We start from the raw sequence: 112,276 nt of genomic DNA, 5'->3' as shown, positions 1-112,276 counted from the left end.
CGGCCAGAAGCAGCCGGTGGCAGTTAGAGAATGCAGACGCTCATGCCAAGCGTGCCCAAGGCGACAGATTAGTTAAATCGTATCTGCGCCAACCTCTTCCCCCCTCAGTCGGCAGGCTTCGCCTTCTGTTGACGCTCAAGCTCCTCTTTGATTTCTTGCAAGGTCACCTTCCACGCAGCAGTCTCTGAGGCAATCTCGCCATGAAGGGCATCGACGAATGAAATCGCCCTCTCCAAGAGACGCACTGCTGCGTGCGCTTCCGGTTGAGCGTCATAGGCTGCTAATAGCACCTGCCATTCCAAAGAGAACTTCTCGTACACGTGCTCAAGCTTTAGCTGAGTAGTCGTAAACCTCCCGTGCGCGGCACTGCCCCCGAACACACTGTCCGCAACAAGGAGAGCGCCGGCACCTGCAATGGCGAGATACCCGAAAGACAGGAATGTCTTTGGCGGATCAAGGAGGATGGGATGTATCACCGGCACCAATACTCCAGCGGTGCCGAACAGCCAAGCTAGTCCTCTGAACCAAGCGCCTCTCCAGCCCGCCACCTTCCTGCGCGCGTAGTAGTAGCGAATTTCAGCGTGTGCAAGCCGACCCAGTTCGTCAAAGACAGTCGCGAGTGACGCGCGTGCGATAGTGATATCCCAGCGGAGGGCATTTAAAGCACTAGTGAACTCCTTGATCCGAATCGGATCCTCGACGCGAGGCCCGATAGGCCAAGGCATTCCAATCCGGCATTTATGAGGCATCGTGCTGTGTCGTTCTTCGGTCATTCTGATTGTCAAGAGAGGCCATTTCGTCGCGGCGTTTCGCGACGTCGGTTCAGCCGATGCTCGGTTGGGCACCAATTCGGAGATCTAACGCCACCTCAAGCGGCGATCAGGTCTGCGAGTGCGTTCGTTACAACTACTATAGCTTGCGCAACGAGTTGGACCATGCCATACAAGTACATCATCAGGTGATGGCTTTGTAGGTCTTGGTTGAAAGACAGCTCCGGGCCCAATGCCGCCTGGTAGGCATCTAGGTAGCGGCCATTCCAATGGCCTTCCACTGCTCATTGGAAATCAATGTGGATCGAGAGACCTTAAGCTTGGCACAGCCATTGATTGATCGGATGGCGGCGACGGTAGACGCTGACAAGCTGTTGTGCATCCAGGGACTTAGAGACACACTGCGAATGCAGGCGAGGGGAATATCTACGCTCAGCGCCGGGAGATCGACCGTTGAAGATTCGAAAATTGCCCGGAACTCTCTCTCTGGCTTGAATCCGTTTCGCTTCAGAAAAGGTAGTTCTGAGATCCTAACGGTCTTCTTCCTGGCGTCAGCGAGAGTCATGTAATTCATGCTGCCAGTAGACAGCCCATGAACCTTCTTCATTGCCGTCAAAAGCGCGTCTCGATCAAACACAATACAGACGCCGGCTGGTCCGTTGGAAAAAACGCGCCAATGATGATACGTCTCGGACGTCTGCGAAAAGCATAAGCCTAGAACCGTCTTCAGCTTCTTCTTTTCCTTGTACAGCGAGATGAAGAAGGCATCGTTCTTGTCGTCCCAGGTCTTGGGATCAAGCAATGTCAGCTTCCGCTCGGTCAATAGATGCAGCAGCGCAGGCAGATCCGTGTACCTGCGGAGGTAGGTGGTGGTAGGCGAAGACGTCGTTGCCATTGAGCTTACCTTTCCAGGAGTCAGTTCTTGTTGCGTGGCCGCACGGGCACTACCCTACTCCACAACCGACGGTGGATGATGACTGCAATTGGCCGAATTCTGCCCGATGCCTATGCAGCAGGGAACAGCGGGAGTTACCACGAAGAGAACCTCCGGTGTCACGGAGGGTGCTCGGTCGGCGGGTTCGGAGGCGGCAACGCCAACGCATTGATTTGATTGGAAAAATGGTGGCTCGTCAGGTGGGCCGGACGGAAGGTTCGGCGGTCAGTTCGGAAGCACCCGGGGAGGTACAGACGGATTGCGAAAAATCGTTACAATTCTTAGGCTTGGGCGCAGCTACTCCGAAACTGGGCGTTGTCTTGAAAATCCTTGTGTCGGTGGTTCGATTCCGCCCCAGGCCACCAAACAAAAGCCCTTGATTTGAAAGAATCAAGGGCTTTTTCAATTTCACGCATCGCCATGACGGTGCCGGTGGTGGGCGCAGGCCTCTTTTCCTTGTGTCGCCTGCCATCGGGCCGGTGTTGCCTTCGCTGCGCAGACATGGCGGACGGCCTGGTCCGCCGCATCGCGTTCTCCCTTCAGTATCCCCCGCACGTTTCCCATGCCCCTTCTGCACGACACCACCCTCGGTATCGACTTTGGCACTTCCAATTCCGCCATGGCGGTGCGACAAGGCGCGGGCCCTGCGCGGATGATTGCGCTGGAGGGGGCGGCGCACACGCTGCCGACGGCGCTGTTCTTCAATGGCGAGGACCACAGCACGCACTTTGGGCGCGATGCCGTGGGGCAGTACCTGGCGGGTACCGAGGGGCGCCTGATGCGCTCGCTCAAGAGCCTGCTGGGCAGCGCGCTGCTGCAGGACAAGACGGCCGTGCACAACAAGATGGTGAGCTACCAGGACATCATCAGCCTGTTCCTGCGCATGCTGGCGCAGAAGGCCCGCGAAGAGCTGGGCGGCCTCCCTGCGCGTGTGGTGATGGGTCGCCCCGTGCATTTTGTGGACGGCGATGCCGAGCGCGACCAGCAGGCCGAAGACGCACTGCGCCAGGCGGCGCTGGGGGCGGGCTTCGAGAACGTGTCGTTCCAGTTCGAGCCCATTGCGGCGGCGCTGGACTACGAGCAGCGCATTGCGCACGAGTCGCTGGTGCTGGTGGTGGACATTGGCGGGGGCACGTCGGACTTCACCGTGGTGCGCCTGGGCCCCGAGCGCATGGCCCGCGCAGACCGCAGCGCGGATGTGCTGGCCACCACGGGTGTGCACATCGGCGGCACGGACTTTGACCGCCGCCTGAGCCTGGACCTGCTCATGCCGCTTCTGGGCTTTCGCCACACCGGGCCCACGGGGCGCGAGGTGCCGAGCCGGGTGTTCTTCGACCTGTCCACCTGGCACCTGATCCAGTGGCTGTATGCGCCCCGGGCCCTGCGCGACGCGCAGAACCTGCGCACCGACTATGCCGACGCGCGCCTGCATGGGCGGCTGATGTGGGTGCTGAACGAGCGCCTGGGCCACCGCCTGGCCAACACGGTGGAACAGGCCAAGATTGCTGCCTCGCTGTCGGACGCCGATGCGCTCATGCCGCTGGACTGGATCGAGCCCGACCTGGCGGCGGCGGTGACGTCGCAGGGGTTGGCGCAGTTCCTGGAACAGCCGCTGGCGCAGGTGGTGGCCTGCGCGCAGGACTGTGTGCGCAGCGCCGGGCTGGCCGGGCAGGGGCTGCAGGCGATTTACCTCACCGGGGGCTCGTCGGCGCTGCGGCCGTTGCGGCAGGCGCTGAAGGCTGCCTTCCCCAGCACGCCACAGGTCGAAGGCGATCTGTTTGGTGGTGTGGCGGCAGGCCTGGCGGTGTCGGGCTGAGGCCCCTGTGGCGGGGCTTTGGCTGCGGGATTGCTGGTGGGTTGATTGCTATTAAATAAATAGCTATCAAGGATTGATGGTCGCGCGGAGGCGGCCATTTTGACCAAGATTTTTTGGTGCCGCGACCGCCGACACCGGAGGTTGGGTTCAGTCGGCTGCGTCGGATTCGGCGTCGGTGCCGTTCGCTCCGTCGCGCTTCCACGCCAGGGCCGTGTCGTACAGCACATTGCGCGACGCGCCGGTGATGTCGGCCGCCAGGCGCACAGCGCTTTTCAGCGGCAACTCGGCCAGCAGCAGGCGCAGCACCCGCAGGCTTTCGCCGTCGTTGCCCGCCACAGGCACGGGGTGCAGCAACACCACGAATTCGCCGCGCGAGCGCTGGGGCGAGCCATCCAGCCAGGCCGTCAGGGCCTGGGCGGGCTGGGTGGTGATTTCTTCAAACTGCTTGGTCAGCTCGCGCGCCAGCGTTACCGGGCGCGTGCCCAGCACGCCCAGGGCCTGGGCCAGTTCGCCAATGCGATGGGGGGCTTCGAGCAGCACCACGCAGCGGGGCTCGGCGGCCAGCTGTTGCGCAATCACGCTGGCGCGCTCCGCATTCTTCACGGGCAGAAAACCGGCAAACACAAAACCGCCATGTTCGGCGCTGTGGGCCACGGCACCGGCCGCACTGAGGGCCGTGGTGATGCTGCTGGCGCCGGGCAGGGGCAGGGCGCGCAGGCCCGCAGCGTGCACGGCCGCGACCAGGCGGGCGCCAGGGTCGCTCACGCCCGGGGTGCCTGCGTCGCTCACATAGGCCACCCGCTGGCCTTGCTGCAGCCGCTGCACCACGGCCTGTGCGGCCTCGGCCTCGTTGTGCTGGTGCACGGCCAGCAGCTGGGCCGCGCCTTTGTCGATGCCATAGGCGCGCAGCAGCGCCTGGGTGTGGCGCGTGTCCTCGCAGGCCACGGTGTCGGCCAGCTGCAGCACATGCAGCGCGCGCAGCGTGATGTCGGCCAGGTTGCCGATGGGCGTGGCCACGATGTACAGCGCGCCCTCGGGATAATGCTGCGCAGCCGCTGCATCGCGTGCGGCGCCCAGGGCTGAAGCGAAAGAGGCGCTCAATGAAATTCCTTGAAAAAAGACAAGCGGACAGCGCACCAGGCCGGGTTGCCCAAGCCGCTGCGACCACCCCAGCCGCCACGACGCGGGATCGGGGCAATGCTGCCGAAGACCAGGCCCTGGCCCACCTGCAGGCGGCGGGCCTGCAGCTGGTGGTGCGCAATTATCGGACGCCCGGGCGCGGCGGGGGCGAGATTGACCTGGTGATGCGCGCGCGGGATGGCACGCTGGTGTTTGTGGAGGTGCGCAGCCGCAGCAGCCAGGCCTTTGGCGGCGCCGGGGCCAGCATCAGCGCCACCAAGCAGCAGCGCATCGTGTTTGCGGCGCGGCAGTATCTGATGCGCCTGCCATCGCCGCCGCCTTGCCGGTTTGATGTGGTGCTGGTGCAAGGCGCATCGGTGTCGTGGCTCCAGGCCGCGTTTGATGCGCAGTAGCGCGCATCCGGGCCTGACCGCCGCGCAGGGGGTTGTGCCCCAGAGCCATGCAGGTGGCTACGGTTTGCTACAAAAGCTGTAACACGCGGCGGGTATCATCGGGCCCTCATGCTTGAGCAACGCATCCAACAGCATTTCATCGACAGCGCCGACCTGAAGTACCAGGCCGCGCAAGCCCTCAGCCACCCCATCGCTGCCGCCGTGCAGGCCGTGCTCGCCTGCGTGACCAGCGGCGGCAAGGTGCTGGCCTGTGGCAATGGGGCCTCGGCTGCCGAAGCCCAGCAGTTTGCCGCCTTCTGTGTAGCTGGTTTTGAGCGGGAGCGGCCGGAGCTGGCCGCCCTGGCGCTGACCGCCGACAGCACCTTGCTGACGGCTGCCGCAGCGGCCAGCCAGGATGCGGCCCAGCAGTTTGCCCGCCAGGTGCGGGCGCTGGGCCAGGCGGGCGATGTGCTGTTGGCCCTGTCGGTCACCGGCAACGACGCCAACCTGCTGGCCGCCACCGAAGCCGCCCATGAGCGCGACATGACCGTGGTGGTGCTGACCGGCCGCACCGGCGGCAAGCTGGCCGCCTTGCTGCGCGAGACCGACGTACTGATCAGTGTCCCCCACGACCGCGCAGCGCGCGTGCGTGAAGTCCATGCCCTGGCGCTGCACTGCCTGTGCGACGGCGTGGATGCCCAGTTACTTGGTGAACAGGAGATTCCGTGATGAACAACCCAACCCTGGCCCGTACCCGCCGCACCGTGTGCACGGTGCTGGCCGCCGCTGCGCTGGCCGCAGGCTTGTCGGCCTGCGCCCCGCTGATCGTGGGTGGTGCTGTGGTGGGCGGCGTGATGGCCGTGGACCGCCGCACCACCGGCACCCAGATCGAAGACGAGGGCATCGAGCTGCGTGCGGCCAACCGCATCCGCGAAACCCTGGGCGACCGCGTCCACGTCAACGTGACCAGCTACAACCGCCAGGCGCTGCTGACCGGCGAGGTGCCCAATGCCCAGGACCGCCAGACCGTGGAGCAGATCGTCTCGCAGGTGGAGAACACCCGCTCGGTGGTGAACGACCTGGCCGTGATGCCGAACACCACGCTGGGCCAGCGCTCCAACGACACCTTCATCACCGGCAAGGTGCGCGCCAGCCTGGTGGACGCCCAGGACATCTCGGCCAACTCCTTCAAGGTGGTGACCGAGCGCAACATCGTGTACCTGATGGGCCGGGTGTCGCAGCGCGAAGCCAACCGCGCCACCGAGATCGCACGCGGCGTGAGTGATGTGCGCAAGGTCGTGCGCGTGTTCGAGATCGTGTCGGAAGAAGAGCTGCGCCGCATCGCGCCCCAGCCCGCGCCGGTGACGACGGACACCCAGCCCGCAGGAGGCTGAGGGCTGAGGGCGACAACATCTGACTCCAATGCCAAAGTCCCGAACCGCGTAGCGTAGTTCGGGACTTTTTACTTGAGGCTTCGCATTGCGCGCTGCACCATGAAACTGGCGTGACCAGTGCCCGTGCCCCCGCGCAAGGGCCGCCCCGCCGCGCCGGGGGCGTCCCCCCTTGGGGGGATGGCGCGAAGCGCCTCAGGGGGGCTTCTTACTTCAACCGCTTGATCAGGCTGGAGGTATCCCAGCGGTTGCCGCCCATCTGCTGCACATCGGCATAGAACTGGTCCACCAGCGCCGTCACCGGCAGGCGCGAGCCGTTGCGCTTGGCCTCGTCGAGCACCAGGCCCAGGTCCTTGCGCATCCAGTCCACGGCAAAGCCGAAGTCGAACTTGCCGTCCACCATGGTCTTGCCCCGGTTGTCCATCTGCCAGCTCTGGGCGGCGCCCTTGCCGATCACGTCCAGCACCTGCTTCATGTCCAGCCCCGCGTTCTGGCCAAAGGCCACGGCTTCGGACAGGCCCTGCACCAGCCCGGCAATGCAGATCTGGTTGACCATCTTGGCCAGCTGGCCCGAGCCGCTCTCGCCCAGCAGCGTGAAGGCGCGCGAAAACGCCATGGCCACGGGCTGGGCCGCATCAAAAGCCGCGGCGTCGCCACCACACATCACCGTGAGCTGGCCATTCTGTGCACCTGCCTGGCCGCCCGAGACGGGCGCATCGACAAACTGCAGGCCTTGCGCCTTGGCAGCCGCGTACAGCTCGCGCGCCACTTCGGCCGAGGCCGTGGTGTGGTCCACAAAGATGGCGCCGGGCTGCATGCCCGCAAATGCACCATCGGCTCCCAGGGTCACCGAGCGCAGGTCGTTGTCGTTGCCCACGCAGCAGAACACGATGTCGGCGCCCGCAGCCGCCTCGCGCGGCGTTGCGGCATGTTTTGGGGCCTTTGCGCCTGCGTACTCTGCACACCATGCTACTGATTTAGCAGCGGTGCGGTTATACACCGTCACTTCATGTCCGGCCAGGGCGAGGTGCCCGGCCATGGGGTAGCCCATCACCCCCAGGCCCAGGAAGGCGACCTTGCGGGAAGGGGTGGCGTCGTAGGTGCGGGGATTGGTGCTTGGCATGGCGGTAGCGGAGAAGGGTTAACGGGTTCGTGAAATGAAAACCCGCCCAAGAGGGCGGGCGAAAAGGGGGTGAAGCAGGGGCGACGGGCCCTGAGAGTCGCGGCAGCCCCGGTCAGACAATCGCAAAGTGCTCGGTGCCCTGGGCCAGGTCGGGGGACTTAGCGCGTTGGCTGTTGAGCTTGATCTGCAGGCGCAGATCGTTGAGCGAGTCGGCGTTGCGCAGAGCGTCTTCGTAGCTGATCACATTGGCCTCGTACAGGTCGAACAGCGCCTGGTCGAAGGTCTGCATGCCCAGGTTGCGGCTCTTTTTCATGATCTCCTTGATCTCGGAGACCTCGCCCTTGAAGATCAAATCGGAGATCAGCGGCGTGTTGAGCATGACCTCCACTGCAGCCGCACGGCCCTTTCCGTCCTGCTTGGGGATCAGGCGCTGCGACACCATGGCGCGCAGGTTGAGCGACAGGTCCATCAGCAGCTGCGCACGGCGTTCTTCGGGGAAGAAGTTGATGATCCGGTCCAGCGCCTGGTTGGCGCTGTTGGCGTGCAGCGTGGCCAGGCACAAGTGACCGGTTTCGGCAAAGGCCACGGCGTGTTCCATGGTCTCGCGGTCGCGGATTTCGCCCATCAGGATCACATCGGGCGCCTGGCGCAGCGTGTTCTTCAGCGCCGCTTCCCAGCTGTCGGTGTCCAGGCCCACTTCGCGCTGCGTCACCACGCAGTTCTTGTGCGGGTGCACGAATTCCACCGGGTCTTCCACCGTGATGATGTGGCCGAACGAGTTCTCGTTGCGCCAGTCCACCATGGCGGCCAGCGTGGTGGACTTGCCCGAGCCCGTGGCACCCACCAGGATGCACAGGCCGCGCTTGGTCATCGTCACTTCCTTGAGCACCTGCGGCACACCCAGGCCATCGATGGTGGGCAGCGTGAGCGGGATCGTCCGCAGCACCATGCCAACCCGGCCCTGCTGGACAAAGGCGTTGACGCGGAAGCGGCCGATGCCGGCGGGCGAGATGGCGAAATTGCACTCCTTGGTGCGTTCAAAGTCGGCCACTTGCTTGTCGCTCATCACAGAGCGCGCCAGCGTGAGCGTGTGGGTGGGTGTGAGCGGTTGTGGCGACACCTTGGTCACCTTGCCATCGACCTTGATGGCCGGTGGAAACTCTGCCGTGATGAACAAGTCGCTGCCATTGCGGCTGACCATCAGCTTGAGCAGGTCGTTGATGAATTTACTGGCCTGATCGCGTTCCATCAGAATTTCTCCCGGGGGTGGTCGTCGTCTGTCGGACGCTCATGGGTCTGGGTCTTGGGTTGTTGCATCACCTGCATCACTTCTGGTTGTCGCTGAGACGGGCACTCACCACGCGCAGGCGCAGCGACAGCTTGCGGGCCAGCAGCGCAATCAGGCTGGCGGCAAGCTGCGGGTCCTTGCTCATCATGTCGTCCATGGCCTCGGCGGAGAGCACCGCGATCTCGCAGTCGGTGAGTGTGGTGCAGGCCGAAAAGCGGATGCCGCTGTCCAGCAGCGACATCTCGCCCAGGATGTCGCCCGGGCGGGTCTCGGCCAGGCGCAGTTGCTCGCCCCAGGGCTGAACCCGGTCCACTGCAATGGTGCCGGTGAGCAGCACCACCATGAAGTTGCCGTACTCGTCCTGGCGGATCACGTCGCGGTTGGAGGGGATGGCGGCAAATTCGAAGAAGCGCTCCATGCGCTCCACGGCGTCCTTGTCCAGGTGCGCCATGTACTTGTCCTTGGCCCACAGGCCCTGCAGCAGCTTGCCGCCGCGGCTGGTGGGCAGGCGCTTGGCACCCACTTCGACGGCGCGGGCCTCCCAGGGCACCAGCATCGAATCGTCCACGCCCTGGCCCGCAAACGCGGTGGAGAACAGCACGGAATCCGTGTTGTCGTCCCCCGTCTTGCCGCTGCGGGTTTTCATTTTCAGAAGGCTCAGAATGCCTTTCATACGGTGCTCCGGTATGCGGCCGTTGGTGGGGTCGCAAGGTACATGGATGGTCGCGGATCAGCCAGGGAAATTCTCGGGGATCTTGGCCTTGGCACGCGCCTCGGCCGGGCTGATGATGTTGCGCCGGACGAGGTCCGTCAGGTTCTGGTCCAGTGTCTGCATGCCCACGCTGTTGCTGGTCTGGATGGTGGAATACATCTGCGCCACCTTGGCTTCGCGGATCAGGTTGCGGATGGCGCTGGTGCCCAGCATGATCTCGTGCGCGGCCACGCGGCCCGAGCCGTCCTTGGTCTTGCACAGCGTCTGAGAGATCACGGCCTGCAGCGATTCGGACAGCATCGCGCGGACCATTTCCTTTTCCTCGGCGGGGAACACGTCGATGATCCGGTCGATGGTCTTGGCGGCGCTGGACGTGTGCAGCGTGCCAAAGACCAAGTGGCCCGTTTCCGCCGCCGTCATGGCCAGGCGGATGGTTTCGAGGTCGCGCATTTCGCCCACCAGGATGGCGTCCGGGTCTTCGCGCAACGCAGACTTCAGGGCCGCCGCGAACGACAGCGTCATCGGCCCCACTTCGCGCTGGTTGATCAGGCACTTCTTGGACTCGTGCACGAACTCGATCGGGTCTTCCACCGTAAGGATGTGGCCGTATTCGGATTCGTTGAGGTAGTTGACCATGGCCGCCAGCGTGGTGGACTTGCCCGAGCCCGTGGGGCCGGTCACCAGCACCAGGCCCCGTGGCTTCAGGGCCAGATCGCCAAAGATCTTGGGGGCGTTGAGCTGCTCCAGCGTCAGGATCTTGCTCGGAATCGTCCGGAACACGGCGGCCGCGCCCCGGTTCTGGTTGAAGGCGTTGACGCGAAAACGGGCCAGGCCCTCGATCTCGAAGGAAAAGTCCACCTCCAGGAACTCTTCATACGTCTTGCGCTGCGAGTCGCTCATGATGTCGTACACCATGGCGTGCACTGTCTTGTGGTCCAGCGCATCGACGTTGATGCGCCGTACGTCGCCGTGGACCCGGATCATGGGCGGCAGACCAGCGGAGAGGTGCAGGTCGGAGGCCTTGTTCTTGACGCTGAACGCGAGCAGTTGGGTGATGTCCACGGAGTCCCTCTATCGTTTGGTACGCTTGCCAAACATTATGACCACGATTGCTAACAACCTCCAACAGGTTCTGGGCAGGATGGCGCAGGCGTGCACGGCCGCTGGGCGCGATCCGGCCAGCGTCGGCCTGCTGGCCGTTTCCAAGACCTTTGGCGCCGACGCGGTGCTGGAAGCGGTGGCCGCTGGCCAGCGCGCCTTTGGCGAAAACTACATCCAGGAAGGCGTGGACAAGATCGCCGCCGTGCGGGCGGCCCTGCCCGATGTGGCACTGCAGTGGCATTGCATCGGCCCCATCCAGAGCAACAAGACCCGCCCCGTGGCCGAGCACTTCGACTGGGTGCACACGGTGGACCGGCTCAAGATCGCCGAACGCCTGTCGGCCCAGCGCCCGGAGCCACTGCCACCGTTGCATATATGTATCCAGGTCAATATCGACGGCGGCCCCACCAAATCGGGCGTGGTGCCCGCCGATGCACTGGAGCTGGTGCGGGCTGTCGCAAAACTGCCACGGCTGGTGGTTCGGGGGCTCATGGCTATTCCCGACCATGCTCCTGAATTTGAAGCGCAACTGGCAATCCACATGCGCGCAAAAGCACTTTTTGACTCAATTTCCGCACTGAAGGAGCCGGGCCTGGCACAGTTCGACACCCTGTCCCTGGGCATGACGGCCGATCTGGAGGCTGCCATCCAGGCGGGCAGCACGCTGGTGCGCGTGGGCACCGGCGTGTTTGGTGGACGGACCTACCCCGCCGCCTGAGCGGGCTCAGCCCGGCAGCGTGAAGCGCGCCACGCAATCCAGCGCTGCCGTCACGTCCGCCTCGCTCACATCCAGGTGCGTCACCCAGCGCAGCCGGGTGGCGCCGCCATACAGGCTGCTGGTGACGCGCACGCCGTGCTGCGCCAGCCAGGCGGTGAAGGCTGGGGCCACCTCTGCGTGCAGGTCGGTGAAGAGGATGTTGGTCTGCCACGGCAGCACGGTGAGCTTGCCCTGCAGCACAGGGTGGCTGCGGTTGGCTTCAGCCAGCCCTTGCGCCAGCCGGTCCAGGCGGGCGTGGTCTTCCGCCAGGCGCCGAACATGGTGCTGCAGCGCGTAGTGGCCAGCAGCCGCCAGCACACCCGCCTGCCGCATGCCACCGCCCAAAATCTTGCGGGTGCGGCGAGCCTGGCGGATGAAGTCGCGCGAGCCCAGCACCAGCGAGCCCACGGGTGCGCCCAGGCCCTTGCTCAGGCACAGCGATGCGGAATCAAAGTGGCTGCACAGCGAGCGCGCTTCGTCGTACACGTCGGTGCCGTTGCGCGCGGCATTGGCCGTGGCAGCGTTGAACATGCGTGCGCCGTCCAGGTGCATGGCCAGCCCCCGGCTGCGCGCCAGTTGTGCCACCTCGGCGATGTAGGCGGGCGGCAGCACCTGGCCGCCGGTCGTGTTCTCCAGCACCACGAGGCGGGTGCGCGCGAAGTGCGGGTCGTCCGGTTTGATGGCGGCCGCGATGTCGGCCACGCGCAGCATGCCGTCTGGCTGGGTCTCGACCGGCTGGGGCTGGATGGAGCCCAGCACGGCCATGCCGCCCGCCTCCCAGCGGTAGGTGTGCCAACTCTGGCCCACGATGGCCTCGTCGCCGCGCTGGCAGTGGCCCCACAGCGCGATCAGGTTGGTCTGCGTGCCGGAGGGGGCGAACAGTGCGGCCTCAAAACCCAGCAGCTCGGCCGCATGGTCCTGCAGTGCGTTCACCGAGGGGTCGTCGGCAAACACATCGTCGCCCAGCGGGGCCTTGAACATGGCCTCGCGCATGGCGGGCGTGGGCTGGGTGACGGTGTCGCTGCGAAAGTCGGGCATGGGCGCGGTCCTTGTGGGTCGGGTCAATGAATGGCCGGCCATATTAGTCGCGTTGGCATCCCCTGCGGCTGCAATGCCCTCGGCCGGCGAAATGGGCGCTGCCTCGGTCAGGGACGCCGAGCAAGGGCCGCCCCGCAGCGAGGGCGTCGTCCCCCGAGGGGGAAGGCGCCGAAGGCGACTCAGGGGGGGGCTACGGTCTGTTCATCTTGCAATCCGTGCCTTGCGCCAGCTCATTGCCGGTGTAGGACGCATCGGTGCGGAAGCCGTAGTTCGTGCCCTCCCAGCCTACCTTCACGGCTTTGCCGTCCACCGGCGCAATGGTGTTGACCACCTGGGGCAGCAGCAGCTGGTGGTCTTCGCCGCGCATGCGCACGGGGCCCACCACCGATTCGAGGGTCAGGTCTTCCAGCGCGCGGGCCACCTTCACCGGGTCGGTGGACTGGGCCTTGTTGATGGCGGCGGCGAGGAAGCGGGGCGTCATCTCGATGCGTGGCGCGAGGAAGTCCTTGCCTGTCTTGGCCTTGTAGGTCTTGGCCAGCGCATCCACCTTGGGCGTCTCGGCCTGGCCGGGGTGCCATTCGGCCACCCAGGTCAGCTGGCCTTGCTTGGCCTGTGACACGGCCAGCACCGTGCCGGGGATGGAGCCCGCGCTGTGGTTGAAGTAGCGCAGGTTGTAGCCCGCATCGCCCGCCGCCTTGAGCAGTAGCGTCATGTCCTGCCCCCAGTTGCCGGTGATGACCGAGTCGGCCTCGGTGCTCTTGACCTTGGCAAGGTAGGGTGCAAAGTCCTTCACGCGGCCGATGGGGTGCAGCGCCTCGCCCACAAACTGGATGTCGGGCCGCGCCAGGCCCACCATCTCGCGGCCATAGTGCGCCCACTGCTTGCCATGGGCGTAGTCCTGGTTCAGCAGGTACACCTTCTTGATGTCCGGCTGCTTCTTGATGTAGTTGGCGATGGCCTTCATCTTCATGGCCGTGTTGGCCTCGAACTGGAAGTGCCAGAAGTTGCAGGCCTTGCCCGTCAGCTCGGGGTCGATGGAGGAGTGGTTCAGCACCAGAATTTCCTTGCCCGGGTTGCGCTGGTTGTGGCGCGCAGCCGCCTGCACTAGCGCCGTGACCACGGACGAGCCCGAGCCGCCCGTCACGATGGCCTTGGCGCCCTGGTCGATGGCGGCCTGCAGCGCGCTCTGGCTCTCTTGCGCGGAAAGCTTGCTGTCAAACTGCAGCAACTGCAGCTTGGTGCCTTTGAGCACGCCGCCCTTGGCGTTGATGTCCTCGATGGCGTATTGCGTGTGCGTGAGCATCAGTTCGCCCACATTGGCAAACGGGCCGGATAGTGGGTCGATGTAGGCGACCTTGAAGGTTTCCTGCGCGCTGGCGGCCGTGCCGATCAGCAACGCCGCCGCAGCGGCCAGGGGGGTGAGAAACACGGTTTTCATGGGTTTTGTCTCCGTTGGTTGTCGTGCTTGGGAAGGGGCGTAACGCAGCCGCTGGCGTCAGGCCGGGTTGCGCTTGCGGGTGCGCCGCAGCCCCAGCACGCGCCAGGCCAGCTGCGCCAGCTCCCGCGCCACCTCGTCTTGCGACAGGCGGCCGTCAGGGCGGTACCAGTTGTAGAGAAAGCCGGGCAGGCTGCAGGCGGCCAGGGCGGTGATCTTGGTGTCGTTGAATTCGAACATGCCGTCCTTGCGGCCTTCCTCGAGCAGTGCGCACAGCTTGTCGTAGAAGTGGTTTGCCAGATCCTTCTGCGCCGCCAGGTACTCGGGCCGGTACACCTGCGGCTCGCGGTAGGGGAAGAAGGCCGAAGGGTGGTGCTCCAGCGTGGCGTGGATCAGCCGCTCGATGCCCTCGGTCACCTTCACATGCGCGGGGCGGTCATCGTCCGGCGCAAAGTCCATCGCCGTGAAGCACGCCACGGCAGGCGCCCACGACAGCGTCTCGAAGATCTCCTGCTTGTTGCGGAAGTAGTAGTAGACAAAGGGCTTGGTCACGCCCAGCTGCTGCACGATCTGCTCGATGGTGGTGTTGGCGTAGCCCTGCGCATCGAACAGCGCCTCGGCCGCGCGCAAGATGCGCTCGCGCTTCTCGTCCGACCCGGCCGTGGCGGCCTTCTGGCGGCCGCTGGCCTGCACGGGGGGCTGCTGGTTCATCGGTGTCCTTTGCGCGACGTTGAAGTTATACCCATGGGTAGCATTGTTCTACCGAGCGGTATATATTGGCAAGACGCTGGCGGGTGAGGGCGCTCAGAGAAAACCCTGAGTGGCCGCCAAGAACCAGCGATTCCAGACACCTCGGAGACAACGCCATGCCTTCTGCCGCACCGCAGCTGCCGCTGCACGAACACCTGCGCCGCCACGCGCGCGAAACGCCCGACCGCATCGCCTACCTCTGGTACGGGCAGCCCCTCACGTGGGCGCAGCTTGATGCGGCCAGCGATGCATTTGCCGCGCGCCTGCAGGCGCTGGGTGTGGCCAAGGGCGAGCCCGTGGCACTGTTCATGAACAACTGCCCGCAGTACGTGATGGCGCACTACGGCATCCAGAAGATCGGCGCCATCGTCTGCCCCTGTGGGCCGCTGAACAAGGAGCACGAGCTGGAATACCAGCTCACCGACCTGCAGGCGCGCGTGATCGTCGCGGCCGATGTGCTGCTGCCCGTGGTGGACAAGGTGCGCGCCAAGACCGCGCTGCAGCAGGTGTTTGTGGTGCGCTATGCCGAACTGCTGCCCGAGGGCGCGCCCAGCATCGACGTACCCGCCGAGCTGCTGGCCATGCGCGCCGCCATGGCGCCGGTGCCTGCGGGCTGCGAAGACTTCCTGGCCGCCACGCGCACCGGCGCACGGCCTGTGCCCGTGGCGTTGGCGATGGACGACGTCTCGCTCATGACCTACACCTCGGGCACCACCGGACTGCCCAAGGGCGCCATGCTGAGCTACGGCAACGCTACCTTCAAGACCGCTGCATCGGCGGACTGCAATGGCATGACGCCGCACGAAACGCTGCTGGCCGTGGCACCGCTGTACCACATCGCCGGCATGGTGATGGGCGTGAACCTGCCGGTCTACACCGGCGCGACGGCCGTGCTGCTGTACCGCTTTGACCCGCTGGGCGTGGCCCAGGCGCTGGAGCGCCACCGCGTGACCTGGTGGTACAGCATTGCACCCATGAATGGCGCCCTGATGCAGGTGCCCGGCGCACGCGACATGGACTGGAGCGCGTTGCGCCGCAACCCGGTCACCAGCTTTGGCATCACCTTCACCGAGGCGTTGGCCCAGCAGTGGCAGCAGCTCGCGCCGAACTGCATTTCGCACGAGGCGGCCTATGGCCTGTCCGAAACTCACACCGTGGACACTGCCATGCCGGTGGACGCCATCCGCTGGGGCACCCAGGGCAAGCCCGTGCCGGGCAACACCATCCGCATCGTCGACCCCGACACCGGCACGCCGCTGGCCGTTGGCGAGGTGGGCGAGATCACCATCCACGGCCCCGGCAACTTCAAGGGCTACTGGAACAAGCCCGAGGCCACGGCCAAGACGCTGCGGGACGGCTGGGTCTACACCGGCGACATGGGCAAGATCGATGCGGACGGCTATGTCACCTTCATCGGCCGTTTCAAGGAAATGATCAAGGTGTCGGGCTACAGCGTGTTCCCCGAAGAGGTCGAGACCCTGCTCATCAAGCACCCCGCCGTGGCCCAGGCCGCCGTGATTGGCGTGCCCGATGCGGAAAAGGGCGAGGTGGTGCGCGCCTTCATCGTCAAGAAGCCTGGCCAGGACGTGGATGCCGCTGGCCTGGTGGCCTGGTGCCGTGAAAACATGGCGCCCTACAAAGCCCCGCGCGAGGTGCGCTTCATCGACGCGCTGCCCGCCACGGGCGCGGGCAAGGTGTTGCGCCGCCTGCTGCGTGATATTGCTTGAATGAGTGAAAAACTGGCTGCCGGTGCTAGTTGAATATGCGCTGGCAGCTATAAAAAATAGAGCGACTGCCCCATGCCATCTTCTGTTCTGTTCACCAAAGTGCTGGTTGCCAACCGGGGCGAAATCGCACTGCGCACTGTGCGCGCCCTGCACGACCTCGGCATTGCCAGCGTGGCCGTGTATGCCGACGATGACGCCGCCAGCCCCCATGTGCACGCAGCCAGTGCGGCCGTGGCGCTGGGCGCCACCGGCCCGGCCGCCTACCTGGACGGTGCGCGCCTCATTGCTATTGCCCAGGCGCAGGGCTGCGATGCCGTGCACCCGGGCTACGGCTTCTTGAGCGAGCGCGCCGACTTCGCCCGCGCGTGTGCCGAGGCCGGGCTGCGCTTCATCGGCCCCACGCCTGCGCAGCTCGCGTTGTTCGGCGACAAGGCGCAGGCCCGTGCGCTGGCGCAGCAGCAGGGCGTGCCGCTCATGCCCGGCACGCAGGCGGCGGTGTCTCTGGAGGAGGCCCAGGCCTTCTTCGCGCAGCACGCCCATGCCGGCATCGTCATCAAGGCCATCGGTGGCGGCGGCGGGCGGGGCATGCGTGCGGTGGCGTCGGCCGATGACTTGCCCGCTGCCTACGCGCGCTGCCGCAGCGAGGCGCAGGCCGCCTTTGGTGTGGACGGCGTGTACGTGGAGCGCCTGATGGACAACGCGCGCCACATCGAGGTGCAGGTGCTGGGCGACGGGCGCGAGGTGATCGCGCTGGGCGAGCGCGAGTGCACGCTGCAGCGGCGCTTTCAGAAGGTGGTGGAGATCGCGCCCAGCCCTTCGCTGCCCGCAGCGCTGCGCGAGCGGATCACCACCGCTGCCTTGTCGATGGCGCGGGCCGTGGCCTACGAGGGCCTGGGCACGTTCGAGTTCCTGGTGGACCTGGCCTCGAACGACCTGCCGTTTGTGTTCATCGAATGCAACCCACGCCTGCAGGTGGAGCACACCATCACCGAAGAGGTCACCGGCGTGGACCTGGTGCAGGCGCAGATCGCACTGGCCGCAGGCCGCACGTTGCAGGACATCGGCCTCGACCCTGCCGCACCGCCTGCCGTGTTGGGCTTTGCCGTGCAGTGGCGCATCAACGCCGAAACGCTGGACGCACAGGGCAACGCCACCCCAGGCAGCGGCACGCTCAGTCGCTTTGACCTGCCCGCAGGCCCCGGCGTGCGCGTGGACACGCACGGCGCAGCAGGCGCCTCGCCGTCGCCGCACTACGACACGCTGCTGGCCAAGCTCATCGTGCACACGCGCAGCCCGCGCTTTGCGGATGCGCTGCGCCGCTCGCAGCGCGCGCTGGCCGAGTGCCGCATCGACGGTGTGGCCACCAACCTCGCGCTGCTGCAGGCGCTGGCAACACGGCCCGAGATGGAGAGCCAGCAGGTGCACACGCGCTGGCTGGAATCCGTGTTGCCTGAATTGCTGGGTGCTTCCAAAAACATAGCTTCCAGCGCTTATCTATCAAGCGCTAGCGGCCAAAAAGACTCAAATTTCTCAATGCCTGCACCCGAAGGTGCCGTGCTGGCCCCCATGCCCGCCCGCCTGGTGCAGCTGAGCGTGGCCGAGGGCGACGTGGTCGCTGCCGGCGCCGAGCTGGCCGTGCTCGAAGCCATGAAGATGGAGCATGTGCTGCTGGCCCCACACGCGGGCCGCGTCGGCGCGCTGCTGGCCGTGGCCGGTGGCTACGTCGCGCAGGGGCAGCCGCTGCTGGTGCTGGACGCGGTGGATGATGCGGCCGATGTCGAAGTGCAGGGCAGCGCTGCGCACGACCCCGACCACATCCGCGCCGACCTGCAACGCGTGATCGACCGCCACGCCTTCACGCTCGACGCCGCGCGCCCCGACGCCATGGCCAAGCGCCACGCGCAAGGCGGCCGCTCCGCGCGCGAGAACATTGCCGACCTGTGCGACGACGGCAGCTTCATCGAATATGGTGCCCTCGCCATCGCCGCACAGGCGCGCCGCCGCAGCAAGGAAGACCTCATTGCCAACACGCCCGCCGACGGCATGGTCACGGGCATTGGCGGCATCAACGGTGCACTGTTTGGCGAAGAGAAATCCCGCGCTGTGGTCATGTCCTACGACGCCACCGTGCTCGCGGGCACGCAGGGCGCACGCAACCACGCCAAGACCGACCGCATGCTCGGCATCGCGCTGGCGCAGAAGCTGCCGGTGGTGCTGTTCGCCGAGGGCGGCGGCGGGCGCCCGGGCGACACCGACATGCCCGTGGTGGCGGGGCTGCATGTGCACACGTTTGCGAGCTACGCGGCGCTGTCGGGCCAGGTGCCAGTCATCGGCATCGCCGCGGGGCGCTGCTTTGCGGGCAACGCGGCGCTGCTCGGCTGCAGCGACGTGATCATTGCCACGCGCGTCAGCAACATCGGCATGGGCGGCCCGGCCATGATCGAAGGTGGTGGGCTGGGCGTCTTCAAGCCCGAGCAGATCGGACCGAGCAGCGTGCAGCATGCCAACGGCGTGATCGACGTGCTGGTCGATGACGAGGCTGGAGCGGTGCTGGCCGCGCGCCACTATCTGTCGTTCTTCCAAGGCCGTACATCGCAGTGGTCTGCACCCGACCAGCGCCTGCTGCGCGCCGTGGTGCCCGAGAACCGCCTGCGCGTGTACGACACCCGCACGGCGATGGCGGGCCTGGTGGACGACGGCAGCCTGCTGCTGCTGCGCACCGGCTTTGGCGCGGGCATCCACGCCGCGCTGGCGCGCATCGAAGGCCGCCCCGTGGGCCTGCTGGCCAACAACCCGCAACACCTGGGCGGCGCCATCGACGCCGATGCGGCCGACAAGGGCGCGCGCTTCATGCAGCTGTGCAACGCGCATGGCCTGCCCATCGTGAGCCTGGTGGACACGCCCGGCTTCATGGTCGGCCCCGAGGTCGAAGCCACGGCCCAGGTGCGCCATGTGAGCCGTCTGTTCGTCACCGCCGCCAGCCTGCGCGTACCCACCTTCAGCGTGGTGCTGCGAAAGGGTTACGGCCTGGGCGCCATGGGCATGACGGCCGGGGGCTTTCATGCGCCCGTGTTCACTGTCGCCTGGCCCACGGGCGAGTTCGGCGCCATGGGGCTCGAAGGCGCCGTGCGCCTGGGCTTTCGCAAGGAGCTGGAGGCGCTGCCCGAGGGCGCCGAGCGCGACGCGCTGTTTGCCAAGCTGCTGGCCAAGTCCTACGCCAACGGCGAGGCGATGCACATGGCCGCCACGCTGGAGATCGACGCGGTGATCGACCCGGCGGACACGCGGGCCTGGCTGGCGCGGGGGTTGGCATCGGCGCAGGTGGCGCCGCTGGGTCCACGTTGCATCGATACCTGGTGAAGCAGCACGGCACCTGACACGGTGGTGCCTATCGGTGCATCAGGGCGAGCTTTGCGCCGAGCCCGACAAACGCGGCCGCAAAGCCGCGGCGCAGCCACACCAGCGTGCCGGGGCGCTGCAGCACCTGGTCACGAAACCGGGCGGCAAAGACGCCATAGCCCAAGAACACCACAAAGGTCATGGCCATGAAGACCAGCGAGAGCTGGAGCATGCGCCACGCGGGCTGCGCTTCACCCGGTGCGATGAACTGCGGCAGAAAGGTGAGGAAGAACAGCGACAGCTTGGGGTTGAGCAGGTTGATCAGCATGGCTTCCGCGATACGCCCACCGGCTGCGCGTGCGGGCGCGTCAGTGCGGACCTCCAGTGTGGCGGGCGAGCGCCACGTGGCCCAGCCCATGTAGACCAGGTAGGCGACCCCCGCGTAGCGCAGGACTTCGAATGCCGTGGCGCTGGCGTTGAGAAGTGCGGCCAGCCCGGTGATCGCCGCCAGCAGGTGCGGCACGATGCCGAGCGTGCAGCCCAGCGCCGTCACGGCGGCAGCCCGAGCGCCGCCCGAGAGCCCGGCCGCCACGGTCAGCAGGGCTCCTGGCCCCGGCGAGACGACCACGATGAGAGAGGTGATGAGAAATTCGATGCCCATGGCGAGAGGCCGCACGGCGGCGGTGTGAAGTGGCGATGCCCGCAGCATCCGCCAACCCCCGCACAAGGGTCTTGAACGAAATTGCAGGGACCGGGCTGTCAGCCGCGTGCGCGAACGTAGGCCCCGGGTGTGATGCCAAAACTGCGCGTGAAGAGGCGCGTCAGGTGGCTTTGGTCGGCAAAGCCACTGGCTGCGGCGACATCGGCGAGGGGCGTACCCGCACCCATCAGATGGCGCGCAAGCTGCAGTCGGCGCTGCAGCAGGTAGGCGTGTGGCGTGAGGCCCGTGGCCTGGGCAAATTGGCGCACGAGCTGGTAGCGGCTCAAACTTGCTGCATCGGCCAGTTGCGCGAGGCTCCAGGGCGCGGTGGGATCGTCGTCCATCATGGTGCGAGCCCTGGTGATGGACGCGGCGGATTGTTGGTGGCCCTTCGGTCGCAGCAGGCCGCCCAGCACCTGCAACAAGCATTCCTCCACATGCAGCGTTGCGGCCGAGTGGTTGGGGCGGTGGGTGGCCGCGTCGAACAGCGCCAGTACCTGGGCCGCCAGCCGCGCATCGCGCATCGTCGGAGCATGGAATTCGAAGGCGGAGCCGAGCGGGCCCGGATGCACATCGGCCGCCAACGGCGCCACCAGGGAGGGCTCCAGGTAGAGCATGCGCCAGGCGCGTCCACGCTCATCCAGCGGCATGCCATCGTGGACTTCGCCGGGGTTGACCGTGATGGTGTCGCCTGGGCCCGATTCCACAATCCCCCGGCCGCTGGCCGATTTCTGCGCACCCCGCTCGATCACGCCCAGGCCGAACTGCAAGTGCATGTGCCTGCCGAAGACGAGGCGGGAGTCGGCCTGCATCGCTTCGATGCCAGGCAGTGCGGTGGGCAGGAATCGGAAGGGTTTTTGCTGCATGGCGCGCGGCCTTGGGGTGGCGCGGGGCCATGATAAGCTGACCTGATCGTCCCTTTTCCCCCCTCAGTTTCACACGCGGAGACTCCCCTATGCCCGGCCTTTTGCCCGATATCGACCCCGATGGCCTGCTCGAATTTTCGGTGGTTTACACCGACCGCGCGCTCAATCACATGTCCAAGCGCTTTACCGGCGTGATGCAGGACATTCTGGGCACGCTCAAAGAGGTTTACCACGCCCACACCGCTGTGCTGGTGCCCGGCAGCGGCACCTTCGGCATGGAGGCCGTGGCGCGCCAGTTCGCCAACAAGCAGAAGGTGCTCATCGTGCGCAACGGCTGGTTCAGCTACCGCTGGAGCCAGATCTTTGACGCCGACACCGGCTTGGGCGGCGGCGCGGTGGTGTGCAAGGCGCGCCGCCAGGGCGATGTCCCGCAGGCGCCCTGGGCGCCGTGCCCGGCCGACGAGGTGGCGGCCACCATCCGCGCCGAAAAACCCAAGGTGGTGTTCGCGCCGCATGTGGAGACGGCCAGCGGCATCATCCTGTCGGACGACTACATCCGCACGTTGACGGCCGCTGCCCATGAGGTGGGCGCGCTGTTCGTGCTTGACTGCATCGCTTCGGGCGCGATGTGGGTGGACATGCAGGCCACCGGCGTGGACGTGCTCATCAGTGCGCCGCAAAAGGGCTGGAGCGGCTCGCCCTGCTGCGCCATGGTGATGCTGAGCGAGCGTGCGCGCGAGGCCATTGAGGGCACCACGAGCAGCAGCTTCTCGTGCGACCTCAAGAAGTGGATGCAGATTGCCGAGGGCTACGAAAAGGGCCAGCACGCCTACCACACCACCATGCCCACCGACGCGCTGGTGCGCCTGTCCGAGGTGATGGCCGAGACGCGCGCCTACGGCTTTGCCAAGGTGCGTGACGAGCAGATCGAACTGGGCGCCAAGGTGCGCGCGCTGCTCGAATCGCGCGGCTTCCCCAGTGTGGCCGCCGAGGGCTGGAAGGCGCCTGGCGTGGTGGTGAGCTACACCACTGACCCGGGCATCCAGAACGGCAAGAAGTTCCTGGAAGTCGGCTTGCAGACTGCTGCGGGCGTGCCGCTGCAGTGCGATGAGGGGCCGGACTTCAAGACCTTCCGCATTGGCCTGTTTGGCCTGGAGAAGTGGCACAACGTGGACCGCAGCGTGGGCCATCTGTCGAAAGCGCTGGAACAGATTGCGGCGGCTGCCTGACGCATTGGGGTCTTGGTCGGCGGGCTGGCCCGGATGACGCCAGAGACTGATGGCGCAACCGTCGCCCTGCGGCGTGCCAAACGGCAGGCGCTGGGACTGTTGCTGCTGGTGACGGCGGTATTCATCGCCACCAGCGTGGTCGAACGCGGCCTGCTGCTCAACTGCGTGAAAGCCATGGCCGAGGCCGCCATGGTGGGTGCGCTGGCGGACTGGTTTGCGGTGGTGGCGCTGTTCCGGCGCCCGCTGGGCCTGCCCATTCCGCACACGGCGGTCATTGCGCGCAACCAGGCGCGCATCGGCCGCAACCTCGCCACCTTTGTGCGCGACAAGTTCCTGGACGTGCCCTCGCTGGTGTCTTTGATCCGCCGGCACGACCCGGCCGAGCGGCTGGCGCAGTGGCTCGCGGCGCCAGGCAACGCCGCGCTGCTGGGCCACCAGGCCACGCGCTTGGCATCGGCTGCGCTGGAGACGGTGCAGGACGCGCAGGTGGAGCGCTTCATCCACAAGGCCGCGCGTGCCTTGATCGGGCAGGTGGATATGTCGCGTGCCCTGGCAGCGGTGCTCGACACCCTGACCCACAACGGCCGTCACCAGGCGCTGCTGGACGACGTGCTGGCCAAGCTCATCGAACTGCTGCAGAACGAGCAAACCCGCACCTGGGTCGCGCAGTCCATCGTGGCCTGGCTCAAGAAGGACCACCCGCGCACCGAGAAATTGCTGCCCAGCGATTGGCTGGGCGACAAGGGCTCGGCCCTGCTGGCCCGCGCGCTGGAGAGCCTGATGGCCGATGTGGCCGCCAACCCGCAGCACGCACTGCGTGCGCAGTTTGATGTGGCGGTGCAGCGCTTTCTCGAGCGCCTGCGCAGCGACCCGGAATGGGAGCGCAAGGGCGAGGAGATCCGCACCTGGTTGCAGACCGACGCCACGGTGGGCGGCTATGTGCAGACCTTGTGGCTGGACCTGCGTGGCGTCTTGCAGCGTGATCTGGCGAATGCCGATTCGGTGCTGGCGCGGCAGGTGGGCAAGCTGGGATTGTGGCTGGGGGAGTCGCTGGCGGGGGATGCGGCGCTGCGGCAGTCCTTCAATGACCGGCTGGAGCGATGGGCAGAGGGCCTGGCGCCGGACGTGTCGGCGTTCATTGCTCAGCACATTGAGGACACCGTGCGGCGGTGGGATACCGAGGAGATGACGCAGCTGATTGAGCTGAACATCGGCAAAGATCTGCAGTACATCCGGATCAATGGGACGGTGGTGGGTGGGTTGATCGGGCTGGTGTTGTTTGCGGTTTCGCACGCGGGGGAGATTTGGCGGGCGGTGGTGGGTGGTTGAGCGTTGCCGTGTCATGGTGCGCTGCTTGCCCAAGGTAAACATTGTTCACCCGGTACAAGGGAGGGGCACTAGCGTGGGCGAGCCGTTACCCCTCGTAAAGGCTACTTTCGGTTGCAAAAAACCCGTGCCAATGTTCGTCGGTGAATTTAGGCTAGCGCCCCATTCGACTTAGGAGCTGCCTTGACGCAATACGTAGTGCCGGGTCCGATGGGGACCAAATTAGTGGATGAGTCGTTCTCGGGCGAACCCGCGTGTTTGTTGCGAGACTACATGCCACGTGGTTCGACCCCTGGCCCGATGGGGCTTGAGCCGGGGGCTGCCGGATTCGATGCCTGGAACTTCAAAGAAAACCAAAGCCTTCTGAAAATTCGTGATTTGAGCCCTCCAGTGGCGGGAGCCGCCTCACTGTCGAGGTTCTTCGTTCCTGGCGAAAAGATTACGGGAAATCTTTTTTTTGGGGGCGCTGGAATGGACGGAGGCTATATCTTGGACATGGTGAGGGCGTTTGCAGAGAAAAATGTCCAACTGATTTCCGTGGATCCAAGGAAGTGGTCTGGTGGCACCCTTGCAGATGCCGCCATCGGCGTGGATGTTTTTCGTGCCGGAAAATCTGTCATTCAAGTGCCGCTCGATAAATTTCCACAAAGCGGCACTCAGTTCAACCTCATCGGCTACTCCTACGGGTCTCTTGTGGCCGCGCAGGTCGCGATTAATTACGGAGCTGGGGGTACCGTTGTCAATCATCTGGTCCTGATCGGCTCTCCTATTGGTGGGAAGTTTCTGCAGCAAGTGAAAACAACACCGGCGATCAAAAACGTCATCGTCGTGGACCTGACAGCTCAAGGTGATCCGTTGTATGCAGGTATGAGCCGTGAAAAGTTGTTGCTGTCTACACCGAGTTTGGGAAAGCAGATGGTCGAAGCGTCAGGCCATTTTTACTACGCTCCCAACACCGAGGAGGGCAAGCGTCGGCGGCGGGAGCTAGCGGCATACCTTTATTCCAGAGGGCTCCGATAGTGGCCTCCCCGCTGCACTGCGCGCGGTGGATTTTCTACGCAGCGGCGGCAGCTACCCTTGCTGCCGTCAATATGTATCTATTGTCTGTCCATGCGCCCCTCTGGGCTGGGGGGCGCTTCATCGTTGGGGCTTTTTCAGCGCTGCTGCTGGCGCAGGCATTGGCGTTGGCCGGAGTTTTTTGGGGCCTGGGTTTCTATCTGCGAAGAAACTCGCTTCTTGATAGGTTGTTGCTGGTGGCTTTTTTGGTCTCGTCGCTCTGGTTCTTGATTCCGGCGCGATTTTCTGTGGGGTAAGTTTGGCCCCGATGGTCATAGCGCGCCGCGCGGTCAGGATTTCGGAAGAACATTGCGCTGTGGAAGTGCCGCAGCCGGGCCAAGAATGCGGCTAGTAGAGATCGTTGGCCCTCAAAATCTCGGTAGATCAGGATGTTTGATCTGCCCCCCCCGCACCAGCATCTTCCCGTACTCCGCACACCGGTTCAACGTCGGAATCACCTTCCCGGGGTTCAACAACCCCGCCGGGTCAAACGCATGTTTCAGCCCGAACATCTGCGCGTTCTCCTCCGCAGAAAACTGCACACACATGCTGTTGAGTTTCTCCACGCCCACGCCATGTTCGCCCGTCACCGTGCCGCCCATCGCCACGCTGGTTTCCAGAATCTCCGCACCAAACAGCTCGCAACGGCGCAGCTGGTCGGCGTCGTTCGCGTCGAACAGGATGAGAGGATGCAGGTTGCCATCGCCCGCATGGAACACGTTGGCGCAGCGCAGCTGGTACTTCTTTTCCATCTCCTGGATGGCGAGCAGGATGTCGGCCAGGCGCTTGCGCGGGATGGTCGAGTCCATGCACATGTAGTCGGGGCTGATGCGGCCGCTGGCGGGGAAGGCGTTTTTGCGGCCGCTCCAGAAGCGCAGGCGCTCGGCCTCGTCGCGGCTCACGCTGATGGCGGTGGCGCCTGCAGCGCGCAGCACCTCGCTCATGCGGCCGATTTCTTCTTCCACCTCTTCGGGCGTGCCGTCGCTTTCGCACAGCAGGATGGCTTCGGCCGTGAGGTCGTAGCCCGCATGCACAAAGTCTTCCACGGCGGCGGTCATGGGCTTGTCCATCATCTCCAGGCCGGCGGGGATGATGCCGACGGCGATGACGGCGGCCACGGCGTCGCCCGCTTTGCGCACGTCGTCAAAGCTGGCCATGATGCAGCGCGCGAGCTGGGGCTTGGGGATCAGGCGCACCGTCACTTCGGTGATCACGGCCAGCATGCCCTCGCTGCCGATCACGGCGGCCAGCAGGTCGTAGCCGGGGCTGTCCAGCGCCTCGCTGCCAAACTCCACGGGCTCGCCTTCCACCGTGAAGCCCTTGACCTTGAGCACGTTGTGCACGGTGAGACCGTATTTGAGGCAGTGCACGCCGCCCGAGTTTTCGGCCACGTTGCCCCCGATGGTGCAGGCGATCTGGCTGCTGGGGTCGGGGGCGTAGTACAGGTTGTAAGGGGCCGCCGCCTCGCTGATGGCGAGGTTGCGCACGCCACTTTGCACCACGGCCGTGCGGCTTTCGGGGCTCAGGCTCAGGATGCGGTTGAACTTGGCCAGCGACAGCGTGACGCCCATCGCGTGCGGCATGGCGCCGCCCGACAGGCCTGTGCCCGCGCCCCGTGCCACCACGGGCACCTGCAGCCGGTGGCAGGCGCGCAGTACGGCCTGCACTTCTTCATAGGTCTCGGGCAGGCACACCACCAGCGGGCGCTGGCGGTAGGCGGTGAGGCCGTCGCATTCATACGGCGTGGTGTCTTCGCTGTGCCAGAGCAGGGCATGTGCCGGCACGGCCTGGCCCAGGGCCTGGACAACTTCGGCCTGGCGCGCGGCGCGCTCGGCGGGGGTGGGGCCTGCAGGGGCGGAAGAGGCGGTGTTCATGGCCGCCACTGTAGGGGATGGCCGGGCGCCCGGGCTTGAGCTTTTCTGCAGGGGATTGTGAAAAACACCTGAATGCTCACCAATTGATAGCTGCTAGCGCTTGTTGGGCAAGCGCTGGAGGCAAATTTCGCCCGAACTTGGTGGAGGAGGGCGCGGCTCGGGCGAGGGCCGCCGAGCAAGGGCCGCCCCGCAGCAAGGGCTGCGTCCTCCTTCCCGGCGCAGCAGACAGAAGGGGGAAGGCGCCAAAGGCGACTCAGGGGGATGCTTCTGTTACGCCATGGTCTTGCGCAGCCACTCGGCGAACGCGGCGCATTCCCACCGGTCCATGGTGCCGGTGCGCCAGCACAGGTAGTGCGCGTGGGGGCTGGGCGCGTCGTGGGCAAACAGGCGCACCAGCGTGCCGTTTTCCAGCCAGGGCGCGCCGAGCTTCAGGCGCACCAGCGCCACACCCATGCCCGCAGCGGCGGCGTCGCACATCAGGCCGATGTCGTTGAACTGCGAGCCCTCGCTGGGCTCGGCCCAGTCCAGGCCCGTGGGGGCAAACCAGGTGCGCCAGGGCTCCAGCGGGCTGCGCAGCAGCTGCACACCCTCCAGGTCCTCGGGGCGGTCGAACGGGCCGTGCTCGCGCACGAACGCGGGGGATGCCAGGGGCGTGACCACGTCGCGCGCCAGCTCCACATGCTCCACATCGGCATAGTGGCCGGGGCCAAAGCGCACCATCAGGTCGGCGTCTTCGGCCACCACGTCCAAGAGCGGGATGGACACCTGCAGCGCCAGGTCGATCTCCGGATAAGCCTCGGTGAACTGGCGCAGGCGCGGGATGAGGATGGTGCGTGCAAACGTGGGCGTGACGGCCAGCTTGAGCCGCCGCCGCCCGGGTGCGGCCGCCTGGCCCGGAAAGCGCTGCAGCGCGGTGAGCCCCTCGCGCACATGGGCGAGGTAGGCGCTGCCTTCGGTGGTGAGCGAAAAATCCGCCCGGCCAAACAGCTGCACGCCCAGGATCTGTTCGAGCTGCTTGACGCGGTGGCTCACGGCGCTGGGCGTGACGCACAGCTCGTCGGCTGTTTGCGTCACGCTGCGCAGGCGGGCCAGCGCCTCAAACGTCAGCAGGCACTGGATGGGCGGGATGCGCCGCGCCGCGCTGCTGAGGAAGGACGACGGGAGTGCCGTGGCCATGGGGCTGCGCAGAGTGAGTGCTAACGAAAGATCACGGTCTTGTGGCCGTTCAGGATCACCCGGTGCTCGCTGTGCCACTTCACGGCGCGGGCCAGCACCTGGCTTTCGGTGTCGCGGCCGCGGGCCGTGAGGTCTTCCACCGTGTCGGTGTGGTCGGCGCGGGCCACGTCCTGCTCGATGATCGGGCCTTCGTCCAGGTCGGCCGTCACGTAGTGGGCCGTGGCGCCAATCAGCTTCACGCCCCGGTCATGCGCCTGGTAGTAGGGCTTGGCGCCCTTGAAGCTGGGCAGGAAGCTGTGGTGGATGTTGATTGCCCGACCGGCCAACTTTTGACATAGGTCAAGAGAAAGTATCTGCATGTAACGGGCCAACACCACCAGTTCAGCCCCTTCGGCCTCGATAATCTCGAACTGTTTTGCCTCGGCCTGGGCCTTGGTCGCGCCGGTGAGCGGGATGTGGTGGAACGGCACGTTGTAGCTGGCCGCGAGCTGGTAAAAGTCGCGGTGGTTGCTGATGATGGCGCGGATGTCGATGGGCAGCAGGCCACTCTTCCAGCGGAACAGCAGGTCGTTGAGGCAATGGCCTTCCTTGCTGACCATGAGCACGGTTTTCATGGGGGCTGCCGTGGCGTGCAGCGTCCAGCGCATCTGGTAGGGCTCGGCAAAGGCCGTCAGGCGGGACTTGAGGGTGGCGTGGTCGTGCTGGTCGCAGGCAAACTGCACCCGCATGAAGAACAGGCCGGTGGCGTGGTCGTTGTACTGTGCGGCTTCTTCGATGTTGCCGCCGTGCTCCAGCAGAAAGCCGGAGACAGCGTGCACCAGCCCCAGGCGGTCGGGGCAGGACAGGGTAAGGATGTAGGCGTTGGTCGTCATAGCTGTGCAATTGTCGCAGCAAGGGCCCGGCGCCGTGGAACCGTGTAGACACAAGCCAAGGAGTTCGATGGGCGAAGAGGGGCATGCCCCACCACTGGTCCCCTGGCGGGGCATGCTGCTGTACCTGGTGCTGGGTGTGGCCTGGGTGTTCGTGGGCGACGCCTTGCTGGCCCACTGGGTCACCGACCCCGAGCTGCTGACCCGCTTCCAGACTTGGAAGGGCTGGGGTTATGTGGCGCTGACCAGCGGCCTGGCCTGGTGGCTGCTGCGGCGGATGCGCCGCGCCGAGAAGGTGCGCACGGCCATGGCGCGCGAGCTGACGCAGATCGTGCGCCACGCGCCCGCAGGCATCGCGCGTGTGGCGCCGGACGGGCAGTTTCTGTGGGCCAACCACCGCCTGGTCGAGATGCTGGGGGGCACGCTGATGCAGGTGCTCAGCCTCAATTTCCGCGACGTGATGGTGGCCCAGGACCGCGACTGGGCCATGCGCCAGCTGGAGCGCCTGATGGCGGGCGAGATCGACCACTACGTGGGCGAGCGCCAGTGCCAGCGCCTGGACACCGGCCGCACGGTGCCCGTGTTGTGCACCGTGACCCGGGTGCCGATGGACAGCGACGAGCCCGCCCACCTGGTGTGTGTGGTGCAGGATCTGGACGAGATCAAGGCCGCGCGCGCCGCGCTGCAGCGCAGCGAGGCGCGCCAGCGGCTGGCCGCCACCGTGGTGGACAACACCATGGAGGGCGTGGTGGTGACCGATGCCCACAGCCGTATCCTGTCCGTGAACGCCGCCTTCACGCGGCTGCTCGGGTACACCGAGGAAGAGCTGCTGGGCAAGACCCCGCGTGTCTTCAAGTCGGGCCGCCACGACCAAGCTTTTTACGAGGCCATGTGGGCCGCGCTGCTCGACACCGGCCACTGGCAGGGCGAGATCTGGAACCGCCGCAAGAACGGCGAGATCTTCCCCGAGCACATGTCGCTGTCGGCCGTGCGCGACCCGGCGGGAGAGATCACGCACTACGTGTGCATGTTCACCGACATCTCCGAAGAAAAGGCCCAGCAGCGGCGCCTGGAGTTTCTGGCGCACAACGACGCGCTCACCGGCCTGTCCAACCGCACCTGGTTCGGGCACCAGCTGGAGCTGACCGTGCAGGAGGCGCGCGCCAGCGGTGAGAACATTGCCGTGTTGCTGCTCAACCTGGACCGCTTCAAGGACGTGAACGACAGCTACGGCCACACCATCGGCGACGAAGTGCTCAAGCACATCGCGCGGCAGGTGCAGTCGGCCCTGCGCCCGGGCGATGTGCTGGGCCGCATGGCGGGCGACGAGCTGGCCGTCGTGGCGCGCCACCTGCGCCATGCCGACGGCGCGGCTGCCATGGCCCGGCACCTGATCCAGGCCGTGGCCGAGCCCTGGCGTTCGCCCGACGGGCTGGAGGTGGTGGCCGGGGTGAGTGTGGGCATCTGCATGTTCCCCGACCATGCGAGCACCACCGAGCTGCTGCTGCAGGGCGCCCATGCGGCCGTGTATGGCGCCAAGGCCCGGGGGCGGGGTGCCTGGTGCTTCTTCCATGAGACCATGACCCAGGCCGCACGCGAGCGGCTGGAGCTGGAGTCGCGCCTGCGCCTGGCGCTGATGCAGGGCCATCTGCAGATGCACTACCAGCCGCAGGTGGACATTGCCACCGGCCGCATCCTGGGCGCCGAGGCGCTGGTGCGCTGGAACGACCCGCAGGAGGGGCTGATCTCGCCCGCGCGTTTCATCCCCGTGGCCGAGACCTCGGGCGTGATCGGCCCGCTGGGCGAATGGGTGCTGCGCGAGGTCTGCCGCCAGGGCCAGGCGTGGCGCGATGCGGGCCTGCCCGAGCTGATGCTGGCCGTGAACGTGTCGCCGCGCCAGTTCCACCTCACCGACCTGGCGGGCTGCGCGTCGGCTGCGCTGGCGGACTCGGGCTTCCCGGCCCGGCTGCTGGAGCTGGAGATCACCGAAACCGCGCTGGCCGAGCGCACCGAGGAGGCCCGCCAGATGCTGGTGCGCCTGCGCGAGCTGGGGGTGCGCATCGCGGTGGATGACTTCGGCACGGGCTACTCGTCGCTGGCGCAGCTCAAGCGTTTTCCCATCGACGTGCTCAAGATCGATCAGGGCTTCATCCGCGACATCCCGCAGAGCGAGGACGACATGGCGATCAGCGCCGCCATCATCGCCATGGGGCACAGCATGGGCCTGTCGGTGCTGGCCGAAGGGGTGGAGACCGAGGGGCAACTGGCCTTCTTGCGCGAACGGGGCTGTGACACCTACCAGGGCTATCTGTGCAGCCGCCCGCTGCCCGCCGAGGGCTTTGCCGCGCTGCTGCGGGCACAGCCGCCCCAGCCACCGCAGCCCGCGCTGCACACATCTGCACCTGCGGTGCCGTAGGTCTGGGGCGGGCGCTCAGCGCTGGCCGCGTGGTGCCGTGCGCCACTGCTCGCGCAGCTCGGCGCAGGCATCGCGGGGTGGCAGGGCCGGGGTGTCGATCACCACATCAGCGTCGGCGTCGGCCGGGGCATTGGCGACAGTGCCTGCAGCTTGTGATGCTTCTGTTTTGATAGCTGATTGGGCTTTCTGGACGAGCGCAAGGGCCACTTTTGACCTCAAGTTTTCAGGCCAGTGTGTGGGCACGCCCAGGCTGCGCAGCACATGACCGCCGCCGGCCACCAGCAGCACGGTCTGGCCGGGGCGCAGCGCCTGCTGGGCGGTGCGGGCCATGCTCGCGTCGCGGGCGATCTGGATGCGCGCCATGGGCGCGAGCTGTGACTCGGGCAGCAGGCCGCAATGGCCGTCGCGCAGGGCGGTGATCTGGCGCGCCAGCGCGGCAGGGGGCAGGTGCTGGTCCCAGGCGGGCTCCTGCATGGCCGCGCGCATCTGGGCGCGGGGCAGGTTGCCGCCCAGCACGGGCACCCCCGCCGCCACGGCGGCCATCACCACCGGGCCATAGGCCTTCCAGGGCCAGGCGGCGTCGTTCCATTGCAGGGCGGCTTGCACCTGGGCTTCGGTGGCGCCCGGCGGCAGAGACTGGGTGCTGTGCCCGCTCTCGGCCATCTCCATCACCAGGGCCGCCAACTGGCCGCGTGCCGCCAGCCACAGCACGGCCTCGCGCTGCAGGCGCTGGTGGTCGGGCGCGTCATGCTGCTCGCCCAGCAGCAGCACATCGGCGGGCAGCAGCGTGTGCAGGCGCTCGGGCCAGGGGGTGGCCCGCGTGGCGGCGGGCGGCAGGGTGCCCGCACAACCCGCCAGCACCAGCAGGGCGCTGCCCAGGGCGGCGGCGCGTGCACCTCGGGTGAGCCGGGTGCGCAAGAAAGAAGGGAGGGGTCTTTGCATGCGGTGATGCTACGCGGGCCGCGCTTGACGCAGGTCAAGAAACGCCGAGCACCCCCTGCCTACACTGCGCCGATGCGGACCCAGCCCACGCTCACCACCAAGCTCCTGGCCCTGGGCGCGGGCTTCTTGCTGGTGGCGCTGGCGTCCATCAGCCTCACGCTGTGGGTGACCTGGAAGCTCGAAGGCGGCGCCGCCGCCGTGAACGAGGCGGGCCGCTTGCGCATGAATATGCTGCGCATGGTGCTGGTGCTGCAGACCGAACCCGCCGAGGCCGTGCAGGAGCGCGCCCGCCTGTTCGACGCCAGCCTGGAGCTGCTGCGCACGGGTGACCCCTCGCGCCCCCTGTTCGTGCCCTGGAGCGACGAGACCCGCGCCCGCTTTGATTCCATCCGCAACCAGTGGGCCCAGGCACGCAGCGGCTGGGTGGCCCCGCAGCCGCCCGACCGGGCGCATACGCTGGCCCAGGCCGATGCGTTTGTGCAGCAGGTGGACGGTTTTGTGGACGCCATCGAGATCCAGATTGCAGGCTGGACGGCTGCGCTGCACCTGTTCCAGCTGTTCATGATGGCGCTGGCCATCGTGGCGGCCGTCACCTTCATGGCCGTGAGCTACCTGCTGGTCATCAACCCCGTGGCGCGCCTGCAGCAGGCCCAGGCCCGGCTGCGCCAGGGCGAGCTGGGCACACGCCTGCCGGTGGACACCGACGACGAGTTCGGCCAGCTTTCTGCGGGTTTCAACCTCATGGCCCACGCGCTGCAGGCGTCGCACGATGACCTGGAACACAAGGTGCAGGAGAAGACCGCCAGCATTGCGGTGCAGAACCAGCGCCTGGCCGCGCTGTACGAGGTGAGCGCGCTGGCCAGCACGGCGGGCAGCCTGGAGCTGCTGGCGCAGGGTTTTGTGCAGCAGATCCGCCGCGTGGCGGGTGCCGACGCCGCCGCCGTGCGCTGGTCCAACGAGGCCAACGAGCGCTATGTGCTGCTTGCAGGCGACGGCCTGCCCCAGGCCATGGCCGAGGGCGAGCATTGCCTGCACACCGGCAGCTGCCTGTGTGGCCAGCCGCAGGAGCAGGCGCGCACGCGGGTCATCCCCATCACGCCGTCCACGGCGGTGGCCCTGCCGCATTGCCGCGATGCGGGGTTCGAGACCATGGTCACCATCCCCGTGCAGATGCAGCAGCGCCTGTTGGGCGAGGTCAACCTGTTCTTCCGCTCGCCGGTGGAAATGACCGACGAGCTGCGCGACCTGCTTGAAGCCATGACCCGCCACCTGGCCAGCGCCATGGAGGGCCTGCGCGCCACCGCGCTGGAGCGCGAGGCGGCGGTGGCCGAGGAGCGCAGCCTGCTCGCGCGCGAGCTGCACGACTCCATTGCCCAGTCGCTGGCCTTCCTCAAGATCCAGACCCAGCTGCTGCGCGACGCCGTGTCGCGCGGCGACGAGGCCAAGCGCGACCGCAGCATCAGCGAGCTGGACGTGGGCGTGCGCGAGTGTTATGCCGATGTGCGCGAGCTGCTGGTGCACTTCCGCACCCGCACCAGCGAGGAAGACATCGAATCGGCGCTGCGTGCCACGCTGTCCAAGTTCGAGCACCAGACCGGCATCGTCACCACGCTGGGCATGGTGGGCCACGGCCTGCCGCTGGCGCAGGACGTGCAGATCCAGGTGCTGCACATGGTGCAGGAGGCGCTGTCGAACGTGCGCAAGCACGCCGCCGCCACGCGGGTGGACCTGCTCGTGCACCGCCACCCCCGCTGGCGCTTTGAGGTGCAGGACAACGGCCAGGGCTTTGACATCGCCGCCGTGCCGCCCGACTCGCTGCACGTGGGCCTGGGCATCATGCGCGAGCGCGCCCACCGCGTGGGGGCCGTGCTGCAGGTCGAATCCGCCCCGGGCCAGGGCACACGCGTATGCATCGAGCTGCCCACGGGGGCGGTCACGGGCAACTCGCCGCCCCCCACCCCGGTTGGCACCACCCCCGCGGCTGCTCCCGCGCTCTAGTTTTTTCTGAATCTGCCGCCCATGCCCTTTTCTACCGCCCCCACGCCCCTGGCCACGCCCCCGCAGGCCCTGGCGCCGCAGCCCCCGGTGACGCTGCTGGTGGTGGACGACCACACCCTGTTCCGCCGGGGCCTGATCGCCCTGCTGGGGCAGGACCCGGGCCTGCTGGTGGTGGGTGAGGCGGGCGATGCCGCCGAGGCCCTGCGCCTGGCGCCGCAGCTATTGCCCCAGGTGATCCTGCTCGACAACCACCTGCCCGGTGTGATGGGCGTGGACGCGATCCGGGGCCTGCGCGAGGTGGCGCCCGCCTCGCGCGTGCTGATGCTCACCGTGAGCGAAGACGGGCAAGACCTGGCGGCCGCGCTGCGCAACGGCGCGCAGGGCTACCTGCTCAAGACCATCGAAGGCGACCTGCTGGCCGAGGCCATCCGCCGCGCAGCGCGGGGCGAGCCCGTGGTCAGCCCCGAGCTCATGGGCAAGCTGGTGGCCGCGTTCCAATCGCAGGGCGCGCCCGAGGTGCCACCTGCCATGCCTGTGCCGCCGCAGGTGGCGCCGCCCGATGCATCAGCCGCCGTGGCGCAGCTGTCCCCGCGCGAGGAAGACGTGCTGCGCGAGATTGCACGCGGCGCCAGCAACAAGGAAATCGCCCGCACGCTGGACATCGCCGAGACCACGGTGAAGATCCATGTGCAGCACATCCTGCGCAAGCTGGGCCTCAGCTCGCGCGTGCAGGCGGCGGTCTACGCCTCCGATCGCCAGCGCGCGGAGTAGGGCGGGCCGCGCTGCACCGCAGCGCAACGCATGCTGTGGTGCTTTTATGCTATTAAATATATAGCTAAAGAGGCTTGTCCATAGCGCGGTAGGCCCCATTTTTTCTTGTATTTCACACCGCCCGCCGGTGTGTCGGCCCGCGTTCGTGCCCCGGGGCGGGTCCGCTGCGGCGTCCCCGCCTACTCCTTTCGAACGATGCCCCGCCCCCTGCCGCACCGGGGGACTACTCCTTCTGCCGTGGCCGGGCTGTGCTTGTGAAGGATGTTCAGCGCGGGGCTGAAAACCGACCATAGCGCCATACCCAAGAGAAGAAGAGGAACCGCGCAATGGCACACACCACATTGCCCCCGGGCGACAGCCCACAGCGCACCCGCCAGGCCTGGTCGGTGCTCATCGTCAGCACCTTCGCCTTCACCGTCTGCTTCATGGTCTGGATGATGTTCGGCGTCATCGGCATCCCCATCAAGAAGATGCTCAACCTGAACTCCACGCAGTTCGGGCTGCTTATGTCCATGCCCGTGCTCACCGGCTCGCTGGTGCGGGTGCCGCTGGGCATCTGGACGGACAAGTTTGGCGGCCGCATCGTGATGGCGGCCGTGATGGCCACCACCGTACCCGCCATCTGGATGATGGGCTACGCCACCGAATACTGGCACTTCCTCACCATCGGCCTGTTCGTGGGCCTGGCGGGCGGCTCGTTCTCGGTGGGCACGCCGTATGTGGCGCGCTGGTTTCCCAAGCATCGGCAGGGCACGGCCATGGGCGTGTACGGCGCGGGCAACTCCGGCGCCGCCGTCAACAAATTCGTGGCGCCGGTGATCCTCGTGGCCTTTGGCTGGACCATGGTGCCGCAGGTGTACGCCGCCATCATGCTGGGCACGCTGGTGCTGTTCTGGCTGTTCAGCTACAGCGACCCGGCCCACCTGGTGCCCAGCAACGTCAAGTTCACCGACCAGCTCAAGGCGCTCAAGGACCCCAAGGTGCTCAAGTACTGCCAGTACTACAGCATCGTGTTTGGCGGCTATGTAGCGCTGTCGCTGTGGATGGTGCAGTACTACGTGGGCGAATACGGCCTGGACATCCGTGTGGCCGCATTGTTGGCTGCCTGCTTCTCGCTGCCCGGCGGCGTGCTGCGCGCCATCGGGGGCATGTTGAGTGACAAGTACGGCGCCCACAGCGTGACCTGGTGGGTGATGTGGGTGAGCTGGATCTGCCTGTTCCTGCTGAGCTACCCGCAGACCGACTTCACCATCCTCACCGTCAACGGCCCGCAGACCTTCCACATCGGCCTGAACGTCTACGTCTTTACCGGCCTCATGTTCCTGCTGGGCATCTGCTGGGCCTTCGGCAAGGCCAGCGTCTTCAAGTACATCAGCGACGACTACCCCCACAACATCGGGACCATCAGCGGCATCGTGGGCCTGGCCGGTGGCATGGGCGGCTTCGTCCTGCCCATCCTGTTCGGTGCCCTCATGGACCTCACCGGCATCCGCTCCAGCGCTTTCATGCTGATGTATGGCGTGGTGTGGGTCTCGCTCATCTGGATGTACTTCACCGAAGTACGCCGCACGCCCGTCATGGGCTCGCAGGAAGCCGCCGCGCCATTGGCTGCCGGTGCCCGCTGATTTTTATCCAAGGACCTCACCATGTCTGCCACCACCACCAGCGGGCGCCAGGGGCGCCTGCTCACCCTCTGGACGCCGGAGGACAAGACCTTCTGGGAGCGCGAGGGCGAAGCCGTCGCCAAGCTCAATCTCTGGATCTCGGTGCCCGCGCTGTTCCTGGCCTTTGCCATCTGGCAGGTCTGGAGCGTGGTCGCCGTGAGCCTGCCGGGCCTGGGCTTCAAGTATTCGACCAACCAGCTGTTCTGGCTGGCCGCAGCGCCCGCACTTTCGGGCGCCACGCTGCGCATCTTTTATTCGTTCATGGTGCCGCTGGTCGGCGGCCGCCGCTGGACGGCGATCTCCACCGCGAGCCTGCTGATCCCCGCCATCGGCATCGGCTTTGCGGTGCAGGACAACACCACGGCCTACCCCACCATGCTCATCCTGGCGCTGCTGTGTGGCCTGGGCGGCGGCAACTTCAGCTCCAGCATGGCCAACATCAGCTTCTTCTTTCCGAAGGAGCGCAAAGGCTCGGCGCTGGGTGTGAATGCGGGCCTGGGCAACCTGGGCGTGTCGGTGGTTCAGTTCCTGAGCCCCCTGGTCGTCACGGCCGGCATCTTTGGAGTTTTTGGGGGTGATGCCCAGACCATCGTGAAGAACGGCCAGACCGCGCAGGTGTGGACGCAGAACGCCGCGTTCATCTGGGTGCCCTGGATTGCCATCACCGCCCTGGCTGCGTGGTTCGGCATGAACGACATTGCTGACGCCAAGGCCTCGTTTGCCGCCCAGGCCGCCATCTTCCGCCGCAAGCACAACTGGCTGATGTGTGTGCTGTACCTCGGCACCTTCGGCTCTTTCATCGGTTATGCAGCAGGTTTTCCGCTGCTCATCAAGAGCCAGTTCCCCGGCATCAACCCGCTGGCCTATGCCTGGCTCGGCCCGCTGGTGGGTGCGGTGATCCGGCCCTTTGGCGGCTGGTTGGCCGACAAGCTCGGCGGTGCCCGCGTCACGCTGTGGAACTTCATCGTCATGGCCGTGGCCGTGATGGGTGTCACGGTGTTCCTGCCATCGGGTGGCAATGAGGGCCAGTTCGCCGGCTTCTTTGTGTGCTTCCTGGTGTTGTTCATGACCACCGGCATCGGCAACGGCTCCACCTTCCGCATGATCCCCGTGATCTTCCTGACCGAAGCCATGCGCGGCGTGGACCCCCGCAACACGGCCGCTGTGGCCCAGGCCAACAAGGAAGGCAACACCCTGGGCGCCGCCACGCTGGGCTTCACGGCCGCCATGGCGGCCTACGGCGGGTTCTTCATTCCCAAGAGCTACGGCAGCTCCATCGCGCTGACTGGCAGCCCCCATGCCGCGCTGTGGACGTTCTTCGCCTTCTACCTCGTGTGCATCGTCGTCACCTGGTGGCACTACGCGCGCAAGAGCGCCGCCATGCCTTGCTGATGACCCCTGAACAGAACAGAACAAGGAGCCCCCGATGAGCCATTTCCTCGACCGCCTTTCCTACTTCTCGCAGCCCCGCGAGACCTTTGCCCAGGGCCATGGCCAGGCCAACGGTGAAGACCGCACCTGGGAAGACGCCTACCGCGACCGCTGGGCGCACGACAAGATCGTGCGCAGCACCCACGGCGTGAACTGCACCGGCAGCTGCAGCTGGAAGATCTACGTCAAGGGCGGCATCGTCACCTGGGAAACCCAGCAGACCGACTACCCCCGCACCCGGCCCGATCTGCCCAACCACGAGCCCCGGGGTTGCGCGCGCGGTGCCAGCTACAGCTGGTACCTGTACAGCGCCAACCGCGTGAAGTACCCCATGGTGCGCGGCCGCCTGCTCAAGCACTGGCGCGCTGCCATCGCCCTGGCCAAGAGCCCGGTCGATGCCTGGGCCAGCATCGTCGAGAACGATGCCTCGCGCAGCGAATGGCAAAAGCAGCGCGGCCTGGGCGGCTTTGTGCGCAGCACCTGGGAAGAAGTCAACCAGATGATCGCTGCGGCCAACGTGTACACCATCAAGAAACACGGCCCGGACCGCATCATCGGCTTCTCGCCCATCCCGGCCATGTCGATGATTTCGTATGCAGCGGGTTCGCGTTACCTGAGCCTCATCGGCGGCGTGTGCATGAGTTTTTACGACTGGTACTGCGACCTGCCCCCCAGCAGCCCGCAGACCTGGGGCGAGCAGACCGACGTGCCCGAGTCGGCCGACTGGTACAACAGCTCGTACATCATTGCCTGGGGTTCCAACGTGCCCCAGACGCGCACACCCGACGCGCACTTCCTGACCGAGGTGCGCTACAAGGGCACCAAGGTGGTGTCCATCACGCCCGACTACTCCGAAGTGGCCAAGCTGGGCGATCTGTGGATGCATCCCAAGCAGGGCACCGATGCTGCCGTGGCCATGGCCATGGGCCATGTGATCCTCAAGGAGTTCTACTTCAAGGACGGTGGCAAGGGCCGCTCGGCGTACTTTGATGACTACGCACGCCGCTACACCGACCTTCCCCTGCTGGTGGTGCTCAAGGAAAAGACGCTGCCCTATGGCCGCACGGTGATGGTGCCCGACCGCTATGTGCGCGCCAGCGACTTCCCCGGCCAGCTCGACCAGTCGAACAACCCCGACTGGAAGACCGTGGGCTACGACGAGCTGGGCCAGGTCACGCTGCCCAATGGCTCCATCGGCTTCCGCTGGGGGGCGGACGGCCGCACCGACCAGGGCCTGTGGAACCTGGAAAACAAGGACGCACGCACCGCCAATACCGTCAAGCTCAAGCTGTCGGTGATCGAGGATGGCGCGCAGGTCCACGACGTGGCCGATGTCGCCTTCCCGTATTTCGGCGGCGTACATACGCCAAACTTCACGGCCAATGAGCAGGGCAGTGACGTGATGGTGCGCCGCGTTCCGGTGTCCCATCTGGAGCTGTCCGGCCACGAGGCCCAGGGCCGTGTGATGGTGGCCACGGTGTTCGACCTGCTGGCCGCCAACTACGGCATCGACCGCGGCCTGCCCGGTGAAGAACCAGGCGGCAGCTACGACGCAGACCGCCCGTACACGCCCGCCTGGCAGGAAAAGATTACCGGCGTGCCGCGCAACCAGATCATCACCGTGGCCCGCCAGTTTGCCGACAACGCGCACAAGACCCATGGCAAGTCCATGGTGATCATCGGCGCGGCCATGAACCACTGGTACCACAGTGACATGAACTACCGGGGCATCATCAACATGCTGATGCTCTGTGGCTGCATTGGCCAAAGCGGTGGCGGCTGGGCGCACTACGTGGGCCAGGAAAAGCTCCGGCCCCAAACCGGCTGGACGGCCCTGGCGTTTGCGCTGGACTGGATTCGCCCACCCCGCCAGATGAACAGCACGAGCTTCTTTTATGCCCACACCGACCAGTGGCGCTACGAGAAGCTGGGCATGGAAGAAGTGCTCTCGCCCCTGGCCGACAAGAAGGCCTACCACGGCGCGCAGATTGACTACAACGTGCGCGCCGAGCGCATGGGTTGGTTGCCTTCGGCCCCCCAGCTCAAGACCAGCCCGCTGCAGGTGGCCAAGGACGCCGCTGCCTTGGGGCTGGACGCCAAGGACTACGTGGTGCAGTCGCTGAAGAACGGCAACCTGCAAATGAGCTGCGAGGACCCGGACCATCCCTCCAACTGGCCGCGCAACATGTTCGTGTGGCGCTCCAACATCCTGGGCTCGTCGGGCAAGGGGCATGAGTACTTCCTCAAGCACCTGCTGGGCACCACCCACGGCGTGCAGGGCAAGGATTTGGGCCAGGACGAGGCCAAGCCCGAAGAAGTGCAGTGGCACGCCAAGGCCCCGGAAGGCAAGCTGGACCTGCTGGTCACGCTGGACTTCCGCATGAGCACGACCTGCCTGTACTCCGACATCGTGTTGCCCACCGCCACCTGGTACGAGAAGAACGACCTCAACACCAGCGACATGCACCCCTTCATCCACCCGCTGTCCACGGCGGTAGACCCTGCCTGGCAGGCCAAGAGCGACTGGGAGATCTACAAGGGTTTCGCCAAGGCCGTGAGCGAGGTCAGCGTGGGCCACCTGGGCGTGGAAAAGGACGTGGTGCTCACGCCCATCATGCACGACACGGCGGGCGAAATGGCCCAGCCCTATGGCGTGCGCGACTGGAAGAAGGGCGAGTGCGAACTCATCCCCGGCAAGACCGCGCCGCAGATCACCGTGGTCGAGCGCGACTACCCCAACCTGTACAAGCGCTTCACCGCCCTGGGTCCCTTGATGGACAAGGCCGGCAACGGCGGCAAGGGCATCGGCTGGAACACGCAGACCGAGGTCGGCCAGCTGGGCGATCTGAACGGCCGGGTGAAGGAAGAGGGCGTGACGCAGGGCATGCCCCGCATCGTGAGCGACATCGACGCCACCGAAGTGGTGATGATGCTCGCGCCCGAAACCAACGGCCACGTGGCCTGCAAGGCCTGGGAGGCCCTGGGCAAGCAGACCGGCCGTGACCACGTGCACCTGGCGCTGCACCGCGAGGACGAGAAGATCCGCTTCCGCGACATCCAGGCACAGCCGCGCAAGATCATCAGCTCGCCCACCTGGTCGGGCCTGGAAAGCGAGAAGGTCAGCTACAACGCGGGCTACACCAACGTGCACGAGCTGATCCCATGGCGCACCCTCACCGGCCGCCAGCAGTTCTACCAGGACCACCCCTGGATGCGCGACTTCGGCGAAGGCTTCGTGAGCTACCGCCCGCCGGTGCACCTGAAGACGCTGCATGAGGTCGAAGGCAAGAAGCCCAACGGCAACAAGGAAATCCAGCTGAACTTCATCACGCCGCACCAGAAGTGGGGCATCCACAGCACGTACAGCGACAACTTGATGATGCTCACGCTGAACCGGGGCGGCTCGGTGGTGTGGCTGAGTGAAGACGATGCACGGCGTGCCGGCATTGTGGACAACGACTGGGTCGAACTCTTCAACGCCAACGGTGCCATTGCGGCCCGTGCGGTGGTGAGCCAGCGTGTGAACCCGGGCATGGTGATGATGTACCACTCGCAAGAGAAGATCATCAACACCCCTGGCTCCGAGATCACCGGCACCCGTGGCGGTATCCACAACTCGGTCACCCGCATCGTGCTCAAGCCCACCCACATGATTGGTGGCTACGCGCAGTACAGCTACGGCTTCAACTACTACGGAACCATCGGCACCAACCGCGACGAGTTCGTGCTGGTGCGCAAGATGAACCGCGTGGACTGGCTCGATGACGAGCCCGCCGCCAGCGCGACCACGCACGCCTGAAGCCGAGGACAAGGAGAAACACGATGAAAATTCGCGCACAAATCGGCATGGTGCTGAACCTAGACAAGTGCATTGGTTGCCACACCTGTTCCGTCACCTGCAAGAACGTCTGGACGAGCCGCCCCGGAGTGGAATACGCCTGGTTCAACAACGTCGAAACCAAGCCTGGCATCGGCTATCCCAAGGAGTGGGAAAACCAGGACAAGTGGAACGGCGGCTGGGTGCGCAACCCTGACGGCTCCATCGCCCCCCGCCAGGGCGGCAAGTGGAAGCTGCTCATGCGCATCTTCGCCAACCCCAACCTGCCGCAGATCGACGATTATTACGAGCCCTTCACCTTCGACTACGACCACCTGCAGTCGGCGCCTGAAACCAAGGCCGCCCCCACGGGCCGCCCGCGCAGCCTGATCACCGGCCAGCGCATGGAGAAGATCGAGTGGGGCCCGAACTGGGAAGAAATCCTGGGCGGCGAGTTCAGCAAGCGCAGCCAGGACAAGAACTTCGACGATGTCCAGAAGGACATCTACGGCCAGTTCGAGAACACCTTCATGATGTACCTGCCGCGCCTGTGCGAGCACTGCCTGAACCCGGCGTGCGTGGCATCGTGCCCCAGCGGCTCGATCTACAAGCGCGAGGAAGACGGTATCGTGCTGATCGACCAGGACAAGTGCCGTGGCTGGCGCATGTGCGTCTCGGGTTGCCCCTACAAGAAGATTTACTACAACTGGCAGTCGGGCAAGGCCGAGAAGTGCATCTTCTGCTACCCCCGCATCGAGGCGGGCCAGCCGACCGTGTGCTCGGAAACCTGCGTGGGCCGCATCCGTTACCTGGGCGTGTTGCTATATGACGCAGACCGCATCCAGGAAGCCGCCAGCGTGGAGCGCGACCGCGACCTGTACCAGGCCCAGCTCGACATCTTCCTGAACCCGAACGACCCCGATGTGATCAAGCAGGCGCGCATCGACGGCATTCCGGACAGCTGGATGGACGCCGCCCGCAACAGCCCCGTCTACAAGATGGCCGTGGACTGGAAGGTGGCCCTGCCGCTGCACCCCGAGTACCGCACGTTGCCCATGGTCTGGTATGTGCCGCCGCTCTCGCCCATCACGGCGGCAGCCAACGCGGGCCATGTGGGCGTGAACGGTGAGATTCCGGATGTGTCGCAATTGCGCATCCCCGTGCAGTACCTCGCCAACCTGCTCACCGCCGGTGACACCGGTCCCGTGGTGCGCGCGCTGGAACGCATGCTGGCCATGCGCACCTACCAGCGCGACAAGCATGTGGAGCAGCGCCAGAACCTCGCTGTGCTCAAGCAGGCAGGCCTGTCGATGGCCGAGGTCGAAGAGATGTACCAGGTGATGGCGATCGCCAACTACGAGGACCGCTTCGTGATCCCGTCGGCCCACCGCGAGTACGCCGAAAACGCATTCGACATCCGGGGCGGCTGCGGCTTCTCGTTTGGCAATGGTTGCTCGGACGGCGCGACGGAAGTCAGCATGTTCGGCGGCAAGAAGCCGCGGACCATTCCCATCAAAGCCACTGTTTGAGCGACACGGAAGGAATCACCATGTTCAAGAAGAACCCGACCTCCGTGCGCCTGACCCTGCGCGCCCTGGGCTACCTGCTGAGTTACCCCGATGCGCAGCTGCGCAGCGTGATGCCGCAGCTCATCGATGCGCTGCAGGCCGAGCAGGCCCTTACGGCTGATCGCATGGACGAGCTGAAGGCCGTGTGCCAGCACCTCGCCGCCCTGGACCCGCTGGAAGCCGAAGCCCGCTACGTGGACCACTTCGACCGGGGCCGCCAGACCTCGCTGCACCTGTTCGAGCATGTGCACGGCGACTCGCGCGACCGGGGGCCGGCGCTTATCGACCTGCTGCAGACCTACGAAAAGGCGGGCCTGCAGTTTGAGGCCGACGAGCTGCCCGACCACCTGCCCGTGGTGCTGGAGTTCGCCTCCACCCAGCCACCCGCCGTGGCCAAGGAGTTCCTGGGCGAAATGGCCCACATCCTCAATGCGCTGTTCAGCGCCCTGGTGTCGCGCAACAGCCCTTACGCCAGCGTGATCGCTGCGGTGCTCGAAGTCTCGGGCCAGCGCGTGCAGTCGGTGGCGCTCACGCCCGAGCCGCCCATGGACGAGGTCTGGGCCGAGCCCGAAGCGTTTGGCGGTTGCAGCACCCAGGGCCAGTCCAAGCCTGACCAGCCGCAACCCCTGCATTTTGTCCGTACCCCCCGCGCCGAGCGGGCCCCCGAAGGAGTCTCAGCATGACTACCCCCTGGCTCGATACCCTGTTGTTTGGCATCTATCCCTACATCTGCCTGGCCGTGTTCTTTATCGGCAGCTGGGCGCGGTTTGACCGCGACCAGTACACGTGGAAAAGCGACTCGTCGCAGCTGCTGCGCACCGGCAGCCTGCGCTGGGGCAGCAACCTGTTCCACGTGGGCGTGCTGTTCCTGTTTTTCGGGCACACCTTTGGCATGCTGACGCCACACTTTGTGTATGAGCATTTCATCAGCGCGGGCAACAAGCAGCTGATGGCCATGGTCACCGGCGGCATTGCGGGCCTGCTGGCCTTTGTGGGCATCTCCATCCTGCTGCACCGCCGCCTGTCGGACGCGCGCATCCGCGCCACGTCCAAGACCAGCGACATCGTGCTGCTGATCCTGCTCTGGCTGCAGCTGGCGCTGGGGCTTGCCACCATTCCGCTGTCTGCGCAGCATCTGGATGGCTCCATGATGATGAAGCTGGCCGAGTGGGGCCAACGTGTGGTCACCTTCCGCAGCGGTGGTGTGGAGCTGCTGGCTGAGGCCGGCTGGATCTTCAAGGCCCACATGTTCCTGGGCATGACGATCTTCCTGGTCTTCCCTTTCACCCGCCTGGTGCATGTGTGGAGCGGCTTTGGCACGCTGGCCTATGTGCTGCGCCCCTACCAGGTGGTGCGTGCGCGCCGCCTGAACCTGCCCGCTGGCCACCTGCAGTCGCAAGACCGCCGCGCCTGAAACCCACTGACCATGCAGGAGCACACCATGAGTGGATGTGGAACCGGGAGCTGCGGATGCGGCTCCACTGACAGCAGCGCGGCGGCAGCCCCTGCCAGCACGCTGACCCCTACGCAGACTGCGGCCTACGAGGCCCTGATGGCCACGATGGCCGATGCACCCGTGCAGGCGATGCCAGCACCCGTTGCAAGCGGGCCAGGTGCCGTGGCTGACATCGCACGCATCAACGGCGTAGCCCTCAACGCCCCGCACGAGTTGCTGGACGAAGAGGCCCTGCGCCAACGCGCTTGCACCGAGCTGCTGCGCCAGGCGGCCCAGCAGGCGGGGTTGCTGTCGGCCGACGATGTGCCAGGCGACCTGGGCGCTATCAGCACCGCGGCGTCCGATGCGATCGAGCAGTTGCTGGACCGTGAGCTGCCCATCCCCGACCCGTCGGAAGAAGCCTGCCGCCGCTACCACGAGGCCCACCCTGCGGCGCACGCCCAGGGCGAGCGCGCGCAATTGCGCCACGTGCTCTTTGCCGTGACGCCCGGTGTGGATGTGAAACAGCTGCGCCTGCGCGCCGAGGCGCTGTTGATCAACCTGCGCTGCGCCGATGATGGGGGTGCGAAGTTTGCCGAGGCTGCGGCCCAGTGGTCCAACTGCCCCAGCGGCCAGCAAGGCGGTGACCTGGGCTGGCTCACCCGCGCCGACTGCGCGCCAGAGTTCGCCCGCGAGGTGTTTGGCAGCGCCGAGATCGGCGTGCTGGCCCGCCTGGTACACAGCCGCTTTGGCCTGCATGTGGTGGAGGTGGTGGCACGTGAGGCCGGGCCACAGCCCGCGTTCGAGGACGTGCGCCAGGCCATCGCGCTCACCCTGCGCCAGCAGGCCTGGGTGAATGCGCTGCGCCAGTACCTGCAGCTGCTGGCCGGTGCTGCGGTGGTCGAAGGGGTGGTGCTGGACGCGGCCGAATCGCCGCTGGTGCAGTAGCGGCATGTTGTCTTGCGGGTCACATCACCATGCCTGACGAACTGCTGGATCGCCTGCGCCGTTTTCACGACGACGCCTTCCCCCAGTACCGCGAGCAGTTCCAGACGCTGGTGGATGAGGGGCAGCACCCCACGACCTTGTTCATCGGCTGCTCCGACTCCCGCCTGGTGCCCTACCTGCTGACCGGTGCGGGGCCGGGCGAGCTGTTTCTGGTGCGCAATGTGGGGGCCTTTGTTCCACCCTACGACGGATCGCACGGCCACCATGGCACCACGGCGGCCATCGAGTTTGCCGTGCTCAACCTCCAGGTGCGGCGCATCGTTGTGTGCGGCCACAGCCACTGTGGGGCCATCAAGGCGATGTATGGTGAGGTCTCGCCCGAGGCCCCCAACCTCAACCGCTGGCTGGACCTGGGGCGCGAGGCCCTGTTGCCCATGCAGCCGGGCCCCGAGGTATTGCGTCGCACCGAGCAGCGCGCGGTGGTGCTGCAGCTGGAGCGCCTCATGGAGTACCCCATGGTGCGCAGCCGGGTGCAGTCAGGCCAGATCAGCCTGCACGGTTGGCACTATGTGATCGAGGAGGGCGAGGTCCATGTGTTCGATGTCAGCACTGGTGGTTTTGTGCCTGCATCGCGTGCGGACAACAGCGGCACGGGCCCCTACCAGCCCTACGTGGAGCATGATGGGCAGGTGCTGGTGGACGAGTGAGCGGCCACCGACTTGCCATGGCGCTGCATTCGGAGTGGAATGAGCGCTCCTTGACGGAACGCAACCCCGTTTCAGCCTGAAACCCAAATCATCGGCCCCCATGAAACGCGAACCTCAGCCCCCCCTCAGCACCGCATCTGCCCTGCAGCCCATCAGCCTGGATGTGCTGCGGGAGAAATACCTCAAACCCGGCGAAACCACGGCCGACGAGCTGTACCAGCGCGTGGCGCGGGCCCTGGCCTCGGTCGAAAAGCCGGAGCTGCGCGAAAAGTACGAAGCCCTGTTCCTGGCCAACCTCAAGGTCGGCGCCATCGGCGCGGGCCGCATCATGAGCGCGGCAGGCACCGACATCCAGGCCACGCTGATCAACTGCTTTGTGCAGCCCGTGGGCGACTGCATCCAGGGCGTGGACGATGAAGGCGTTCCGGGCATCTACGAAGCGCTGCGCGAAGCGGCTGAGACCATGCGGCGCGGTGGCGGCGTGGGCTACGACTTCTCGCGCATCCGCCCCAAGGGCGCGCATGTCAAGGGCACGGCCTCCATGGCCTCGGGGCCCTGCAGCTACATGAACGTGTTCGACCAGTCCTGCTCCACCGTGGAGAGCGCGGGCGCACGCCGGGGCGCGCAGATGGGCGTGCTGCGCATCGATCACCCCGATGTGCAGGAATTCATCACCGCCAAGCGCACGCCGGGCCGCTGGAACAACTTCAATGTGTCGGTGGGCGTGTCGGACGCCTTCATCGAGGCGGTGCAGAACGACGCCCCCTGGGAGCTGGTGCACAAGGCGGTGCCCGGTGCGGCGCTGCTGGCACAGGGCGCCCACCAGCGCGCTGACGGCCAGTGGGTCTATGCCACCGTGCTCGCGCGCGAGCTGTGGGACACGATCATGAAGTCGGCCTACGACTTCGCCGAACCGGGCATCCTGTTCCTGGGCCGCATCAACGAAGACAACAACCTGCATTACTGCGAGGACATTGCGGCGACCAACCCCTGCGGCGAGCAGCCACTCCCGTCCTACGGCTGCTGTGACCTCGGTCCCATCATCCTCACGCGCTTTGTGCGCCACCCCTTCGGGTTCGGCGGCGTGGCGGCGTTCGACTTCGACGCTTTCACCCAGGCCGTGGCGCTGCAGGTGCGGGCACTCGACAACGTGCTGGATGTGACCTTCTGGCCGCTGCCGCAGCAGCGTGACGAGGCCATGGCCAAGCGGCGCATTGGCGTGGGCTTTACCGGCATGGGCAACACGCTGGCCATGCTGTGCCTGCGCTACAACCTGCCCGAGGGGCGCACCATGGCGGCGCGCATTGCCGAATGCATGCGCGATGCAGCCTATGCGGCGTCGGTGGAGCTGGCGCGCGAGAAAGGCGCGTTTCCGAAGTTCGATGCGCGGGGCTATCTTGCGGAAGGCACGTTTGCGAGCCGGTTGCCCGAATCGCTCAAGGCCGCGATCCACCAGCATGGCATCCGCAACAGCCACCTGTTGTCCATCGCGCCCACGGGCACGGTGAGCCTGGCGTTTGCCGACAACGCCTCCAACGGCATCGAGCCACCGTTCTCGTGGATGTACAAGCGCAAGAAGCGCGAGTCCGACGGCAGCACCACCGAATACGCGGTGGAAGACCATGCCTGGCGCCTGTACCGCGAGCTGGGCGGCGATGTGGGCGTGGATGGAGGGGCGCTGCCCGACTACTTTGTCTCGGCGCTGGCCATGTCTGCGCAGGAGCACATTGCGATGATGGAGGCCGTGCAGCCCTTTGTGGACACGGCCATTTCCAAGACCGTGAACATTCCGGCCGACTACCCCTACGAAGACTTCAAGGACCTGTACCTGCAGGCCTGGCGCGCGCGGCTCAAGGGGCTGGCCACTTACCGGCCCAACAGCATCCTGGGCTCGGTGCTCGAAACCCATGCAGAACCCGCACCAGCGCCTGCTGCAGTGGCAGCGCCTGCGCCCGCCGCACCGCCTGTGGACCCGATGCGCACGGTGATCGAAAGCCGTCCGCAGGGCGGGCTCTCGGCCGTGGCCGAAAAGCTCGAATACTGGACGCAGGAAGGCCATAAGACCCTGTACCTCATCGTGTCCTTTCTGCCCGTGCCCACGGGCGTGGGCAACCGCACGGTGGACCGCGCCATCGAGTTCTTCATGCCCGTGGGGCAGAGCGGCGAGTCGCAGCAGTGGATCACCTCCAGCATGCGCATGCTCTCGCTGGCGGCGCGGGGGGGCTTTCTGGAGCGTGCCCTCAGCGACATGCGCAAGGTGGCCTGGGACCGGGGGCCGGTGCGCCTGGGCCAGCACCGCAAGGACGACGGCACGCTGGTGCCCATGTGGCACGACTCTGAAGTGGCGGCCATGGCCTATGCCATCCAGAACATCCTGGCGCGCCGCGTGGCCGACCCGGTGCAGCAGCAACTGCCGCTGGACGAACCCGCACCGCCGCCCGTGGCCGTGCCCCAGGCCATGGCAGGCAAGAAGTGCAGCGAATGTGGCGCCCATGCGGTGATCCGCAAGGACGGCTGCGACTACTGCACGCAGTGTGGCCACCTGGGGAGCTGTGGATGAAGGCCATGGCCCCGCTGCATGCTTCTGGGCGCATGCGGTAAGCATTGGAAGGATTTCCCATGTCAGTCATCCCCTGGCCGTTGAACCCCACGTCCCGTGTGCAGCCTGCTGCGGCGCAGGCCCGTGCTTCTGAAGATGTGGCCGGGCTGGCGGCGGCGCTGATCCAGTCGCGCCAGACCATCCTGCCCAAGCGCCTGGGCGCGCCGGGCCCCAGTGCGGCCGAGCTGGCGCAGATCCTGAGCGCTGCCGCGCACGCCCCCGACCACGGCCAACTGGTGCCCTGGCGCTTTGTGCTGGTGCCCGAGGCGTCGCGCACGCCGCTGGCTGAGGTGTTTGCCCAGGCCCTGCGGGAGCGCGACCCCACCGCCACCCCTGAGCAGGCCGAGCAGGCGCGTGAGAAAGCCTACCGCTCGCCCGTGCTGCTGCTGGCCGTGGTGGATGCCGAACGTGGCGATGCCGACATCGACCTGGCCGAGCGCACCGTGTCGGCCGGTTGTGCGGTGCAGAACATGCTGCTCATGGCCACGGCGCAGGGCTATGGCTCGGCACTCACCAGCGGCAAGGCGCTCAAGGCCGACAGCCTGCGCGCGCTGTTCCAGCTGGCGCCGTCCGAGCAGGCCCTGTGTTTCGTGAGCATCGGCACCGTGCTGTCGCGCAAGGCCGTGCGTGCACGGCCCGCGCCCGGTGCCTATGTGAGCACGCTGGATGCCAGCCGGGGCGTGGTGCCCGGCTTTTGACCTGTTTTTCTGATGACGCAACCTTGTGATGGAAATTGCCAGCTTTGACGACCTGCTACAGGCCGCGCGCCAGCAGCCCGAGCCCCAGCGCCTGCTGTTTGTGTTTGCCGCCGCCGAGCTGCCCGACGACGCAACCCCCGCGCAGCGCGCGCGTTTTGAAGCGGGGCAGGGGGGCGCCCTGGTGCCACTGATGTGTGTGGACAAGACGCCGCAGGAGCTGGCCTCGTTCAGCGCGCTGGTGGAAGAGGCGCAGCAGTTCACCGCCCCAGGCCACGACTGGGCCATGGTGTTTGCGGCGGCGTTGCCCGGCACCTTGAACCAGGCGCCCACCAGTGCCGATGCCGAGGCCCCCTTGCAGCGCATGGTGGATGCGATCAAGGGCGGCGCACACGGTCGCTACATCCCGTTCAATCGCCAGGGCCAGCCTGTGCGGCTGGGCTGACGCCGTGTCCGCCACCCCCTCGGGCCCCACCTCCCGCCACCTGCCGGGCTTTAGCGCCCCGGCCGTGGGTTTCGAGCAGCCTTTCGCCATGCTGGAGGCCTGCCACGAACGCGTTCAGCGCACCCTGGCCCTGCTCGCACGGCTGCGCGCCCATGTGCGCCAGCACGGGGCCGACACCGATGCCCGCCAGGCCGCGCGCGATGTGCTGCGCTACTTCGACATGGCCGCACCGCTGCACCACCAAGACGAAGAACTGCATGTGTTCCCGCTGCTGCGGGCCCAGGCCAGCCCCGAGGTGCAGGCGCTGGTGCAGCGGCTGCAGCAGGACCATCTGGCGATGACGGCCGACTGGGCGGCGGCGCGTGTGCCTTTGTGGGCGCTGGCCGAGTCGGCTGTGGCCCCGTTCACGCCCGGGGACGAGGCGGCACTCGACCGGTTTGCCCAGCGCTACGCAGACCACATCGCAGCGGAAGAGGGCACCGCCTACCCCGCCGCGCAGGCGCTGCTGGCCCCCGCTACGCTGGGGGCCATGGGGCAGGAGATGGCTGCGCGGCGCGGTGCCTGATGTTTGCTATAAAAAATATAGCTATAAGGGTATGTTGGTCGCGCGCAGAGGCGTGTTTTCGCTTGAAGTAGCCGCCTGAAAAGCAGGCGCCACAACGGTTTCTTTCTGGCGATGCCTGCCATGCTGCCTGGGCAGGGCCCGGCAGCGGTGGTGCCAAGGCTGTGGCGCGATACTTGGGAGCATCGGTTGCCGCGCGCGAAGACACCGGCCCCGGCAGGGGGGCTTCTGGATCACAGCGCGGCTTCGCTGCTCACCGTCCGCTTTCCACCCCCAGCCCACCGCCCTGTCCGTATGCGTTTCCCTTTTGTTGCCCGTGTCCTTGCCACGCTGGCCCTGGCCTGGGCGGCAGCCGCTGCCTGCGTCGCGCTCCACACTCCGCTGCCCTGGATGATCGGCCCTCTGCTGGCCACCTCGCTGGTGTCGATCGCTGGCGGGCCCACCGAAAGCTGGGGCCCGCTGCGCAATGCCGGGCAGTGGACCATTGGCGCGGCCCTGGGCCTGTACTTCACGCCCGAGGTGGTGGCGCTGATTGGGGGCCTGTGGTGGGCCATCGTGCTGGGCATTGTGTGGGCGCTGCTCCTGGGCTGGCTGTTTGGCGCCTGGCTGTACCGCGTGCACGCACCGCGCATGCATGGCGTGCCCGCGCCCATGCTGCGCGCCACCAGCTACTTTGCGGGCGCGATTGGGGCAGCGTCCGAGATGACGTTGCTGTCCGAACGCGAAAACGCGCGCACCGACCTGGTGGCGGCGAGCCACAGCCTGCGCCTGCTCATCGTCACGGTGACGATTCCGTTTGCACTGCAGTGGAGCGGCCTGCATGGCCTCGATATCCTGCCGCCCACGCTGCGGGTGGTGAGCTGGCCTGGGCTGGCGTTGCTGGCGCTGATGACCGGCGTGGGGGCTGTGGTGATGGACCGGCTGGGCCGCGCCAACCCCTGGTTCATGGGCGCGATGCTGGTGTCCATGGGGCTCACCATGGCGGGCCTGGGTCTGTCGGCGGTGCCACAGGGGCTGGTGAATGCGGCGCAGCTGGTGATTGGCGTGAGTCTGGGCGTGCGTTTTCGCCGGGAGTTCTTGCACACCGCGCCACGCTGGCTGGCCACGGTGGCCGTGGGCACGCTGGGGCTGATGGGGGTGTGCGCATTGTTCGCTGGGGCGCTGGCCTGGGCCACGGGCCTGCCCTGGGTCACCTTGCTGCTGGGGACTTCACCGGGTGGCATCACCGAAATGGCCATCACGGCCAAGGTGCTCCAGCTGGGGGTGCCGGTGGTCACGGCGTTTCAGGTGTGCCGGTTGATTGCGGTGTTGATGCTGGTGGATCCGTTGTACCGGCGGATCTATCCCAGGGACGAACACCAGGCACTCAAGGTTTGAAAAGAAGAACTGCACGACAAAACTGGCGCGCCCAGGGCCAGGGATGTCTAGCAAGGGCCGCCCCGCAGCGAGGGCATCATCCCCCTGCCCGCGAAGCGCAGCGCAGCGTAGCGAGAGCGGGGGGAAGCCGCGCTGCGCGGCTCAGGGGGGGGCTTAGTGCACCACCACCGGGTTCTGCGCCAGCCCCGCATAGCGGTCCAGCGCGTCTTCCACTTCTTCCTGCGTGGGGGTGTCGCGTTGCCAGGCCAGGATCTGCTCCTGGAACATCTCGGCCCAGGAGCCGTCCAGGTACACCTCCTTGCCCGAGCGCTTGTCCACGATTTCAAAGCCGTGCCGAGCGAGCTGGGGAATGGCGGGGGCGGTGTCGTTGAGCGCCTGGGCGCTCTTTGTCTCCACGGCGTCGGGCAGCATGTGGACCACCACAAAAGATTCAGAGTCGTAGAGCATGTGCATCGTGTTCCCCTGGTTGATTTGAAATTCAGATGACACCAGTCACGCAGAGTTCAAGCCCCGGGGGCGGCTTGCGGGGTATCCCGGCGGTGGGGGGGGTGTCTTGTTGGGCCCTGAGAAGGCCTGCCGACCAGAACACCTGCCGCACCGCATCAACCCTGTTGCGACCAGTATTTCACGAAAACCGCAGTGCGCCGGGCTCGCGGGGCTTTTTTGCCCCGATGGTGTGCGGCCGCAACACTTGGCGCGCGATCCGGTCTGGCGCAGCTCAGGGCGTGCCGCGCTCGCGCAGCAGCAGGTCGGCAAAGTCCCCGTTGGCCTGGGTGAGCTTGATGCGCACGGGCAGGTAGCCCAGTGCCGGGGCCACCCACAGCTCGGCCTTCTGGTCGTAATCCTTGCGGGGCAGGCGCTGCAGCTTGAGGGTCGGGGTGGCGCCCGAGGGCAGGTCCAGCGTCTCGGGGCCTTCGATGGTGAAGGTCCAGCGGTCGGCGCTGCGGGCGCTCACGGTGGTGAGGGTGATCTGGGTGCCGGGCACAAACCGCCCCGGGTCGGCCGCCAGCAGCGCGCCGAGCTGGATGAACACGCTCAGGCGGTCCTGCACGCCGGGGCTGGCCGGGGCCTGCGGGGTGTTGGCGCTGAAGGTGATGCGGCCCTGGGCGTAGTCGAAATGCGCGGCCTGCTCGCTGCGGGATTTGTCCGAAAACTTCTCGGGCAACAGCCCCTGGGCCGTGATGGCGCCCACGCTGCGTTGCGTGCGGGAGCCCACCAGGAAGGCGCTGATCTCCTGCCGCGCCTCGTAGCGGCTGCCATCGTGTTGCCACAGCAGTTCGGCGCGGGCGTTGTAGGCGAACTTTTTGGCCTGCCCGCTCACGTCAAACGCCAGCCGGGTGGGCGGCGGCAGGCGGGCGGGGGGCGGTGCCTGCGAGGAGGCCTGGCCGGTGCCTGCGCCGGGCGGGGTGATGTCCACCCCGGTGGTGGCTTCGGCCGGGGGGGCGGGGGGCGCGGCGGCGGATGCGGGGGCTTCGGGGGCTGCCGCCGCCACTTCGGCGGGGGGCGCAGTTGAATCCGTGGCGTTGGTTGGCGCTGTGTCAGTGCCCACTTCGGTGCCCGTGGCCGCGGCTTCGGCAGGCGGTGGCGGGGCAACAGGCGCTGCGGTGGAGGTGGGCGCGGGTGTGGTGCGGGCCGGTGGTTTTTTGCGCGCGGCAGGCTGTGGTGCCGCAGCCGGGGCGGCCTTGGCAGCCGGTGCTGCGGCCGCTGTGGGCATGGCGGCGGGAGGTGGGGCTGCAATGCTGCGGGTGCTGAACACCTGGCCTGTGGGCTGCGCCGGACTGTCCCAGGCCAGCGGCACACCGGTCAGCACCAGCCAGTGCAGGGCAAGCACCAGGGCGGTGATGGCAACCAGCGCGCGGCGGGGCATGCGGTGTGGTGGCGGCGCGCGGGTCAGGCGCTGCCTGCGCCCAGGTCGCGCGAGAGCTGGCCAGCGGCCGCGCGCAGCGGTGCGTCGATGGCGCCGTTCCACTCGGGGTCGAAGGTGGCAATCGAGCCCAGTGTGGTGATGCCCAGCTCCAGGTGGCCATCCGAGTCGAACACGGGCGCGCAAAAAGCCACGATGCCGGGCAGCAGGGTATCGACCACGCGGGCGGCGCCGCGCTCGCGCACCTCGGCCAGCAGGGTGTTCACTTCGGCCATGGTGGCGGGCAGGTCGGTGCGGCGCATCTTCACGGCGCGGGCCAGTTCTTCTTTCAGCAGCGGCGCCACCACATCGGGCGACATGAAGGCTGCAAAACACCGTCCCGTGGCCGATGACAGCAGCGGCATCACATCGCCCAGGCGCAGGTTGGCAGTGACGGCCTGGGGCGACTCCTCCCAGTGCACGATGGTCGGGCCGTGGTTGCCCCACACGGCCAGTGCCAGCGTGTGGCCGATGCTTTCCATCAACTCCGGCATGCGCTCGCGCGCCAGGCGCACGGCGTCCAGCCGCGCCAGCGACGCCAGGCCCAGCTTGAGCGCCGCCGGGCCCAGGTCGTACCGCGCGGTGCGCGGGTCCTGCGTGACCAGGCCCAGGCGCTGAAAGCTCACCAGATACCGGTGCGCCTTGGCCGCGCTCATGCCGGCCGAGGCGGCCACATCCTTGAGCATCAGCGGCCCGCGCGAGCGTGTCAGCCCCTCCAGCAGGGCAAAACCCACCTCGACCGATTGAATTCCTGCACGTTCTTTGTCCATGTGCACTAAAATTTGCGAGTTTTGTTTAGTTAAATCAATTTACCCAAGCGTAATTTTCGCTAGCGGTGCCCATCAACCCTTCTGAGACAAAGGTCCTGCCACCATGAAACTCGCTACCTACAAAGACGGCTCGCGCGACGGCCAACTGGTTGTCGTCTCCCGCGACCTGGGCACAGCCCATTATGCGACCGGCATTGCCAGCAAGCTCCAGCAGGTGCTGGACGACTGGGGCTTCCTCTCGCCCCAGCTGCAGGACCTGTACGACCAGCTCAACAGCGGCCGCGCGCGCCACGCGTTCCCGTTCGACCCTGCCCAGTGCATGGCCCCGCTGCCTCGCGCCTACCAGTGGGCCGACGGCTCGGCCTACATCAACCACGTTGAACTGGTGCGAAAAGCGCGCAACTCCGAAGTGCCGGAGAGTTTCTACACCGACCCGCTGATGTACCAGGGTGGCAGCGACGACTTTATCGGCCCCTGCGACGAGGTGGTGGTGCCCAGCGAAGCCATGGGCATCGACTTCGAGGCCGAGATCGCCGTCATCACGGGCGACGTGAAGATGGGCACCAACGCCGACCAGGCGCTGGACGGCATCCGCCTGGTGATGATTGCCAACGACGTGAGCCTGCGCAACCTGATCCCGGCCGAGCTGGCCAAGGGCTTCGGTTTCTTCCAATCCAAGCCCGCCACCGCCTTCGGCCCCGTGGCCGTGACGCTGGACGAGCTGGGCGACGCCTGGGACCACGGCCGCGTCAACCTGACCGTGCAGTCCACCTGGAACGGCCGCAAGGTCGGCATGTGCGACGCCGGCCCTGAAATGACCTTCCACTTCGGCCAGCTGATCGCCCACGTGGCCAAGACGCGCAACCTGCGCGCGGGCTCCATCATCGGCAGCGGCACCGTGAGCAACAAGGGCATCACCGACGCCAATGGCCGCACCGAATGGCCCAAGGGCTACAGCTGCATCGCCGAAAAGCGCTGCATCGAGACCATCCAGGACGGCAAGCCCAGCACCGAATTCATGAAGTTCGGCGACACCATCCGCATCGAGATCAAGGGCAAGGACGGCGCCAGCATCTTCGGTGCCATCGACCAGACGATTGCCGCCCCGGCCGCCTGAGCACCCGGTCGGCAGAAAATTTGAACAAAAAAGGCTGTTTGCGCGCTATGGATAAGCGCAAGCAGCTATCAAATCAGTAGTATCAAGGAGACAGCCCCATGCAACGCCGCACCCTCTTGTCCGCCCTGGCCGCCGCAGGCGCCACCACCGCCGCGCCCTGGGCCGCCGCCCAGTCCGCCTGGCCCGACCAGCCCCTGCGCTGGGTGGTGCCGTACCCCGCCGGTGGCGGCACCGACGTGCTGGCCCGCACCGTGGCCGAGGCCATGCGCCAGACGCTGGGCCAGCAGATCGTGGTGGACAACCGCCCCGGCGCCTCCACCAACATCGGCGGCCAGGCCGTGGCCACGGCCAAGCCCGACGGCAACACCTTCATGTCGGCCGACAACGCCATCCTGGCCTACAACGAACACCTGTTCACCAAGCTGCCGTTCAACCCCGAAAAGGACTTCACCTACGTGGGCGGCATCAGCCGCTTCCCGCTGGCGCTGGTCGTGCACCCGTCGTTCGAAGCCAAGACGGTGAAGGAGTTTCTGGACTACGCGCGTGCCAATCCCGGCAAGCTCAACTACGCCTCGCCCGGCAACGGCTCGCCACACCACCTGGCGATGGAGATGTTCAAGAACCGCACCAAGACCTTCCTCACCCACATCCCCTACCGCGGCGCCGCGCCCGCGCTGCAGGACGTGATGGGTGGCCAGGTGCCCTGCATGTTCCTGGACCTGGCCGCAGGCCTGCCCGTGATCACCTCGGGCAAGGTCCGCGCGCTGGCCATTGGCTCGGCCAAGCGCGTGGCCGCGCTGCCGGACGTGCCCACGCTGGCCGAAGCCGGTGTGCCCAACACCGAGGTGTTCGCGTTCCAGGGCATCCTGGCGCCCGCCGGTCTGCCTGCCGCCATCACCACGCGTTTGAACACTGACCTGAACAAGGCCCTGCTGAACCCCGCCGTGGTCAAGCGCATGAACGACTTTGGCATGGAAGCACTGCCCGGCACGCCCGAGCAGTTCCGCGCCATGGCGCGCGCCGAGTCCAAGCGCTGGGGCGAGATCATCAAGGCGGCAGGCGTGAAACTCGACTGACCCCCCTGAGCGGCTGCGCCGCTTCCCCCAGGGGGACGCACCCGGTGGCCTGGCAAAGCCAGTTCCACGGGTGCACTCGCTTGGCGACGCGCTCTCTGCGGAGGGTGCAGCGGTGTTTCTTACTCCGGCAGGTGGCACACCGCCTCGATGTTGTTGCCCTCGGGGTCGATGACAAACGCGCCGTAATAGTGGGGGTGGTAGTCGGGCCGCAGGCCCGGGGCTCCGTTGTCTTTGCCCCCGGCTTCCATGGCGGCGCGGTAGAAGGCATCGACCTGGGCCCGCGTGGTGGCGCGCCACGCCAGGTGGCAGCCCGTGGTCGCGGGCGGGCCGCCGTAGGGCGAGGGGCCATCGATGAACCACACATCGGCCTTCTTGCCGTCGGGCTCGGACGGCGCCGGGTAGGCAAAGCCCAGCATGTTCGAACCGTAGTTGCCTTCAAAACACAGGCTGTAGCCCAAAGGCGCGAGGGCAGCGGTGTAGAACGCCTTGGTGCGGGCGATGTCGGTGACGCGGAAGGTCATGTGGTCCAGCATGGGAGGGGCTCCTGGTGTTGTTGTGTGCGGTTTTATACCTGAGATACTGGCATTAAACACAGTATTTTTCATCTGGATACAGAACCCACCGCAGCCTCAAAGGCCGCCCTGCCCATGCCTCGGACTCAGCGGACCGGCGCTCTTCAGTTCCACCCCTCCAGCACCAGCTTGCCCCGCGCCTTGCCGCTCTCGATCAGCGCATGCGCGCGCTTCAGATTCTCGGCATTGATGGTGCCAAAGCGCTGGTCCAGCGTCGTGCGAATCAGCCCCGCATCCACCAGCTGCGCCACCTCGGTCAGCAGCCGGTGCTGGCCGATCATGTCGGCGGTGCCGAACAGCGCGCGGGTGAACATCAGCTCCCAGTGCACCGACACCGACTTGCGCTTGAATTTCGTCACGTCGAGCGACACCGGGTCGTCGATCAGCGCGAACTGGCCCTGGGGCGCGATGGCCTCGACGATCTGGTCAAAGTGCGCATCGGTCTGCGTGAGGCTCACGATGATGTCCACCGTGGGGTGGCCGATGCGCGCCAGCTCTTGCGTGAGCGGCTGGCTGTGGTCGATGACGTGGTGGGCGCCCAGCTCGCGCACCCACTGCTGCGTTTCGGGGCGCGATGCGGTGCCGATGATCGTGAGGCTGGTGAGCCGCGCTGCCAATTGCGTGAGGATGGAGCCCACGCCGCCGCCCGCGCCGATGATGAGCAGGGTCTTGTTCGTGGGCTGCTTGCCGGGCGCCACGCGCAGGCGGTCAAACAGCAGCTCCCACGCGGTGATGGTGGTCAGCGGCAGCGCGGCGGCTTCGGCAAAGTCCAGCGACTTCGGTGCGTGGCCCACGATGCGCTCGTCCACCAGGTGCAGTTCGCTGTTGGTGCCGGGGCGGGCGATGGAGCCTGCGTACCAGACGCGGTCGCCGGGCTGGAACAGCGTGACATCCGGCCCCACGGCGCGCACGATGCCGCTGGCGTCCCAGCCCAGCACCTTGTAGTCGGGGCCGTCGCCACTGCGCGAGCTGCTTTTGCGCACCTTGGTGTCCACAGGGTTCACCGAGACGGCGTGCACTTCCACCAGCAGGTCGCGGCCGGTGGCCACGGGGTCGGGTTGGGTGATGTCGAGCAGCGATTCGGGGTGCTCGATGGGGTGGGCGGTTTGGTAGCCAACGGCTTTCATGGAGAGATCCTGGGGTCAAACAAAGGGTGCCTAGATCATGGGTTTTGCCGGTTTGTTTTTAAATGGGCTGATGATTGAATCCATCTTCAATCATTGTTTGAAAATAAACCCCTGCGCACCCAAGGCACCCCATGAAAAGCCTGCAAGACCTCGACATCTTTGTGCGCACCGTGGACAGCGGCAGCCTCTCGGCCACGGCCCGCGCGCTGGACCTCACCCCCGCTGCCGCGAGTGCCGCGCTCAAGCGGCTGGAGGCCGAGCTGGGCGTGGCGCTGTTCGTGCGCTCCACGCGCAGCCTGCGGCTCACGCAGGAGGGCGCGCTGTTTCTGGAGCATTGCCGCCCCGCGCTGGCTGCGCTGCAGCAGGTGCAAGGCCAGCTGGCGGGTGGGCGCGCCGGAGGCTTTCGCGGCACGCTGCAGCTGGCCGCGCCGTCGGACCTGGGGCGCAATGTGCTGCTGCCCTGGCTCGATGCCTTCCAGACCGAGCACCCGGGCATCGACATCCGCCTGCAGCTGGCCGACCGCGTGGCCAACGTCTACAGCGAGCCGGTGGATGCCGCCTTCCGCTACGGCAAGCCGCAGGATTCGAGCCTGGTCGCACTGCCGCTGGCCGCCGACCACCGGCGTGTGCTCTGCGCCGCGCCCGCCTACCTGGCAGCGCACGGCATGCCCGAAACGCCCCACGCACTGGCCGCGCACGAGGGCCTGTGCTTCATGCTGGGCGAGGACGTGCACGACCGCTGGCGCTTCTGGGACGCTTCCGGCCAGGAGGTGGTGGTGCGTGCGCGCAGCCGCAACGTGGCCAACGATGGCGATGTGGTGCGCCGCTGGGCGGTGCTGGGCCGGGGCATTGCCTACAAGTCGTACTTTGATGTGGCCGACGACCTGGCCGCCGGGCGGCTGGTGCCGCTGTGCCCCGGCTGGACCACTGAGGCCGTGCCGCTCTTTCTGGTGGCGCCCAGCCGCCGCCAGTTCACACCGCTGGTCCATGTGCTGCGCGACTTCGTGGCCGGGCGCCTGCAGGCGCTCATGGAGCGGGCGCCACGCTGAGCGCTAGCAGCAACCGCATGCGCTGCGCCGACCTGCCGCACGAGGCTCTGCCAGCAGCAGGGCTATCGCACACGCGACCGGCGCCGCCCACCCGTGCGCCGCACAATCGCGCCCTTGCTGCCGCCACCCTGCGCGGCGCACCCTCTGCGCAGCCAAGTGCCCGGTGCTGCGGCAACGCCTTTGACGGAGAAAGACGATCATGCTGAATTTCGACTTCCACAACCCCACCCACATCGCCTTCGGCCAGGGGCGCATTGCCGACCTGGCCAAGCTGGTGCCCGCTGCCGCCAAGGTGCTGATCCTCGTGGGCGGTGCCAGCGCCGAAAAGACCGGCACGCTGGCCGAGGTGCGCGCCGCGCTGGGCGAGCGCCAGCACGCCACCTTCAGTGGCATCGAGCCCAACCCGAGCTACGAAACCTCCATGAAGGCCGTGGCGCAGATCCGCGAAGGCGGGTTTGACTTTCTGCTGGCCGTGGGCGGCGGCTCGGTGATCGACGCCACCAAGTTCATCGCCGCCGCCGTGCGCTTCGAGGGCGGTGACCCGTGGGCCATCCTCGAAAAGCACGGCCGCAACGTCAAGGGCGCCATGCCATTTGGTTCCGTGCTCACGCTGCCCGCCACGGGCTCGGAGATGAACAACGGTGGCGTCATCACCCACCGTGCCAAGGGTGCCAAGCTGTCGTTTGGCAGTGTGCACACCTACCCGGTGTTCTCGGTGCTCGACCCCACCAAGACCTACACCCTGCCGCCCCAGCAGCTGGCCAACGGCGTGGTCGATGCGTTTGTGCACACGGTGGAGCAGTACCTCACCTACCCCGTCAACGCACCCGTGCAGGACCGCTTTGCCGAAGGCATCCTGCAGACGCTGATCGAGATCGGCCCGCGCCTGCTGACCGCCCCTGAGCCCGTGTACGACGACCGTGCCAACCTCATGTGGGCCGCCACCATGGCGCTCAACGGCCTGATCGGCGCGGGCGTGCCGCAGGACTGGGCCACCCACATGATCGGCCACGAGCTGACGGCCCTGCACGGCATCGACCATGCGCGCACCCTGGCCATCGTGCTGCCTGCGCTGCTCAACGAACGCCGGGTGGCCAAGCGCGCCAAGCTGCTCCAGTACGGTGAGCGCGTGTGGGGCATCACCACCGGCACGGACGACGAGCGCATCACCGCCGCCATCGAGCGTACGCGCGACTTCTTCGAGGCCATGGGCATCGCTACGCGCCTGTCGGGCTACGGCCTGGGCGCTGACACCGTGGGCGCCGTGGTGGCGCAGCTGGAAGCGCATGGCATGGTGACCCTGGGCGAACAGCGCGAGATCACCCCGGCTGTGAGCCGCCGCATCCTCGAAGCCGCGCTGTAAGCCGTCGGGCAGGGGGGCGGGCATCCGCTCCCGCCTTTCGTTCTGCATTTCGCGCCGCGCAGCAGCGTTTCGTCGCAGGGCACTGGAGCCCGCTGCGGGCGCTGCCTACAGTGCCGTCAAGCCGCCACCCCGGGCGGCCATTGACGAAAGGCGCACTGTGACCCTCATTCTCTTCCTGGCCCTCCGCTCCGCATGGCGGTTGGCCTGTGCTCCGCTGCTGGCTGCGTTTGTCGCGTTGCTGGCCTGGGCTGCCCCCGCATCGGCGCAATACGCCGGGCTGCGCACCCTGGTGGTTCCGGGTGCTGAGCCTGTGACCGTGGCCCTCTACTACCCGACTCCCGCCGTGGCGCGCACCCAGCCCATGGGCCCCTGGCGGCCCATGGTCACACCGGGCGCGCCGGTGGCCGCCGCGCCCCTCAAGGGCCTGGTCCTCATCTCGCACGGTACGGGCGGCCATGAGCTGGGCCACCACAACCTGGCCACGCGCCTGGCGGCCGATGGCTATCTGGTGGCCGCGCCGCGCCACCCCGGTGACAACTGGGAAGACCGGTCGATGATCACCTCGGGCCGCTACTTCAGCGAACGCCCGCGCCAGGTGAGCCGCGTGCTGGACGCATTGCTGGCCCACCCCGAATGGGGCCCCCGCATTCCGGCCGGGCGCATCGGCGCCGTGGGGCACTCGGCCGGCGGCTACACCGTGCTGGCCCTGGCCGGTGCACAGGCCGAACCCGCCCGCGCCGTACAGCATTGCCGCAGTGTGGCGGACGATCCGGGCTTTTGCAGCCTGGGCAAACTCACGCCGGCCCCGGGCGCCAGCCGCCCTGTGGCCCCGGCTGCTGCACCGGCGGGCGCGCAAGATGGCTCGCTGGTCTCGGTGGCCGACCCCCGCATCCGCGCCGTGGTGGCCCTCGCGCCCATGGCGGTGGTGTTGACGCCCCAGAGCCTGGCCGCCATCGCCGTGCCGGTGAAGGTGGTCATGGCCGAGCGCGACGTGGTGCTGCAGGGCCAATACCACGGCCAGCATGTGGCGGCCCATGTGCCCGGGGTGGATGCGAGCACCGTGCCCAGCGCCGGGCACTTTGCCTTCATGGCCCAGGCCGCCTGGCCCCTGCCATCGGACGCAGGCGACGCCGCCGCCAACCCCGAGGGTTTTGACCGGGTGGCCTACCACGCCACGCTGGAGAACCAGGTGGCGGAGTTTCTGGGGCGGCAGTGGCGGTGAGTGCGGCGGATTATGAGAAAAACGGCCGCCTGCGCGCAATGGATATGCCTCGTTTGCTATTAAAATAGTAGCAAATTAAGGGCTGCTACAGCCGCTCAGGCAGGGAGCGCCACCTCGGTGGGGCACGCCTCCACCTGCACCAGACAGTCATAAAACGTCGGCGCGCGACCCAGGTCGGTCAGGGCCTGGCTGGTCACCTCGTTCACGTTGGTGCCTTCCAGCCCCATCTTGCGCCACCAGATGCCCAGGCCGTTGACCACGCCCGGCCGCGCACGGCGCGACACGGTGGCGTGGCACAGGTAGCTGCCCCGGTCATTGAACACGCGCACCACGGCGTCGTTGGCGATGCCGCGCGCTTCGGCGTCGTCGGGGTGGATCTCCAGCACCGGGCGGCCTTCGATGTTGCGCAGGCTCGTCACGTTCACGAAGGTGGAGTTCAGGAAGTTGCGCGCAGGCGGCGAGATCATGGCCAGGGGGTAGCGCGCATCCGTGCCCTGCAGTTCGTAGTTGGGCAGGTGGTCGGGCAGGCCATCCAGGCCCTGCGCGGCCAGGCGGGCGCTGTAGAACTCGCATTTGCCCGACGGCGTGGGGAAGTGGCCCTCGGCAAACGGGGCATCGGGGATGGCCAGCGTGGCAAAACCCTGGGTTTCGAGCAAGGCGTAGTCCACTGCGTCGCCAAACGCCTGGCGGCACAGGGCTTCGTCGCTGTCGGCAAAACCCGGCTCGGTGAAGCCCATGTGCGCCGCCAGGTCGCGGAAGATCTGCGCATTGCTGCGCGCCTGGCCCTGCGGTGCAATCGCGGGGCGGTTGAGCACCACGTCGGTGTGGCCGTAGCTCAGGTGCACGTCCCAGTGTTCGAGTTGTGTGGTGGCGGGCAGGATGTAGTCGGCGTAGTCGGCCGTGTCGGTGCGGAAGTGCTCCAGCACCACGGTGAACAGGTCCTCGCGCGCGAAGCCCTGCACCACCTTGCCCGACTCCGGCGCCACGGCCACGGGGTTGCTGTTGTAGACCACGATGGCCTCCACCTTCGGGCCGAAGGCTGGCGAGGCCGCGCGCAGCAGGTCGTCGCCAATGGTGGACATGTTGATGGTGCGCGGAGTCTTCGCAGGCATCAGCTCGGGCATCTGCAGCACGCCGCGCTGCGCCGGAAACTGGCCCGAGCTGGACAGCAACACACCCCCCGCGCGGTGGCGCCATGCGCCCGTGAGCGCGGGCAGGCAGGCCACGGCGCGCACCGCATTGCCGCCGCCGCGCACGCGCTGCATGCCGTAGTTCAGGCGGATGGCGGCGGGCTTCGTGGTGCCGTAGTCCTGGGCGAGCTGGCGGATCTGCTCCACGGGCACGCCGCAAATTTCGGCCGCGCGCTCGGGCGGCCATTGCAGGGCGCGTTCGCGCAACTGCGCCCAGCCCAGCGTGTGACGGGCGATGTAGTCGTGGTCCAGCCAGTCGTGGGCGATCAGTTCATGCATCAGTGCCAGCGCCAGCGCGGCATCGGTGCCGGGGCGCAGGGCAATGTGCTCGTGGCACTTGTCGGCCGTCTCGCTTTTGCGGGGGTCGATGCACACCAGCTTGGCGCCATTGCGCTTGGCCTGCTGGGCGTAGCGCCAGAAGTGCAGGTTGCTGCCGATGGAGTTGCTGCCCCAGATGAGGATGAGCTGCGACTCGGCAAAAAACTCCACCTTCATGCCCACCTTGCCGCCCAGGGTCTGGATCAGCGCCTCGGCCCCGGCCGATGCGCAGATGGTGCGGTCCAGCTGCGAGGCGCCGAGCTTGTGGAAGAAGCGCCGGTCCATGCTCTCGCCCTGCACCATGCCCATGGTGCCCGCGTAGCTGTAGGGCAGGATGGCCTCGGGTGCGTGCGCGGCGATGGCCTGCAGGCGCTGGGTGATGTCGCTCAAGGCTTCGTCCCAGCTCACTGGGGTGAACTGGCCGCTGCCCTTGGGGCCGCTGCGCTTGAGCGGGGTGAGCACACGCTCGGGGTGGTAGCTGCGCTCGGTGTACTTGCTCACCTTGGCGCACAGCGCGCCGTCGGTGTGGCGGTGCTCGGGATTGCCCTGCACGCGGGTGGCCACGCCGTGCTCGTCCACCGTGGTGAGCAGCGCGCAGGTGTCGGGGCAGTCGTGCGGGCAGGCGCCGCGCACCTGAATCGGTGTGGTTTGCATGGGATTGGCGGCAGAAGGCGTGGACATATGCAGGCTGGTCGTTAAACTGCCATCGGGGTTGGAACCGGCGTGCATACCCTTGCGGCTGGGCCAAAGAGGCTGCTTACCGGCAGCGCAGAGGGATCGCCCTCGATTCATAGCAGAGAGAGCAGGATTTCACCATGAAGCAAATGGCACTGGGGCGCAGGCAGTTTTCCGTGGGTCTGGGGGCGGCTGCGCTGGGGGGCTTCCATCTGGCCCGGGCGCAGAGCGAGGGCCGTATCGTGCTGGGCCAGTCCGCGGCCTTCACCGGCCCGGCCGCCCAGCTGGGCGTGCAGTTCAACCAGGGCGCCAAGCTGTTTTTTGACCAGCTCAACGCCCAGGGCGGCGTGGGCAAACGCATGGTCGAAATCCGCACGCTGGACGATGGCTACGAGCCCGACCGCTGCGCCGAGAACACCAAGAAACTGATTGCCGACGAAGTGTTTGCGCTGTTTGGCTACATCGGCACCCCCACCAGCCTGGCGGCCATGCCGCTGTTCAATCAGGCCAAGGTGCCGTTCTTCGGTCCGTTCACGGGCGCCGAGGCACTGCGCCAGCCGTTCAACCGGCTCATCTTCCATGTGCGCGCCTCGTACTATGACGAAACCGCACTCATCGTGCGCCAGCTCACCAACCTGGGGCTCAAGAAGATTGCGGTGTTCTACCAGAACGACGCCTACGGCAAGGCCGGGCTGGACGGGGTGACCCGGGCCCTCACCGAACTCAAGCTCACCCCCGTGGCCACGGCCACGGTGGAGCGCAACTCGGTGGACGTGAAGGCGGCCGTGGACAAGCTGGTGCCCGCCATGCCCGACGCCATCGTGCAGATCACGGCCTATGCCTCGGCCGCCGCGTTTGTGCGGGCGGCACGCAAGGCGGGGTTTGGCGGCACGTTCTACAACGTGTCGTTTGTGGGCACGCAGGCGCTGGCCGATGAGCTGGGCAAGGACGGTGCCGGTGTGGTGGTGTCGCAGGTCGTGCCCTCGCCCTACCAGCCGTCGCGCCAGATCACGCGCGAGTTTCTGGAGGCCATCAAGAAGGGCGGCGACAAGGTGCAGGCCAACTACTCCAGCATGGAGGGCTATCTGGCCGCGCGCGTTTTCACCGAGGGTCTGCGCCAGGCCCAGGCCAGCGGCAAGATCACGCGCGAGAGCTTCATCACCGGCACCGAGTCCATCGGCAGTCAGGTGATCTCGGGCTTTCCGGTGTCGTTCAGCGCCACCAGCCATGCGGCGTCGAAGTTTGTGGAAATGTCGATGCTGACCGGGGACGGCCGGGTGAGAACCTGATCTCCCCCTGAGCCGCTTCGCGTCTTCCCCCAGAGGGGGACGCCACTGGTGGCCTGGCAAAGCCAGTTCCACAGTGGCACTGGTCTCGGCCGCGCCCCGAGCGATCCTCGCGCGCCTTGCGTTGCCCTGACCCGCTTGCCGCGCGTCAGCCGAACGACTTGGTGCGCGCCAGCCCCTGCATGAACGCCTCGCAGCGCGCCAGCTGCTCCAGGCTCACATACTCATCCGGCTGGTGGGCCTGCTGGATGCTGCCGGGACCACACACCACGGTGGAGATGCCCGCGTTCTTGAACAGGCCTGCCTCGGTGCCAAAGGCCACCAGCGTGGTGCTCTTTTCACCCGACAGTTCTTGCGCGAGCCGCGTCACCGGGTCGTCCTTGCTGCCCAGAAAGCTCGGGATTTCGCAAATCGTCTCGAACTCGAAGCCGGCGGCAGGCGCCACCTTCTTCATCGCAGGCTCCAGCGACTTGGCGTAGGCCACCACGTCGGACTGCATCTGCGCCGCATTGGCCGTGGGCAGGTCGCGGAATTCGTAGCGGAACTCGGCGTCGCGCGGCACCACGTTGTCGGCAATGCCGCCGTGGAACTGGCCCACGCTGCTGGTCGAGAACGGCACGTCAAAACCCTCGAAGCGGGGTTCGTTCTTTTCAAAGTCTTCTGCCATGTCGCGCACCCGACCCACCACGCGGGCAGCCATCTCGATGGCGTTGACCGAATGCGGCGTGAGGGACGAATGCGCTTCCTTGCCGCGCACGCAGCATTTGTAGCGGTACACGCCCTTGTGTGCGATGGCGGGGACCATGCTGGTGGGCTCGCCCACGATGCAGGCCAGGGGCTGGATATTCGCGTCGCGCAGGTCGGCGATGAGCTCCTTCACGCCAAAGCAGCCAATCTCTTCCTCGTAGCTGAAGGCCAGATGCACTGCAAAGGGTGCGTCGCTGTTCAGAAACTGCTCGGCGTGCGACACGGCAATGCCGATGAAGGCCTTCATGTCGGCACTGCCGCGCCCGTACAGGTTGCCGTCTTTCACCAGCGCGCTCAGCGGGTCCATGCTCCAGTCCTGCCCGTCCCACGGCACCGTGTCGGTGTGGCCCGAGAGGATGATGCCCGCCGGTTTGCCCTCGCCCAGCGTGGCGAACAGGTTGGCCTTGGTCTTGTCTTCGTTGAAGGTGAGGCGGCTTTTTACGCCCAGCCTGGCGAGGTGGTCGCGGATGAAATGGATCAGCTCCATGTTGGAGTGGTGGCTGACGGTGTTCATGCGCACCAGGGTTTGCGCAAGTTCGAGGGCGTGCGGGGAGAGTGTCATGTTGCAGTGCAAATAAACCCGGAGTGGCGCTAGGGGCGGCCAGCGGGCTAGACTGTGAGATCGTAAGGACACATATCATGAACGTTATTGACTCCATCGTCACCCAGGCGGCCAGTATTGCAGCGGTGCGCCGGGACATTCACGCCCACCCCGAGCTGTGCTTTGAAGAGGTGCGCACCGCCGACGTGGTAGCGCAAAAGCTCACCGAGTGGGGCATTCCCATCCATCGCGGCATGGGCACCACGGGGGTGGTGGGCATCGTGAAGGGGCGCGATGGGGGCGCCAACGGCCGGGCCATCGGCCTGCGCGCCGACATGGACGCGCTGCCCATGCAGGAGTTCAACACCTTTGCCCACGCCAGCAAACACCAGGGCAAGATGCACGCCTGCGGCCATGACGGCCATGTGGCCATGCTGCTGGCCGCAGCGCAGCACTTTGCCAAGCACCGCAACTTCGACGGCACCGTGTACCTGATCTTCCAGCCCGCCGAAGAAGGTGGTGGTGGTGCACGCGAGATGATCAAGGATGGCCTGTTCGAGCAATTCCCCATGGAGGCCGTGTACGGCATGCACAACTGGCCCGGCATGCCCGTGGGCCAGTTCGCCGTGAGCCCCGGCCCGGTGATGGCGTCGAGCAACGAGTTCAAGATCACCATCCGGGGCAAGGGCAGCCATGCCGCGCTGCCGCACAACGGCATCGACCCGGTGCCGATTGCCTGCCAGATGGTGCAGGCCTTCCAGACCATCATCAGCCGCAACAAGAAGCCGGTGGATGCGGGCGTGATCTCGGTCACCATGATCCACGCGGGAGAGGCCACCAACGTGGTGCCCGACAGCTGCGAGCTGCAGGGCACGGTGCGCACCTTCACGCTGGAGGTGCTGGACCTGATCGAAAAGCGCATGCAGCAGATTGCCGAGCACACCTGCGCTGCGCATGACGCCGTGTGCGAATTCGAGTTTGTGCGCAACTACCCGCCCACCGTCAATTCGGCCCCCGAGGCCGAGTTTGCGCGCGCGGTCATGGCCAGCATCGTGGGCGAATCCAACGTGCTGGTGCAGGAGCCCACCATGGGTGCAGAAGACTTCGCCTTCATGCTGCAGGCCAAGCCCGGTGCCTACTGCTTCATCGCCAACGGCGACGGTGCCCACCGCGAGATGGGCCATGGCGGCGGCCCCTGCACGCTGCACAACCCCAGCTACGACTTCAACGACGACCTGATCCCGCTGGGCGCGACCTACTGGGTCAAGCTGGCCGAGGCCTGGCTGGCCCAGCCCGCCAAGGCGGCCTGATACCCGCCGATATCCGGCGATCCCGCTCGACCTGGGCGCACGTTGCGCGCGTGCCCGGGTTCTTCTTGTCTTTCCCCACTGACTCCTGAAAGCCCCGTCCATGATCGGAATCGTTGAAGCCTTCTCGCCCAGCTACGCCGAGGCGCGCACAAAGTTTCTGGAAGCCGCAGCCGCTGCTGGCCTGCCCATCGAATCGCACGCCCACCCGCTCAAGGGCCGGGACGGAGAAGACCTGGCGATGGACGTGGTGCGCGACGGCCCGGCGGATGCGAAAAAGCTGCTCGTCGTGAGCAGCGCCTGCCATGGCGCCGAAGGCTACTGTGGCAGCGGCGTGCAGGTGTTTGCACTGCACGACCAGGAGTGGCGCGACAAGGCGCATGCGGCGGGCGTGGCCACGCTCTACATCCATGCGCTCAACCCCTATGGCTTCTCGCATGTGCGCCGCTTCACGCACGAGAACGTGGACCTGAACCGCAACTTCCAGGACTTCAGCCAACCCCTGCCCGTGAACACCGCCTACCGCGAGGTGCAGCCCCTGCTGCTGCCCGAGCAGTGGCCGCCCGGCCCTGACAACCTGGCCGCTGTGCAGCAGTACATCGACACCAAAGGCGAGGCCGCCTGGCAGGCCGCCATCTCGCAGGGGCAGCACGAGTTTCCGCAAGGCATCTTCTTTGGCGGTACTGAGCCCACCTGGAGCAACCGCACGCTGCGCCAGGTGCTGCGCCAGCATGGTGCGGCTGCTTCGCAGATCGCCTGGATCGACCTGCACACGGGCCTGGGCCCCAGCGGCCATGGCGAGCGCATCTATGCCGGCAAGGACGACGCCGTGGCCGTGGCCCGTGCGCGCGCCTGGTGGGACGGCGGCGGTGCCACGCCGGTCACCTCGATCTATGACGGCTCGTCCACCTCGGCCTTCCTCACCGGGCTGATGTGGACCTCGATCTACGACGAGTGCCCCCACGCCGAGTACACCGGCATTGCCATGGAGTACGGCACCGTGCCCGTGCTCGACGTGATGAACGCCATCCGCGCCGAGCAATGGCTCAACCTGCACCCCGGCGCGCCCTCTGAGCAGCATGCGCAGATCAAGGCCCAGATGCTCGCCGCCTTCTACACCGACACCGACGTGTGGAAGGGCCAGATCGTGAGCCAGGCGCGGCAGTCGATGTTCCAGGCGGTGGATGGCCTGGCCGGCTGAATGGCTGCGGGATGTACATAAAAATGGCCGTATCCGCGCATCTGTAAAGGGTTTTTTGCTCCTGAAAAGATAGTAATTGTCTCCCGGTGCCCCAGGCAGCCCATGCCGGGGTAGCGGTGGGGTGGTGCCCCGGTCGCGGCTACCATCGCCCAAAAAACCAGGAGACACCATGGCCCTTGCAACCCACGCCCCCTGCGACCGGGCTATCCCCCGGGCGGCCGCCGAACGTGCGGCCCCATGAGCCCGCGCGCAGCCCTGCAGGTGCCGCCTGCCGACCCGCTGCGTGCGCTCAGCCGCAGCCTGCTCAGGCTCTCTGAGCAGGCCCAGCACGTTGCCCCGCAGGACTTGCTGCGCCAGGCCATGCAGACCTTGCAGAGCCTGGTGCCTTTTGATTCCGCCTGGTGGGGCGAGGTGTCGGCGGGCGAGGCTGGCGCAGAGGGGGAAACGCAGGCCGCACCACGCAACTGGCTGCACGGCAGCATCGGCCTGGCCCGGGGCTTTGCCGACGAATGGAATGCCCTGGCGGCCGTGGACGACTTTGCGCTGCAGTCCATGCGCCGACTGGGCCAGGTGATCCGCGAGCGCGACGTGGTGGGCGTGTTGCCCGAGGACCCGCAGGTGGTGGCCTTCTCCGAGCGGCATGGCCTTTACCACTGCATGGCCCTCACGGCCGAGCTGCCGCACAGCGGGCTGCTGTTTTTTGTCTCGGTCTACCGCCCGCAGACACGCACCGAATTCACCGATGCCGAAACCGTGCTGTTCGGCGAGTTTGTGCTGCACCTGCTGCAGCACTGGCATCACCGGCTGCAGCGCCTGCAAAATGATTCGCCCCGGCGCCCCTGGGACAGCTTTGCGCTGGCCCAGCCCACGGGCGAGCTGCTGTTTGCAGGTCTGCGCATCAGCCAGGCCCTGCGTGCAGCCCACCCGGAATGGGCGGGCACCCACCTGCCCCCGGCCGTGGTGCAGGCGCTGCCCGGCGCGCCTTGCAACCTGGTGCTGGGCAGGGCCTGCCGCCTGCGGCTGGAGCCCTGCGGCCCGCTGGTGGCGCTCAGCATCGCATCCCGCCAGCACAAGCAGGCGCTGGCCCCGCGCGAGCTGAGCGTGGCCATGCTCTACGCCCAGGGGCAGTCGCACAAGGACATTGCGGCCACGCTGGGCCTCACGCCCGCCACGGTGCGCACCTACCTGCGCACCGCCTACGCAGCGCTGGGCGTGCGCAACAAGCTGGAGCTGGTGGCGGCGCTGCGCAACGCGTAAGGCGGTGGCCCGCCGCTGCGCGGGCTTGGTAGTTTCCCGCTCCCTCTGCATTTGCAGAGGCTGCAATCGCGCCGCCTTTTCCTATCGTTCGCACCGGAGTCCAGACACCGGTGCGCGCCACACCGCCACCCGGCCAGGACTCCTGAAGAACCGTCATAACAGGAGACCCTCGCATGTTCCCCCATCCTCACTCCCTCTCTGCGGCGCCCCGGCGCCACGCCCTGGCACACGCAGGGCGATGGACCGCGGCCTGCACCCTGGGTGCTGCGGTCGCCGTGGCCCTGACCGCCTGCGGCGGCGGCAGCGACGCCAACCCACCGCTGGCCAGCAAACCCCTGGCTGAGGCCTGTGCCGCCTACGCATCCACCGCCTTGCCCCATGGCGCCAAGGTCACCCGCACCGAGCTGCGCAAGGCTGATGCCGCGCTGCCCGACGTGTGCATCGTGCGCGGCCAGATCGTGTCCTCGCCCGAGTCCACCATCCACTGGGCGGTGGAACTGCCCACGCTGGCGCAGTGGAACGGCAAGACGCTGACCATTGGCGGCGGCGGCTTCGACGGCTTCATCCCCACCGACGACCCTTGGTACCAGCAGCTCGTGGGCCCCTCGGCCAATCCGTATGTGAAGATCAGCTCCGACTCCGGCCACCAGGTGCGCGGCTTTGCCTGGGGCAACAGTGATGTGGCGCTGCGCAACCACGCATTCGACGCCAACCATTTCGTGCTGGAGGTGGGCACCGCCATTGCCACCGAGTTCTACGGCAAGCGCCCCGTGCGGCGCTACCACATGGGCCACTCCAACGGCGGGCGCTCGGGGCTCATCTCCACGCAGAAGTACCCCAAGGACTATGACGGCGTGGTGGCCATGGAGCCCGCCATCAGCCAGCAGGCGCACCAGGTCAACCTGGGCCCTACGGTGCTGCGCCACATCTTCAAGAGCCGCGACAACTGGATGAGCCCCGCCAAGATCGCGCTGTACGCCAAGGCGGAGACGGCAGCGTGCGACGGCCTGGACGGCCTCAAGGACGGCATCATCGGCAACGTCGAGGCATGCAACTACGTGCCCACCGACCTGCTGTGCCAGGGCGCCGACAACGACAGCTGCCTGACGGCCGGCCAGATCGAATCCATCCGCCTCATTTACAGCGACCACAAGACGCCCGTGACCCTGTCGCGCGGCGCAGTGGGCTACCCGCGCTTTGGTCGCGGCGGCGCGTCCACGTCGGACTGGCAGTCGTACATGTTCGGCACTAGCTTCGACGCGCCCGATTCGTTCAACCACATGGCCGTGACCGAAGCCGCGCGCCTGGTGGAGGGCAACCCCAACGCCAACATCCTGACCCACGATCCGACCCAGTACCAGGCCCAGTACCGCCGCCTGGCCGAGATGATCGATGGCACGGACCCGGACATCTCCGCCTTTGCCGACAACGGCGGCAAGCTGCTGATCTGGTACGGCCTGGGCGACACCTGCGTGTCGCTGTACCGAACGGTGGAATACTTCGACTCGGTGAAGCAGCGCCTGGGCGCCAGCAAGGTGCAGAGCTTTGCACGCATGGTCACCTCGCCCTCCAACGGACACGACCTGGACGGCGTGGGCACCGAACCCCGTTCCATCGACCTGCTCGCCGCCATGGACGCCTGGGTGGAAAAGGGCACGGCGCCCGACAAGCTGGTGGTCACCAAGTTCGCGCCCGGCACCACCACGCCCGTGGCGCAGCGCCCGGTGTGCGAGTACCCGAAGTTCCCACGCTACAACGGCACGGGTGACCCGGCCAAGGCCGAGAGCTTCACCTGCTCTGCGACCTGAGCGCGCTGGGTGGAGCAAAGGCGTGCCCCACCGGGGCGCGCCCTTTGGCCGCTGCATGGGGCCTTGGCGGTTTCACAGCCCCAGGTCGCTCAACCCAGGATGGTCGTCCGGCCGGCGCCCCAGAGGCCAGAAGAACAACCGGTCTGCGGCCTGGATGGGGCGGTCGTTGATGCTGGCGTGGCGCACGGCCATCAGACCGTCGTCGTTGAATTCCCAGTTCTCGTTGCCATAGCTGCGGTACCACTGGCCTGCGTCGTCATGCCATTCGTAGGCAAAACGCACGGCGATGCGGTGGCCGCTGAACGCCCACAGCTCCTTGATGAGGCGGTAGTCCAGTTCGCGCGCCCACTTGCGCTCCAGCAGCTGCCGGGCGGCGTCGCGGCCCACAGGGAACTCGGCGCGGTTGCGCCAGCGTGTGTCTTCGGTGTAGGCCAGGGCCACGCGGGCAGGGTCGCGCGAGTTCCAGCCGTCTTCGGCCAGGCGCACCTTCTGGATGGCGGTGTGTTGTGTAAAGGGGGGCAAAGGTGGGCGTGTTTCCATGGGGACCTCGAAGGTGAAGGGTGGATGTAGACAGGTCTGTCTACTCGCTATCATAAGGCTATGTAGACAGGTTTGTCTACAATGAGCGAATGACCTTTGATCCACTCCCCCCTGGCTGGCAAGACCTGCCCGCCCGAGACCGCCTGCTGCACACGGCGCACGCGCTGTTCTACCGGGACGGCATCCGCGCCACGGGCATCGACCGCGTGATCGCGGAGTCCGGCGTGACCAAGGTGACCTTCTACCGGCATTTCCCGAGCAAGAACGACCTGATCTGTGCGTATCTGGAGTACCGGCACACGGGCTGGATGGCCTGGTTTGGCGATGCGCTGCAGCGCCATGCCCACGCGCTGCCTGCAGGTGCGGGCCGCACGCGGGCCTTGGCGCCCGCCTTGGCGGAATGGTTGGGCAGCGAGCACTTTCGGGGCTGCGCCTTCATCAACAGCGTGAGCGAGCTGGGAGACACCGTGCCTGAGGTGCTGGAGATTGCGCAGCGCCACAAGCGCGACATGACGGCATTGCTGGCGGGCCTGTTGCCTGCGCCAGCCCACCGTGCGCAGGATGCGCAGGCGCTCACCCTGGTGGTGGAGGGCGCCATCGTGCGCGTGCAGATGGGCGAGCCCGTCAAGGTGGTGGTCGCCACCGTGTCCCGTCTTGTGGAGGCTTTGGTGCCAGCGCCATCCCCTCGCGCCGTGTGAGCACTGCGGCTGGCACGAAGCCGTCCATGGGGTTGGCGACTTCAGTCCAGCCAGTGACCCATTGCATTCCCTTTGCGCTCCAGGCGGGGGCTGTTGGGCGCTGCGCATGGACTCTCGCCGGGCCGGGGCGCATGACCTAGGCCTGCTGTCTTCTCTCTCATGGATGCACTACGAGCCCGCCAGTGCGCCCTGAGCCGCAGCGCAGAGGCGGCTACTCGCCCCAGGGCAGCATCAGCGTGAGCAGCGACAGCTGGTCAAACTCGGGTGCAAAAGCATCGATGATCTGCTGCGGCTCGGGACACAGGGTGGTGTCGGTGATCACGCCAAACTGCACGCCACCGCCGTAGCTGAGGATGGAGACCCCCAGGCCAATGTCGCCCGACTGCGGCACCCAGAACATGCACTGCGTGACGCGCGACCCGCACAGCGTGAGCTGCTCCTTGGGGCCGGGCACGTTGGTCATCACGGCCGTGGTCTTGCGGCCAAACAGGTTGAGCAGTGCGTCCTGCGCGGGCTTGATCATCAGCCCCGCCACCGCCAGCATGGCAAACGCCAGGATGGGCTGGGTGCTGCCCTTGAGTGCGTTCATGCGCTTGCGCACTTCGTACACGCGCTCGATGGGGTTGGCCACGCCAATCGGCAGCACCAGCGGTACCAGGCCAAAGCGGTTGCCCAGCTTCCAGGCCTCTTCCATGGGGCGCAGGTTCACCGGGATCATGGCGCGGATCTCCTGGCCCGTGGGGTCGTCGCCCTGGCTGCGCAGGTAGCCGCCGATGGCGCCGGCCACGCAGGACAGCAGCACATCGTTGATGGAGCAGTTGAGCGCCTTGCCGATGGCCTTGACTTCTTCGAGCGGGATCGGTGGGCACCACGCCACGCGCTTGGCGCTGCCGGGCTGGCCCTTGAGGCGGGTGGGCGAGTCGTCGGGCATGAGCGCCAGCGCCGCGGCATCACTGACGAGCTGGTAGGCCACGCGGGCCATGTCGGCCGTGCCCGAGAGCCCATGCTGCATGGCTTTCTCTGGGTCACCCAGCATCTGCAACGACTTGGCCGCGCTGTCGCCCGCCAGGTCCAGCGCCTTCACGGTGAGGCCGGTGAAGGGCTTGATCAGGGCATCCGCAATCCAGTCCTCGGCCGTCGCGCCGTCCTTGTCGGCGCGTGGTTTGCGCTTGGGTGGCTCGGAGCCGCCATCGACCAGCGACATGGTCACCGAGATCAGGGCGATGCCGTCGGCAATGCAGTGGTGGATGCGCACGATGAGCGCGCTGCCCTTTGCTCCGTCGTCGCCCACAAAGTCTTCGATCAGGTGCATCTGCCACAGCGGGCGGCGGGTATCGAGCGGCTGCATGGCCAGCTCACCCACGCGGTCTTGCAGCGCACGCTGCATGCTCTGGCCTTTGCGGTGGGGCAGCTTTTCGCGCAGCACATGGGCGGCGATGTCGAAATTTTTATCCTCCACCCAGGTGGCGCCCGCCGCGTCTTCCACCACGCGCTGACGAAAACGCGGGTACTGCAGCAAGCGCTGCTGCACGCGTTCGCACAGGGCCTCCCAGGTGATGCCGGGCGACAGGGTCCACACGCCGTTGATCATCATCAGGTTGCTGTGCGAATCCATGCGCAGCCAGGCGGTATCCACCTTGCTCATGCGCTCGCCGGACAGGCCCAGCATGCCGGTGGCCGCGCGGCGTACGTTCTTCTGGACCACGGTGGCGGCCTTGCGGGCTGCGGGGGGCAGGGCCTGGGCGGCCTTGCGCGCCACCTCAGGCCCCTGGTCGCGCAGGGTGCGCAGGGGACTCGTGCTGTGGCCGGGGGCGGCTTTGCGGGGGGCTGGAATGCGGGTCACCATCAGATGTACACCTATTGTTTGATTTTTTGGGGGCTTGCCTCTATGGATTGAGCGGCCCCGGGCCGTGCTCAGCCCGTAAGATACAACGCAGCAAACCATTGCCGACACCGTTTTTTCCCTCCCCCCAAAACATTCCCAGGAGCACACTGACATGGCCGACCTCAACGCCACCTTCGAAGCCGCTGTGGCCAATTCCAAGAACCTGAGCGAGCGTCCCGACAACGCGACGCTGCTCAAGATATACGCGCTGTACAAGCAAGCCACCGCCGGTGACAACACCGAGAAGAAGCCCAGCTTCTCCGACATGGTGGGCCGCGCCAAGTGGGACGCCTGGGAAAAGCTCAAGGGCACCGGCGCCGACGACGCCAAGCAGCAGTATGTGGACCTGATCACCTCGCTGAGCTGATACGGCAGTACCTCAGAGAAAAAGGCGACCGAGGTCGCCTTTTTCTTTGGTTGCCCCGGGGCTATGCCTTGGTCCACCCCTTGGGCAGCCCCGCCTCAGGCGTCATGCCGTAAATGGGCTCGCCCGGCAGCCCCGCCTGCAGCGGCGCGCGGGCGGCCATCAGGCGCTCCAGGTCCACCCCCGTGGTGATGTCCATGGCTTCGAACATGAACACCAGGTCTTCCGTCACCACATTGCCCGAGGCGCCCGGCGCATAGGGGCAGCCGCCCAGCCCGCCCAGCGACGCATCAAAGGTGCGCACCCCCACGTCGTAGGCCGCCAGGCAATTGGCCAGGCCCAGCCCCCGGGTGTTGTGCATGTGGGCCGCCCCGGCCTTGGCGCCGAGCTCGGCCCGCAGGCGCGTGAACAGGCGGCGCACCTGCGCCGGGTTGGCCATGCCGGTGGTGTCCGACAGGCCCACTTCGTCCGCGCCCGCCTCGGCGCACAAGCCAGCCAGCCAGATCACATCGTCTTCGGCCACCGTGCCCTGTATCGTGCAGCCAAAAGCGGTGGACAGACCCACCTCCACCAGCACGCCGGGCGCCTGCGCGTCGCGCAGTTGCGCCACGGCGCGCACCTCTTCGACCATGGCCTCGCGTGTCTTGCGCACATTGGCCAGCGAATGGGCGGCGCTGGCCGACACCGGAAGGGTGACCTTGTGTACCCCTGCTGCCAGCGCCGCCTCGGCGCCGCGCAGGTTGGGCGCCAGGGCCATCACGGTGATGCCAGGGTGGGTGAGGGCGTGGCGCACCACTTCGGCCACATCGGCCATCTGGGGCAGCAGGCGGGCGGGCACGAACGAGCCGACTTCGATCTCGCGCAGGCCCGCCGCCACCAGCGCGTCGATCCAGCGCAGTTTGTCGGCCGTGGGCATGGTGGCCTGGACGGACTGCAGGCCATCGCGCGGGCCGACTTCGCTGATGAGGATTTCTGGAGGCGTCATGGTGCTCGGCGAATGAAGCCGCAGAGGATAGCGCGTGCGGCGCCGGGAAAGGTCTGGGAGTTTTGAGCAAAGTGGCAACTGGGGTTGCCATACCGGCAAACAGCCCTGCAATAAGCAGCAGTTTGGGCGATTCCTATTGTTTTTGCGCTTCGGGACACTGCCTGGAGACACATTCATTCGCATCCGGAGACAAACACCATGGCTGCCCCTCAGCATTTTTCCACCCGCTACCTCAGTGCCCCCGATGTCATCGCACTGGTGCAGCGCAAGGGCGTCGAGCCCTGCCTGCGCGGCATCGCAGATTACATCCATGCCGACTTTTTGCGCTGGGGCGCGTTCGACAAATCAGCGCGCGTGGCCAGCCACTCGCGCGACGGCGTGATCGAACTCATGCCCATTGCCGATGACCAGACCTACGCGTTCAAGTATGTCAACGGCCACCCCAAGAACACGCGCTGGGGTTTGCCTACCGTGATGGCGTTTGGTGTGCTGGCCGATGTAGCCACCGGCGCGCCGCTGCTGCTGAGCGAACTCACGCTCACCACTGCCTTGCGCACCGCCGCCATGTCGGCCGTGGCCGCCCGCGCCCTGGCGCGGCCTGGCAGCCGCACCATGGCGCTGATTGGCAACGGCGCACAGAGCGAGTTCCAGGCGCTGGCGTTTCACCACCTTTTGGGCATCACCACCCTTCGCCTGTTTGATACCGACCCTGCCGCCACCGCCAAGCTGCAGGCCAACCTGCAAGGCACCGGGCTGCGTACCGTGGCCTGCTCCAGCACGGCCGAGGCCGTGCGTGGCGCCGACATTGTGACCACGGTAACGGCCGACAAGACCAACGCCACTATCCTCACCCCTGACCTGCTGGCGCCTGGCATGCACATCAACGCGGTGGGTGGCGACTGCCCCGGCAAGACCGAGTTGCATGCCGACGTTTTGCGGCAGGCGCAGGTGTTTGTGGAATACGCGCCGCAGACGCGCATCGAAGGCGACATCCAGCAGCTGCCGCCTGACTTTGCGGTGACCGAGTTGTGGGAGGTGCTGGCAGGGCAGCACGGCGGGCGCGCCAGCGATACCGCAGCGACCGTGTTCGACTCCGTGGGCTTTGCGCTAGAGGACTTTTCTGCGCTGCGCTTCTTGCGCGACGCGGCAGCCGAGCTGGACATGGGCCAGCCCATTGAACTCATTCCGGAGTTGTCAGACCCCAAGAACCTGTTTGGGTTGTTGCGCACGCGCAGCCCCTTGCTGTGCGTTGTGGCCTGACGGCTGTCCGGTCACCCCTTCTCAGTCCCTCCACACCACGCTACTCCCCGGGTCGGCACGGGTGGTGCGGAAATGGTTGGCCGGGTGCGCAGGGTCGGCCCTGCCAAACGAAATGCCGCAGACGATGCTGCGGTCCTTGCCAATGCCCAGCACCTCGCGCAGCACGCCAGGGTAGGACGCGAGCGCGGCCTGCGCGATGGAGCCCACGCCCAGGCTGTGCGCTGCCAGCATGAAGTTGCTCACATACGCGCCGCAGTCCACCGCGCCGTACACGCCGAGGGCCTCGTCGCTGGTGACGATGGCCACATGCGGCGCACCAAACATGGTGAAGTTCTGCGCGGCCTGGCGCGCCGAGGCTTCGCGGTCGCCCTTGGCAATGCCCAGAGCCTCGTACAGGCCCCAGCCGCATTCGCGCCGCCGTTCCTGGTACACGCCCCGGTATTCGCGGGGCCAGGGCAGATCTGGAGCCGGGGCGGCGGCCGCCATGTGCGCCTGGAGTGCACCGCGCAGGCGTTCCAGCGTGGCGCCGCTGGCAATGGTGAGCTGCCAGGGCTGCGCATTGCACCACGATGCCGTGCGCTGCGCAGTGGCCAGGATGGCGTCGATGGTGCTGCGGGGTAGCGGCTCGGGCAGAAACGCGCGGCAGCTGTAGCGGGTGTGGAGCAGCGTGGAGAGGGTGTCAAACGCCGGGCCGTGGGCGCTGGCCTCGTTCGCGGTGGAAGTCATGGCGGTGGTTAGGCCTTCTTGGCCTTGGCGGCAGGCTTGGCTGCTGCCTTGGGGGCTGGCTTGCCAGCCTCGGTGTCTGCCGCCGGTTTCTTCTTGTCGGCGGCGTGCTTCTTGGTTGCTGGGTGCGGCGCGTTGAGCAGCGCGTCCAGTTGCTCGCCAATCTCGGCCTCGATGCGGTCCTTGAAGGCGCCCAGCAAAAAGCCCAGTTGGGCCTTCATCTCGAACTGGTGGGCATCCACCAGCAGCGTGCCCTTGACGCCGGTGCGGGTGAAGGTGAGCAGGTCTTCCTTCTCGCCCTCTTCGTAGGTGCATTCCATGTCGAATTTTTCTTCGGCCTTCTCGGCCCAGGAGAAGGCGACCTTGCGGGCTTCCTTGAAGCCCAGGTGGTGTTCGCGGTGGATATGAATGTCAGGCACCGGCTGTCTCCTTGAGGTGTTGGGGGTCAGGTATAAGGGCGCGCAGCGCCGCGTGCCGCTCGGGCTGGGGCTGCTGCGCCAGTTGTCGTACGGCATCATAAAACCGGGGCCAGTCGCGGTCTTCGCGCTCAAACAAGGCTTCGAATGCGGGCACCAGTTCGTCGTAGGCGGCCTGGGCCGCAAAGCTGGCGTTGTTGGCCTGTGCCACCCAGCGGTCGTAACCGGCCACCTGGGCGGTGGTGGCCTGGGGCGCGGTGCCGCCCTGTGGTTGCAGCCAGCGCTCGCGCAGCGCGGCGTAGTCCGCTCTGAAACGCTGCATTGCTTCACTTTTGATAGCTGCTAACGCTTGATCATCGCGCGCAGAGGCCTCTTTTTGCTCATAAATGGCAGCCAGGTGAGCGCGTGTGGCCCGGGTCAGCGCGCGGAAGGCGCTGCGCCGCGCCTCGCTGGTGGCATAGGCTTCGCGCGCTGCGGGGGTGGATTGCGTGGCCAGCCACTGCGCCACGCCGATGCGCTCCACCGCTGTGGCAAAGGATTCGTTGAACAAGGTGTCGTTCTTGGCATAGACCACCTGGTGTGCCAGCTCGTGGAACAGCAGGCGCACGAAGTCGCCCTCGGGCCAGGCGATGAAGGTGGACAGCAGCGGGTCGCCGCCCGCCCAGTTCATGTAGCCCAGTGTGGAATAGGCAGGCACGCCGTACACCTCCACCTCCAGGCCCTGCGCGGCCAGCTCGGCGCCCTCGGCCTGCGCTGCCGCCTCGGTGAAGTAGCCCCGGTAGCCGATGCAGCCCGTCACCGGAAAGCACCAGGTGTGCAGCGTCAGCGAATAGGGCGGCGCAGCCACCACGTTCCATACGGCGGCGGATCGCTTCAGGTCGGCATAGCGGCGGTAGCTGGCGTTGTCGGGCAGGCCGAGTTCGGTGACCGCAAAAGCCCGCGCACGTTGCGCCAGCTGCAGCCGTTCGCGCAGGGCGGGCGAGATGTCTTTGCGCACCACCCAGTCGTCAATGGGTTCTGCGGCATGCAGGATCTGCATGTGCCCGCGCAGCGACTGCCAGTAGTAGCCCCACGCGTTGGAGGGGCCGGTGGTGCTGGCGCAGCCGCCCAGTACCAGGCAAAACATCAGGCTGAAGGTGGCCCGCAGGCGGGGAAGTGGCTGGCGCATGCAGTGCAGTTTATGGGCAGATCGGGCCCTTTGTACCCGCCCTGTCAGCAGCCTGGCTGTGGTGGTTTCTAGAATGCCGCGCATGACCCCTCCGACTGCTCAAGATCCTGCTCGCCCACCCGCACTGGCTGACGGCCTGTTTGCTGACGAAGCCGGCTGTCCGCGCTGCACCTGGTGCCAGGCCACGCCGCTGTACCGCCACTACCACGATACCGAGTGGGGCTTTCCGGTGGCAGACGACCGCAGGCTGTTCGAGAAGATCTGCCTGGAGGGTTTTCAGTCCGGCCTGAGCTGGCTCACCATCCTGAACAAGCGCGAGGGTTTTCGCGCCGCGCTCGCGAACTTCGAGGCCGAGCAGGTCGCAGCCTTCGGCCCGGCCGAGGTCGAGCGCCTGGTGCAGGACACGGCCATCGTGCGCCACCGGGGCAAGATCGAGTCCACCATCAACAACGCGCGCCGTGTGCTGGAGCTGCGGCGCGAGTTCGGCTCGCTGGCGCACTACGCCTGGCGCTACGAGCCGGCCGCTGCTGACCGGCCCGAGCGGCTCACGCGCGAAGTGGCGCGCACCCTGTCCACTTCGCCCGCATCCATTGCCATGTCCAAGGACCTGAAAAAGCGCGGCTGGAGCTTTGTGGGACCCACCACGGTGTACGCCTTCATGCAGGCGATGGGTCTGGTCAACGACCACCTGGAAGGCTGCCACTCGCGCCCCGCAGCGCTCGCGGCGCGGAAGGCGTTTGTGGTGCCGCGCGGTTGATCGTTCAGGCCCGCGCCACAGGACGCAGCAGCCACAGCGCTCCCAACGCGGCCAGGCCCAGCAGTGTGGTGAGCCACAGGGCCGCTGCCCCGGCGCTGTCCAGCAGCATGCCAAACAGCACTGGTGCAAACGCCTGTGCCACGCGGGCGGGCACCATCATCAGGCCCTGGCGGGCGCCATAGCCTGCTGGCCCAAACAGCACCAGTGGCAGCGTGCCCTTGGCAATGGTCAGTATCCCGTTGCCTGCCCCGTGCAGCACGGTAAATACTGCCGCAGCAGGCCCGCCCAGCACCATCAGCAGGCCCGCGCCCACGGGGTGTGTGGCGGCAGCCAGCTGGGCCGACAGCAGCGGGTGCAGGCGGCGCAGAAAACTAAACTCCAGCAGGCGTGCCGCCACCTGCGCAGGGCCCACCAGCGCGGCCATAGCCACTGCCGCCTGCAGCGATGTGCCACTGGCCTGCAGCAGGCGCGGCAGGTGGGCTGCCATGGCGGTGCTTGTGAACCAGGTGACCGCAAACACAAACGACAGCAGCACGGTGGTGCGCAGCGGGTGAGCGGCAGCGGACGGGGCGGGTGCAGCCGGTTCCGAGGTGTCCGCCACAGGTTCATCCCCCGAAGTTAGGTGCGGCTTCCTTGCGGTGTCGGCACGGGGCAGCCATCCATTGAGCGGCACGCCCACCAGCAAGTGCAATGCGGCCCAGCCCGCGCACGCGCCGCGCCAACCCCACTGCGTCTCCATCCAAGCCGACAGCGGCCAACCCACGGTGCTGGCAAACCCCGCGATCAGCGTGATGCCGGTAATGGCGCTGCGTGCGCCCTGACCGTACAGCCGCACCAGCGTGGCAAACGCAGCCTCGTACAGGCCCGAGCCCATGGCCACGCCCATCAGCACCCACGCGGCAAACAGGCCCACCGGGCCTTGCGCCAGGGCCATGCCCGCCAGAGCAGCTGCAAACAACAGGTTGGTGCCCACCAGCACCGGGCGGCCACCATGGCGGTCGATGGCCCGGCCCGCCAAGGGCCCGAGCAGCGCCGACACGATGAGCGCCACCGAAAACGCCGCGAACACGGTGGGCGTGGCCACACCCAGGTCGCGCGCCATGGGCGCGGCCAGCATGGCGGGCAGGTAGTAGGACGAGGCCCAGGCCAGCGTCTGGGCCGTGCCCAGGCGCGCCACGGTCCAGCGTTGTGACGCGGCACTCATGCCGCGCGGTGGGCCATGGTGGGGGCGCGCGAGATTGCCTCAGGCACGCTGGCCCTGCGCGTTGATGACGACTTCGCCATCCTCCTTGGTGAAGGCACCTTGCTGCGGTGCGGGCAGGATGTCCAGCACCTTCTCGGACGGGCGGCACAGCCGCGTGCCCAGGGGCGTGACCACGATGGGACGGTTGATGAGGATGGGGTGCTGCAGCATCGCGTCGATGAACTGGGCGTCGGTGACGCCCGGTGCGTCCAGCTGCAGCTCGGCGAAGATCGCCTCCTTGGTCCGCACAGCGTTGATCACCGGCTCGCCGGTCGCCGCAATCAGCGCCACCAGCGTGGCGCGGTCGGGCGGGGCTTTCAGGTATTCGATGACCTCGGGCTCCACGCCGCTGTTGCGGATCATGGCGAGGGTGTTGCGGGACGTGCCGCACTTCGGGTTGTGATAGATCGTGATGGTGGTCATGGCGTGCTGGAAAGGATGGGAGCGATGGGCGAAAGTTTGCCACTGCGCCGGGGCCAGCCCGGCAAATTTTCCAGCGCGTTCAGCAGCCGCTGGCCCGCATCGACCAGCGCGCCGTCGTTGTGCACCTCCAGGCTGGCAGCATCCGGGGGCGGGGTGTAGGCCAGCGCGCGCTGCACCCGGGCCTTCACCTCTTCGCGCGTCTCGCGGCCGCGCAACAGCAGGCGCTCGCGCAGCACCTGCGGGCTGGCGGTGATGTGCACGGCCACCAGGTCCGGGAACCGCACCAGGGCCTCAGGCAGGTAGGCGCGAGAGCCATTGAGCAGCACCCAGTGGCCCTGCGCCAGCGGCGCCAGTTGCGCATGCCGCACGCCGTAGCGCAGGCCGTTGGCCTGCCAGTGCAGGGCAAAGGCGTGCTCGCTGCACAGCGCAACAAACGCTTGGGGGGAAACGCCCTCATGCGCTTCGCCACCGGACGTGGCAGCACGGCTGATGGTGCGCTGCGCCCAGTGCACGGGGCTGGGCTGGGGCAGGTGCGCGCGCAGCCAGTCCAGCAGGCTGTCCTTGCCCGCGCCCGAGGGGCCCATGCAGTAGACCAGCCGACCGGCTGTCATGCGCCCATCTCCATGTGGTCTAGCAGCACAAAGTCTGCGCCGGGCGTGGGCTCTGCGAACAAGGCGAGGCTGTTGAACTTCAGGATGGGAAGGTCCGAGAAAAATTCCTGCGCGGCCTCGAACACCAGCGACTGCGTGGGTGCGTCTACCTGCGCCAGGCTGCCGGTGAGGGACATGTGAAAGCGGAACTCGTCCAGCACAAACGGGTAGCCCCATTGCTGCAGCAGCGCGTCCTGCCGGGCGGTGAGCCCGGCTGCGCGGCGCCGGGCCAGGTCATCCTCGGACAGGGGCGCGGCCAAGGGCTGCAGCGCCGTCACGCAGGTGGCGGCGGTCTCCTGGATCTGCGCATTGGCGGGGTGCAACGCCGGGGGCACCAGCGCCAGAAAGTCGTCGATGCGTTGCACCTGCAGCGGCGGCAGCACAAAGGGTTGCAGCCCGCGCGCCACCTCCTGCACGGTTTGGTGCAGCGTGATCCAGTCGGTGCCGGGCGCCAGTGCAAACGGCGCCTTGAGCGTGGCGTGCCAGCCGTAGCGGCGGGGTGCTGCGGTCAGGCGGTGCAGCGCGTCGGCCGCCACGCCGTCGATGGCGAGCTGCTGCAGCGGCTGCAGCAGCGCGGCGCAGCGCCCCAGCCAGTGGCTGCCGGCCAGCCAGCCCAGGCTGCCCGGGTTGGGCGCAAAGTAAACCGCATAGCGGTGGTGGGTGGGTGGCATGTCAGGCGTGTTCATTGTGGTCAATCGTCAGTTTCACGCGGTCGCCCGCAAACCAGGCGCGGGCCCATTCGATGGGCGTGCCTGCCAGGTCCACGTTCAGGCTCTCCACCTGCAGCACGGGGCGTGACGCGGGCTGGCGCAGCTGGGCAGCTACTTCGGCGCTGGGCAGCTCGGCGGTGATGCGGCTTTCGCGGCGCGTGTAGTCGGCCACGCCATGGGCGGTGAAGCCTGCAGTGATGGAGCCGGTCTCGCGCACCACGGCCGCCAGGTTCTCGAAGCGGGGCAGGGGAAAGTAGCGCTCGCTGATGTGCAGGGGCTGGCCCTCGGCGTCGCCCCGCACGCGCAGCGCCAGCAGCGGGCTGCGCGCGGGCACCTGCAGCGCCTTGGCCAGCGCCGCCGTGGCGCGCGTGGTCTGGGCCTGCAGCACCACCAGGCTGCCGCGCAGACCGGCCTGCGCCAGACCTTGCTGGTGGCGCGTGCGCTTGCCCAGCACCAGGTCCACCGCAAAGTCTTCCACATAGGTGCCGCTGCCCTGCGTGATGCGCACCAGCCCCTGGCTGCACAGGCTGGCGAGCGAGCGGCGGATGGTGTGGCGGTTCACGCCGAACTGCTCGGCCAGCGCGTGTTCCGAGGGCAGTCGCTGGCCTGGCGGATAGACGCCGCTGCCGATGGCCTCGGCCAACTCGGCGGCTATGCGCGTCCAGAAGCTGTCGCGCGCAGGGCGCAGTGGTGGTGCTTGCGGGACCTGCAACGGGGTCGTGAGAGAGGTGGTGCTGGCTGTCATGAAACCTACATGCGCGCTCTTTAAGCTGGCGCCAGTTGTTCAATTTGTCTATACAACTTTCAGGGTACCACTTCCATGTTTCAAGCCTTTGACAACCCGGGGCCGGGCCGCCCCCTGGGCCGCGCGCAGTGGATGGCGCTGCTGGCCCGGGCGCCGCTGGGGCTGCTCGAATCTGCGTTGCACGAGCACGCCACGCGCCCCGCGCGCTGGCTGCGTGCACCAGAGACCGGCCTGATGATGGTGCAGGGCCGCGCCGGTGGCACGGGCGAGCGCTTCAACCTGGGCGAGGTCACCGTCACCCGCTGCGCGCTGCGCGTGGCCGACGCATCGGACGCCGCCGAGGCCACTGTGGGCGTGGCCTACGTGCTGGGCCGGTCGCACCGCCAGGTGCAGCTGGCGGCCCTGGCCGATGCGCTGCTGCAAGACCCTGTTCAGCAGCCGGTGCTGGACGCACAACTGCTCGAACCCATCCGCAACCACCTGCGCCACACCCAGGCCGAGCGCCAGGCGCGGGCTGCCAGCACCAAGGTGGACTTCTTTACCGTGGCGCGCGAGAGCGGTGCCGACAACGACGAGGACACCGAATGAGCACGACCCCGTTGGCATCGCTGGGTGCCGGATTTTCGAATGAAGCCTTTGGCAGCCAGGCGGTGTTCCGCGCGGTGCTGCAGGCGCTGTCGCACCCCGGCCGCACGGTCGCGGTCGAACACGATGCGCAGGCTCCTGCCGTGGGGCATTCCGCATCGGCTGCCGTGCTGCTGGCGCTGCTCGACAGCGACTGCACCTTGTGGCTCTCGCCCAAGCTGGCAGCCAGTGATGCCGGTGCCTGGCTGCGCTTTCACACAGGCTGCACTGTGGTGGCCGACGCTGCGCAGGCTCGTTTTGTGTGGGTGGCGCAGGGTGATGCGCTGCCTGCCCTGAACCGTCTGGCCCTGGGTACCGACATCTACCCCGATCAGTCAGCGACTTGCGTGGTCGATGTATCGCGTGCCGCCACCACGGTGGACGCGAGTGATGCGTGGCACTTGCGTGGCCCCGGCATCCAGGAGGTGGCGGCCTTGCAGGTGGATGGTTTGCCCGACGACTTCGAGGCCCAGTGGGCGGCCAACCATGGAGTGTTTCCACGCGGTGTGGATCTGCTGCTGGCCACTGCAGACCACATCGTGGGTCTGCCACGCACCACGCGGGCAACGCGCGGTGCCACTGCCCTTCAGGAGGCCTGAGCATGTACGTAGCCGTCAAAGGCGGAGAAGCCGCCATTCTCAACAGCTACCAGTTGCTGGCCCGCCAGCGCCGGGGCGATGCCGCACAGCCTGAACTCTCGGTAGCGCAGATCCGCCAGCAGCTCAAGCTGGCTGTGGACCGGGTAATGACCGAGGGCTCGGTGTATGACCCCGAACTCGCCGCACTCGCCATCAAGCAGGCAGCGGGCGACCTGGTGGAAGCCATCTTCTTGCTGCGCGCCTACCGCGCCACGCTGCCGCGGCTGGGCACCACCTGCCCGCTGGATACCAGCTGCATGGCGTTGGACCGGCGCATCTCCGCGACCTTCAAGGACCTGCCCGGCGGGCAGGTGCTGGGCCCCACGTACGACTACACGCAGCGACTGCTGGACTTCAAGCTGCTGGCCGAAGGCACAGTGACGCCGCCAGCCGCTGCGGCAGCTGCGGTGCCACCTTGCCCCACACCCCGTGTGGTGGACCTGCTCAACCAGGAAGGCCTGATCGAGACCCGCCCCGTGCCCCCGGGCGATCCGGCGCCCAGGGACCTGACCCGCGAGCCACTGCGCTTCCCTGCCAACCGCGCCACACGTCTGCAAAACCTGGCGCGCGGGGATGAGGGCTTCTTGCTCGCCATGGCGTATTCCACACAGCGCGGCTACTCGCACTCGCACCCGTTTGTGGGTGAGGTGCGCTTGGGCACGGTGGCGGTGGAGATCGAACCCGAAGAGCTGGGCTTTGCCATCGACATTGGCGACATCGAGATCACTGAATGCGAAATGGTGAACCAGTTTGCGGGCAGTAAGAGCCAGCCCCCGCAGTTCACGCGCGGCTACGGCCTGGCGTTTGGCCACAGCGAGCGCAAGGCCATGGCCATGAGCCTGGTGGACCGCGCCCTGCGTGCGGATGAGTTGGGCGAACCCGTCGAGTCCCCCGCGCAGATGCAGGAATTTGTGCTGGGCCATAGCGACAGCCTCGAAGCCTCGGGCTTTGTGCAGCACCTGAAGCTGCCGCACTACGTGGACTTCCAGTCCGAGCTGGAGCTGGTGCGCAAGATGCGCGCCGCTGCCGCCCACCCCACAACCACCGCCGAGGAGGATGCCGCATGAACGCGCCCATGGAACCCGCCGTGATGGGCCTGCCCGCCGACGCCGCCCCGGTGGACGGCCACTTCAACTTTGCCTACCTGGACGAGCGCACCAAGCGCATGATCCGCCGCGCCATCCTCAAGGCGGTGGCCATTCCCGGCTACCAGGTGCCGTTTGGCTCGCGCGAAATGCCCCTGCCATACGGCTGGGGCACAGGCGGCATCCAGGTCACGGCATCCATCATCGGCCCGCAGGACTGCCTCAAGGTCATCGATCAGGGTTCGGACGACACGGTCAACGCGGTCAACATCCGCCGCTTCTTCGAGCGCACCACGGCCGTGGCAACCACCACCCGCACGCGCGAAGCCACGCTGATCCAGACGCGCCACCGCATCCCCGAGACGCCGCTGGCCGAAGGCCAGGTCATCGTCTACCAGGTGCCCGTGCCCGAGCCCATGCAGCGCCTGGAGCCGCGCGAGACCGAGACACGCACCCTGCACGGCCTGGCCGAGTACGGGCTCATGCACGTCAAGCTCTACGAAGACATCGCGCGCTACGGCCACATCGCCACCACCTACGACTACCCCGTGCTGGTCAACGGCCGCTATGTGATGGCGCCGTCGCCCATCCCCAAGTTCGACAACCCCAAGATGCACATGAACCCCGCGCTGCAGCTGTTTGGCGCGGGCCGCGAAAAGCGCATCTACGCCGTGCCGCCCTACACGCCGGTGGAGAGCCTGGGTTTTGAGGATCACCCGTTCGAGGTGCAGCGCTGGGATGCTGCGTGCGCGCTGTGTGGCGCCACCGACAGCTTTCTGGACGAGGTCATCACCGACGACCAGGGCGGCCGCATGCATGTGTGTTCGGACTCGGACTACTGCCAGGAGCGCCAGGCGCAGAAGGCCGAAACGGCGCGGGTGGAAGGCGGCGCCGCATGAGCACCGTGCACATCCGCGAAGCCCGGCAGGCAGACCTGGAGAGCGTGCTGGCGCTGTATGCCGCCATTGAAGACAGCCCGGCCGACGTGCTGACCCTGGAAGAAGCCCAGGCCGTGTGGTCCCAGTTCGCCCGCTACCCCAGCTACCGCCTGTGGGTGGCCTGCGACCCCGCGCAGCACGGCGCCGTGGTGGGCACTTATGCGCTGCTCGTCATGCACAACCTGGCGCACCGGGGCACGCCCTCGGCCATCGTGGAAGACGTGGTGGTGGCACAGGACCAGCAGGGCCAAGGCATTGGCCGCCAGATGATGGCCCACGCCATGCAGCAGGCGCGCGACGCGGGCTGCTACAAGCTCGCGCTCTCGTCCAACGCCCGCCGCAAGGGCGCGCATGCCTTCTATGAATCCTTGGGCTTTGCGCAGCATGGCCTGAGCTTTGTTGTCGAGACCCTCACATGAATCACCCCGAACCTTCTGCGCCGCTGCTGAGCGTGCGCAACGTCAGCAAGCGCTATGGCGACCGCGTGGCGCTGCAAGGCGCGTCCTTTGACCTGTGGCCCGGCGAGGTACTCGCCGTGGTGGGCGAGTCGGGCTCCGGCAAGTCCACGCTGCTCAACGCCATTGCAGCACGCAGCGCCCCGGACGAAGGCACGGTGCAGTTCCGCCAGCGCAGCGGAGAGCTGCAGGACATCTATGCCATGACCGAAGCGCAGCAGCGTCTGCTGGCCCGCACCGACTGGGGCTTTGTGCACCAGAACGCGGCAGACGGCCTGCGCATGGATGTGTCCGCCGGTGCCAACGTGGGCGAGCGCCTGATGGGCCTGGGCGAGCGCCACTATGGCCGCTTGCGCGCCACGGCCACCGAATGGCTGCAGCGTGTGGAGATCGACGCGGCGCGCATCGACGACGCACCACGCACGTTTTCGGGCGGCATGCGCCAGCGCCTGCAGATTGCGCGCAACCTGGTCACGCAGCCCCGCCTGGTGTTCATGGACGAACCCACCTCGGGCCTCGATGTATCAGTGCAGGCGCGCCTGCTGGACCTGCTGCGCCAGCTCACGCGGCAGATGCAGTTGGCGGCCATTGTGGTCACGCACGACCTTGCCGTGGCACGCCTGCTGGCCCACCGCATGGTGGTCATGCAACGCGGCCGCGTGGTGGAGGCTGGCCTGACCGACCAGGTGCTTGACGACCCGCAACACCCTTACACCCAGCTCCTCGTTTCTTCGGTACTGCAGCCATGAACCAGCCCCCTTCCATTGCGCCCATTCTCCAGATGCAAGGAGTGGCCAAGCGCTTCACCCTGCACCACCAGAACGGCATCGAACTGCCCGTGCTCGCCCAGGTGGACCTGGCCGTGCAGCCCGGTGAATGTGTGGTGCTGGACGGCCCCTCGGGGATGGGCAAGAGCACGCTGCTCAAGATGATCTACGCCAACTACCGGGTCAATGCAGGGAGCATCACCGTGCGCTCGGCCAATGGCGCCGTGGTGGATGTGACGCAGGCCACGCCGCGTGCGCTGGTGCAGCTGCGGCGCGACACCGTGGGCTATGTGAGCCAGTTCCTGCGGGTCATCCCGCGCGTGTCGGCGCTGGACGTGGTGGCCGAACCACTGGCGGAAGACGCCGGAGACGACCCTGTGGGCATCGAGGTCGCGCGCGAGGCCGCCCGCCAGTGGCTGACCCGCCTGCGCATTCCCGAGCGGCTGTGGCATCTGCCACCCGCCACGTTCTCCGGCGGGGAGCAGCAGCGCATCAACATCGCCCGCAACATGATCAAGCCCAAGCCTCTGTTGCTGCTGGACGAGCCTACCGCATCGCTCGACGCGGCCAACACTGAAACGGTGATTGCCATGATTCGCGAGGCCGTAGCGCGCGGCGCGGCCCTGGTGGGCATCTTTCATGATGCGCAGGTGGGCGCCGCCGTGGCCACGCGCCGCGTGAACGTGGGTGACTTCCGGGGAGCATCGGCATGAATGCGACTGTGTTCAAGAACGCCCGCATGGTGCTGCCAGGCGAAGTGGTGTTGGGCAGCCTGCACGTGGATGGCGGGCGCATTGCGTCGCTGGACAGCGGGGCCACCGCGGCCTTGCAAGGCATCGACCTGGGGGGCGACTACCTGCTGCCCGGGCTGGTCGAAATCCACACCGACAACTTTGAGCGCCACCTGATGCCGCGCCCCAAGGTGCAATGGGCCGAGATGCCCGCACTGCTGGCGCACGACGCTGAGATTGCGGCCGCAGGCATCACGACGGTGCTCGACGCTCTGGGCGTGGGCGAGGCCGACGTGGACAGCCTGCGCGGCAGCGCCTGGAACCGCGTGCTCGACACCATCGACACCTGCACCGAACGCAACCTGCTGCGGGCCGACCACCACCTGCATGTGCGCTGCGAGCTGCCTGCGCCCAACACCATCGACCTGTTCGAGCCCTTCCACGGGCACCCGCGCCTGTCGTTGATCTCGCTGATGGACCACACCCCAGGCCAGCGCCAGTGGGAGAACATCGAGCAGGCGCGCACCTACTACACCGGCAAGAAGGGCTGGAGCGCCGAGAAATTCGAGCGCCAGGTGGCGCACGCGGCCACGCTGCAGGCGCAGTACGCCGAGCCCCACCGTGCGTACTTCGTGGATTACTGCCGCACACACGGCATCTCGCTGGCCAGCCACGACGACACCACGGTGGCCCATGTGGAGCAGGCCCATGCCGAAGGGGCCGCAATGTCGGAGTTCCCGACCACACTGGCCGCAGCCCAGGCTGCGCACGAACGTGGCTTGCTCACCGTGATGGGCGGGCCCAACGTGGTGCGTGGTGGTTCGCATTCGGGCAACGTGGCAGCGGCCGACCTGGCGCGCAGGGGGCTCTTGGACATCCTCTCGTCCGACTATGTGCCCGGCAGCCTGCTGAGCGCGGTGATGCGGCTGGTGCAGGACGACATCCTGCCTCTGCCACAGGCCGTGGCCACCGTCACCCACAACCCGGCCAAGGCGGCGGGCATGCTGGACCGGGGCGCGCTGGCGCCCGGCCTGCGCGCCGACCTGGTGCAGGTGCACATGGCCGAGCTGCCCGATGGCGGCCGCCAGGCCGTGGTGCGTGGGGTGTGGCGCGAAGGGCAGCGCGTCCTGTAGAGCGCGTGCAAGTCTTTCCTGACATCCAAACTTCTCCCAACTGTCAAAGCATTGTCACGCCCCGCAACCAAACTCCGGTTGTCTAGACGACTTAACCCCGAGGAGGCTGCCATGACCGCCGCACTGCACATCCACCAACTGAACAAGCATTTCGCCAACGGCAAACACGCCCTGCGCGACATCAACCTCACCGTGCAGCGCGGCGAGATGGTGGCGCTGATTGGTGCCTCGGGATCGGGCAAGTCCACCTTGCTGCGCCACGTGGCGGGCCTGGTGGTGGCCGATGCGTCCAGCGATTCGCTGATCGAAGTGGATGGCCGCTGCGTGCAGCAGGCGGGGCGCATTCACAGTGACATCCGCAAGGTGCGTTCGCAGGTGGGCTTTGTGTTCCAGCAGTTCAACCTGGTGGACCGACTGCCCGTGCTGATGAACGTGCTGGTGGGCCTGTTGCACCGCACGCCCTGGTGGCGCGGCTGGCTGCGCATGTTCAAGCCGCAGGAGCGTGCGCTGGCGCTGGAGGCGCTGCACCGCGTGGGCATTGCCGAATGCCATGCACAGCGTGCGTCCACCTTGTCCGGCGGGCAGCAGCAGCGCGCGGCCATTGCACGCACGCTGGTGCAGGGCGCCAAGGTGGTGCTGGCCGACGAGCCCATCGCCTCGCTGGACCCCGAATCCTCGCGCAAGGTCATGGACATCCTGGCCCGCATCAACCGCGAGGACCGCTGCACCGTCATCGTGTCGCTGCACCAGGTAGATGTGGCCATCAAATACTGCCCCCGCGTGGTGGCGTTGCACCACGGCCAGGTGGTGTACGACGGCCCATCGGCGGCCCTCACGCCCGCACTGCTGCGCAGCCTCTATGGCGTGCACGCCGACGAAATTCTGTCGGATGCAGCGGGTGCCCCACCAGCACCCGTGCATGCCCCAACACCCGTCCCGCAGTGGACGCCCGCCATGGTCCAGGCCGCCTGAACGGTCTTTTGTTTCTTTTCAATTCCTTTCTCTGGAGCTTTCAACATGTTCAAGAAACTGTGTGCCGCCCTGACGATCGGGCTGGGTTTGACCACGGGCGCGTTGGCCCAGGACATCAACTTCGGCATGATCTCGACCGAGGCCTCACAAAACCTCAAGGCCGACTGGCAGCCCCTGCTGGATGACATGGCCAAGCAGACCGGTCTGAAGATCAATGCCTTCTTTGCGTCCGACTACGCAGGCCTCATCGAAGCCATGCGCTTCAACAAGATGCAGGTGGCTTGGCTGGGCAACAAGTCGGCCATGGAAGCCGTGGACCGCGCCAATGGCGAAGTCTTCGCGCAGATGGTGAACGCAGACGGCACGCAGGGCTACTACTCGCACCTCATCGTGCACAAGGACAGCCCCCTGGCCACCCTGGATGACGTGCTCAAGAACGGCAAGTCGCTGAGCTTTGGCAACGGCGACCCCAACTCCACCTCGGGCTTCCTGGTGCCCGGCTACTACGCCTTTGCACAGAACAAGATCGACGCGAAGACGCACTTCAAGATCACGCGCAGCGCCAACCACGAGACCAACGCGCTGGCCGTGGCCAACAAGCAGGTGGATGTGGCCACCAACAACAGCGAGAACCTGGAGAAGATCAAGGAGCGCCAGCCCGAGAAGTTCAAGGACATCAAGATCGTCTGGACCTCGCCCCTGATTCCGCTGGACCCGCTGGTGATGCGCAAGGACTTGCCCGAGGCCACCAAGACCAAGATCCGCGACTTCTTCTACAACTACGCCAAGACCGATGCGCGCGAGAAGGAGATCGTGATGAAGATCTCCAAGCTCTCGGGCTTCAAACCATCGACCAATGCCCAGCTCACCCCCATCCGCCAGCTAGACCTCTTCGGCAAGCGCAACAAGATCGAGGCCGACGCGACGCTGGCCGATGCTGACAAGAAGACCCGCCTGGCCGAGATCGACCAGCAGCTGGCGTCGTTGAAGTAATCCGTAGGTTTCTTGTTGCGACCCGGGTGTCTCCATGTCCTCTGCTTTGAATCCCTCGCTGGCCACCCTGGCCGGCACCTCGTCGCCCAAGCGCAGCCTGGCCTGGTACCTGTCGTGGGGCATCCTGCTGGTGTTGCTGGCGGCGTCCTGGAAGGGCGCCGACATGCGCCCGTTCGATCTGTGGAACGACTCGGGCAACATGGTCAGCTATGCGGCGGAGTTCTTTCCGCCCAATTTTGCGCAGTGGCAGATCTATGTGCAGGAGATGCTGGTCACGCTGCAGATCGCGCTGTGGGGCACGGCGCTGGCGGTGGTCACCGCCGTGCCGCTGGCACTGCTGGCCTCGTCCAACATCGTGCCCTGGTGGGTCTACCAGCCGGTGCGCCGCGTGCTGGACGCGTGCCGCGCCATCAACGAAATGGTGTTTGCCATGCTGTTTGTGGTGGCCGTGGGCCTGGGGCCTTTTGCAGGTGTCCTGGCCCTGTGGATCCACACCTCGGGCACCCTGGCCAAGCTGTTCTCCGAAGCCGTGGAGGCGATTGACCCGCAGCCCGTGGAAGGCATCCGCTCCACCGGCGCGAGCGCACTGCACGAAATCATCTATGGCGTGATCCCGCAGGTCATGCCGCTGTGGATCTCGTACACGCTGTACCGCTTCGAGGCCAACGTGCGTTCGGCTTCGGTGGTGGGCATGGTGGGCGCCGGGGGCATTGGGGTGGTGCTGTGGGAAATCATCCGGGGCTTCCAGTACGCCGAGACCTGCGCCGTGATGCTCATCATTGTGGTCACGGTGAGCGTCATCGACCTGGTGTCGGCCCGCATCCGCAAGGCGCTGGTCTGACAAGGAGCACACCATGGCATTGAGCCTTGAAGACATTGCCCACCTGCTCGCTACCCGGGGCGTGAACCAGTACGGCCGCGAGGCGGTCAGCCAGCTCGAGCACGCACTGCAGTGCGCGCAGTGGGCCGAAAAATCGGGTGAAACCCCGGCCACTGTCGTCGCTGCCCTGCTGCACGACCTGGGCCACCTGCTGGCGCCCGGGGGCGACACGGCCGAGCAGGACGACCTGCACCAGTACATGGCCATCCCGTTCTTGCGGGGCCTGCTGCCCGACGCGGTGCTGGAGCCCATCCGCCTGCATGTGGATGCCAAGCGCTACCTGTGCACCATGGAGCCGGGGTACTGGGAGACGCTCTCGCCCGCGTCCCAGCACAGCCTGGTGCTGCAGGGCGGGCCCTTCACGCCCAAAGAGGCGATGCAGTTTGCGGCCCAGCCCTTTGCGCAGGAGGCCATCCGCCTGCGCCGCTATGACGACCATGCAAAGGTGCCGGGGTTGGTCACGCCCCCGCTGGGCTACTACATGGCGCTGGTGCAGCGCCTGGTGCAGGCCCCGGCGGCTGTTGCCACTGAGGCGGACCGCGCTCCGGTAGCGGCGTAAACAGCCGCGCGGCGGGACCGGGGCCACCGCCCTGCATCAGCCGCCCTTGTCGCCATTCACCCAGCCCAGGTCCAGCGGCCGGTCCTCGAATTCGGTGTTCAGGACCACGGTGCTCGTGGTGCGCGCCACGCCGGGAATCGCCTTGATCTGGTAGAGCACGTCCTCCAGCCCGCGTGCGTGTGTGGTGCGGATCTTGGCCAGGAAGTCGTGCTCGCCAGCCACGCTGTGCAACTCCTCCACCTGGGGGATACCGCGCAGGCGCGGCGCAATGTCGCGGCAGTGCGCGCCGCCATCGTTGCGGATCGCCACAAACGCGGTGAAGTTGAGCCCCACGCGTTCCGGGTCCACGCTGATCGAAAACCGGCGAATCACGCCCTTGTCCAGCAGCTTCTTCACGCGCTCGTGCACTGCGGCGGTGGACAGTCCCACTTCGGCCCCCACATCGGCATAGGAACGTCGGCCATCCGCGCCCAGTGCCGAAATAATTCTGGCGTCCATGTCATCTGTCTGAATATTTGCTTGCATAGCCGCTCGATTTTGGTAAAAATTCCGAAAACCTCGCGGTTTCCATAAATTATTCGGTCAGGTGAAGAATATGCCGGCAATTTTCAACGCGCAAGCCCAACCACAGCGCCGCTGGGCAGTAGCCCTGGCGCTGCTGCTGGTCTACATCGTCTGGGGCACCACCTATTTCGCCATCGGCATAGCGGTGCAGACCATGCCGCCTCTGCTCATGAATGCCATCCGGTTCCTGTGTGCCGGGGGGGTGATGCTGCTCATCGCGCTGTGGCAAGGCCATGCCCTGCCCACGGCACGGCAGTGGCGCAACTCGGTGGTGGTGGGTGGCTGCATGGTGTTCCTGGCCATGAACCTGATGGGCTTTGCGCAAAAGCTGGGCATTGGCTCGGGCCTGATGGCCACGGTGGTCACCACCATGCCCATGTGGCTGGCGCTGTGGTCGCGTTGGGGTGGCGAGCGCGTGCCGGTCACCAGCTGGATCGGCCTAGCGCTGGGCGTGGTGGGCGCACTGCTGCTGGCGCTGGAAGGTGACTTCTCCACCACCTGGCTGGGTGCGCTGCTGGCCTTTGGTGCGCCGCTGGCCTGGAGCGTCGGTTCGTATGCCTCGCGCAAGCTCTCGTTGCCCGCACCTGCCATGGCCTCGGCCGCGCAATGGTTTGCGGGCGGCGCGATGGGGCTGGTGGTGGCGCTGTGGTTCGAACCGCTCTCGGCCCTGGGCGAGGTCAGCGCGAAGTCGTGGGCGGCGTGGGTCTACCTGCTGGTGTTTGGCACGCTGGTCGCGCTCAATGCGTACCTGTGGCTGCTGCAGAACACGTCCGCAGCGCTGGCGGGCAGCTATTCGTTTGTGAACCCTGCGGTGGCTTTGCTGGTGGGCGTGGCGCTGGGGGGCGAGTTGCTCACGGGCTGGGTGTTTGCCGCGCTGCCGTTGATTGGGGCGGCGCTGGCGTTCATCCTGTACGGGCAAGCCTTGCAGCGGTGGTTCATCCGTGCGCAGTACAGGTGGCGCAGCGCGTAGCACTGGCAGGACCTGGGCGAGTGCCACCGTGGAGCTGGCTCTGCCAGGCCACGGGTGGCGTCCCCCTCGGGGGAAGGCGCCGCAGGCGACTCAGGGGGGAATCACTGCCGTCGCTTCAATCTCGATCTTCGCGCGCTCTTCCATGAGCCCCGCCACCTGCACGCAGGCCATGGCCGGAAAGTTCTTGCCCAGCACCTCGCGGTAGACCGCGCCCAGCTCCTTCAGGCGGCTGTTGTATTCGTTGCGGTCGGTCACGTACCAGGTCAGCCGCACCAGGTGTTCGGGACCTGCGCCACCGGCTTCGAGCACGGCGCGCACGTTCAGCAGCGTCTGCTTGGTCTGGGCAATGAAGTCGTCGCTCTCAAACTGCTGCTGCGCGTTCCAGCCGATCTGGCCGCCGGTAAAGACCATCGTGCCGCGCGCGGCCACGCCGTTGGCGTAGCCCTTGGGGGTGACCCAGCCTTCGGGCTGCAAAAGGGTGTTTTTCATCGTCATGTTGTTTTTGTGGAATTGGGCGAAGCGGCGGAGGGTGATGCAGCCGCACCCTGGCGCAGCTTGAAGCGCTGCAGCTTGCCGGTTTCGGTGCGGGGCAGGGCCGTGACGAACTCCACCAGGCGCGGGTATTTGAACGGAGCAATGGTGGCCTTCACATGGTCCTGCAGCGTCTTGACCATGGCGGCGTCGCCCGTGTGCCCGGGCTTCAGGACGCAGATGGCCTTGACCACCATGCCGCGCTCCTCGTCGGGCACGCCGATCACGCCGCACTCGGCCACGGCCGGGTGGCGCAACAGGGCGTCTTCGACCTCGGGGCCGCCCACGTTGTAGCCGGCGGTGATGATCATGTCGTCGTCGCGCGCCTGGTAGAAGAAGTAGCCGTCGGCGTCTTGGGTGAACGCATCGCCGGGGTAGTTCCAGCCGTCCTTCACATACTTGGCTTGGCGCGGGTCGTCGAGGTACTTGCAGCCCGTGGGGCCAATCACCGCGAGCTTGCCCACGGTGCCGCGCGGCAGCTCATTGCCATCATCGTCCACCACCTTGGCGGTATAGCCGGGCACCACCTTGCCGATGGCGCCGCGCCGGCTCTCACCGCCGGGCGAGGAAATGAAGATGTGGAACATTTCGGTGGCGCCAATGCCGTCCGTCATGTCCAGGCCGGTTGCCTCTTTCCACAGCTGGCGCGTGGCGTCCGGCAGACCCTCGCCCGCGCTCACGCTGGTGCGCAGCTGGGGCAGGCCGATCTGCTTGGCAAAGGGTGCCATCTGCCGGTAGAAAGTGGGCGCGGTGTAGCAGATGGTCACGCCCGCATCGCGCATCAGCCGCACCATGGTTTCGGGTGTATAGGGCTGGTCGGGGAAGTACACGCTGGCCCCGGCCCACATCGGAAACACCAGCAAGCCGCCCAGGCCGAAGGTGAACGCCAGGGGCGGCGAGCCTGCCACGATGTCATCAGGTGTGGCCTTGAGTACATGGCGCGGCCAGGCCTCGCAGCCTGCCAGCACATCGCGGTGTGTGTGCACGGCGGCCTTGGGTGCGCCCGTGGTGCCCGAGGTGAACGCCATCAGCGCGATGTCGTCCGCCGACGTGGGGCAGGGCGGTGTGGTGCCGGGCTTGCCCTGCGCGCGCTGCAGCAGGTCGGCCGCATCCGGCGCTGTGTGGAAGGGCACGATGGTGGCGAGCACGGGGTGCTGCGTCTGCGCGGCCTGCAGCTCGGCCAACAGGCGGCCGTCGCACAGTGCCAGCGTGGGCTGGGCACGGTCGATGATGCTGCCCAGCTCGCCCGCGCGCAGCAGCGGCATGGTGGCCACCGCCACCAGCCCCGCATAGACGGTACCCAGCCAGGCCAGCGCCATCTCCACCGTGTTGCCACCGCGCAGCAGCACGCGGTTGCCGGGCACCAGGCCGTGGTCCTGCGTCAGCACCTCGGCAATGCGCGCGGCCTCGGTGCGGGCGTCGCGGTAGGTGTACGTGCGGTGCGGGCCGCGCAACAGGGGGCGGTCGATGTGGCCCGCACGTTCGGCCTGGTCGAACAGCGCCTGCACCAGGTTGGCCTGGTTGGCGATCTGCAGCTCGGGCAGGTCGTAGCGCAGTGTGGGCCAGGCCTCGGGCGGCGGCAAGCGGTCGTGCACGAAGTGGTCGGGCTGGGCGGAGGGGGCTTTCATGCGATTACTCCTGCAGAACGGCCTTGCCGATGATGAGCTGCTGCACTTCGGTCGCGCCTTCGTAAATGCGCAGCGAGCGGATGTCGCGGTACAGCGATTCGACCTTGCTGCCCACCTCCACACCGCGCCCGCCGTGCAGCTGCAGCGCCGTGTCGATGACGCGCTGGGCGTTTTCGGTGGCGGTCATCTTGGCCATGGCCGCCTCGGCAGTCACGCGCACCTGGCCGGTGTCGCGCAGCCAGGCCGCGCGGTAGGTGAGCAGCGCGGCGCTGTCCACCAGCGCAGCCATCTCGCCCAGCTTGGCCTGCGTGAGCTGGAAGTCGGCGAGCGTCTGGCCGAACATGCGGCGCTGGCGGGCGTGGTGCACCGCCTCGGCCAGCGCGCGGCGGGCCATGCCCAGGGCGGCAGCGGCGACCGATGCGCGGAAGATGTCGAGCGTGCGCATGGCCAGCTTGAAGCCGCCGTTCTCCTCGCCCAGCAGCGCAGTGGCAGGCACTTTGCAGTTGGAGAACTCCAGCGTGGCCAGCGGGTGCGGCGCCATCACATGGATGTGGCGCGAGGTGTCGAGCCCCGGCGTGTTCGCATCAACGATGAAGGCGCTGATGCCGCGCGTGCCCCCGGCCGGGTCGGTCTTGGCGAACACGCAGTAAAAGTCGGCAATGCCTCCGTTGCTGATCCAGGTCTTGGTTCCGGTCAAGGAATATGAGTCTTTTTGGCCGCTACCGCCTGATGGGTAAGCGCTTTCTGCTACTGTTTTCATAGCGCCAACATCCGAGCCCGCCTCAGGTTCGGAGAGCGCAAACGCGGCGATCAGCTCACCGCGTGCCACGCCCTGCAGGTAGTGCGCCTGCTGCGCGGGGCTGCCCGCCAGCGTGATCGCACCGCTGCCCAGCCCCTGCATCGCAAACGCAAAGTCGGCCAGCGGCGAGTGGTAAGCCAGCGTCTCACGCAGCAGCACCAGCGCGCGCGAGTCGAGTGCGGGCAGCGCGCCACCATGGGCGGCGGGCACGCAGTAGCGCAGCCAGCCGCCCGTGCCCAGGCGTTGCACCCAGTCGCGGCAGGCGGCGCGGTCGTCGGTTTCATCCACCTCTTGCGTGGCCGCCCACGGAACCAGGCCCTCGGCCAGCGCGCGGTGGGCGTGATCAAAAAACGGCAGGGCCAGGTGTGCCGTCGAAGGTGGGCAAGGGGCGGGCGGCGTGGCTACGTGCATGTTGTTAGTCCCCTTGGAAAACGGGCTTCTGCTTGGCGGCGAACGCTTCGTAGGCGCGGCGGAAGTCTTCGGTCTGCATACAGATGGCCTGGGCCTGCGCTTCGGCTTCGATGGCCTGCTCAATGGTCATGCTCCACTCCTGGCTCAGCATGGTCTTGGTCATACCGTGGGCGAAGGTGGGGCCATCGGCCAGCGCGCGCGCGGTGGCCTGCACGTTGGCCAGCAGGTCGGCACTTTCGTACAAATCGTTGAAGAACCCCCAGGCCAGGCCTTCGTGCGCCGTCATCGCGCGGCCGGTGAACAGCAGTTCGCTCGCGCGGCCCTGGCCGATCATGCGGGGCAGCAGCGCACAGGCACCCATGTCGGCCCCAGCCAAGCCCACGCGGGTGAACAAGAAGGCGGTCTTGGTGGCCTCGGTGCCGTAGCGCATGTCGCAGGCCAGCGCCATCATCGCGCCCGCGCCGGCGCAGATGCCGTCGATGGCGCCCAGCACGGGCTGCGGGCAGGCGCGCATGGCTTTCACCAGGTCGCCTGTCATGCGTGTGAACTCCAGCAGCTCGGGCATGGTCATGGTGGTGAGCGGGCCGATGATTTCGTGCACGTCGCCGCCCGAGCAGAAGTTGCCGCCCGCACCCGTGACCACGATGGCTTTCACATCCGTGGCAAAGCGCAGGGCGTAGAAGAAGTCGCGCAGCTCGGAATAGCTCTGGAAAGTGAGCGGGTTCTTGCGGTCCGGCCGGTTGAGCGTGATGGTGCCCACGCCATCGGCAAAGCTCCAGCTGAAATGCTCGGCCACATAGCTAGCTTGCGGGTTGAACTGCTCGCGCATGGGGTTGCTTGCCCCGATGTAGTGCTTCATTCGGCTGTCTCCTGTGTATGTTCTTTCACCTTGCCCAGCAAGCGGTACAAGGTGGCGATGTCGCGCTCGCCCAGCGAGGCGAAGGCTTCGACGATCCATTGCTCGTGCTGGCGCGCCATGGTGTTGAACTGCTCGCGGCCCTGGGGTGTGAGGCGCACCAGGTAGGCGCGACGGTCACCCTCCACATCCATGCGCTCCACCAGTCCTTCGGCCACGAGCTGGTCGGTGATGCCGGTGATGTTGCCGCTCGTCACCATCATGCGGCGCGAGAGTTCCTTCATCTTCATGCCATCGGGCGCGCGCTCCAGCTGCGCCATCAGGTCAAAACGCGGCAAGGTGGTGTCGAACTGCGCACGCAGGTGGCTGCGCACCTGCTTTTCGATGAGCTGGGTGCAGGTGAGCAAGCGCAGCCACAGGCGCAGGGCCTCGGGGTGTTCACTGGGGGCGGCGCCGTGCAGGCGGGCTTCGAGGTCCATGGTGGTTTACTCGATGGCTGCGGGTTTGCTGGATTCCTGCGCCGGTGCGGCCAGCGCGGCCATCTGCTTTTGTTTGGCAATCTCGCGCAGCATCTGGTCGCGGCCGCTGTGGTATTGCACAGGCCAGTCGGTGTGGGCGGCGGCCTGGGGGCTCAGCTGTGCGGCGGCGTGCAGTGTCCAGGCCGGGTCGGCCAGGTGCGGGCGGGCAATGGCACACAGGTCGGCGCGGCCGGCCGCGATGATGCTGTTCGCGTGGTCGGCCTCGGTGATCGCGCCCACCGCCATGGTGGCAATGCCCACCTCGTTGCGGATGCGGTCGGCAAACGGTGTCTGGTACATGCGGCCATACACGGGCCGTGAGTCGCGCGTGGTCTGGCCGGAGGACACGTCGATCAGGTCTGCACCGGCGGCCTTGAACAAGCGCGCGATGGCAATGGCGTCGTCGGCGGTGTTGCCATCGGGGAGCCAGTCGTGGGCCGAGATGCGCACAGAGAGCGGCTTGTCGGCGGGCCACACGGCGCGCAGCGCGGTCAGCACCTCCAGCGGGTAGCGGCAACGGTTCTCCAGGCTGCCGCCGTATTCATCGGTGCGCTGGTTGGTGGCGGGGCTCAAAAAGCTGGCCAGCAGGTAGCCGTGTGCGCAGTGCAGCTCCAGCCAGTCAAAGCCGCAGGCCACGGCGCGGCGGGCGCTGTCCACGAAGGCGGCGGTAAGCCGGTCCATGTCGGCGCGGGTCATGGCGGCAGGCGTCTGGTTCTGCGCGCCGTAGGCGAGGGGGCTGGCGGCCAGCAGGGGCCAGTTGCCCGCCTCCAGTGGCTCGTCCGTGCCCTTCCAGCCCACGCGCGTGGAGCCCTTGGGGCCGCTGTGGCCCAGCTGCAGGCCGATCTTGGCCGTGCTGCTGGCGTGCACAAAGCTCACGATGCGTGCAAAGGCGCTTTGCTGTTCGTCATTCCACAGGCCCGGGCAGGCGGGGGTGATGCGGCCCTCGGGTGTGGGGCTGGTCATCTCCACCATCACCAGCGCGGCGCCGCCCAGGGCGCGCGCGCCCAGGTGCACCAGATGGAAGTCCTGCGGCACGCCTTCGACCGCGCTGTAGGTGGCCATGGGCGAGACGACGATGCGGTTCTTGAGCGTGAGGGCTTTCAGTGTGAAAGGCGTGAGCATGGGCGGAATCGCGGCCTTGCCACCCGCGAGCCAGGCCTCATAGCCCTCCAGCCATGCGGCATCGCGCAGCCGCAGGTTCTCGTGGCTGATGCGCTGGCTGCGCGTGAGCAGCGAGTAGGTGAACTGTTCAATGGGCATGCCGGTGTAGCGCGCCACGTTTTCAAACCATTCCGTAGAGTTGCGCGCCGCATTCTGGATCTTGAGCACCTCCACGCTCCGGCGCGCCTCGTAGTGCTGCAGCACGTCGTCGATGGGCAGGCCGGTGGCGAACTCGTTGGCGAGGTCGATGGCGTCTTCGAGCGCGAGCTTGGTGCCGCTGCCGATCGAGAAGTGCGCCGTGTGCGCCGCATCGCCCATCAGCACGATGGGCACCTGCTTGCCGCCGATGGGTTCACGGTGCACCCAGGTGTTGCAGATCACGCGCGGAAAGCGGATCCAGTTGGCCGAGCCGCGCAGGTGTGTGGCGTTGCTGATGAGGGCGTTGCCGTCCAGATACTTCGCGAAGAGCTTTTCGCAAAATGCAATCGCCTCGGGCTGCTCCATGGCGTCCAGACCATGGGCCTTCCACACGGCTTCGGGCGTCTCGACGATGAAGGTGGAGGTGTTGGCGTCGAACTGGTAGGCGTGCGCCTGGAACCAGCCATGCTCGGTCTGCTCGAAAGCAAACGTAAAAGCGTCGAACTTTTTCTTGGTGCCCAGCCACACGAAGCGGCACTGGCGCAGGTCGATGTCGGGCTGGTAAACGCTGGCGTAGCGGGTGCGGATGCGGCTGTTGAGGCCATCGCTCGCGATCACCAGGTCGGCGTTGTACTGGGCGGCCAGCGCCTGGTCGTCGGCCACGTCCGTCTCGAACACCAGCTCCACGCCCAGCGCCAGGCACCGGTCCTGCAGGATGTTGAGCAGCCGCTTGCGGCCGATGCCGCAGAAGCCGTGGCCGGTGGAGCGCACGCTGCGCCCCTTGAAAAACACCTCGATATCGTCCCAGTGGTTGAACGCGTCGCCGATCAGGGCTGCCGTGGGCGCGTCGGCCGCCTGCAGGTTGGCCAGCGTCTGGTCCGACAGCACCACGCCCCAGCCAAAGGTATCGAACGGCCGGTTGCGCTCGACCACCGTGATGCGGTGCGCGGGGTTCTGCTGCTTCATCAGCAGGGCGAAATAGAGACCGGCGGGCCCGCCGCCAATGCAGAGGATGTTCATGTCAAAATAGTTTAGACCTAAACAAACTACTGTCAATGGGGGGTTCCCGTGCGGGTCTTTGGGGGCACCCCGGCCTGTCCGGCGCACAATCAAGGGCCTAGGGGGCATGCGTTTGCACGCCCTTTTGTGACCTGACCTGAGAAGGCTTTCCTATCCCATGCTTTACAAATTCAAGTCCCGCGCCGCCGCCGATCTGATCATGCTGGAACCTCAGGGGCGGCAGATCGTGACCATCATGGGCAAGACCCCCGGGCCGAGCGGAATCGTGACTGCCGCCCAGATTCCTGCGGCCATTGCTGCGCTGGAGGCGGCGGTGGCCGCCGAAGAGGCGCAGCCATCGGGGGATGAAGCGGGTGAAGAGGTGACCGAACAAGAGCGCATGGAGGCCGTGCGCCTGCGCCAGCGCGTGGCGCCCTTCATCGAGATGTTGCGCCGCAGTGCCGCCGAGCAGGTGGATGTGGTCTGGGGGGTGTAGCCATGGCCCCGGTCTTGCCACCCCTTGCCGTGGTGCAGGCGCAGCTGGATGCCTACAACGCCAAGGACATCGACGCGCTGCTGGCCACCTATGCCCCCGATGCCGAGCAGTATGTGCTGCACGGTGAGCGTCTGGCCCAGGGCCATGCGCAGATGCGGGAGCGGTTTCTGGCGCGCTTTGCCGAGCCCGACCTGCATGCGCGCCTGCTGTCGCGCACCTTGGTGGGCGCCATGGTGGTGGACTACGAGCTGATCACCCGCAACTTCCCCGAGGGCCTGGGCACGGTGGAAATGTTGTGTGTTTACGAGGTGGTGGGTGGGCGCATCCAGCGGGCATCGTTCGCCACCGGGGCCAAGCGCCTGGGGCCCCCTGCGCTGCCTGCAGGCTGATCGCGCACCCTGTCTGTATCAGTCCACCTTGGCGCCCGAGGTCTTTACCACCTGCGCCCATTTCCGGTGTTCGTTGTCGATGTGTTTGGCAAAGTCGGCCGGGGTGTTGCCGCCAGGGATGGCGCCCTGGGCCAGCAGCCGTTCCTTCATGGCCGGTGTGGCCAGGGACTTGGCGACCTCCTGCTGGATGCGGTTCACGATGTCGGGCGGCGTGCCTGCCGGGGCCAGCAGGCCGAACCAGGAGCTGGCCTCATAACCCTTGAGCGTGGGGCCGCCTGCCTGCTCGACCGTGGGCACGTCGGGCAAGGCCCCCGAGCGCTCTGCGCTGGTCACGGCCAGCGCAACCAGCTTGCCCGCCTTGATCTGCGCCATGGACGAGGGCAGGTTGTCGAACATCACGTCGGCGTTGCCCGCCACCATGTCCAGGAGCGCCGGTCCCGAGCCCCGGTAGGGCAGGTGCAGCATGAAGGTGCCGGTCATGCTCTTGAACAGCTCGCCTGCCAGATGGATGGAGGTGCCGTTGCCGCTCGATGCCATGTTCATCTTGCCGGGGCTGGCCTTGGCCACGCGGATGAAGTCCTGCACATTGGTCACGCCCAGGGCCTTGGCCTTGTCGGTGTTCATCACCATCACATTGGGCACGGCGGCCACCAGGGTGATGGGCACAAAGTCCTTGATGGGGTCGTAGGGCAGCTTGGCATACAGCGCGCGGTTGATGCCGTGGGTGCCCACCGTGCCCATGAGCAGGGTGTAGCCGTCGCCCGGTGACTTGGCCACCACCTCGGCGCCTACATTGCCACCGGCGCCCGCGCGGTTGTCCACGATGAACTGCTGACCGAAGGCCTTGGACAGCTCCGGCGCCATGGCGCGCGCCAGGATGTCGGTGGTACCCCCAGGCGCAAACGGCACCACGATGCGCACGGGCTTGGTCGGCCAGCTTGCACCTGTAGGGGCGGTCGCCTGGGCATGGGCCGTGCCCGGTGCCAGCAGCGCACCGGCGGCGGCCACGGCCAGTGCGCCCAGCGCGCTCAGGGTGAAGGCCAGGGCCACGGCCTTGCGGCGGCTGCGCGCATGGGCGCGGGCCTGGATCTGCGCGCTGGAGCGCGCCGGGGTGCGGAAGTCGTGTGCGTGTGCCATGGAAGCCATTCCTCGTTGAAACCAGTGGAAGCCTGCGCCGCTGTCTGTGCTTGTTCGGCGTGTCTGCCCTCTGTTCTACGCGGGTGTGTGCGGCCCGGGCAGATGGGATTACCCGAGGGTGTCGCGGCCTTGCAAGTCGTCGCGCGTGTCGCCGTGATGGGCCAGTCGGGGTGCCGCAACGGGGCGTCAAAAAAAAGAAAGCCACCGGGCCGTGTGGCGCGGTGGCTGGAGGAGGGCGGTGATGCGATGCCGCGCCGCCCGGTTGGGCAGCGCTGCTGCCAGGTCAGTCGGCGTAGGTGCCGGCGGCCTTGATCACGGCACCCCACTTGTCGATTTCGGCGGCCACAAACTTCTTGTGCTCGGGGCCGTCCACGCGCTTGTCGGTCACGACCACGGCGCCCAGGGCTTCCTGCTTCTTGATGAACTCGGGGTCCTTCAGAGCGGTCTTGAGGGCGTCATTGATCTTCTTCTGCACATCGGCAGGCGTGCCCTTGGGCGCGTACAGGCCGTGCCAGATGCTCACGTTGAAGTCCTTCAGGCCCGATTCAGCCAGCGTGGGCAAGTCCTTCAGGGCGGGCGTGGTCAGGCGCTTGGCGGTGGTCACGGCATAGGCCTTGACCTTCTTGCCTTCGATCTGCGAGGTGGTGTTGGTGGTCTGGTCGCACAGCAAGTCGATCTGGCCGCCAATCAGGTCGGTGATCGCGGGGGCGGTGCCCTTGTAGGGAACGGCAGTCATGTCCACCTGCATGGCGCTCTGGAACATCAGGCCGCACAGGTGCGACGCAGCGCCCAGGCCGGCGTTGCCCAGGTTGATCTTGCCCTTGTTCTGCTGGATCCAGGCCGTGAGTTCCTTGAAGTTGTTCGCGGGCATGGTGGGGCGCGCGATCAGCGTCATGGGCACTTCGTTGACCATGCCCAGGTATTCAAAGTCGTTGGGCACGCTGAACGAGAGCTTGCGGTACAGCGCAGGCATGGTGGACATGCCAATGTGGTTGAGCAGCAGCGTGTAGCCATCGGGGGTGGCGCGGGCTACGCGGGCGGCGCCGATGGAGCTGCCCGCACCGGCGGTGTTGTCTACGACCACAGTGGCGCCCAGGGGCTTGCGCAGTGCTTCGGCCAGGTCGCGGGCCACGCGGTCGGTGGGGCCACCGGCGGCAAAGGGCACCACGATGGTGACGGTCTTGTCCTTGGCGGGGAACTCTTGGGCACTGGCGCCAAAGGCAGCGGCTGCGGCGGCAGCAATCAGTGCGAGTTTCAGCATCTTTTTCATGGTCTCTCCTGTAAATGACGGGCCATGATAGCGAGGGGGATTTGCGGAAACATTGCGGATAGTACGTAGCACACTGGTGGCATGGTTTTTAAGCTCTACAGGCCTGTTGCGCTCGTCTGTATTGCTTTGTTCGCTATCAATAATATAGCGATTGTTAGGGTAAACACTGCGGTTCCCCGGCGCGCCAAATGGGCATGAAGTGGACATGTCTTGCGCTGCCGCAAACCCGTCTCCTCCGGGGCGAAAACCCGCAGCGGGCCCCTGAAACCGGCACCTGCCAATGCCAGAGCCAGCGTGGAACCGGCTTTGCCAGGCCACGGGTGGCGTTCCCCAGGGGGCGGCGTCGCAAGCGGCCCCGGTTACCGATAACTCCGCGCGTCCTCGATCACCTTGCCGTCGTTGGGCAGCGTGCCCGGCGCCACCATCTGCACCTCGCCGCGCAGCTTGGTCACTTCGCGGATGGCGTCGCCCAGCTGGTGGGCCAGGCCCTCGGCGGTCTCGGTGGTCTCGACCTGCAGCACCATCTGGTCGTTGGCCATTTCGCCGCTGACCACCAGGCGCGCGCGCAGCACCTGCGGAAAGCGCCGCGCAATCGTGGCGATCTGCCCAGGGTGCACAAACATGCCACGCACCTTGGTGGTCTGGTCGGCACGGCCCATCCAGCCCTTGATGCGGGTGTTGGTGCGGCCGGTGGGGCAGGGGCCGGGCAGCACGGCCGACAGGTCGCCGGTGCCGAAGCGGATCAGCGGGTAGTCGGGGTTGAGCGTGGTGATGACCAGCTCGCCCACTTCGCCCTCGGGCACCGGGTCGCCGGTGCCGGGGCGCACGATCTCCACGATCACGCCTTCGTCCAGCACCAGGCCTTCGCGGGCTGATGTTTCATAGGCGATCAGGCCCAGGTCGGCGGTGGCGTAGCACTGGTAGCCCGCAATGCCGCGCTCGGCAAACCAGTCGCGCAACGAGGGCGGAAACGCCTCGCCCGACACCAGGGCCTTGGTGACGGTGGGCAGCGCCACGCCCAGCTCGGCGGCCTTCTCGACAATGATTTTCAGAAAGCTGGGCGTTCCGATGTAGCCCGCAGGCTTCAGCTCGGCCATGGCGTGCACCTGCTGCTCGGTCTGGCCCGTGCCGCCGGGAAACACGGTGCAGCCCAGCGCGTGTGCGCCGGTTTCCATCATCGAACCCGCAGGCACGAAGTGGTAGCTGAAGCTGTTGTGGATCAGCTCCCCGCCGCGAAAGCCAGCGGCGTGGATGGCGCGCGCCATGCGCCAGTAGTCAGGCCGTGTGCCCTCGGGCTCGTAGATGGTGCCGGGGCTGGCAAACACACGCGTCATGCCGGGGCCAAATCCCAGCGCGCTGAAGCCGCCAAACACATTGGTGGCGCGGCCTGCCTGCTGGCGCTCCAGCAGCTCGTACTTGCGCGTGACGGGCAGCTGCGCCAAGGCGGCGCGGCTGGTGATGGTTTTGGCATCCACACCCGCGAGGATGCCGGCAAAGGCGGGCGACGCCTTCTGGGCATGGGCGATCTGCTGCGGCAGCGCCGCCATCAAGGCCGCTTCGCGCTCGGCGGGGCTGCGCGTTTCCAGGGCGTCATAGAACGTGCTCATGCCTGGGTTTCCTTGTGAGGTTGTTTGAGTGAAATATGCCTCTAGCGCTTTTGCATCAAGCGTAAGCAGCTATAAAAACAGGAGTAGTTGAAACTGGGTTCGAAAAGACGCTGCCTTGAAAACTGGCGCGGCCGATGCCAGCGCCACCGCGCTAGGGCCGCCCCGCCGCGCTGGTGGCGTCCCCCTGAGGGGGAAGGCGCGCCAGCGCCTCAGGGGGCACCTTAAGCAAGCCAGCGCTTGCGCCGCTTGTAGCTCTTCACATCCTTGAAGCTCTTGCGCTCGCCGCCGCCCACGCCCAGGTAGAACTCCTTCACGTCCTCGTTGTTGGCCAGGTCGCTCGCGGCGCCGTCCATCACCACGCGGCCGCTCTCCATGATGTAGCCGTAGTCGGAGTACTTCAGCGCCATGTTGGTGTTCTGCTCGGCCAGCAGGAAGGTCACTTTTTCCTTCTTGTTCAGGTCCTGCACGATGTTGAACACCTCTTCCACGATCTGCGGCGCCAGACCCATGGAGGGTTCGTCCAGCAGCACCATGCTGGGGTTGGCCATCAGTGCGCGGCCAATGGCGCACATCTGCTGCTCGCCGCCCGAGGTGTAGGCCGCCTGCGAGGTGCGGCGCGTCTTGAGGCGCGGGAAGTAGTTGTAGACCTTCTCCAGGTTCGCCGCGATCTCGGCCTTGCTGGTGCGGGTGTAGCTGCCCGTCATCAGGTTCTCTTCAATGGTCAGGTGGGCAAAGCAGTGCCGCCCCTCCATCACCTGCACCACGCCGCGCTGCACCAGGTCGGCGGGCGACAAATTCTCGATGCGCTCGCCGCGCAGCTCGATGCTGCCCTTGGTGACCGCGCCCCGCTCGCCCTGCAGCAGGTTCGAGATGGCGCGCAGCGTGGTCGTCTTGCCCGCGCCGTTGCCCCCCAGGATGGCCACGATGGAGCCTTCCGGCACCTGCAGGGACACACCCTTGAGCACCAGGATCACGTGGTTGTAGATGACCTCGATGCCGTTGACGTTGAGAACAATGTTTTTAGAGTCCATGGTGTTGCCTTCGCTGTGCCAATCCAAAAAGTTGCTGCAGGGGCAACTCTTTGGATTGGCGGCTGCTCACAAAAATGGAGCAACCGCTTCGTCACCGGCCGTTGATACGGTCGCCGCCCAATGCCAGGGCCACCGTGCAAGGGCCGCCCCGCCGCACCGGTGGCGTCCCCCTTCCCGAATCGCGCAGCGATTCGAGAGAAGGGGGAAGGCGCGTCAGCGCCTCAGGGGGATGTACCGAATCAAGACTGGCAGTCTTCCGGCGTACGCGGCGTCAGCTTCTTCTCGGCTGCGTACTTCGCTGCCGTTGCCTTCACCAGCGGCTTGATGATCTGTTCGTCAGCCTGCAGCCAGTCGGATGTGAACTTCCAGGCCTTGCCATCCCAGGTGTGGATGCGGGCCCAGGCGGCGCCCATGTGGTCGGTGCACGACGTGCTGATGGGGCGCATCACACCCGCAAAGCCCAGCGCATCCAGCTTGGGCTGGGTCAGGTTCAGGTTTTCCAGGCCCCAACGCACCTGTTCGCCGCTCATGACCTTGCCCTTGCCAAAACGCTCTTGCGCAGCGCGGATGCCTTCCACGCCCAGCATCGCGCTCATGGCGCCGCGCATGTACAGCACCTGGCCCACTTCGTCCTTGGGGCCTGTGCCCTGGCCCTTGTCGTGCAGCTGGGCCAGCACGTCCTTGACCAGCTTGGACTGGGGCTCGGCGCCGTGTTGCATGGTCACGGCGTTGTAGCCCTTGGCGCCGTCGGCCACGTCCTTCACGTCGGGCTCGGCACCGGCCCACCACACACCGTACATCTTCTCGCGCGGGTAGCCAGTGGCCTGGGCTTCCTTGATGGCGGTGGAGTTCATCACGCCCCAGCCCCACAGTGCCACGTAGTCGGGGCGTGCCTGGCGGATCTGCAGCCAGGTGGCCTTTTGCTCCACGCCGGGCGCCGTCACGGGCAGCAGCTGCAGGTCAAAGCCGTGCATCTTGGCGCGCTCCTGCATCAGCGGGATGGGCTCTTTGCCATAGGGGCTGTCGTGGTAGACCAGGGCGATCTTCTTGCCCTTGAGCTTGTCCAGGCCGCCTTCTTTCTTGCCAATGGCCTGCAGGATGGCATCGGCCGCCACCCAGTAGGTGCCCGCGATCGGGAAGTTCCACTTGAACACGCTGCCGTCCGCACTTTCGGAGCGGCCATAGCCGATGGTCACCACCGGGATCTTGTCGGCAGGGGCCTTCTCGGTGATGGCAAACGTGGCGCCCGTGGACAGGGGCTGCACGAACGACGCGCCCTTGCCCTTGAGGCGTTCGTAGCACTCCACGCTGCGGGCCGTGTCGTAGCCGGTTTCACATTCTTCAAACGCGAGCTTCACGCCATTGATGCCGCCCCGGGCATTCACCAGCTTGAGGTAGTCCACGTAGCCATTGGCCCAGGGCGCGCCGTTCGGGCCGTAGGGGCCCGTGCGGTACGACAGCACCGGGATGAACTGTTCTTTGGCCTGCGCGAAGGCGCTGGTCGATACGACCGATGCACCGGCGGCCACAGCGGCCACGGCCAGAACCAGGGTACGAAGCTTCATGGTTGTCTCCTGTCAATAAAGTGGTTGAAGCACTGCGAAATCACATGGGCCTTCAGTCAAACAACAATCGCTGCAGAACGCATCGGTGTTATCGAGCAAGCCTCTTGGTGGATGCGGAAAAGTCGGGGCAGCCGCTCAATGCGGGAAGGGCCACAGGCGCAGCTTCTGCTTGCCCATCGACCACAGCTTGGCCAGGCCATGGGGTTCCACGATCAGGAACCACACGATCAGGCCGCCAAAGATCATCAGCTCGGCGTGCGACACACCGGCGGTGGAGATGCTGATGCCGAACAGCCCCAGGAACAGCGGCAGGAACTGGTTCAGCGCAATGGGCAGCACCACGATGAAGGCCGCGCCGAAGAAGCTGCCCATGATGGAGCCCATGCCGCCGATGATCACCATGAACAGCAGGCGGAACGACATGTCCACCGAGAACGCGCCGGGTTCCCAGGCGCCCAGGTACACAAAGGCCCACAGGCCACCGGCCACGCCGATGATGAAGGAGCTGACGGCAAATGCGCTGAGCTTGGCGTACATGGGGCGGATGCCGATCACCGAGGCGGCCACGTCCATGTCGCGGATAGCCATCCACTCACGGCCAATCGCGCCGCGCACCAGGTTCTTGGCCATCAGTGCCATGACCACCAGGATCGCCAGGCAAAACAGGTACTTGGAGGTGGCGCTTTCGATTGGCAGGCCGAAGACCTGCAGGTTGGACACCGACACCGAGCCCGAGGGCGTGTCGAGCGTGAACCAGCGGATGCGCAGGAACATCCAGTCGCTGAAGAACTGTGCGGCCAGCGTGGCCACCGCCAGGTACAGCCCCTTCACCCGCAGGCTGGGCAGCCCGAACAGGATGCCGAAGAACGTGGCGCACAGTCCGCCCAGGATGAGTGCGGGAATCAGCGGCAGGCCGGGCAGCCGCACAAAGAAGTTGTAGGCGCCATAGGCCCCCACGGCCATGAAGGCGCCCGAGCCCAGCGAGATCTGGCCGCAATAGCCCACGAGGATGTTCACCCCCAGGGCCGCCAGCGACATGATCACGAACGGGATCAGGATGGCGCGGAAGAAGTAGTCGCTGGCGAGCATGGGCACCGCCACAAAGGCGACGGCCAGCAGCAGGGCGATGGCGATGCGGTCCTGGGCAATCGGGAAGATCTGCTGGTCGGCGC

The 112,276-nt window shown here is 66.7% G+C and carries 103 protein-coding genes (1 of these 103 cut by a window edge); 56 read left to right on the top strand and 47 right to left on the bottom strand.

Annotated elements, in window-relative coordinates:
- Nucleotides 1-104: 104 nt before the first annotated feature.
- Entirely contained in the window at nt 105-773 is a 669-nt protein-coding gene (locus CBY09_RS10870; RefSeq protein WP_133066273.1) for an SLATT domain-containing protein, read from the bottom strand.
- A gap of 247 nt (nt 774-1,020) precedes the next feature.
- Nucleotides 1,021-1,665 carry a DUF2971 domain-containing protein gene (locus tag CBY09_RS10865; protein WP_094289331.1) on the bottom strand — a complete coding sequence of 215 codons (645 nt, stop codon included), beginning with the start codon at nt 1,663-1,665 and terminating at the stop codon, nt 1,021-1,023.
- Between the two features lie 601 nt (nt 1,666-2,266).
- On the opposite strand from CBY09_RS10865, the gene CBY09_RS10860 reads away from it, so the two are divergent.
- Nucleotides 2,267-3,520, top strand: a complete 1,254-nt coding sequence (locus CBY09_RS10860; RefSeq protein WP_094289329.1) for an Hsp70 family protein — start codon at nt 2,267-2,269, stop codon at nt 3,518-3,520.
- 147 nt (nt 3,521-3,667) lie between these two features.
- On the opposite strand, the gene rsmI is transcribed toward CBY09_RS10860, so the two are convergent.
- Entirely contained in the window at nt 3,668-4,621 is a 954-nt protein-coding gene (gene rsmI / locus CBY09_RS10855; RefSeq protein ID WP_094289327.1) for a 16S rRNA (cytidine(1402)-2'-O)-methyltransferase, read from the bottom strand.
- Here rsmI and CBY09_RS10850 point away from each other — a divergent pair.
- The 3 genes from CBY09_RS10850 (at nt 4,621) to CBY09_RS10840 (ending at nt 6,425) form a co-directional block, all read left to right on the top strand.
- Nucleotides 4,621-5,052, top strand: coding sequence for a YraN family protein (locus CBY09_RS10850; RefSeq protein ID WP_094289324.1), 432 nt, complete (start codon nt 4,621-4,623; stop codon nt 5,050-5,052). The two genes, rsmI and CBY09_RS10850, sit on opposite strands and share 1 nt — an antisense overlap.
- 108 nt (nt 5,053-5,160) lie before the next feature.
- Nucleotides 5,161-5,760, top strand: a complete 600-nt coding sequence (locus CBY09_RS10845; RefSeq protein ID WP_094289322.1) for an SIS domain-containing protein — start codon at nt 5,161-5,163, stop codon at nt 5,758-5,760.
- Nucleotides 5,760-6,425, top strand: coding sequence for a BON domain-containing protein (locus CBY09_RS10840; RefSeq protein ID WP_094289320.1), 666 nt, complete (start codon nt 5,760-5,762; stop codon nt 6,423-6,425). Before CBY09_RS10845 ends, CBY09_RS10840 begins: the two co-directional genes overlap by 1 nt.
- A gap of 205 nt (nt 6,426-6,630) precedes the next feature.
- Here CBY09_RS10840 and CBY09_RS10835 read toward each other — a convergent pair whose 3' ends face one another.
- The 4 genes from CBY09_RS10835 to CBY09_RS10820 all read right to left on the bottom strand — a co-directional run bounded on the left by CBY09_RS10835 (nt 6,631) and on the right by CBY09_RS10820 (nt 10,607).
- Nucleotides 6,631-7,545 carry an NAD(P)-dependent oxidoreductase gene (locus tag CBY09_RS10835; RefSeq protein ID WP_094289318.1) on the bottom strand — a complete coding sequence of 305 codons (915 nt, stop codon included), beginning with the start codon at nt 7,543-7,545 and terminating at the stop codon, nt 6,631-6,633.
- Between the two features lie 112 nt (nt 7,546-7,657).
- Nucleotides 7,658-8,794 carry a PilT/PilU family type 4a pilus ATPase gene (locus CBY09_RS10830; protein ID WP_094289316.1) on the bottom strand — a complete coding sequence of 379 codons (1,137 nt, stop codon included), beginning with the start codon at nt 8,792-8,794 and terminating at the stop codon, nt 7,658-7,660.
- 76 nt (nt 8,795-8,870) lie between these two features.
- Nucleotides 8,871-9,506 carry a cyclic nucleotide-binding domain-containing protein gene (locus tag CBY09_RS10825; RefSeq protein WP_063459228.1) on the bottom strand — a complete coding sequence of 212 codons (636 nt, stop codon included), beginning with the start codon at nt 9,504-9,506 and terminating at the stop codon, nt 8,871-8,873.
- Between the two features lie 57 nt (nt 9,507-9,563).
- A complete protein-coding gene (locus tag CBY09_RS10820; RefSeq protein WP_094289314.1) occupies nt 9,564-10,607 on the bottom strand; it encodes a type IV pilus twitching motility protein PilT in 1,044 nt (347 codons plus the stop codon).
- 37 nt (nt 10,608-10,644) lie between these two features.
- Here CBY09_RS10820 and CBY09_RS10815 point away from each other — a divergent pair, with 37 nt between their 5' ends.
- Nucleotides 10,645-11,364 carry a YggS family pyridoxal phosphate-dependent enzyme gene (locus tag CBY09_RS10815; RefSeq protein ID WP_094289312.1) on the top strand — a complete coding sequence of 240 codons (720 nt, stop codon included), beginning with the start codon at nt 10,645-10,647 and terminating at the stop codon, nt 11,362-11,364.
- Nucleotides 11,365-11,370: 6 nt separating this feature from the next.
- Here CBY09_RS10815 and ltaE read toward each other — a convergent pair whose 3' ends face one another.
- From ltaE to CBY09_RS10800, 3 genes are all read right to left on the bottom strand, one after another.
- Complete coding sequence (ltaE, locus tag CBY09_RS10810) at nt 11,371-12,441, bottom strand: low-specificity L-threonine aldolase (RefSeq protein WP_094289310.1); 1,071 nt, start codon at nt 12,439-12,441, stop codon at nt 11,371-11,373.
- Between the two features lie 190 nt (nt 12,442-12,631).
- The gene (locus tag CBY09_RS10805) at nt 12,632-13,879 is read right to left on the bottom strand and encodes a branched-chain amino acid ABC transporter substrate-binding protein (protein ID WP_094289308.1); all 1,248 of its coding nucleotides are present in this window, start codon (nt 13,877-13,879) and stop codon (nt 12,632-12,634) included.
- 57 nt (nt 13,880-13,936) lie between these two features.
- Nucleotides 13,937-14,587 (bottom strand): TetR/AcrR family transcriptional regulator, encoded by a 651-nt coding sequence (locus tag CBY09_RS10800; RefSeq protein ID WP_094289306.1) that lies wholly within the window; start codon nt 14,585-14,587, stop codon nt 13,937-13,939.
- 155 nt (nt 14,588-14,742) lie between these two features.
- On the opposite strand from CBY09_RS10800, the gene CBY09_RS10795 reads away from it, so the two are divergent.
- Both CBY09_RS10795 and CBY09_RS10790 read left to right on the top strand, forming a co-directional pair.
- Entirely contained in the window at nt 14,743-16,353 is a 1,611-nt protein-coding gene (locus tag CBY09_RS10795) for an AMP-binding protein (protein WP_094289304.1), read from the top strand.
- 87 nt (nt 16,354-16,440) lie between these two features.
- Complete coding sequence (locus CBY09_RS10790) at nt 16,441-19,713, top strand: acetyl-CoA carboxylase family protein (RefSeq protein WP_094289458.1); 3,273 nt, start codon at nt 16,441-16,443, stop codon at nt 19,711-19,713.
- A gap of 28 nt (nt 19,714-19,741) precedes the next feature.
- On the opposite strand, the gene CBY09_RS10785 is transcribed toward CBY09_RS10790, so the two are convergent.
- On the bottom strand, nt 19,742-20,368 hold the full coding sequence (locus CBY09_RS10785) for a LysE family translocator (RefSeq protein ID WP_338025246.1): 627 nt from the start codon (nt 20,366-20,368) through the stop codon (nt 19,742-19,744).
- Nucleotides 20,369-20,451: 83 nt separating this feature from the next.
- Nucleotides 20,452-21,258 (bottom strand): AraC family transcriptional regulator, encoded by an 807-nt coding sequence (locus CBY09_RS10780; RefSeq protein ID WP_094289300.1) that lies wholly within the window; start codon nt 21,256-21,258, stop codon nt 20,452-20,454.
- Between the two features lie 89 nt (nt 21,259-21,347).
- Between CBY09_RS10780 and CBY09_RS10775 the strand changes: the two genes are divergently transcribed.
- From CBY09_RS10775 to CBY09_RS10760, 4 genes are all read left to right on the top strand, one after another.
- Nucleotides 21,348-22,487 (top strand): aminotransferase class V-fold PLP-dependent enzyme, encoded by a 1,140-nt coding sequence (locus tag CBY09_RS10775; RefSeq protein ID WP_094289298.1) that lies wholly within the window; start codon nt 21,348-21,350, stop codon nt 22,485-22,487.
- Nucleotides 22,488-22,520: 33 nt separating this feature from the next.
- Nucleotides 22,521-23,816 (top strand): DUF445 domain-containing protein, encoded by a 1,296-nt coding sequence (locus CBY09_RS10770; RefSeq protein WP_094289296.1) that lies wholly within the window; start codon nt 22,521-22,523, stop codon nt 23,814-23,816.
- A 180-nt stretch (nt 23,817-23,996) separates the two neighbouring features.
- Nucleotides 23,997-24,833: a hypothetical protein gene (locus tag CBY09_RS10765; RefSeq protein WP_133066272.1), complete on the top strand. Its 837-nt coding sequence runs from the start codon at nt 23,997-23,999 to the stop codon at nt 24,831-24,833.
- Nucleotides 24,833-25,126 carry a hypothetical protein gene (locus tag CBY09_RS10760; protein WP_094289292.1) on the top strand — a complete coding sequence of 98 codons (294 nt, stop codon included), beginning with the start codon at nt 24,833-24,835 and terminating at the stop codon, nt 25,124-25,126. Before CBY09_RS10765 ends, CBY09_RS10760 begins: the two co-directional genes overlap by 1 nt.
- 111 nt (nt 25,127-25,237) lie before the next feature.
- On the opposite strand, the gene CBY09_RS10755 is transcribed toward CBY09_RS10760, so the two are convergent.
- The 3 genes from CBY09_RS10755 to purU all read right to left on the bottom strand — a co-directional run bounded on the left by CBY09_RS10755 (nt 25,238) and on the right by purU (nt 28,791).
- Nucleotides 25,238-26,743: an FAD-linked oxidase C-terminal domain-containing protein gene (locus tag CBY09_RS10755; RefSeq protein WP_094289290.1), complete on the bottom strand. Its 1,506-nt coding sequence runs from the start codon at nt 26,741-26,743 to the stop codon at nt 25,238-25,240.
- A gap of 270 nt (nt 26,744-27,013) precedes the next feature.
- Nucleotides 27,014-27,919: a LysR substrate-binding domain-containing protein gene (locus tag CBY09_RS10750; RefSeq protein WP_094289288.1), complete on the bottom strand. Its 906-nt coding sequence runs from the start codon at nt 27,917-27,919 to the stop codon at nt 27,014-27,016.
- Between the two features lie 20 nt (nt 27,920-27,939).
- Complete coding sequence (gene purU / locus CBY09_RS10745; protein WP_094289286.1) at nt 27,940-28,791, bottom strand: formyltetrahydrofolate deformylase; 852 nt, start codon at nt 28,789-28,791, stop codon at nt 27,940-27,942.
- Between the two features lie 67 nt (nt 28,792-28,858).
- Here purU and CBY09_RS10740 point away from each other — a divergent pair, with 67 nt between their 5' ends.
- Nucleotides 28,859-31,204, top strand: coding sequence for a putative bifunctional diguanylate cyclase/phosphodiesterase (locus CBY09_RS10740; protein WP_205734123.1), 2,346 nt, complete (start codon nt 28,859-28,861; stop codon nt 31,202-31,204).
- Nucleotides 31,205-31,219: 15 nt separating this feature from the next.
- Here CBY09_RS10740 and CBY09_RS10735 read toward each other — a convergent pair whose 3' ends face one another.
- Nucleotides 31,220-32,146 (bottom strand): ChaN family lipoprotein, encoded by a 927-nt coding sequence (locus tag CBY09_RS10735; RefSeq protein ID WP_094289284.1) that lies wholly within the window; start codon nt 32,144-32,146, stop codon nt 31,220-31,222.
- A gap of 72 nt (nt 32,147-32,218) precedes the next feature.
- Between CBY09_RS10735 and CBY09_RS10730 the strand changes: the two genes are divergently transcribed.
- The 15 genes from CBY09_RS10730 (at nt 32,219) to CBY09_RS10660 (ending at nt 52,163) form a co-directional block, all read left to right on the top strand.
- A complete protein-coding gene (locus CBY09_RS10730) occupies nt 32,219-34,144 on the top strand; it encodes a type IV pili methyl-accepting chemotaxis transducer N-terminal domain-containing protein (RefSeq protein WP_240515674.1) in 1,926 nt (641 codons plus the stop codon).
- Between the two features lie 21 nt (nt 34,145-34,165).
- Nucleotides 34,166-34,915, top strand: coding sequence for a response regulator (locus CBY09_RS10725; protein ID WP_205734122.1), 750 nt, complete (start codon nt 34,166-34,168; stop codon nt 34,913-34,915).
- A 326-nt stretch (nt 34,916-35,241) separates the two neighbouring features.
- Nucleotides 35,242-36,540, top strand: coding sequence for an MFS transporter (locus tag CBY09_RS10720; protein WP_094289282.1), 1,299 nt, complete (start codon nt 35,242-35,244; stop codon nt 36,538-36,540).
- A 21-nt stretch (nt 36,541-36,561) separates the two neighbouring features.
- The gene (locus tag CBY09_RS10715; protein WP_094289280.1) at nt 36,562-37,971 is read left to right on the top strand and encodes a NarK family nitrate/nitrite MFS transporter; all 1,410 of its coding nucleotides are present in this window, start codon (nt 36,562-36,564) and stop codon (nt 37,969-37,971) included.
- 34 nt (nt 37,972-38,005) lie between these two features.
- Complete coding sequence (locus tag CBY09_RS10710) at nt 38,006-41,809, top strand: nitrate reductase subunit alpha (protein ID WP_094289278.1); 3,804 nt, start codon at nt 38,006-38,008, stop codon at nt 41,807-41,809.
- Between the two features lie 23 nt (nt 41,810-41,832).
- Entirely contained in the window at nt 41,833-43,356 is a 1,524-nt protein-coding gene (narH, locus tag CBY09_RS10705) for a nitrate reductase subunit beta (RefSeq protein WP_094289276.1), read from the top strand.
- 20 nt (nt 43,357-43,376) lie between these two features.
- Nucleotides 43,377-44,078, top strand: coding sequence for a nitrate reductase molybdenum cofactor assembly chaperone (gene narJ / locus CBY09_RS10700; protein WP_094289452.1), 702 nt, complete (start codon nt 43,377-43,379; stop codon nt 44,076-44,078).
- Nucleotides 44,075-44,809: a respiratory nitrate reductase subunit gamma gene (gene narI / locus CBY09_RS10695; RefSeq protein ID WP_094289274.1), complete on the top strand. Its 735-nt coding sequence runs from the start codon at nt 44,075-44,077 to the stop codon at nt 44,807-44,809. Before narJ ends, narI begins: the two co-directional genes overlap by 4 nt.
- Nucleotides 44,810-44,836: 27 nt before the next feature.
- Nucleotides 44,837-45,778 carry a peptidylprolyl isomerase gene (locus tag CBY09_RS10690; RefSeq protein WP_094289450.1) on the top strand — a complete coding sequence of 314 codons (942 nt, stop codon included), beginning with the start codon at nt 44,837-44,839 and terminating at the stop codon, nt 45,776-45,778.
- 29 nt (nt 45,779-45,807) lie between these two features.
- Entirely contained in the window at nt 45,808-46,485 is a 678-nt protein-coding gene (locus CBY09_RS10685; RefSeq protein WP_094289272.1) for a carbonic anhydrase, read from the top strand.
- A 100-nt stretch (nt 46,486-46,585) separates the two neighbouring features.
- Complete coding sequence (locus tag CBY09_RS10680) at nt 46,586-49,045, top strand: adenosylcobalamin-dependent ribonucleoside-diphosphate reductase (RefSeq protein WP_094289270.1); 2,460 nt, start codon at nt 46,586-46,588, stop codon at nt 49,043-49,045.
- A gap of 59 nt (nt 49,046-49,104) precedes the next feature.
- A complete protein-coding gene (locus tag CBY09_RS10675; RefSeq protein ID WP_094289267.1) occupies nt 49,105-49,782 on the top strand; it encodes a nitroreductase family protein in 678 nt (225 codons plus the stop codon).
- Nucleotides 49,783-49,810: 28 nt separating this feature from the next.
- Nucleotides 49,811-50,224 (top strand): ribonucleotide reductase subunit alpha, encoded by a 414-nt coding sequence (locus tag CBY09_RS10670; protein ID WP_094289265.1) that lies wholly within the window; start codon nt 49,811-49,813, stop codon nt 50,222-50,224.
- Nucleotides 50,225-50,312: 88 nt separating this feature from the next.
- A complete protein-coding gene (locus CBY09_RS10665; RefSeq protein ID WP_094289448.1) occupies nt 50,313-50,789 on the top strand; it encodes a hemerythrin domain-containing protein in 477 nt (158 codons plus the stop codon).
- Nucleotides 50,790-51,080: 291 nt separating this feature from the next.
- Entirely contained in the window at nt 51,081-52,163 is a 1,083-nt protein-coding gene (locus tag CBY09_RS10660) for an AbrB family transcriptional regulator (RefSeq protein WP_094289263.1), read from the top strand.
- 153 nt (nt 52,164-52,316) lie between these two features.
- On the opposite strand, the gene CBY09_RS10655 is transcribed toward CBY09_RS10660, so the two are convergent.
- The 3 genes from CBY09_RS10655 to CBY09_RS10645 form a co-directional block, all read right to left on the bottom strand.
- Entirely contained in the window at nt 52,317-52,616 is a 300-nt protein-coding gene (locus CBY09_RS10655) for a BTH_I0359 family protein (protein ID WP_094289261.1), read from the bottom strand.
- 265 nt (nt 52,617-52,881) lie between these two features.
- The gene (locus CBY09_RS10650; protein WP_094289259.1) at nt 52,882-54,030 is read right to left on the bottom strand and encodes a DUF3108 domain-containing protein; all 1,149 of its coding nucleotides are present in this window, start codon (nt 54,028-54,030) and stop codon (nt 52,882-52,884) included.
- 23 nt (nt 54,031-54,053) lie between these two features.
- Nucleotides 54,054-54,836, bottom strand: coding sequence for an IclR family transcriptional regulator (locus CBY09_RS10645; protein ID WP_094289258.1), 783 nt, complete (start codon nt 54,834-54,836; stop codon nt 54,054-54,056).
- Between the two features lie 103 nt (nt 54,837-54,939).
- On the opposite strand from CBY09_RS10645, the gene CBY09_RS10640 reads away from it, so the two are divergent.
- Both CBY09_RS10640 and CBY09_RS10635 read left to right on the top strand, forming a co-directional pair.
- A complete protein-coding gene (locus tag CBY09_RS10640) occupies nt 54,940-55,953 on the top strand; it encodes a fumarylacetoacetate hydrolase family protein (RefSeq protein WP_094289256.1) in 1,014 nt (337 codons plus the stop codon).
- Nucleotides 55,954-56,051: 98 nt separating this feature from the next.
- On the top strand, nt 56,052-57,029 hold the full coding sequence (locus tag CBY09_RS10635; RefSeq protein WP_094289254.1) for a Bug family tripartite tricarboxylate transporter substrate binding protein: 978 nt from the start codon (nt 56,052-56,054) through the stop codon (nt 57,027-57,029).
- A 119-nt stretch (nt 57,030-57,148) separates the two neighbouring features.
- Here the strand turns inward: CBY09_RS10635 and CBY09_RS10630 are convergent, their stop codons facing one another.
- Nucleotides 57,149-57,562, bottom strand: a complete 414-nt coding sequence (locus tag CBY09_RS10630; RefSeq protein ID WP_094289252.1) for a VOC family protein — start codon at nt 57,560-57,562, stop codon at nt 57,149-57,151.
- A 143-nt stretch (nt 57,563-57,705) separates the two neighbouring features.
- The gene (locus tag CBY09_RS10625) at nt 57,706-58,728 is read right to left on the bottom strand and encodes a zinc-binding alcohol dehydrogenase family protein (protein WP_094289250.1); all 1,023 of its coding nucleotides are present in this window, start codon (nt 58,726-58,728) and stop codon (nt 57,706-57,708) included.
- 131 nt (nt 58,729-58,859) lie between these two features.
- Here CBY09_RS10625 and CBY09_RS10620 point away from each other — a divergent pair, with 131 nt between their 5' ends.
- The 3 genes from CBY09_RS10620 (at nt 58,860) to CBY09_RS10610 (ending at nt 62,362) form a co-directional block, all read left to right on the top strand.
- Nucleotides 58,860-59,777, top strand: a complete 918-nt coding sequence (locus tag CBY09_RS10620; RefSeq protein WP_094289248.1) for a LysR family transcriptional regulator — start codon at nt 58,860-58,862, stop codon at nt 59,775-59,777.
- 199 nt (nt 59,778-59,976) lie between these two features.
- On the top strand, nt 59,977-61,140 hold the full coding sequence (locus tag CBY09_RS10615; RefSeq protein ID WP_094289246.1) for an iron-containing alcohol dehydrogenase: 1,164 nt from the start codon (nt 59,977-59,979) through the stop codon (nt 61,138-61,140).
- Nucleotides 61,141-61,297: 157 nt separating this feature from the next.
- Nucleotides 61,298-62,362 carry an alpha/beta hydrolase family protein gene (locus CBY09_RS10610; protein WP_240515673.1) on the top strand — a complete coding sequence of 355 codons (1,065 nt, stop codon included), beginning with the start codon at nt 61,298-61,300 and terminating at the stop codon, nt 62,360-62,362.
- Nucleotides 62,363-62,457: 95 nt separating this feature from the next.
- On the opposite strand, the gene CBY09_RS10605 is transcribed toward CBY09_RS10610, so the two are convergent.
- Nucleotides 62,458-64,551, bottom strand: a complete 2,094-nt coding sequence (locus CBY09_RS10605) for a molybdopterin-containing oxidoreductase family protein (RefSeq protein WP_094289242.1) — start codon at nt 64,549-64,551, stop codon at nt 62,458-62,460.
- Between the two features lie 134 nt (nt 64,552-64,685).
- Between CBY09_RS10605 and CBY09_RS10600 the strand changes: the two genes are divergently transcribed.
- The gene (locus tag CBY09_RS10600; RefSeq protein ID WP_094289240.1) at nt 64,686-65,834 is read left to right on the top strand and encodes an ABC transporter substrate-binding protein; all 1,149 of its coding nucleotides are present in this window, start codon (nt 64,686-64,688) and stop codon (nt 65,832-65,834) included.
- Between the two features lie 145 nt (nt 65,835-65,979).
- Here CBY09_RS10600 and argE read toward each other — a convergent pair whose 3' ends face one another.
- Nucleotides 65,980-67,140, bottom strand: coding sequence for an acetylornithine deacetylase (argE, locus tag CBY09_RS10595; protein ID WP_094289238.1), 1,161 nt, complete (start codon nt 67,138-67,140; stop codon nt 65,980-65,982).
- Between the two features lie 77 nt (nt 67,141-67,217).
- Here argE and CBY09_RS10590 point away from each other — a divergent pair, with 77 nt between their 5' ends.
- From CBY09_RS10590 to CBY09_RS10575, 4 genes are all read left to right on the top strand, one after another.
- Nucleotides 67,218-68,429: a M20 aminoacylase family protein gene (locus CBY09_RS10590; protein WP_094289236.1), complete on the top strand. Its 1,212-nt coding sequence runs from the start codon at nt 67,218-67,220 to the stop codon at nt 68,427-68,429.
- A 100-nt stretch (nt 68,430-68,529) separates the two neighbouring features.
- Nucleotides 68,530-69,627: a M14 family metallopeptidase gene (locus CBY09_RS10585; protein ID WP_094289234.1), complete on the top strand. Its 1,098-nt coding sequence runs from the start codon at nt 68,530-68,532 to the stop codon at nt 69,625-69,627.
- Nucleotides 69,628-69,864: 237 nt separating this feature from the next.
- Complete coding sequence (locus CBY09_RS10580) at nt 69,865-70,884, top strand: helix-turn-helix transcriptional regulator (protein WP_094289232.1); 1,020 nt, start codon at nt 69,865-69,867, stop codon at nt 70,882-70,884.
- Between the two features lie 173 nt (nt 70,885-71,057).
- On the top strand, nt 71,058-72,692 hold the full coding sequence (locus tag CBY09_RS10575; RefSeq protein WP_240515671.1) for a tannase/feruloyl esterase family alpha/beta hydrolase: 1,635 nt from the start codon (nt 71,058-71,060) through the stop codon (nt 72,690-72,692).
- A gap of 72 nt (nt 72,693-72,764) precedes the next feature.
- Here CBY09_RS10575 and CBY09_RS10570 read toward each other — a convergent pair whose 3' ends face one another.
- Nucleotides 72,765-73,232, bottom strand: coding sequence for a nuclear transport factor 2 family protein (locus CBY09_RS10570; protein WP_094289230.1), 468 nt, complete (start codon nt 73,230-73,232; stop codon nt 72,765-72,767).
- Nucleotides 73,233-73,321: 89 nt separating this feature from the next.
- Between CBY09_RS10570 and CBY09_RS10565 the strand changes: the two genes are divergently transcribed.
- Entirely contained in the window at nt 73,322-73,930 is a 609-nt protein-coding gene (locus CBY09_RS10565) for a TetR/AcrR family transcriptional regulator (RefSeq protein WP_094289228.1), read from the top strand.
- Nucleotides 73,931-74,141: 211 nt separating this feature from the next.
- On the opposite strand, the gene CBY09_RS10560 is transcribed toward CBY09_RS10565, so the two are convergent.
- A complete protein-coding gene (locus tag CBY09_RS10560) occupies nt 74,142-75,776 on the bottom strand; it encodes a wax ester/triacylglycerol synthase family O-acyltransferase (RefSeq protein WP_094289226.1) in 1,635 nt (544 codons plus the stop codon).
- Nucleotides 75,777-75,927: 151 nt separating this feature from the next.
- On the opposite strand from CBY09_RS10560, the gene CBY09_RS10555 reads away from it, so the two are divergent.
- On the top strand, nt 75,928-76,182 hold the full coding sequence (locus CBY09_RS10555; RefSeq protein WP_015012309.1) for an acyl-CoA-binding protein: 255 nt from the start codon (nt 75,928-75,930) through the stop codon (nt 76,180-76,182).
- 61 nt (nt 76,183-76,243) lie between these two features.
- On the opposite strand, the gene CBY09_RS10550 is transcribed toward CBY09_RS10555, so the two are convergent.
- Nucleotides 76,244-77,164, bottom strand: coding sequence for a hydroxymethylglutaryl-CoA lyase (locus CBY09_RS10550; protein ID WP_094289224.1), 921 nt, complete (start codon nt 77,162-77,164; stop codon nt 76,244-76,246).
- A 198-nt stretch (nt 77,165-77,362) separates the two neighbouring features.
- Between CBY09_RS10550 and CBY09_RS10545 the strand changes: the two genes are divergently transcribed.
- Nucleotides 77,363-78,424 carry an ornithine cyclodeaminase gene (locus tag CBY09_RS10545; RefSeq protein ID WP_094289222.1) on the top strand — a complete coding sequence of 354 codons (1,062 nt, stop codon included), beginning with the start codon at nt 77,363-77,365 and terminating at the stop codon, nt 78,422-78,424.
- Between the two features lie 21 nt (nt 78,425-78,445).
- Here CBY09_RS10545 and CBY09_RS10540 read toward each other — a convergent pair whose 3' ends face one another.
- From CBY09_RS10540 to CBY09_RS10530, 3 genes are read right to left on the bottom strand one after another with little or no spacing between them, the layout of a single operon-like run.
- On the bottom strand, nt 78,446-79,150 hold the full coding sequence (locus tag CBY09_RS10540) for a nitroreductase (protein ID WP_094289220.1): 705 nt from the start codon (nt 79,148-79,150) through the stop codon (nt 78,446-78,448).
- 8 nt (nt 79,151-79,158) lie between these two features.
- The gene (locus tag CBY09_RS10535; RefSeq protein ID WP_094289218.1) at nt 79,159-79,566 is read right to left on the bottom strand and encodes a polyhydroxyalkanoic acid system family protein; all 408 of its coding nucleotides are present in this window, start codon (nt 79,564-79,566) and stop codon (nt 79,159-79,161) included.
- The gene (locus tag CBY09_RS10530) at nt 79,559-80,731 is read right to left on the bottom strand and encodes an aminopeptidase (RefSeq protein ID WP_094289216.1); all 1,173 of its coding nucleotides are present in this window, start codon (nt 80,729-80,731) and stop codon (nt 79,559-79,561) included. Before CBY09_RS10530 ends, CBY09_RS10535 begins: the two co-directional genes overlap by 8 nt.
- An 82-nt stretch (nt 80,732-80,813) precedes the next feature.
- Between CBY09_RS10530 and CBY09_RS10525 the strand changes: the two genes are divergently transcribed.
- Nucleotides 80,814-81,488 (top strand): DNA-3-methyladenine glycosylase I, encoded by a 675-nt coding sequence (locus CBY09_RS10525; RefSeq protein WP_094289446.1) that lies wholly within the window; start codon nt 80,814-80,816, stop codon nt 81,486-81,488.
- 4 nt (nt 81,489-81,492) lie between these two features.
- Here CBY09_RS10525 and CBY09_RS10520 read toward each other — a convergent pair whose 3' ends face one another.
- Genes CBY09_RS10520 through phnF form a run of 5 tightly spaced genes read right to left on the bottom strand, consistent with a single transcriptional unit; the run spans nt 81,493 to nt 85,259 of the window.
- Nucleotides 81,493-82,692, bottom strand: coding sequence for an MFS transporter (locus tag CBY09_RS10520; RefSeq protein WP_094289214.1), 1,200 nt, complete (start codon nt 82,690-82,692; stop codon nt 81,493-81,495).
- Nucleotides 82,693-82,731: 39 nt separating this feature from the next.
- On the bottom strand, nt 82,732-83,154 hold the full coding sequence (gene arsC / locus CBY09_RS10515; protein WP_094289212.1) for an arsenate reductase (glutaredoxin): 423 nt from the start codon (nt 83,152-83,154) through the stop codon (nt 82,732-82,734).
- Nucleotides 83,151-83,765, bottom strand: a complete 615-nt coding sequence (phnN, locus tag CBY09_RS10510; RefSeq protein ID WP_094289210.1) for a phosphonate metabolism protein/1,5-bisphosphokinase (PRPP-forming) PhnN — start codon at nt 83,763-83,765, stop codon at nt 83,151-83,153. The genes arsC and phnN overlap by 4 nt, the downstream gene beginning before the upstream one ends.
- On the bottom strand, nt 83,762-84,490 hold the full coding sequence (locus CBY09_RS10505) for a DUF1045 domain-containing protein (protein WP_094289208.1): 729 nt from the start codon (nt 84,488-84,490) through the stop codon (nt 83,762-83,764). The genes phnN and CBY09_RS10505 overlap by 4 nt, the downstream gene beginning before the upstream one ends.
- A complete protein-coding gene (gene phnF / locus CBY09_RS10500; protein ID WP_094289206.1) occupies nt 84,477-85,259 on the bottom strand; it encodes a phosphonate metabolism transcriptional regulator PhnF in 783 nt (260 codons plus the stop codon). Before phnF ends, CBY09_RS10505 begins: the two co-directional genes overlap by 14 nt.
- Nucleotides 85,260-85,334: 75 nt before the next feature.
- Between phnF and phnG the strand changes: the two genes are divergently transcribed.
- The 12 genes from phnG to CBY09_RS10440 all read left to right on the top strand — a co-directional run bounded on the left by phnG (nt 85,335) and on the right by CBY09_RS10440 (nt 95,034).
- Entirely contained in the window at nt 85,335-85,847 is a 513-nt protein-coding gene (gene phnG / locus CBY09_RS10495; RefSeq protein ID WP_094289204.1) for a phosphonate C-P lyase system protein PhnG, read from the top strand.
- A complete protein-coding gene (gene phnH / locus CBY09_RS10490; RefSeq protein WP_094289199.1) occupies nt 85,844-86,482 on the top strand; it encodes a phosphonate C-P lyase system protein PhnH in 639 nt (212 codons plus the stop codon). The genes phnG and phnH overlap by 4 nt, the downstream gene beginning before the upstream one ends.
- A gap of 2 nt (nt 86,483-86,484) precedes the next feature.
- Nucleotides 86,485-87,588: a carbon-phosphorus lyase complex subunit gene (locus CBY09_RS10485; RefSeq protein WP_094289197.1), complete on the top strand. Its 1,104-nt coding sequence runs from the start codon at nt 86,485-86,487 to the stop codon at nt 87,586-87,588.
- Nucleotides 87,585-88,505, top strand: a complete 921-nt coding sequence (locus tag CBY09_RS10480) for an alpha-D-ribose 1-methylphosphonate 5-phosphate C-P-lyase PhnJ (protein WP_094289195.1) — start codon at nt 87,585-87,587, stop codon at nt 88,503-88,505. The genes CBY09_RS10485 and CBY09_RS10480 overlap by 4 nt, the downstream gene beginning before the upstream one ends.
- The gene (locus tag CBY09_RS10475) at nt 88,502-88,963 is read left to right on the top strand and encodes a GNAT family N-acetyltransferase (protein ID WP_094289193.1); all 462 of its coding nucleotides are present in this window, start codon (nt 88,502-88,504) and stop codon (nt 88,961-88,963) included. Before CBY09_RS10480 ends, CBY09_RS10475 begins: the two co-directional genes overlap by 4 nt.
- Entirely contained in the window at nt 88,960-89,748 is a 789-nt protein-coding gene (phnK, locus tag CBY09_RS10470; RefSeq protein WP_055399975.1) for a phosphonate C-P lyase system protein PhnK, read from the top strand. The genes CBY09_RS10475 and phnK overlap by 4 nt, the downstream gene beginning before the upstream one ends.
- The gene (gene phnL / locus CBY09_RS10465) at nt 89,745-90,479 is read left to right on the top strand and encodes a phosphonate C-P lyase system protein PhnL (RefSeq protein WP_094289191.1); all 735 of its coding nucleotides are present in this window, start codon (nt 89,745-89,747) and stop codon (nt 90,477-90,479) included. Before phnK ends, phnL begins: the two co-directional genes overlap by 4 nt.
- Nucleotides 90,476-91,630: an alpha-D-ribose 1-methylphosphonate 5-triphosphate diphosphatase gene (locus CBY09_RS10460; protein ID WP_056745671.1), complete on the top strand. Its 1,155-nt coding sequence runs from the start codon at nt 90,476-90,478 to the stop codon at nt 91,628-91,630. The genes phnL and CBY09_RS10460 overlap by 4 nt, the downstream gene beginning before the upstream one ends.
- 111 nt (nt 91,631-91,741) lie before the next feature.
- Nucleotides 91,742-92,602, top strand: a complete 861-nt coding sequence (gene phnC / locus CBY09_RS10455; RefSeq protein ID WP_094289189.1) for a phosphonate ABC transporter ATP-binding protein — start codon at nt 91,742-91,744, stop codon at nt 92,600-92,602.
- A gap of 45 nt (nt 92,603-92,647) precedes the next feature.
- Complete coding sequence (gene phnD, locus CBY09_RS10450; RefSeq protein ID WP_055399982.1) at nt 92,648-93,595, top strand: phosphonate ABC transporter substrate-binding protein; 948 nt, start codon at nt 92,648-92,650, stop codon at nt 93,593-93,595.
- A gap of 34 nt (nt 93,596-93,629) precedes the next feature.
- Nucleotides 93,630-94,436, top strand: coding sequence for a phosphonate ABC transporter, permease protein PhnE (gene phnE, locus CBY09_RS10445; protein WP_056059739.1), 807 nt, complete (start codon nt 93,630-93,632; stop codon nt 94,434-94,436).
- A 13-nt stretch (nt 94,437-94,449) separates the two neighbouring features.
- Nucleotides 94,450-95,034: a phosphonate degradation HD-domain oxygenase gene (locus tag CBY09_RS10440; protein WP_094289187.1), complete on the top strand. Its 585-nt coding sequence runs from the start codon at nt 94,450-94,452 to the stop codon at nt 95,032-95,034.
- Between the two features lie 36 nt (nt 95,035-95,070).
- On the opposite strand, the gene CBY09_RS10435 is transcribed toward CBY09_RS10440, so the two are convergent.
- On the bottom strand, nt 95,071-95,532 hold the full coding sequence (locus CBY09_RS10435; RefSeq protein ID WP_056059735.1) for an Lrp/AsnC family transcriptional regulator: 462 nt from the start codon (nt 95,530-95,532) through the stop codon (nt 95,071-95,073).
- A gap of 97 nt (nt 95,533-95,629) precedes the next feature.
- Here CBY09_RS10435 and CBY09_RS10430 point away from each other — a divergent pair, with 97 nt between their 5' ends.
- The gene (locus CBY09_RS10430; RefSeq protein ID WP_094289185.1) at nt 95,630-96,568 is read left to right on the top strand and encodes an EamA family transporter; all 939 of its coding nucleotides are present in this window, start codon (nt 95,630-95,632) and stop codon (nt 96,566-96,568) included.
- Between the two features lie 90 nt (nt 96,569-96,658).
- On the opposite strand, the gene CBY09_RS10425 is transcribed toward CBY09_RS10430, so the two are convergent.
- From CBY09_RS10425 to CBY09_RS10400, 6 genes are read right to left on the bottom strand one after another with little or no spacing between them, the layout of a single operon-like run.
- Entirely contained in the window at nt 96,659-97,057 is a 399-nt protein-coding gene (locus CBY09_RS10425) for a RidA family protein (protein WP_094289183.1), read from the bottom strand.
- 2 nt (nt 97,058-97,059) lie between these two features.
- Nucleotides 97,060-98,727 carry an AMP-binding protein gene (locus CBY09_RS10420; protein WP_094289181.1) on the bottom strand — a complete coding sequence of 556 codons (1,668 nt, stop codon included), beginning with the start codon at nt 98,725-98,727 and terminating at the stop codon, nt 97,060-97,062.
- A 4-nt stretch (nt 98,728-98,731) separates the two neighbouring features.
- Complete coding sequence (locus tag CBY09_RS10415; protein ID WP_094289179.1) at nt 98,732-99,937, bottom strand: acyl-CoA dehydrogenase family protein; 1,206 nt, start codon at nt 99,935-99,937, stop codon at nt 98,732-98,734.
- A 4-nt stretch (nt 99,938-99,941) separates the two neighbouring features.
- Nucleotides 99,942-100,796 (bottom strand): enoyl-CoA hydratase family protein, encoded by an 855-nt coding sequence (locus tag CBY09_RS10410; protein ID WP_094289177.1) that lies wholly within the window; start codon nt 100,794-100,796, stop codon nt 99,942-99,944.
- Nucleotides 100,793-101,272, bottom strand: a complete 480-nt coding sequence (locus tag CBY09_RS10405; RefSeq protein WP_094289175.1) for a MarR family winged helix-turn-helix transcriptional regulator — start codon at nt 101,270-101,272, stop codon at nt 100,793-100,795. The genes CBY09_RS10410 and CBY09_RS10405 overlap by 4 nt, the downstream gene beginning before the upstream one ends.
- Nucleotides 101,273-101,278: 6 nt before the next feature.
- A complete protein-coding gene (locus CBY09_RS10400; RefSeq protein WP_094289173.1) occupies nt 101,279-103,630 on the bottom strand; it encodes a bifunctional salicylyl-CoA 5-hydroxylase/oxidoreductase in 2,352 nt (783 codons plus the stop codon).
- Nucleotides 103,631-103,787: 157 nt separating this feature from the next.
- On the opposite strand from CBY09_RS10400, the gene CBY09_RS10395 reads away from it, so the two are divergent.
- A complete protein-coding gene (locus CBY09_RS10395; RefSeq protein WP_094289171.1) occupies nt 103,788-104,105 on the top strand; it encodes a DUF1840 domain-containing protein in 318 nt (105 codons plus the stop codon).
- A gap of 2 nt (nt 104,106-104,107) precedes the next feature.
- Nucleotides 104,108-104,494 (top strand): nuclear transport factor 2 family protein, encoded by a 387-nt coding sequence (locus CBY09_RS10390; protein ID WP_094289169.1) that lies wholly within the window; start codon nt 104,108-104,110, stop codon nt 104,492-104,494.
- Nucleotides 104,495-104,512: 18 nt separating this feature from the next.
- Here the strand turns inward: CBY09_RS10390 and CBY09_RS10385 are convergent, their stop codons facing one another.
- The 6 genes from CBY09_RS10385 to CBY09_RS10360 all read right to left on the bottom strand — a co-directional run.
- Nucleotides 104,513-105,631: a Bug family tripartite tricarboxylate transporter substrate binding protein gene (locus tag CBY09_RS10385; protein WP_094289444.1), complete on the bottom strand. Its 1,119-nt coding sequence runs from the start codon at nt 105,629-105,631 to the stop codon at nt 104,513-104,515.
- A gap of 283 nt (nt 105,632-105,914) precedes the next feature.
- Nucleotides 105,915-106,901: a tripartite tricarboxylate transporter substrate-binding protein gene (locus CBY09_RS10380; RefSeq protein ID WP_094289167.1), complete on the bottom strand. Its 987-nt coding sequence runs from the start codon at nt 106,899-106,901 to the stop codon at nt 105,915-105,917.
- 359 nt (nt 106,902-107,260) lie between these two features.
- A complete protein-coding gene (locus CBY09_RS10375; RefSeq protein WP_094289165.1) occupies nt 107,261-108,508 on the bottom strand; it encodes a phenylacetate--CoA ligase family protein in 1,248 nt (415 codons plus the stop codon).
- Between the two features lie 221 nt (nt 108,509-108,729).
- Nucleotides 108,730-109,539: an ABC transporter ATP-binding protein gene (locus CBY09_RS10370; RefSeq protein ID WP_094289442.1), complete on the bottom strand. Its 810-nt coding sequence runs from the start codon at nt 109,537-109,539 to the stop codon at nt 108,730-108,732.
- Nucleotides 109,540-109,778: 239 nt separating this feature from the next.
- Nucleotides 109,779-111,104 (bottom strand): ABC transporter substrate-binding protein, encoded by a 1,326-nt coding sequence (locus CBY09_RS10365; RefSeq protein WP_094289163.1) that lies wholly within the window; start codon nt 111,102-111,104, stop codon nt 109,779-109,781.
- Nucleotides 111,105-111,239: 135 nt separating this feature from the next.
- On the bottom strand, nt 111,240-112,276 hold the 3' portion of the coding sequence (locus CBY09_RS10360) for a branched-chain amino acid ABC transporter permease (protein WP_094289161.1). The gene runs 40 nt beyond the window's last position; only the last 1,037 of its 1,077 coding nucleotides appear in the window; its start codon lies beyond the right edge, outside the window; the stop codon is at nt 111,240-111,242.

The organism is Acidovorax kalamii, assembly GCF_002245625.1.
Lineage (GTDB): Bacteria > Pseudomonadota > Gammaproteobacteria > Burkholderiales > Burkholderiaceae_C > Acidovorax > Acidovorax kalamii.
Note: the sequence above shows the minus strand (reverse complement) of the source record. Positions and strands in the feature narration are given on the sequence as shown.

Bases quoted from the DNA above. Each gene is read 5' to 3' on its own strand.
- CBY09_RS10870 (WP_133066273.1), bottom strand. From the start codon at position 773: ATGACCGAAGAACGACACAGCACGATGCCTCATAAATGCCGGATTGGA.
- CBY09_RS10865 (WP_094289331.1), bottom strand. From the start codon at position 1,665: ATGGCAACGACGTCTTCGCCTACCACCACCTACCTCCGCAGGTACACG.
- CBY09_RS10860 (WP_094289329.1), top strand. From the start codon at position 2,267: ATGCCCCTTCTGCACGACACCACCCTCGGTATCGACTTTGGCACTTCC.
- CBY09_RS10850 (WP_094289324.1), top strand. From the start codon at position 4,621: ATGAAATTCCTTGAAAAAAGACAAGCGGACAGCGCACCAGGCCGGGTT.
- CBY09_RS10845 (WP_094289322.1), top strand. From the start codon at position 5,161: ATGCTTGAGCAACGCATCCAACAGCATTTCATCGACAGCGCCGACCTG.
- CBY09_RS10840 (WP_094289320.1), top strand. From the start codon at position 5,760: ATGAACAACCCAACCCTGGCCCGTACCCGCCGCACCGTGTGCACGGTG.
- CBY09_RS10835 (WP_094289318.1), bottom strand. From the start codon at position 7,545: ATGCCAAGCACCAATCCCCGCACCTACGACGCCACCCCTTCCCGCAAG.
- CBY09_RS10830 (WP_094289316.1), bottom strand. From the start codon at position 8,794: ATGGAACGCGATCAGGCCAGTAAATTCATCAACGACCTGCTCAAGCTG.
- CBY09_RS10825 (WP_063459228.1), bottom strand. From the start codon at position 9,506: ATGAAAGGCATTCTGAGCCTTCTGAAAATGAAAACCCGCAGCGGCAAG.
- CBY09_RS10815 (WP_094289312.1), top strand. From the start codon at position 10,645: ATGACCACGATTGCTAACAACCTCCAACAGGTTCTGGGCAGGATGGCG.
- ltaE (WP_094289310.1), bottom strand. From the start codon at position 12,441: ATGCCCGACTTTCGCAGCGACACCGTCACCCAGCCCACGCCCGCCATG.
- CBY09_RS10805 (WP_094289308.1), bottom strand. From the start codon at position 13,879: ATGAAAACCGTGTTTCTCACCCCCCTGGCCGCTGCGGCGGCGTTGCTG.
- CBY09_RS10800 (WP_094289306.1), bottom strand. From the start codon at position 14,587: ATGAACCAGCAGCCCCCCGTGCAGGCCAGCGGCCGCCAGAAGGCCGCC.
- CBY09_RS10795 (WP_094289304.1), top strand. From the start codon at position 14,743: ATGCCTTCTGCCGCACCGCAGCTGCCGCTGCACGAACACCTGCGCCGC.
- CBY09_RS10780 (WP_094289300.1), bottom strand. From the start codon at position 21,258: ATGCAGCAAAAACCCTTCCGATTCCTGCCCACCGCACTGCCTGGCATC.
- CBY09_RS10775 (WP_094289298.1), top strand. From the start codon at position 21,348: ATGCCCGGCCTTTTGCCCGATATCGACCCCGATGGCCTGCTCGAATTT.
- CBY09_RS10770 (WP_094289296.1), top strand. From the start codon at position 22,521: ATGACGCCAGAGACTGATGGCGCAACCGTCGCCCTGCGGCGTGCCAAA.
- CBY09_RS10755 (WP_094289290.1), bottom strand. From the start codon at position 26,743: ATGAACACCGCCTCTTCCGCCCCTGCAGGCCCCACCCCCGCCGAGCGC.
- CBY09_RS10750 (WP_094289288.1), bottom strand. From the start codon at position 27,919: ATGGCCACGGCACTCCCGTCGTCCTTCCTCAGCAGCGCGGCGCGGCGC.
- purU (WP_094289286.1), bottom strand. From the start codon at position 28,791: ATGACGACCAACGCCTACATCCTTACCCTGTCCTGCCCCGACCGCCTG.
- CBY09_RS10740 (WP_205734123.1), top strand. From the start codon at position 28,859: ATGGGCGAAGAGGGGCATGCCCCACCACTGGTCCCCTGGCGGGGCATG.
- CBY09_RS10735 (WP_094289284.1), bottom strand. From the start codon at position 32,146: ATGCAAAGACCCCTCCCTTCTTTCTTGCGCACCCGGCTCACCCGAGGT.
- CBY09_RS10730 (WP_240515674.1), top strand. From the start codon at position 32,219: ATGCGGACCCAGCCCACGCTCACCACCAAGCTCCTGGCCCTGGGCGCG.
- CBY09_RS10725 (WP_205734122.1), top strand. From the start codon at position 34,166: ATGCCCTTTTCTACCGCCCCCACGCCCCTGGCCACGCCCCCGCAGGCC.
- CBY09_RS10720 (WP_094289282.1), top strand. From the start codon at position 35,242: ATGGCACACACCACATTGCCCCCGGGCGACAGCCCACAGCGCACCCGC.
- CBY09_RS10715 (WP_094289280.1), top strand. From the start codon at position 36,562: ATGTCTGCCACCACCACCAGCGGGCGCCAGGGGCGCCTGCTCACCCTC.
- CBY09_RS10710 (WP_094289278.1), top strand. From the start codon at position 38,006: ATGAGCCATTTCCTCGACCGCCTTTCCTACTTCTCGCAGCCCCGCGAG.
- narH (WP_094289276.1), top strand. From the start codon at position 41,833: ATGAAAATTCGCGCACAAATCGGCATGGTGCTGAACCTAGACAAGTGC.
- narJ (WP_094289452.1), top strand. From the start codon at position 43,377: ATGTTCAAGAAGAACCCGACCTCCGTGCGCCTGACCCTGCGCGCCCTG.
- narI (WP_094289274.1), top strand. From the start codon at position 44,075: ATGACTACCCCCTGGCTCGATACCCTGTTGTTTGGCATCTATCCCTAC.
- CBY09_RS10690 (WP_094289450.1), top strand. From the start codon at position 44,837: ATGAGTGGATGTGGAACCGGGAGCTGCGGATGCGGCTCCACTGACAGC.
- CBY09_RS10685 (WP_094289272.1), top strand. From the start codon at position 45,808: ATGCCTGACGAACTGCTGGATCGCCTGCGCCGTTTTCACGACGACGCC.
- CBY09_RS10680 (WP_094289270.1), top strand. From the start codon at position 46,586: ATGAAACGCGAACCTCAGCCCCCCCTCAGCACCGCATCTGCCCTGCAG.
- CBY09_RS10675 (WP_094289267.1), top strand. From the start codon at position 49,105: ATGTCAGTCATCCCCTGGCCGTTGAACCCCACGTCCCGTGTGCAGCCT.
- CBY09_RS10670 (WP_094289265.1), top strand. From the start codon at position 49,811: ATGGAAATTGCCAGCTTTGACGACCTGCTACAGGCCGCGCGCCAGCAG.
- CBY09_RS10665 (WP_094289448.1), top strand. From the start codon at position 50,313: ATGCTGGAGGCCTGCCACGAACGCGTTCAGCGCACCCTGGCCCTGCTC.
- CBY09_RS10660 (WP_094289263.1), top strand. From the start codon at position 51,081: ATGCGTTTCCCTTTTGTTGCCCGTGTCCTTGCCACGCTGGCCCTGGCC.
- CBY09_RS10655 (WP_094289261.1), bottom strand. From the start codon at position 52,616: ATGCACATGCTCTACGACTCTGAATCTTTTGTGGTGGTCCACATGCTG.
- CBY09_RS10650 (WP_094289259.1), bottom strand. From the start codon at position 54,030: ATGCCCCGCCGCGCGCTGGTTGCCATCACCGCCCTGGTGCTTGCCCTG.
- CBY09_RS10645 (WP_094289258.1), bottom strand. From the start codon at position 54,836: ATGGACAAAGAACGTGCAGGAATTCAATCGGTCGAGGTGGGTTTTGCC.
- CBY09_RS10640 (WP_094289256.1), top strand. From the start codon at position 54,940: ATGAAACTCGCTACCTACAAAGACGGCTCGCGCGACGGCCAACTGGTT.
- CBY09_RS10635 (WP_094289254.1), top strand. From the start codon at position 56,052: ATGCAACGCCGCACCCTCTTGTCCGCCCTGGCCGCCGCAGGCGCCACC.
- CBY09_RS10630 (WP_094289252.1), bottom strand. From the start codon at position 57,562: ATGCTGGACCACATGACCTTCCGCGTCACCGACATCGCCCGCACCAAG.
- CBY09_RS10625 (WP_094289250.1), bottom strand. From the start codon at position 58,728: ATGAAAGCCGTTGGCTACCAAACCGCCCACCCCATCGAGCACCCCGAA.
- CBY09_RS10620 (WP_094289248.1), top strand. From the start codon at position 58,860: ATGAAAAGCCTGCAAGACCTCGACATCTTTGTGCGCACCGTGGACAGC.
- CBY09_RS10615 (WP_094289246.1), top strand. From the start codon at position 59,977: ATGCTGAATTTCGACTTCCACAACCCCACCCACATCGCCTTCGGCCAG.
- CBY09_RS10605 (WP_094289242.1), bottom strand. From the start codon at position 64,551: ATGTCCACGCCTTCTGCCGCCAATCCCATGCAAACCACACCGATTCAG.
- CBY09_RS10600 (WP_094289240.1), top strand. From the start codon at position 64,686: ATGAAGCAAATGGCACTGGGGCGCAGGCAGTTTTCCGTGGGTCTGGGG.
- argE (WP_094289238.1), bottom strand. From the start codon at position 67,140: ATGACACTCTCCCCGCACGCCCTCGAACTTGCGCAAACCCTGGTGCGC.
- CBY09_RS10590 (WP_094289236.1), top strand. From the start codon at position 67,218: ATGAACGTTATTGACTCCATCGTCACCCAGGCGGCCAGTATTGCAGCG.
- CBY09_RS10585 (WP_094289234.1), top strand. From the start codon at position 68,530: ATGATCGGAATCGTTGAAGCCTTCTCGCCCAGCTACGCCGAGGCGCGC.
- CBY09_RS10580 (WP_094289232.1), top strand. From the start codon at position 69,865: ATGAGCCCGCGCGCAGCCCTGCAGGTGCCGCCTGCCGACCCGCTGCGT.
- CBY09_RS10575 (WP_240515671.1), top strand. From the start codon at position 71,058: ATGTTCCCCCATCCTCACTCCCTCTCTGCGGCGCCCCGGCGCCACGCC.
- CBY09_RS10570 (WP_094289230.1), bottom strand. From the start codon at position 73,232: ATGGAAACACGCCCACCTTTGCCCCCCTTTACACAACACACCGCCATC.
- CBY09_RS10565 (WP_094289228.1), top strand. From the start codon at position 73,322: ATGACCTTTGATCCACTCCCCCCTGGCTGGCAAGACCTGCCCGCCCGA.
- CBY09_RS10560 (WP_094289226.1), bottom strand. From the start codon at position 75,776: ATGGTGACCCGCATTCCAGCCCCCCGCAAAGCCGCCCCCGGCCACAGC.
- CBY09_RS10555 (WP_015012309.1), top strand. From the start codon at position 75,928: ATGGCCGACCTCAACGCCACCTTCGAAGCCGCTGTGGCCAATTCCAAG.
- CBY09_RS10550 (WP_094289224.1), bottom strand. From the start codon at position 77,164: ATGACGCCTCCAGAAATCCTCATCAGCGAAGTCGGCCCGCGCGATGGC.
- CBY09_RS10545 (WP_094289222.1), top strand. From the start codon at position 77,363: ATGGCTGCCCCTCAGCATTTTTCCACCCGCTACCTCAGTGCCCCCGAT.
- CBY09_RS10540 (WP_094289220.1), bottom strand. From the start codon at position 79,150: ATGACTTCCACCGCGAACGAGGCCAGCGCCCACGGCCCGGCGTTTGAC.
- CBY09_RS10530 (WP_094289216.1), bottom strand. From the start codon at position 80,731: ATGCGCCAGCCACTTCCCCGCCTGCGGGCCACCTTCAGCCTGATGTTT.
- CBY09_RS10525 (WP_094289446.1), top strand. From the start codon at position 80,814: ATGACCCCTCCGACTGCTCAAGATCCTGCTCGCCCACCCGCACTGGCT.
- CBY09_RS10520 (WP_094289214.1), bottom strand. From the start codon at position 82,692: ATGAGTGCCGCGTCACAACGCTGGACCGTGGCGCGCCTGGGCACGGCC.
- arsC (WP_094289212.1), bottom strand. From the start codon at position 83,154: ATGACCACCATCACGATCTATCACAACCCGAAGTGCGGCACGTCCCGC.
- phnN (WP_094289210.1), bottom strand. From the start codon at position 83,765: ATGACAGCCGGTCGGCTGGTCTACTGCATGGGCCCCTCGGGCGCGGGC.
- CBY09_RS10505 (WP_094289208.1), bottom strand. From the start codon at position 84,490: ATGAACACGCCTGACATGCCACCCACCCACCACCGCTATGCGGTTTAC.
- phnF (WP_094289206.1), bottom strand. From the start codon at position 85,259: ATGACAGCCAGCACCACCTCTCTCACGACCCCGTTGCAGGTCCCGCAA.
- phnG (WP_094289204.1), top strand. From the start codon at position 85,335: ATGTTTCAAGCCTTTGACAACCCGGGGCCGGGCCGCCCCCTGGGCCGC.
- phnH (WP_094289199.1), top strand. From the start codon at position 85,844: ATGAGCACGACCCCGTTGGCATCGCTGGGTGCCGGATTTTCGAATGAA.
- CBY09_RS10485 (WP_094289197.1), top strand. From the start codon at position 86,485: ATGTACGTAGCCGTCAAAGGCGGAGAAGCCGCCATTCTCAACAGCTAC.
- CBY09_RS10480 (WP_094289195.1), top strand. From the start codon at position 87,585: ATGAACGCGCCCATGGAACCCGCCGTGATGGGCCTGCCCGCCGACGCC.
- CBY09_RS10475 (WP_094289193.1), top strand. From the start codon at position 88,502: ATGAGCACCGTGCACATCCGCGAAGCCCGGCAGGCAGACCTGGAGAGC.
- phnK (WP_055399975.1), top strand. From the start codon at position 88,960: ATGAATCACCCCGAACCTTCTGCGCCGCTGCTGAGCGTGCGCAACGTC.
- phnL (WP_094289191.1), top strand. From the start codon at position 89,745: ATGAACCAGCCCCCTTCCATTGCGCCCATTCTCCAGATGCAAGGAGTG.
- CBY09_RS10460 (WP_056745671.1), top strand. From the start codon at position 90,476: ATGAATGCGACTGTGTTCAAGAACGCCCGCATGGTGCTGCCAGGCGAA.
- phnC (WP_094289189.1), top strand. From the start codon at position 91,742: ATGACCGCCGCACTGCACATCCACCAACTGAACAAGCATTTCGCCAAC.
- phnD (WP_055399982.1), top strand. From the start codon at position 92,648: ATGTTCAAGAAACTGTGTGCCGCCCTGACGATCGGGCTGGGTTTGACC.
- phnE (WP_056059739.1), top strand. From the start codon at position 93,630: ATGTCCTCTGCTTTGAATCCCTCGCTGGCCACCCTGGCCGGCACCTCG.
- CBY09_RS10440 (WP_094289187.1), top strand. From the start codon at position 94,450: ATGGCATTGAGCCTTGAAGACATTGCCCACCTGCTCGCTACCCGGGGC.
- CBY09_RS10435 (WP_056059735.1), bottom strand. From the start codon at position 95,532: ATGGACGCCAGAATTATTTCGGCACTGGGCGCGGATGGCCGACGTTCC.
- CBY09_RS10430 (WP_094289185.1), top strand. From the start codon at position 95,630: ATGCCGGCAATTTTCAACGCGCAAGCCCAACCACAGCGCCGCTGGGCA.
- CBY09_RS10425 (WP_094289183.1), bottom strand. From the start codon at position 97,057: ATGAAAAACACCCTTTTGCAGCCCGAAGGCTGGGTCACCCCCAAGGGC.
- CBY09_RS10420 (WP_094289181.1), bottom strand. From the start codon at position 98,727: ATGAAAGCCCCCTCCGCCCAGCCCGACCACTTCGTGCACGACCGCTTG.
- CBY09_RS10415 (WP_094289179.1), bottom strand. From the start codon at position 99,937: ATGCACGTAGCCACGCCGCCCGCCCCTTGCCCACCTTCGACGGCACAC.
- CBY09_RS10410 (WP_094289177.1), bottom strand. From the start codon at position 100,796: ATGAAGCACTACATCGGGGCAAGCAACCCCATGCGCGAGCAGTTCAAC.
- CBY09_RS10405 (WP_094289175.1), bottom strand. From the start codon at position 101,272: ATGGACCTCGAAGCCCGCCTGCACGGCGCCGCCCCCAGTGAACACCCC.
- CBY09_RS10400 (WP_094289173.1), bottom strand. From the start codon at position 103,630: ATGAACATCCTCTGCATTGGCGGCGGGCCCGCCGGTCTCTATTTCGCC.
- CBY09_RS10395 (WP_094289171.1), top strand. From the start codon at position 103,788: ATGCTTTACAAATTCAAGTCCCGCGCCGCCGCCGATCTGATCATGCTG.
- CBY09_RS10390 (WP_094289169.1), top strand. From the start codon at position 104,108: ATGGCCCCGGTCTTGCCACCCCTTGCCGTGGTGCAGGCGCAGCTGGAT.
- CBY09_RS10385 (WP_094289444.1), bottom strand. From the start codon at position 105,631: ATGGCACACGCACACGACTTCCGCACCCCGGCGCGCTCCAGCGCGCAG.
- CBY09_RS10380 (WP_094289167.1), bottom strand. From the start codon at position 106,901: ATGAAAAAGATGCTGAAACTCGCACTGATTGCTGCCGCCGCAGCCGCT.
- CBY09_RS10375 (WP_094289165.1), bottom strand. From the start codon at position 108,508: ATGAGCACGTTCTATGACGCCCTGGAAACGCGCAGCCCCGCCGAGCGC.
- CBY09_RS10370 (WP_094289442.1), bottom strand. From the start codon at position 109,539: ATGGACTCTAAAAACATTGTTCTCAACGTCAACGGCATCGAGGTCATC.
- CBY09_RS10365 (WP_094289163.1), bottom strand. From the start codon at position 111,104: ATGAAGCTTCGTACCCTGGTTCTGGCCGTGGCCGCTGTGGCCGCCGGT.